The sequence below is a fragment of the Mixta theicola genome, from assembly GCF_002895925.1.
Taxonomy (GTDB): Bacteria; Pseudomonadota; Gammaproteobacteria; order Enterobacterales; family Enterobacteriaceae; genus Mixta; species Mixta theicola.
The window spans coordinates 1-115,343 of the sequence record NZ_NWUO01000008.1 but is presented as its reverse complement, the minus strand read 5'-3'; the positions used below and the strand labels follow the sequence as shown (position 1 = coordinate 115,343).

The window sequence follows — 115,343 nt, the reverse complement described above, 5'->3', positions numbered from 1 at the left end:
TCGATGAGACGGGCAAAATTGATTATGACGAGCTGGCTTCGCTGGCGCAGCAGCACAAGCCGAAAATGATCATCGGCGGCTTCTCCGCCTATTCCGGCGTGTGCGACTGGGCAAAAATGCGTGAAATCGCCGATAGCGTTGGCGCTTACCTGTTTGTTGATATGGCGCACGTTGCCGGTCTGATTGCCGCAGACGTTTATCCGAACCCGGTTCCGCATGCGCATATTGTTACCACGACCACCCACAAAACGCTGGCGGGCCCGCGTGGCGGTCTGATCCTGGCGAAGGGCGGTGACGAAGATCTGTATAAAAAGCTTAACTCTGCCGTTTTCCCCGGCGGACAGGGCGGCCCGCTGATGCATGTTATCGCCGGTAAAGCCGTTGCGCTGAAAGAAGCGATGGAGCCGGAGTTTAAGGTTTATCAGCAGCAGGTGGCTAAGAACGCCAGGGCAATGGTCGAAGTCTTCCTGGAGCGCGGCTACAACGTGGTTTCCGGCGGCACGCACAACCACCTGTTCCTGCTGGATCTGGTCGATAAAAACCTCACCGGTAAAGAAGCGGATGCCGCTCTGGGCCGCGCTAACATTACCGTTAACAAAAACAGCGTGCCGAACGATCCTAAAAGCCCGTTTGTCACTTCCGGTATCCGTATCGGTACGCCAGCGGTGACCCGTCGCGGCTTTAAAGAGGCCGAAGTTCGTGAACTGGCCGGCTGGATTGTGGACGTGCTGGATAATATCAATGATGAAGCGACCATCGAACGCGTGAAGCAGAAAGTGCTGGAAGTTTGCGCCCGCTTCCCGGTTTACGCCTGATAGTTCCTCTTTCGCTTTAGCTAAAAAGCCCTGTCCCGCCGATCGGGGCTTTTTATTACCCAAAAAACCTCCCACAATTGCTTATCTTTCCCCGATTTGCCAAAGTAACCGCCTCATTGTCGGGGGAAATATGACGGTCCGTTCAACATACTGGTTAGCACTCGGTTACTTCACCTACTTCTTTTGTTATGGCATCTATCTTCCTTTCTGGGCGGTATGGCTAAAAGGCAGCGGCCTGGATGCGGAAAAAATTGGCCTGCTGCTGGGTGCCGGGATGATTGCCCGCTTTGTTGGCAGCTTGCTAATCGCCTCACGCGTGCGCGATCCATCGCAGCTGATACTGGCTCTGCGTCTGCTGGCCTTGCTAACGCTATTGTGTGCCGCCGGATTCTGGCTGGGGCAACAATGGCTATGGCTGCTGCTGGTGATGATCGGCTTTAATCTATTTTTTTCGCCGCTGGTGCCGCTCAGCGATGCGCTGGCTGCGACCTGGACGCGCCAAATCGCGCTGCCTTACGGGCCGGTAAGGCTGTGGGGATCGCTGGCGTTTGTTATCAGCTCGGCGCTGACCGGCGTGCTGATTACCGCCTGGAATAGCCAGGCGATCCTGGCGCTGTTAAGCCTGGGGATTGTGTTAATGCTGGGAGGCATGCTGCTGCGACCGACGGTGCTGCCGCTGGGGGAAGCGCGCGCAGCGCAAAGCGCCGGATGGGCCGAATGGAAATCACTGCTGCGGGAGAACAGCGTATGGCGTTTTCTGCTGTGCGTCACGCTGATGCAGGGCGCCCATGCCGCCTATTATGGCTTTAGCGCTATCTGGTGGCAGGATGCGGGCTACTCCGCCAGCGTTGTTGGCTATTTATGGTCGCTGGGCGTGGTGGCGGAAATTGTTATTTTTGCGCTGAGCAATCGGCTGTTTCGCCGCTGGAGCGCGCGCGATTTACTGCTGCTCTCCGGTATCTGCGCGCTGGTGCGCTGGAGCCTGATGGCCTCGACCACCCAGCTGCCGTGGTTGATTGTCGCCCAGATTTTGCACTGCGGCAGTTTTACCGTTTGTCATCTGGCGGCGATGCGTTTCATCGCGGCGCGCCAGGGCGGAGAGGTGATTCGTCTGCAGTCGGTTTATTCTGCGCTGGCGATGGGCGGCGGTATTGCAGTGATGACCGTGGTTTGCGGCGCGCTGTTCAGGCATCTGCATGGCAATATCTTTTGGTTAATGGCGTTGCTGGTGCTGCCGGCGCTGTTTTTACGTCCGCGCATCCAGCCGTCAGGACTCCAGCAGTAAACGAATACGCTGCTTTTGATGCGCGGTTAACGGCAGTTCGGCGTGAATCAACGGTGGCGAATAGAGCGGTAGCGGGGCGGCATAAGGCGAGACCACCAGCGTCACGCCTTTCGGCGCGCCGTGACGCTGAAAGTCGCATATTGATAAATATTTAATATTCAACGGCAACAGCGTTAATTCCCGCAGCTGTTGCTCTAACTCCTTTTCCAGCGCAGCTTCCTCACCGGTTAGCAGCAGCACCTGCTTCTCCTGCAGGGCGTTCTCCTGCATCAGCCATGCGCCGAAAATAACCGCAATCAGGCCCAGCTCTTCCGTGGAAAAACGGATGCCATAGTGATTTTCAAAGATTTCAATGGCGGCCTGGGTGGTACGCAGCAGACGTGGATAGAGGCGCATAACCTCCTCTGACAGGCTGTTATCAATGCCGACGGAAAAATGACAGCGATCCAGCGCCTGCGCCAAATGGGGGTAAAGCTGGCTGCACAGGCCCTGCTCGTTGCTAAAGCGCATACCTGAGAGAGACTGAAAGCGCGCCATCAGCAGCTGGGTTTGCTCCATCAGCTGCAGCTCACCCTGATGAGATAACCGCCCGGCGGTGGGCGTATGGATCATGCTAAACAGCAGCGTATAAAAATCGATTTCGCTGGCGTCGGGAGCAAAGCGGCAGCGACGCTGCCAGTGATGGATAACCGCCTGCGCCGCCAGCCGCTCGGCTTTATTTTCCAGCCAAAGCCGCTGCCGGGCCGAAAAAATAGCCTGCCGCGTATGACACAGCGAATATTGCATAAACAGCTGAAGAAACAGCCGATCGCGCGGGCTAAAGTTACGCTGCAGGCGGCCTGCGCAGTGTTGAATCAGGGCCTGCAGGTTGCGCTCGTTATACAATAGTTTTTCTATCTGGCGTGCCTGCAAATGCTGTCGCAGAGCGGGAACAAAATTATCCTCAATAAAAACCGGAGAAATGCGCAGCGCCCGGCGCAGCCAGTGCAGCAGACACAGGCGTCTGTCCAGTTCATCGCCCTGCAGCAAAAACGTGCCATCCTGCTGCTGTAAAATGCCAAGACGGTGATAACGCTGGATCTCTTCATCAACCTCCGCTATATCTTGCCGGGCAAGCGACGGGTCTATGTGATTGAATTGGCACAGGCTATCCAGGGTCAGTAAGGGCTCAGGCAGATAGAGCATCAGCAGGAGATGACAACGACGCTGGGAACTGGAGAAGAGTGGTGCTGTAGTTGTAGCAGAACTCATCATAAATTTTCCGGTCAGTCATACCAAAAATAAGCATAGACAACCGGCGTGACAACAGATGCGCGCCGACACTTTTTTATCCAGACGTTAACCTGGGTCACAGAATTGCCGCACGGGAAGATGAATGACAGCGACCTATCCAATCAATCGCGCCGGCATTGGCTGTCTGGCGCTGCTCTTTTCGCCTTTAGCCTGGTCTCATCCGCACAGTTTTATTGCCATGCAAACCACGCCGGTTGTCAGTAATGATGCCCTGACCGGGCTGAAAATGGTCTGGACGATGGATGAAATCACCTCAGCCGACCTGCTTTATGATGCCGGCAACGCCATGCCCGATACGCCGGTATGGAAAAAGCTGGCGGCGGAAGTGATGGCTAATGTGCTGGCGCAGCACTATTTCACCGAGTTCTGGCATCAGGGCAACGCGGTAAAGTTTGAAAATCTGCCGCCGTCCTACTCGCTGGCGCGCAGCGGGGCGCAGGCGGTGTTAACTTTCGTGCTGCCGCTGGCGCAGCCGCAGCCACTGAAAGGCCAGACCTACACCTTTAGCTCTTTTGATCCCACCTATTTTGTCGATATGACTTATAAAAATGCCCAGGCGCTAAGCCTGCCGGATACGCTGACATCCCGCTGTAAGCTGACGCTGCAGACCCCAAAACCGGATGCTGCGCTGAAAAATTTTGCCCAGGCGTTGGATAAAGCCGATGCGCCGCCGGAAAGCATGGATCTTGGCCGCCAGTTCGCTCAAACGGTAACGCTGTCATGTCAGTAATTCTGCCACCAGATTATCCGCGCTGGCACAGACTGTGGCCGCTATGGAGCGTGCTGGCGCTGGCGTTGCTGGCTGCGTTAGCCGCCTGGTGGTACTGGCCGCAGCTGCTGTGGCAGAGCGTCATCTGGCAAAAGAGCCTGCATCAGCAGATGACTGGCCTGCTGCAGCAGGTTGCGCAGCAACCGCATCAGGCTGGGCTGGCCCTGCTGGGCTTCAGCCTGATGTATGGCATTTTACATGCGTTGGGGCCAGGACATGGCAAAGTAGTGATTGCTACTTTTCTCGCCACGCATCCTGTACGTCTGAAAACCAGCCTGCGGTTGACGCTGGCCGCAGCGATAGTGCAGGGCGCCGTGGCGGTAGCGCTGGTGACCGTGATGTTAGTTATCCTGCAGACTTCTTCTCGTCAGCTGCATCTGAGCAGTTACTGGCTGGAAAAGGGCAGCTATCTGCTGGTTACCGCGCTTGGCGTCTGGCTGTGCTGGCGTGCGCTGCGTCAGCTGGGGCGTAACGGCGCGCTGCGTATTCAGCAGCTGCGTCCGCTCGATCATCAACATAATGAGCATTGCGGCTGCGGCCATCAGCATCTGCCGGATAATCAGCAGCTGGCGCGCGCCACCGGCTGGAAAATCTCGCTGCTGGTGGTGCTGTCGATGGGGCTGCGGCCCTGTTCCGGTGCGATTATGATGCTGCTGTTTTCCCGGGTAATCGGCGTTTATGCCTGGGGCGTGCTGAGCGCGCTGGCGATGGCGCTGGGCACGGCGCTGACGGTCTCGATGATGGCGTTGTTGGTACAGAGTTCGCGCACGCTGGCGCTACGGCTTAACCGGCGCGCTGCGCCTGCGCCCTGGCAGCGCGTGGCGCTGCACAGCCTGGCGTTGGCGGGCGGTTTGCTGTTGATTATCGGCGGTATTATCTTGTGGCTAAGCGCGCAGCCAGCGATTTCAGGCGGCCTGCGCGCGCTGCGCTAAAAGAGAGACAAAAAAATGCCGCACCTCCCAATAGGAGGATGCGGCATTTTTTCGCCTGCGTGAGAATTAACGCTTCAGCGCATCGCTCAGTTCATCACGCATTGAGGCCAGCATCGCTTTAACCACGCGTGCATTACCGGCCACGATGTTACCGGTGGTCATAAAGCCATGACCGCCGGTAAAGTCAGTCACCAGCGCGCCCGCTTCACGAGCAATCAGCTCGCCGGCGGCGAAATCCCACGGTTTCAGGCCAATCTCAAAATAGCCGTCAACGCGACCAGCGGCGACATAGCACAGGTCCAGCGCGGCTGAACCGGTACGACGGAAGTCCGCGCACTGGGTAAACAGTTTGCCAACCAGTTTCATATAGGTTGCCGCATGCTGCTTCTGTTTAAACGGGAAGCCGGTCGCCAGAATAGTACCGTTCAGATCGCGCGCATTGCTGCCGCGCAGACGATAGCCGTTCAGCTGAGCGCCCTGGCCACGTACGGCGGAGAAGAGTTCGTTACGCATCGGATCGTAAACCACCGCCACTTCGGTGCGGCCTTTAATGCGTACAGCGATAGACACCGCGAAATGCGGTAAGCGTTTAATAAAGTTGGTGGTGCCATCCAGCGGATCGATAATCCATTGTACATCCTGATCTTCTGCCGCCAGTTCACCACTCTCTTCACCGATAATAGTGTGCTGCGGATAAGATTTGCGAATCACCTCAATAATCAGGCGCTCGGCGTCGCGGTCAACATTGGTCACGAAATCGTTGCTGCCTTTCTGGCTAGCTTCAACGGCGTCTGGAGTTTCGTAGTTTTTGGCGATTAAGTTGCCGGCCTTGCGCGCAGCGCGCACGGCGATGTTGAGCATCGGATGCATCAGTATCTCTCACTGGATGTTAAAGAACGGGGAAAACGGCGCGGAGTATAGCAGGGAGATCGGAAAATGTCCTGCATTTATGTTAGCATCAATAAATTATCTCACCGACCTCCTGAGTTATATGCTGCAAAATATTCGTATTGTGCTGGTGGAAACCTCTCACACTGGCAATATGGGCTCCGTCGCTCGCGCGATGAAAACCATGGGGCTGACTAACCTTTACCTGGTTAATCCGCTGGTTAAGCCTGATTCGCAGGCTATTTCGCTCGCCGCAGGCGCCAGCGATGTGATTGGCGAAGCGGTGATTGTCGATTCGCTGGATGAGGCGATTGCCGGCTGTAGTCTGGTGGTTGGCACCAGCGCCCGCTCGCGTACGCTGCCCTGGCCGATGCTGGATGCGCGCGAATGCGGCGTTAAATGCGTGGAAGAAGGCGCGCAGGCACCGGTCGCGATCGTGTTTGGCCGCGAGCGCGTCGGCCTGACCAATGACGAACTGCAAAAATGTCATTATCACGTGGCGATCCCGGCTAACCCTGACTACAGCTCGCTGAATCTGGCGATGGCCGTGCAGATCCTGGCGTATGAAGTGCGCATGGCGTTCCTGCAAAGCGATCGTGGGGAACAGCCGCAGTATGAAGAAAGCCCCTATCCGTTAGTGGACGATCTGGAGCGTTTTTATCAGCATCTGGAGCAGATGATGATTAACAGCGGCTTTATTCGTCAGTCGAATCCGGGGCAGGTGATGAGCAAGCTGCGCCGCCTGTATACGCGTGCCCGCCCAGAGCGTGACGAACTGAACATCCTGCGCGGTATGCTCGCCTCGTTTGAGAAAAAGCGCGGCGAAAACTAAGCGCTGGCGAGCTACGAACGCAGCGGCTAATACCTGAGTGTTTTACCAGGTTAAATAGTTGACCAAAACACTCAGGAATGTCAAACTTGCGGCCATCATATATCACTCCGAAAACAGGGTATAACTGAGGGTCGCCAAGCTATGAGACTGACATCAAAAGGCCGTTACGCCGTTACCGCGATGCTTGACGTTGCACTGCACTCACATGAAGGGCCGGTGCCGCTGGCCGATATTTCAGAGCGTCAGGGGATCTCTCTTTCTTACCTTGAACAGCTCTTTTCGCGCCTGCGTAAAAATGGCCTGGTTGCCAGCGTACGTGGGCCGGGCGGCGGTTACCTGCTGGGCAAAAGCGCGGCTGAAATCGCCGTTGGCGCGGTGATTACCGCCGTCGATGAGTCGGTTGACGCCACGCGCTGTCAGGGGAAAGAGGGCTGCCAGGGCGGCGAGCGCTGCCTGACCCACGTACTGTGGCACGATTTAAGCGAGCGTATCAGCGATTTCCTCAACAACATTACGCTGGCTGAGCTGGTGAATAATAAAGAGATCCTTGATATAGCCGATCGTCAGAATAACGAAACGCGCCGTATGGCGAATGGCCGCACGCAGGAAACCATTAATATAAATCTGCGGGCCTGATAATTTTTGATTTGAAGCGATGTACGGAGCTTAAGAGCAATGAAATTACCGATTTACCTGGATTATTCCGCCACCACGCCGGCCGATCCGCGTGTGGCGGAAAAGATGATGCAGTATCTCACCCTGGACGGAACATTCGGTAACCCGGCCTCCCGTTCCCACCGTTTTGGCTGGCAGTCGGAAGAGGCGGTTGATATTGCGCGCAACCAAATTGCCGAGCTGGTGGGCGCTGACCCGCGTGAGATTGTTTTCACTTCCGGCGCGACTGAGTCCGACAACCTGGCCATTAAAGGTGCCGCTCAGTTTTACCAGAAAAAAGGCAAGCACATCATTACCAGCAAAACTGAGCATAAAGCGGTGCTGGATACCTGTCGCCAGTTAGAGCGCGAAGGGTTTGAAGTGACTTACCTTGCGCCGCAGAGCAACGGCATTATCGATCTGCAGGCGCTGGAAGCCGCGATGCGTGACGATACCGTTCTGGTTTCCATCATGCATGTTAATAACGAAATCGGCGTGGTGCAGGATATCGCGACCATCGGTGAAATGTGCCGCGCGCGCGGGATCATTTACCACGTTGATGCGACGCAAAGCGTAGGCAAATTGCCAATCGACCTCAGCCAGCTGAAGGTCGATCTGATGTCCTTCTCCGCTCACAAAATCTACGGTCCGAAAGGCATTGGCGCGCTTTACGTGCGTCGCAAGCCGCGTATTCGTCTGGAAGCGCAGATCCACGGCGGCGGTCACGAGCGCGGTATGCGTTCCGGTACGCTGCCGGTGCATCAGATCGTCGGCATGGGCGAAGCTTACCGTATCGCTAAAGAAGAAATGGCAAGCGAAATGGCGCGCCTGCGTACGCTGCGCAACCGCTTGTGGGATGGCCTGAAAGATATGGAAGAAGTTCATCTTAACGGCGATCTGGAGCAGGGCGCACCGAACATTCTTAACGTCAGCTTCAACTATGTTGAAGGCGAATCGCTGATCATGGCGCTGAAAGACCTGGCGGTCTCATCGGGTTCCGCCTGTACTTCCGCCAGCCTGGAGCCATCTTACGTGCTGCGCGCGCTCGGCATGAGCGATGAGCTGGCGCACAGTTCAATCCGTTTCTCTCTTGGCCGCTTCACGACTGAAGAAGAGATTGATTACACCATTGCGCTGGTGCGCAAATCCATTGGCCGACTGCGTGAGCTTTCTCCTCTGTGGGATATGTTTAAAGCGGGCGTGGATTTGAACAGCATCGAATGGGCGCATCATTAATTTCAGGTTTCAGGAGAACAGAGCATGGCTTACAGCGAAAAAGTAATCGATCACTACGAAAATCCACGCAACGTGGGATCTTTTGACAACAGCGATCCTTCTATCGGCAGTGGCATGGTCGGCGCGCCGGCGTGCGGCGACGTGATGAAACTGCAAATCAAGGTCAGCGACAGCGGCATCATCGAAGATGCGCGTTTCAAAACCTACGGCTGCGGTTCCGCCATTGCTTCCAGCTCGCTGATTACCGAATGGGTAAAAGGCAAATCGCTTGATGAAGCCGCTGCGATTAAAAACACGCAGATCGCCGAAGAGCTGGAGCTGCCGCCGGTAAAAATTCACTGCTCAATCCTGGCTGAAGACGCCATCAAGGCCGCCATCGCGGATTATAAGAGCAAGAAAGACGCACAGTAAGGGGGAGTTATGTCTATTACCCTGAGCGACAGCGCGGCCACCCGCGTTAGCAACTTTTTGCACAACCGCGGTAAAGGCTTCGGCTTACGCCTTGGCGTGCGCACCTCCGGCTGTTCCGGCATGGCCTACGTGCTGGAATTTGTCGATGCGCCCCAGCCGGAAGATACCGTCTTCGAAGATAAAGGCGTTAACGTGGTTATCGATGCGAAAAGCCTGGTTTATCTCGACGGGACCGAACTTGATTTCGTGAAGGAAGGCCTGAACGAAGGATTCAAGTTCAATAACCCGAACATGAAAGATGAATGCGGCTGCGGAGAAAGCTTCAACGTTTAGCGTTGGCGCAGTAGCAGGTTAAATCGCTCCGGGAACGGAGCGATTCTTTTTATGCATCCCTCTGTTATCAACCGAGTCTGTTATGGATTACTTCACTCTTTTTGGCCTGCCGCCCTCTTTTGAGATTGATGCAGCCCAGCTAACCACGCGTTTTCAGGAGCTGCAACGTCAGTTCCATCCCGATCGCTTCGCGACACAGCCGGAGCGTGAACGCCTGCAGGCCTTACAACAGGCCGCTACCATCAACCAGGGCTATCAGGCTCTGCGTCAGCCGCTGCCGCGCGCGGAATATCTGCTGTCGCTGCACGGTTTCGATATTAATAATGAACAGCATACGATGCGCGATACCGCTTTTCTGATGGAGCAGCTGGAACTGCGGGAAGAGCTGGACGCGATTGAACAGGCGCCCGACGCCGAAGCGAAACTGCAGGCCTTTATGCAGCGGCTGGCGCTAATGATGCAGCAGCGCAGCCAGCAGATGCAGCAGGAACTGGCTGGCGCTCAGTGGGACGCGGCGGCAGATACGGTGCGCAAGCTACGTTTTCTCGCTAAACTGCGCAGCCAGACAGAACAGCTGGAAGAGAAGCTGCTCGATTTCTAACCGGGAAAACTAACATGGCGTTATTACAAATTAGTGAGCCGGGCCTGAGTGCTGCCCCGCACCAGCGTCGCCTGGCCGTGGGTATCGATCTGGGCACCACCAACTCTTTGGTCGCCACCGTGCGCAGCGGACAGGCAGAAACCCTGCCCGATGCGCAGGGTCGTCATCTTCTGCCCTCGGTGGTGCTGTATCAGGCGCAGCAAAAGCGGGTGGGATGGGAGGCGCGCCAGCAGGCGGTAGCCGATCCGGTTAACACCATTAGCTCGGTTAAGCGTCTGATGGGCCGATCGCTGGCCGATATTCAACAGCGTTATCCCCATCTTCCTTATCAGCTGCAGCCCAGTGAAAATGGCCTGCCGATGATCCAGACGGCGGCGGGGATAGTGAACCCGGTACGCGTTTCTGCCGATATTTTGCAGACGCTGGCCGCACGCGCGCGTGAAAGCCTGCAGGGCGAGCTGGACGGCGTGGTGATTACCGTACCGGCCTATTTTGACGATGCGCAGCGTCAGGGCACCAAAGATGCCGCCCGCCTGGCGGGATTAGAGGTGCTGCGTCTGCTGAACGAGCCTACCGCCGCGGCGATCGCCTACGGCCTTGATTCCGGTCAGGAAGGGGTGATTGCGGTTTACGATCTCGGTGGCGGCACCTTCGATATTTCCGTGCTGCGCCTGAGCCGCGGCGTATTTGAGGTGCTGGCGACCGGCGGCGATTCGGCGCTGGGCGGCGATGATTTTGATCATCTGCTGGCCGACTGGCTGCGTGAGCGGGCCGGGCTGCACAATCGTGACGATCACAGCGTCCAGCGTCAGCTGCTGGATAGGGCGATTGCGGCCAAAATTGCGCTGAGCGAACATGACAGCGTTGCCGTTACGCTGGGCGAGTGGCAGGGCACGGTGACGCGTGACGATTTCGACAGCCTGATTACCGGGCTGGTGAAGCGGACGCTGTTGTCCTGCCGTCGTGCGCTGAAAGATGCCGGCGTCACGCCAGAAGAGGTGCTGGAAGTGGTGATGGTGGGCGGCTCTACGCGCGTCCCGCTGGTTCGTGAAAAGGTCGGCGAATTTTTTGGCCGCCAGCCGCTAACCACCATCGACCCGGATAAAGTGGTCGCCATTGGTGCCGCCATTCAGGCCGATATTCTGGTCGGCAACAAACCGGACAGCGATATGCTGCTGCTGGATGTGATCCCGCTCTCGCTGGGGCTGGAAACGATGGGCGGCCTGGTTGAGAAAGTCATTCCGCGTAACACCACCATTCCGGTAGCGCGCGCGCAGGACTTTACCACCTTTAAAGATGGTCAAACGGCGATGAGCATTCATGTGCTGCAGGGCGAGCGTGAGCTGGTCGCCGACTGTCGTTCGCTGGCGCGTTTTGCGCTGCGCAATATTCCGGCCATGCCGGCCGGCGGCGCGCATATTCGCGTCACTTTCCAGGTGGATGCGGATGGCTTGCTGAGCGTTACGGCAATGGAAAAATCAACCGGCGTAGAAGCGTCCATTCAGGTTAAACCCTCGTATGGGCTGAGCGAAAACGAAATCGCCAGCATGATTACGGACTCTATGGCGTACGCGCAGCAGGATGTGGCGGCGCGTAAGCTGGCCGAGCAGAAGGTGGAAGGCCTGCGGGTGCTGGAAAGCCTGGCCGGCGCGCTGGCGGAAGATGCCGCGCTGCTGAGCGCGGATGAGTTGCAGAATATTCAACAGGCGCAGCAGCAGCTGCAAGAAACACTCCGCGCCGACGAGGCCGATGCCATCAGCGCGGCGGTAAAACAACTTGATAAAGTAACCCAGGATTTTGCCGCCCGTCGTATGGACAACTCTGTCCGTCGCGCGCTGGCCGGTCATTCTGTGGATGAGGTTTGATCAATGCCGAAGATTGTCTTTTTACCCCATCAGGATCTGCTGCCGGAAGGTGGCGTATTTGACGCCGCACAGGGCGATACTATTCTTGACGTCGCGCTGCGCAACGGCATTGAGCTTGAGCATGCCTGTGAAAAATCCTGTGCCTGCACCACCTGCCACTGCATCGTACGTGAAGGATTCGATTCACTGCCGGAAAGCAGCGAAGATGAAGATGACATGCTGGATAAAGCCTGGGGGCTGGAACCGGAAAGCCGTCTCAGCTGCCAGGCGCGCGTAACGGATGAGGACCTGGTGGTGGAAATTCCGCGCTATACCATCAACCATGCACGCGAACATTAATCATTAATCATTACGCGGGTTGGCCTTAAAGCCGGCCCGTTTTTGTCTGAGGAGTCATTGTGGGACTGAAATGGACCGACAGCCGTGAAATCGGCGAAGCCTTGTACGATGCTTATCCAGATACCGACCCAAAAACGGTACGCTTCACCGATATGCATCAATGGATTTGTCAGCTGGAAGGGTTTGATGATAATCCTGATGCATCCAGTGAAAAAATTCTTGAAGCGATACTGCTGGTTTGGCTGGATGAGTTTGAGTAACTCCGGCAGCTTCCGTTCTCGTTTCAGATAAATATAAAGGGAACCTGGTAATGACTGAAAAGATGAATATCGTGCTGTCAACGACGGCAGCGAATGCGCGCTGGGGCGAAAAAGCGATCCTCAGCAGCAATGAAAAAGGTATGACGATCCACCTGACCGGCAGCGATGCGCTGGCAACCATTCAGCGCGCGGCGCGTAAGATTGACGGCCAGGGCATTCGCCACGTGGCGTTGAGCGGCGACGGCTGGGATCTGGAAAAAAGCTGGGCGTTCTGGCAGGGCTATCGTGGGCCGAAAGGCGAGCGCAGCGTTGACTGGGCGCCGCTCAGCGACAGCGATCGCGAGGAACTGGAACTCCGTCTGAATATTATCGACTGGGTACGCAATATCATTAACCAGCCTGCCGAAGAGCTGGGCCCGGAGCAGTTAGCACGCCGCGCGGTTGATCTGATCGGTAAATATGCCGGCGATGCGGTGAGCTACCGTATTACCAAAGGCGAAGACCTGCGCGAGCAAAACTATCTGGGGCTGTATACCGTAGGCCGTGGCTCGTCGCGCAGCCCGGTGCTGCTGGCGCTGGATTATAATCCGGGCGGTGACGAAAATACCCCGGTTTACGCCTGTCTGGTGGGCAAGGGCATTACCTTCGATACCGGCGGCTACAGCCTGAAGCAAAGCGCCTTTATGGACTCCATGAAGTCCGACATGGGCGGTGCGGCAACCGTTACCGGCGCGTTAGGGCTGGCGATTGCGCGCGGCCTGAAAAAACGCGTAAAACTTTATCTCTGCTGTGCGGATAACATGGTCAGCGGCAACGCTTTCCGCCTGGGCGATATTATTCGCTACCGCAATGGTAAAACCGTTGAGGTGATGAATACCGATGCGGAAGGTCGTCTGGTTCTGGCGGACGGCCTGATTGATGCCAGCCAGCAGCAGCCGGAGCTGTTAATTGATGCAGCCACGCTGACCGGTGCCGCCAAAACCGCGCTGGGCAACGATTATCATGCGCTGTTCACCTTTGACGATCGGCTGGCGCAGCAGCTGTTAAGCAGCGCCGCCAGTGAAAATGAGGCGTTCTGGCGTCTGCCGCTGGCGGAGTTCCATCGTACTCATTTATCATCAAACTTTGCCGATCTGAATAATATTGCCGGTGCGGCACACACCGCAGGCGCCAGCACGGCCGCTGCGTTTCTGTCGCATTTTGTCAGTAACTATCAGCAGGGCTGGCTGCATATTGACTGCTCCGCTACCTATCGTAAAGGCGCGGTTGAACAGTGGGCGGCCGGCGCGACCGGGCTTGGCGTGCGCACCATCGCCAACCTGCTGCTGAAATAAGCGCCAGGGGCCAGTTTTATGCTGGTCCTGTTAAACCAGACAGAAAGAGCATGAATTACATGGAAACAAACGCTAACGCACGGCTGGAAAAAGTGCTGGAGCTGGCGGCGACCGAACCTGCGCATCGGCCAGAGTTTTTTACGCTGCTGATGGAGGCCAGCGTGTGGGTACCGGGCAGCAGTATCGGCGAACAGCTGGATGCCAACACGCCGGTAGAGCTGCAGCACTGGGAAAAAGAAGATGGCACCAGCGTTATTCCTTTTTTTACTTCAGAAGCGGCGATGGCGGAAGTGACGGAAGGCGAGCAGTCTTACGTAATGCTGCCGGTACGCACGCTGTTTGAGATGACGCAGGGCGAGACGCTGTTTCTTAATCCCCGGCTGCCGGCGGGCAAAGAGTTTTCGCCCCGTGAAATTGCTCATCTGCTGGGTGAAGAGGGCGATGCGCTAAGCCAGCAAACGGTGCTGGAGGGCGGTACGCCGCTGCTGTTATCAGAAGTTGCCGAGCCGCCCGCGCAGATGATCGATTCACTGACCCAGCTGTTAAGCAAATATAAGCAGGTGCGCCGGGCTTTTGTTGCTCATATTAAAGAGCAGGCGGACGATCGGCCTAACCTGCTGATTGCCATCGAGGCGGATGAGGATATTGATACAATCATTCGCGCTGTCGGTGCGGTAGCGACCGATACCTTACTGGATGATGAGCCGGTAGATATTTGCCAAATCGTCGAAGGCGAGAAGGGCATCAGTCATTTCTTCACGGCGCACATTACGCCATTTTATGAACGACGCTGGGGCAGCTTCCTGCGAGAGTTCAAAGGCGGCCAACGTATTATCTAAGCGGGCTCCGCTCAGGCGCAGCGTAGGTAAATAGCGCAAAGTTCGTTAATGTTTAAAGGGTCGGCTGCCGACCCTTTTTTATTGTGGGCAGGGGATTATCGTCCAGACGCAAATGCTTTTCTTTGCTCAGGGCGCTATCGTCCAGTCCCGGGCAAGGCGTCAGCGCTTAGTGCGACGTGGCGACGGGTAAATCATCGCGGCTTCCCCATTCGCTCCACGAGCCGTCATAAAGCTTCACATCTTTGATACCGAGCGCCGTTAGCGCCAGGATAGCCACCGCCGCCGTGACGCCAGATCCGCAGCTGGCCACGACAGGTTTGGTTAAGTCCACGCCCTGACGCTGAAAAATCGCGCGCAGTTCCGCCTCTGGCTTGAGTTGGCCGTTATCCACCAGTTCGCTCCATGGCACATTCAGGCTGCCGGGAATATGCCCGCGACGCAGGCCGGGGCGCGGCTCGTCGGCTTCGCCAGCGAAGCGATTGGCCGGACGCGCGTCAATCAGCTGCGCGGTGCCTTCATGGCTGATTAACAGCACGTCGGTCACGCTTTTTACCCGTTGCCGATCGTAATGCGCCTCAAATTCCGCTTCCGGCAGATGAACGTCGCCGGTTTGCAGCGAATAGCCGGCCTGTTTCCAGCCCGCCAGGCCGCCCGCCAGCAGCGAAACCCGCTCAACGCCGAACGCGCGCAGCATCCACCAGGCGCGCGGCGCCGAAAACAGATTGCCCTCATCATAAATAACCAGATGTTTTCCACTGTCGATGCCCAGCTCGCGCATCGCCACCGCAAAGGTTTCCGCACGCGGCATCATATGCGGATAAGGGCTGTTGCGATCGGAGAGCCGCTCAATATCAAAAAAAGGCGCGTTGGGCAGGTGCCCCGCGGCATATTCGGCATGCATATCGCGCAGATGCTCCTGGCCTGCAGGGGCCATACGCGCGTCGATAATCTGCAAATCTGCATCGTTCTGATGTTCGGCTAACCACTGAGCGGTTACAAAGAGAGCGGATGTCATAACAACCTCAATATTCAATGATGTGCTGTGAGTGTCGGCGATCTCGCAGCCCAGCTCAAGGCCCAATCTTTGATGCTGCGGCCACGATTACAGATTCGGAAAAGTGGCCGCAGAAAGCGCAATGGTTTCGTTGAGCGTTACATTTATTTTGCGGCACTGGCCGCAATAACATGCCTTCGCGGAGATAGAGGCTTGCCAGAATTTCTGTATGGAGCAATAACGAGCCCCGGAGGTAATTAAAATGCCGGTCAGGTCGCCGCCGCATCTTTCGCCGTGAAATAAATTACGGTAGGGTCGCAATGGGTATTAATGAAGCAGCAACGCGAAAAGGATCATACTTTTTCTATAAATTGCTAAATCTGAGATAGGCAAGCTGGCTCTGCGCCCCTATAATCGGCGCCGTTTTCACAGTCCGGTATCAATACATTCACAACCGGCTTAACCTGGAAGTTAAGACAGAGGTCAAAATGACAGTAGAACGTACCTTTTCCATCGTAAAACCGAACGCGGTGGCAAAAAACGTAATTGGTGCAATTTATAACCGTTTCGAAGCCGCAGGTTTCAAAATTGTTGCTGCAAAAATGCTGCACCTGACCAAGGAGCAGGCGGAAGGTTTTTATGCCGAGCATAAAGGCAAACCTTTCTTCGACGGTCTGGTTGAGTTCATGACCTCCGGCCCGATCGTTGTTTCCGTACTGGAAGGCGAAAATGCCGTTCAGCGTCACCGCGATCTGATGGGCGCGACCAACCCGGCTAACGCGCTGGCCGGTACGCTGCGTGCTGATTACGCTGACAGCTTTACTGAAAACGCTACTCATGGCTCTGACTCTCAGGAGTCTGCTGCACGTGAAATCGCGTTCTTCTTCGGTGAAAACGAGATTTGCCCGCGTACCCGTTAATAACGGATGCGCCTGACCGCACAATGACGGTTACAAATTAATTGTCAGGTTAGCCGGTCACGCAATAGCTTCACGCTACAGTTATTTGTACAATAATGCGCCCTCATGAGTTTACTCAGCGAGGGCGCTTCTTTTTTTATCCCTAACCAGGGCCATAACGTGTAATAACGAGGCCAGAGAAAATTATGTCCGAACACATTGTGACGCCGTCGTCCGCATCTCCCGTTGTTGTTTCCCCAAAAAACGAAAAAATCAATCTGCTCGATCTTAATCGTCAGCAGATGCGCGAATTCTTTCTTTCTCTCGGCGAGAAACCCTTCCGTGCCGATCAGGTTATGAAATGGATGTATCACTACTGCTGTGATGATTTCGATGAAATGACCGACATCAATAAGGTACTGCGCAATAAGCTTAAGCAGCTAACCGAAATCCGCGCGCCGGAAGTGGCTGAAGAAAAACGCTCTGCCGATGGCACGATTAAATGGGCTATTCGCGTTGGCGATCAGCTGGTGGAAACGGTTTATATCCCGGAAGACGATCGCGCTACGCTGTGCGTTTCTTCCCAGGTCGGCTGCGCGCTGGAGTGTAAATTCTGTTCAACCGCACAGCAGGGCTTTAACCGCAACCTGCGCGTTTCTGAAATTATTGGTCAGGTATGGCGCGCCGCTAAGATTATTGGCGCCGCTAAAGTCACCGGTCAGCGTCCGATTACTAACGTCGTGATGATGGGCATGGGCGAGCCGCTGCTTAACCTGAATAATGTCGTCCCGGCGATGGAGATTATGCTGGATGATTTCGGCTTTGGCCTCTCCAAGCGCCGCGTCACGCTCTCCACCTCTGGCGTGGTGCCTGCGCTGGATAAGCTGGGCGATGTCATCGACGTAGCGCTGGCGATTTCGCTGCATGCGCCGAACGATACCATTCGTGACGAGATCGTACCGATCAACAAAAAATATAACATTGAAACTTTCCTGGCCTCGGTGCGCCGTTACCTGGAAAAATCTAATGCTAATCAGGGTCGCGTTACGATTGAATATGTCATGCTGGATCACATTAACGACAGCACCGATAACGCGCATGAGCTTGCTGAACTGCTGAAGGATACGCCCTGTAAGATCAACCTGATCCCATGGAACCCCTTCCCTGGCGCACCTTATGGCCGCAGCTCGAATAGCCGCGTCGATCGCTTCTCTAAAGTGCTGATGAGCTATGGTTTTACCACTATCGTGCGTAAAACGCGTGGTGACGACATTGATGCTGCCTGTGGCCAGCTGGCAGGTGATGTTATTGACCGCACCAAGCGTACGCTGCGCAAGAAAATGGCGGGTGAACAAATATCTGTGAAGGCGCTCTGAAACCGGGCAAGTAAAGCCTTTTTCAGGTTTTACAAGCTGCCGGTCTTGCTGAGTTTGGCGTAACATACCAGACTTCATGACACAGGGAGGCGGTATGCGTAAAGGATTACGATGCCTGATGGTATTAGCGGCGCTCATGCTGGCGGGCTGCAGCGGACAAAAACAGCTCAGCGGCAGCGGGCAGATTCGCCTGCAGCTTGGGCTTATCTATCTGTCGCAGGGCGAGTTACCGGCGGCGCGCCGCAATTTACAGCGGGCGTTGCAGGATGCGCCAGAAGATTATCGGGTTCTGCTGGCTATGGCGCGTCTCTACCAGCAGGAGAACGATAGTGCAATGGCACGCCGTTATTTTCAAACGGCGCTGAAATACGCACCGGAAAATGATTATGCGCTTAACAATTACGGTGCGTTTCTTTGCGGTTTAGGGCAGTATGATGCGGCGCATCAACAATTTACTCTGGCTGCGGTGCGAAATTCTGCCGTAGCGAGGGCTGACAGCCAGGAGCGTGCCGGCTATTGCTGGCTGCAGCAGAAGGAGTATGCATCTGCACGACAGATGTTACTACAGGCGCTGCAGAACGATCGGCATAAGGCGGATACGTTACTGTCTGAAGCTAAAAAGCATCTTGAAAAACATGAGCTTGAGCAAGTGCGGCTTTTGTTAGAGGTATATCATCACAGCGTGCCTGCGACAGCAGAAAGCCTGTGGTTGGAGATTCGTTTCGCTGCGCTGGAACAGCGGACCGTAGATAAAGCACGTTACGGTCAGCAACTGGCGCAAAATTTTCCACAATCGATACAGTACCAGCATTTTCTAGCTAATGAATACTGAAGCCACTCAAGATACAACAGCAGCAGCAAATTCCACAGGCACCCGCCTGCGTGTAGCCCGTGAGCAGATGGGGCTGACGCAGCAAAACGTCGCTGAGCGCTTGTGCCTGAAACTTTCCACCGTGCGAGACATTGAAGAGGATAAAGCCCCCGCTGATTTAGCCTCGACCTTTTTACGCGGCTATATTCGCTCTTATGCGCGTCTGGTTCACGTACCTGAAGAGGAGCTGTTGCCGATGATGGCGAAGCAGGCTCCGGTGCGTGCGGCGAAGGTCGAGCCGATGCAGAGCTTCTCGCTGGGCAAACGGCGTAAAAAACGTGACGGCTGGCTGATGATTTTCACCTGGCTGGTGGTTTTTGTCGTGGTCGGTTTGACCGGCGCCTGGTGGTGGCAGAATCATAAAGCCGCCCAGGACGATCTGGTTTCGCTCTCCGATCAGAGCAGCACGGGTGATGATAACAGCCAGTCGATTCCTTTAACCGACGGCAGCAGCGATAGCGCGTCTCAGACGGCAACGCAGCCTGAAAACCAGAGCACCAGCGTGCCGTTAAATAATGCCAACAATACCAGCAGCGCTGCGGCTAACACCGCCGCGCCGGGTGCCAGTGCGCCTGCGCCGAATACCGCAGCGCCGGCGGCAACCGCCAGCGGTGATGACGCCAATGCGGTGGTTTCTCCATCTCAGGCACCCATCGCCGATCCCGCACCCGTGGCAAATAACGCCTCTCCTTTACCTACCGGCAGCGCCAGCGTTAGCCAGCCGGCCGCCGATACTAATACGGTGGTGCTGAATTTTAACGCTGACTGCTGGCTGGAAGTGACCGATGCGTCAGGAAAAAAACTGTTCAGCGGAATGCAGCGTAGTGGTGGTAAACTCAGCCTGTCCGGTACAGCGCCGTATCGTCTGAAAATTGGCGCACCGGCAGCGGTACAGGTTCATTACCAGGGCCAGCCCGTTGATTTAAGCCGTTTTATTCGTACCAACCAGGTTGCCCGCTTGACGCTTGGGGCGCAGTAAGCCCCAGGCGCTGCTTCGCGGCGATTATGGAGAAACAACATGCATAACGAAGCACCCATTATCCGTCGTAAATCAACGCGTATTTACGTCGGCAAGGTGCCAGTGGGTGACGGCGCGCCTATCGCCGTACAATCCATGACCAATACGCGTACCACGGATGTGGAAGCAACGGTCAAACAAATTAAAGCGCTGGAGCGCGTTGGCGTTGATATTGTCCGGGTCTCGGTCCCGACGATGGACGCTGCGGAAGCCTTTAAACTTATCAAGCAGCAGGTCAATGTACCGCTGGTCGCGGATATTCACTTTGATTACCGTATTGCGCTGAAAGTGGCGGAATATGGCGTTGACTGCCTGCGCATTAACCCCGGCAACATTGGCAACAATGAGCGTATCCGCCAGGTGGTGGAGTGCGCGCGCGATCGTAATATCCCTATCCGTATCGGCGTTAACGCCGGCTCGCTGGAAAAAGATCTGCAGGAAAAGTATGGCGAGCCGACGCCTCAGGCGTTGCTTGAATCTGCCATGCGTCATGTCGATCATCTTGACCGACTGAACTTCGATCAGTTTAAGGTGAGCGTTAAAGCCTCCGATGTTTTCCTGGCCGTCGAATCCTATCGTCTGCTGGCGAAACAGATCGATCAGCCTTTGCATCTCGGTATCACCGAAGCGGGCGGCGCGCGTGCCGGCGCGGTTAAATCAGCCATTGGTTTAGGGCTGCTGCTTGCCGAAGGGATTGGCGATACGCTGCGTATTTCGCTGGCGGCCGATCCGGTTGAAGAGGTCAAAGTGGGTTTCGATATTCTGAAATCGCTGCGCATCCGCTCCCGCGGCATTAACTTTATCGCCTGCCCAACCTGTTCCCGTCAGGAATTCGACGTCATCGGCACCGTCAATGCGCTGGAGCAGCGGCTGGAAGATATTATTACGCCGATGGATGTGTCGATTATCGGCTGCGTGGTAAACGGGCCTGGTGAAGCGCTGGTCTCGACGCTGGGCGTCACCGGCAGCAACAAGAAAAGCGGCTTTTACGAAGATGGCGTGCGCCAGCGCGACCGTCTCGACAATGAAGATATGATCGACCAGCTTGAGGCGCGCATTCGTGCCAAAGCGGCGTTGCTTGATGAAACCCGACGCATTACCGTGCAGCAGGTAGAAAAGTAGCTGGCGGCGTCACGCTGGTGGCGCGCCGAATGAACCTGAACGGCTAACGCCGTACAGGTTTTTTTCTGTTTTACGTTGCTGGAATCATCACCAGCACGGCCAGACCATGCGTCTGGTGTAATTTACTTATAGAGAGAAATGACGTGGCGAAGAACATCCAGGCCATCCGCGGCATGAACGACTATTTGCCGGCCGACACCGTTGTCTGGCAGCGTATCGAAGGGATCCTTAAACAGGTGCTGGCCAGCTATGGCTACAGCGAAATCCGTCTGCCGGTCGTAGAGCATACGCCGTTGTTCAAGCGCGCTATCGGTGAAGTGACCGACGTGGTGGAAAAAGAGATGTATACCTTCGACGATCGCAACGGCGAAAGTCTGACGCTGCGCCCGGAAGGGACCGCAGGCTGCGTGCGAGCGGGTATTGAGCATGGTCTGCTCTATAACCAGGAACAGCGTCTGTGGTACATGGGCCCTATGTTCCGCTATGAGCGTCCGCAGAAAGGCCGCTATCGTCAGTTCCACCAGATCGGCGCGGAAGTCTTTGGCCTGCAGGGCCCGGATATTGATGCCGAACTGATAATGATGACCGCCCGCTGGTGGAAAGCGCTGGGAATTGCCGATCATGTCGCGCTGGAGCTGAACTCTATCGGCTCGGCTTCCGCGCGCGCCAACTATCGCGAAGCGTTGGTGGCTTTTCTGGAACAGCATAAAGAAAAGCTGGATGAAGACTGCAAACGTCGTATGTACAGCAATCCGCTGCGCGTGCTGGACAGTAAAAATCCAGAAGTGCAGGCGCTGTTAAACGATGCGCCTACGCTTGGCGATTATCTGGATGAGGAATCGCGCGAGCATTTCACCGGATTGTGCGCGCTGCTGGACAGCGTTGGCATTGCATATACCATCAACCAGCGGCTGGTGCGCGGCCTCGACTACTATAACCGCACGGTGTTTGAGTGGGTAACCAACAGCCTGGGCGCGCAGGGTACGGTTTGTGCGGGCGGCCGTTATGACGGTTTGGTCGAGCAGCTGGGCGGGCGTGCCACGCCGGGCGTCGGCTTTGCCATGGGCATGGAGCGTCTGGTGCTGCTGGTGCAGGCGGTGAATCCCGATTTTGAACCGTCTCGTATTATTGATGTCTATGTTATCGCTTCGGGCCAGGGCGTGCAGTCTGCCGCAATGCAGCTGGCAGAGCAGGTACGCGATGCCGCGCCGACGCTGAAGCTGATGACTAACTTCGGCGGCGGTAATTTTAAGAAGCAGTTTGCCCGAGCCGATAAGTGGGGCGCTCGCGTTGCGCTGGTACTGGGTGAAGATGAAGTAAAAGCCGGGCAGGTGATGGTTAAAGACCTGAGCCGCGGCGAGCAACAAACGCTGGCGCAAAACGAGGTCGCGGCGGCGTTAGTCACGCTGCTGTCATAAGCGCTTACGGCAGGAACAGTGAAGGAGAAGGATGGCGTGGAAGTTTACAGCAACGAAAACGAACAGGTGGACGCGATCCGTCGTTTTTTTGCCAATAACGGCAAAGCATTAGCGGTTGGCGTGGTGCTGGGCATCGGCGCTCTGGCAGGCTGGCGTTACTGGAGCGGTCATGAAGATACCTCCGCGCGTGAGGTGTCGGCGCATTATCAGCAGCTAACCCGCGCGCTGGACGGTAACAAACCGCAGACGCTGGAAGCGGTGGCAAAATTTGCCAACGACAACAGCAATACCTATGGCGCTCTGGCTTCGCTCGATTTGGCGAAGCAGTACGTTGATAAAAATGAGCTGACAAAAGCGGCCACGCAGTTACAGAGTGGAATAAAACACACGCAGAACGCCAATTTACAGGCGGTGATGAATCTGCGTCTGGCGCGTATTCAGCTGCAGCAAAAGCAGGCTGACGACGCGCTGAAAACCCTGGATAGCGTAAAAGGCGAAGGCTGGACGGCTATCGTCGCGGATATTCGCGGTGAAGCGCTGCTAAGCAAGGGCGATAAGCAAGGCGCCCGTGATGCCTGGAGTAAGGGGATCGATTCCGAGGCGTCACCGGCGCTGAAAGAAATGATGCAGATGAAAATGAATAACTTAGGTTAAGCCATTCAAGAGAGAGCGCATGGAATTACGTAAATACCTGCTGCCAGGGCTGATTTCAGTCACCTTACTCAGCGGTTGCTCGCTGTTTAGCGGCGAAGAAGATGTCGTCAAAATGGCCCCGTTGCCGAAAGTTGAAAACCAGTTTGAGCCGCAGGAAGCGTGGAGCACCTCTGTTGGCGACGGCATTGGCGATTTTTACTCGAATCTGCATCCCGCCTGGCAGGATGGCAGCGTTTATGCTGCCGATCGTTTTGGTATCGTTAAGGCGCTGGATGCCAGTGACGGTAAGCAAAAATGGAAGATTAACCTCTCTGGCGATAACGGTTTCTTCTCGAAAAATACCCCAGCCTTGCTGTCGGGCGGAATTACCGCAGCCGGCGAGCATATCTATATCGGCAGCGAGCGCGCGCAGGTTTATGCGCTGAACAGTAATGATGGTTCTGTTGCCTGGCAGACTAAAGTCGCAGGCGAGGTGCTTTCTCGTCCGGTCGTGAGCGATGGCCTGGTGCTGATTCATACCAGTAACGGCATGCTGCAGGGGCTGGATCAAAGCAGCGGCGTGGTAAAATGGACCGTTAACCTGGATATGCCTGCGCTGTCGCTGCGCGGCGAGTCTGCGCCAGCAACCGCCTTTGGCGGGGCGATCGTTGGCGGTGATAATGGTCGCGTTAGCGCGGTGATCCTGAATCAGGGTCAGATTATCTGGCAGCAGCGTATTTCTCAGCCGAGCGGCGCAACCGAGATCGATCGCCTGAGCGATGTTGATACTACGCCGGTGATCGTTAACGGCGTGGTCTATGCGCTGGCCTACAACGGCAACCTGACGGCGCTGGATCTACGTTCCGGCCAGATTTTATGGAAACGTGAAATCGGCTCGGTAAAAGATTTTATCGTTGACGCGGGTCGTATCTACCTGGTCGATCAGGACGATCGCATCGTGGCGCTTAACGCCGACGGCGGCGTGACACTCTGGCGTCAGAGCGATCTGCTGCACCGTAACCTGACATCGCCGGTGCTGTACAACGGCTATATCGTGGTGGGCGACAGCGAAGGTTATCTGCACTGGCTGAATACTGACGATGGGCGTTTTGTGGCGCAGCAGAAAGTTGACGGCTCCGGCTTCCAGACTGAACCGGTTGTGGCCAGCGATAAACTGCTGATTCAGGCCAAAAACGGTGAGGTTTATTCCATCACGCGTTAATCCCTGACGGCTAACGCAATGCTGATTAACGGCTCCTGGCTTACAGGGGCCGTTTCGTTTTTTTGACGGCGTGTTATCCTTAGCGCCTTCAGCCTGACTGGCGCGGCTCTGGCCGTATATACTAACCTGCTCAGGCTTCTGATTTTTCGTTTCGTAATGAGGCTTTATTTATGATACCTGTGGTCGCGCTGGTTGGGCGTCCTAACGTGGGCAAATCCACCCTGTTTAACCGTTTAACGCGCACCCGCGATGCGCTGGTGGCAGATTTCCCCGGTCTGACGCGCGATCGTAAATACGGGCGCGCCGAGGTGGAAGGACGTGAGTTCATCGTCATCGATACCGGCGGTATTGACGGCACCGAAGACGGCGTGGAAACCCGAATGGCGGAACAGTCGCTGCTGGCGATTGAAGAAGCGGACGTAGTGTTGTTTATGGTGGACGCCCGTGCTGGCCTGATGCCAGCCGATCAGGCTATTGCCAAACATCTGCGCTCGCGCGAAAAAGCGACGTTCCTGGTAGCCAACAAAACGGACGGTATGGATGCTGACAGCGCCGTGGTTGATTTTTATGCGCTGGGCCTCGGCGAGATCCACTCTATCGCCGCCTCGCACGGACGTGGCGTAACCACGCTGCTGGAAACGGCGCTGCTGCCGTGGATGGACGTGATCGCGCCGGCGGAACCGCTGACCGAAGAGGAAGAGAACGCAGCCTACTGGGAGGCGTTAGCGGCTAAAGAGCGCGGTGAGGATTCAGACGCGGAAGAGGAAGAAGAGGAATTCGACCCAACGGGCCTGCCGGTAAAAATTGCCATTGTTGGTCGTCCTAACGTTGGTAAGTCAACGCTTACCAATCGTATCCTCGGCGAGGATCGCGTGGTGGTGTATGACATGCCGGGAACCACGCGCGACAGCATTTATATCCCTATGGAACGTGACGATCGCGAATATATCCTGATCGATACCGCTGGCGTGCGTAAGCGCGGCAAGGTAACCGAGACGGTAGAAAAATTCTCGGTGATCAAGACGCTGCAGGCGATTGAAGACGCGAACGTTGTGCTGCTGGTTATTGACGCCCGTCAGGGTATTTCCGATCAGGATCTCTCGCTGCTCGGCTTTATCCTGAATAGTGGACGCTCACTGGTCATTGTGGTTAACAAGTGGGATGGACTGTCGCAGGAGATCAGAGACGAAGTAAAAGAGACGCTCGACTTCCGTCTGGGCTTTATTGATTTCGCCCGCGTTCACTTTATCTCCGCACTGCACGGCAGCGGCGTTGGCAATCTGTTTGAGTCGATCAACGAAGCCTACGATTGTTCTACGCGCCGCGTTGGCACCTCAATGCTGACGCGCATTATGACTATGGCTTCTGAAGATCATCAGCCGCCGCTGGTGCGGGGGCGTCGCGTTAAGCTGAAGTATGCGCACGCGGGCGGCTATAACCCGCCGATCGTGGTGATTCACGGCAACCAGGTGAAGGATCTGCCCGATTCTTACAAGCGTTATCTGATGAATTACTTCCGCCGTTCGCTGAACGTAATGGGGACGCCGATCCGCATTCAGTTTAAAGAAGGGGATAACCCCTTCGCCGGCAAACGCAACCTGCTGACGCCAAACCAGCAGCGTAAGCGTAAGCGCCTGCTTTCGCATCTGAAAAAGAATAAGCGCTAATCACTGGGGCTGCGGAAACGCAGCCTTTTTTTATGCGTGGCGCCGGGAAGTGACGCAACGCATGGAACTTCATCCGCATCGTCTTATTATTCCGTTGCGGCTGCCGTGCCCATTCAGGAGACTATCATGACGAAGTGTGAAAAATGTCAGCACCCGCTGACGCTCAGCGACAACGATTTTTTCTGTGAGCAATGCGCCGCGCATTATGCCCGTCAGGCACAGTGCCCCGACTGCCATCAGCCGCTGCAGGTGCTGAAAGCCTGCGGCGCGGTCGATTACTTCTGCCCGCACGGGCACGGGCTGATTTCGAAAAAGCGGGTTGAGTTTGTTCCGCTGAGCCATGCGCCGACATCATCATAATCGGGTAGAGATCACAAAAAAATCAGGGGAATGATCATACTTTTTATGAGGTTAAAGGGATGCGCTCGACAGGGATGAAAAAGTTATGATTGATTGCCAGCTTGATTTTGATCGGATTTCAGCCGACAGAAAGACGCTTTATCTACAATGCCCGGGGATAGGCACTTTTAAAGTTTTCAGTGGTGATATGCCTTTTACTAACCGTGCGGAATGCTCATCTATTTTTCATTCTGTTATACCGAATGGGGAATAGTGGATGATGGATCGTCCGGAAAGGGTTCAGTTACGGGGCCGTGTTATGTCAGGTAAAAAAATAGTTTATTTTTTATTGTTCATCATCATTACCGCCGGGCTGGTCAGCAGCCGGGTTTTGCTGGGGTTTTCTGACATTCTTCTTGTTTTTGTGGATCGAACGTGCCGGGCATCATCTGTTCAATGTACGGCGATGATTATGATTTAGCTCTGCTGATAGTCGCGCTTATTGTTAACGGTGCCGTAGCGTTGATACTGATGTTTTTCGCGACGAAGATTATCAGGAAGTTGCGAAAAAGATCGTAAATAAGCCTGTAAAAATATTAGCAATGAATATATTACAACCGCCATTTCCCCTTTCGCCTGAGCCATCCGGATTTCAATGCCCGCCAGAATAATTCGCTCTGCCTGCGACGAGACTTAAGTAGAACCACGCCTCTTTTGCAGCAAAAGTGCGAATTTTCGCATTTTTGTTAATTTTTTGTTTATCTTATTACGTACCGATTGGTACAATTCGCGGCGTTGGTTCATCCCCTTTTTTAGCCGTCCAGCGAGCGCTGACGGTAAAAGACAGGATGCCAATGGCGGGTGGCAAGCCCGTTACAGGTTAATTGATTGTTATGGCTGGTTAATAAAACATGGCGCTGGCCTACTTTTTAGCCCGACGTCTTATACTTTATTGCGATGCCTTGGTTCCACCAGGAGAGTTTTACTATGGTTCAAACAACCGCCCGGCCCTCAAGAGCGCTGGGCCTGTGGTGTATATTGCTGGGTCTGGTACTGCTTGCTATCGGATTATTCTTTGCTATTGGCGGCGGCAAGCTGGCCTCGCTCGGCGGTAGCACGTACTTTCTTATTGCCGGTATCGTGACCATCCTGTCCGCTATCCAGTTTTTCCGGCGTAAAACGTCGGCGGTAGTGCTGTTTGCGCTGGTATTTATCGGTTCTTTAATCTGGGCACCGATCGATGGCGGTTTTGAATTCTGGCCGCTGGTATCACGCCTGATGGTGCCGACCGGCTTGATGATCCTTGCTCTGTTAACGCTACCGGCGCTGCGTAAAAGCGAGAATAAACCCTCCGGCGCGAAAGCCGCCTGGGGTGCCAGCGCCGTGCTGGTGGTTGCCATGCTGGCCACGCTGGTGCAGATGTTTCAGCCGCATCCTACGGTGGCCTTTGATGGTCAACAGCTGCCGTTGGTGCCGGTAGATCAAACCAAAGCGCAAAAGAACTGGGAAAACTACGGCAACACAGCGGGCGGCAGTCGCTTTGTCGCGCTCGATCAGATTACGCGTGACAACGTAAAAGATTTAAAAGTCGCCTGGACATTCCATACCGGCGACGTACCGGACAGCCCGACCGGCAACGGCGCGGAAGATCAGCAAACGCCGTTGCAGGTGGGCAATCGTCTTTATATGTGTACGCCGCACAATAACGTTATTGCGGTAGATGCCGACAGCGGCAAGCAGATTTGGAAACATGAGGTCAACGCGCAGGCTGAAGTCTGGAACCGCTGCCGTGGCCTGGCTTATTTTGATATTACTCAGCCTCTGCCTCAGCCAAATATGCCTGGCTCTACACCGGTTACGCCGGTGACTCTGCCAGCAGGCGACAGCTGCCAGCGCCGTATTCTGATGAATACCATTGATGCGCGCCTGATTGCTATCAACGCCGATAACGGGGAACTCTGCCAGCAGTTTGGCGATAACGGCAGCGTTAATCTCAAAGCGGGCCTTGGCGATGCGCAGGATCCTAAATATCAGCTGACCTCGGCGCCAACCCTGGCAGGTACTACCGTTGTGGTGGGCGGTCGCGTGGCGGATAACGTGCAGACCGATATGCCGGGCGGCGTACTGCGCGGTTTTGATGTGATTACCGGCCAGATGCGCTGGGCATTCGATCCGGGTAATCAGCAGCCGAACGCGTCGCTGCAGCCGGGCCAGGCCTATGCCCGCAGCACGCCAAACTCCTGGGCGCCGATGTCCTGGGATGCGGCGACAAATACCGTATTTATTCCGATGGGCAGCTCTTCGGTTGACCTGTGGGGCGCCAACCGTACACCGCTGGATCATAAATATGGCGCTTCAATTCTTGCGCTGGATGCCACTACTGGTAAAGAGAAGTGGGTTTATCAGACGGTACACAACGATCTGTGGGATTTTGATATTCCCATGCAGCCGAGCCTGGTTGATTTCCCGCAGAAAGATGGCAGCACTAAGCCAGCGGTAGTCTTTGGCACCAAGGCCGGACAGATTTTTGTGCTGGACCGCCTGACCGGCAAGCCGCTGACGAAAGTCGAAGAGCTGCCGATGAAGCAGGGCCATATCCCGAACGAGCAGTACAGCAAAACGCAGCCGCACTCTACCGGTATGCCGCAAATTGGCGCGCAAACGCTGAAAGAGTCCGATATGTGGGGCGCAACGCCGTTCGATCAGCTGGTATGCCGCATCGCCTTTAAATCGATGCGCTATGACGGTTTGTTCACCGTACCGGGCACCGATAAATCCCTGAGCTTCCCAGGCTCGCTGGGCGGCATGAACTGGGGCAGCCTCTCAACCGATCCGAACAATCATTACATCTTCGTGAATGATATGCGTCTGGGTCTGTGGGTACAGATGATCCCGGCCAATACCGATAAGATTTCTCGCGGCAGCAACGGCGGCGAAGCGATCAATACCGGTATGGGCGCCGTACCGCTGAAGGGCACGCCGTATGCGGTCAATAAAAACCGCTTTATGTCGCCGCTGGGCATTCCTTGTCAGGCGCCGCCGTTCGGCACGCTCTCTGCGATTGACCTGAAAACGCAGAAAATCGTCTGGCAGGTTCCGGTGGGCACCGTGCAGGATACCGGCCCATTCGGTGTTAAAATGCGCGTGAAGATGCCGATTGGTATGCCGACGCTGGGTGGTACGCTGGCAACGCAGGGCGGTTTAGTGTTTATCGCCGGTACGCAGGATTACTATCTGCGCGCCTTTGACAGCTCCACCGGCAAAGAAGTGTGGAAAGCACGTCTGCCGGTAGGCAGCCAGGGCGGTCCGATGAGCTATGTTTCACCGACAACCGGCAAGCAGTACATCCTGATTTCTGCGGGCGGCGCGCGTCAGTCGCCGGATCGCGGCGATTATGTGATTGCTTACGCGCTGGATAAATAATTCAGCAGCCGATACTAAAAAGGCCCCGCAAGGGGCCTTTTTTATGGGCTTACTCGCCCTCTTTCCACAGCGCCTTAAGCTCCGGCGGCGCCAGGCTGTCGGGGATCACAATCACAATATCGCCGGAGCGATGCGGCGTATCGTAGCTAATCTGGATACGGTAATAGTATTGATCGCCACGCCCGGCCTGCTGCGGTTTATCGGCCGGTTCACCCACCGCTAAAGAGTGCCGCAGGATTTCGCAAACCCGCTCTCGTTGCGGATCGGCCAGCTGCCCCAGCGCAATACGCCGCTGACCGGCCAGTTTAGGGATATAGGCAAAGCCGCCTTCGCGCGCCAGATCGATCACGGCGTCGTTGGTCAGTTCCGGTAATTCTTTCATGATAAAACGCCCGTTTCTTGCCATGCATTCTCAATGGTCTGCGCCGTCTCCTTATTAAAACGATTTTGCGCATGGCGAAGGGTGAACTGCGCAAAGGTTTTAAAATCTGCATCCTGTGGCAGCTCTTTATCGCAAACGGTGTCATACCAGGCGCGTCCCGCCAGTTCCCAGGCGTAGCCGCCCAGCGCTTTGGCCGCCAGGTAAAATGCACGGTTAGGGATGCCGGAGTTAAGATGAACCCCGCCGTTATCTTCGCGGGTTTGAACATAGTCGCGCATATGGCCCGGCTGCGGATCTTTGCCCAGCATCGGATCGTTATAGGCGCTGCCCGGCTCGGCCATTGAGCGCAGACCGCGTCCGTTGATGCCTTCCGCCAACAGACCTTCGCCGATAATCCAGTCGGCCTGATCCGCAGTTTGCTTGCGATGGAACTGCTTAACCAGCGATCCAAAGACGTCGGAGATCGATTCATTCAGCGCGCCAGCCTGTTCAAAATAGATCAGCCCGGCTTCGGTTTCCGTTACGCCGTGCGTCAGCTCATGCGCCACGACGTCAATAGCAATGGTGAAGCGGTTAAAAATTTCGCCGTCGCCGTCGCCAAACACCATCTGCTGTCCGTTCCAGAAGGCGTTTTGATACTTTTTACCGTAATGGACCGTGCCCATTAGCGTTAAACCCTGATTATCCAGCGAGTTACGCTGATAAGCCTGCCAGAAGAAATCATAGGTTACGCCCAAAGAATCCCAGGCTTCGGTGGCGGCAATATCACTGTTGCCAGGCTGGCCTTCTTTACGCACCAGCGTTCCGGGCAGACTTTCCGTGTTTTGCGCATCATAAATTTCACGATCGACATGGCCGCCCACGGCGTTTTTCGGCGCTGTCGGCTTCTGCCAGTTAAGCGCCATCAGCTGCTGGACATGGTTTAACGTGCGACGGGCGTAGTCTTGCTGATGTCCCGATCCGTTATCGATGATTTTACGCAGAATATAGGGAGGAATAACCGGGCAGACAGAGGTACAGGACATGGTGGCTCTCCTTAGGCTGAAATAACCCTCGTTAATGAAAGCGTATTCAGCTAAGTGTAGCCCAGATATGCACGGGGTCCGGCTCACGCTCCGATCGTTTATGCATTAAAAATTTAATGTCATATACGATCGTCATAGAGCTGTGGATGATGCGTACTTAGCGCCGGTTTCATTTTGTGCACGCTGAAACGCCGCACCGATTCCCGTACCGCCAGTTTTCCCTGAAGTAACAGATTACAGGGCGGGGCGGTTGGCCGCAGCAGCCGACGCTGTAATAGCTGGATCGCCTCAAATCCCAGTTCATCTCGCGGCACCTGCACCGAGGTTAAGGGGACATCGTGGATCTCCGCCAGATTCGAGCTGTCGGTGCTCATCACTGAAATATCACCGGGCACTGACAAACCCTGTTTTTTTATCGCCGCGACCGCGCCCATCGCCATAAAGTCGCCGCCGGCGAGGATCGCGCTCGGCTGACAGCTACGATCGGGCAGGGCGTTGAGCCAGCTGGTTACCGCCAGCTCCGCCTCTTCCGCGCCGAAGCCGGCCGTTGTTACCAGATGCCGGCCTGCGTCAAAGGTGAGATTCTGCCGCATCCATGCCTGGCGGATCCCGGCCAGGCGCATCTCCATCGTAGCGCGACGCAGGCACTGCAAATTAAGGATTTCGCGGTGCCCCTGCTGGAACAGATAGCTGGCGGAAAATTCCCCGATCAGCTGATGATCGGGGGAAACGCTGTCGAGGCGCATTTCACGATCGCTGCAGTTAATTAATATGCAGGGCTTATTCAAATCCGCCGCCAGCGAATGAATATGCGGATCGTCAATGCCAACAATTAGCGCCGCCTGGGTCTGAGGATGATTCATCCTTTCGACAAACAGCGCGCTGTCGCTCTGCTCCTCCGCCAGTCCGCAGGAGCTGATGCGCACCTCATACGGCCTGAGCGCCTCGATTACGCTCTGAATCACCTTGTAGTAAAAAATGTCGGTGCGTACGGAAAACGCGCGCGGCGGCGCAAAAATCATCAGGCTGTTCAGCATCAGTCTTCCCTGCGACAGCTCCTGCAAAATGCCGTGCTGGCGCGCGCAGGCTAACACCTTCTGGCGGGTGGCGTCGCTGATATTGGCTTTCCCCGCCAGTACGCGCGAAACAGTGCTGATTGACAGCCCGGTTTGCTGGGCAATCAGGCTGATTTTTAACTTTCCATTCATTTTGTGATCTCTTTCAAATCAGGCGATGAAAATTTTTTCATCACGGGCGGATGACTGGCTGCTGCGGGCGTAGAGGAGATCATCATCAGTAACCTGCTTATGGATGAAAATTTTGCAAAAATGGCGTTTCGCCCGGCGAAGTCGCCGGTTAGTCTGCGACGGTATCCCTGTTGGTCAGGCGCGGCGCTTCACTATGCTGACGGTTCGCCAAAAAAATCAACTGATAATCATAGGGTTATGCTGGTGATGAGGCTGTTTTGTGAAAGCCATCGCATTGCACCGCTGTTGTAGCCTTCGATACCACTACTGAAGCGCCTGCGGGCGAGCCGCATAAACAGGCGGCGACGGAGAAAACCGATGAGTATTGAAACAGAACAGGCAACCGCAACCCGGTCCTCACCTAAATTCAAATCGTTACGCTGGTGGATGCTGGCGTTATTCCTGCTGGGCATCACCATTAACTATATCACCCGTAATTCGCTGGGAATTCTGGCACCGGAGCTGAAAGTCAGCCTGAATATGTCCACCGAACAGTACTCCTGGGTGGTGGCGGCGTTTCAGCTCGCCTATACCCTGTTCCAGCCGCTTTGCGGCTGGCTGATCGATGTGATTGGCCTGAAAACCGGCTTTATGATCTGCGCCATTCTCTGGGCGCTGGTCTGTATGCTGCACGCCGGGGCGGGAAGCTGGGTGCAGCTGGCGCTGCTGCGCTTTTTTATGGGCGGCGCCGAGGCGGCCGCCACGCCCGCCAATGCCCGCGCCATCGCCGACTGGTTTCCCAAAAAAGAGCGTCCCGTCGCCGCCGGTTGGGCTGGCGTAGGCTTCTCTGTCGGCGCGATGTTGGCGCCGCCGGTTATCGTGGTCACTCATCTGACGCTGGGCTGGCAGGGCGCCTTTCTCTTTTCTGGCGCGCTGGGCTTAGTCTGGGTGGTGCTGTGGTGGCGCTTTTATCATGCGCCGCAGCAGCACCCAAATCTTAGTCAGCAGGAGTTGGATCTCATTCGCGAAGATAATGAGCCGGACCTGCCGAAGCTGGCGTTTTTCACTTCACTGGGGCGGCTCTGCCGCGATAAAAAGTTTTACGGCATTGCCATTCCGGCCTTTCTCGCCGAGCCGGCATGGGCGGTCTTCAGCTTCTGGGTGCCGCTCTATCTTGCCACTGAGCGTGGCATGGACCTCAAACAGATTGCGCTGTTCGCCTGGCTGCCTTTTCTGGCGGCCGATATTGGCAGCGTCGCCAGCGGCTATCTCACCAAACTGTATCGCAAATGGTTCGGCTTCCGGCGCATTAATTCAGTGATCGCCAGCTCTGTCACCGGCGCTTTCCTGATGCTCTCGCTGACGCTGGTCGCCGTGACCAAAGATCCGCTGCTGGCGATTGCGCTGATCTCCGTCGGCGGCTTCGGCCACCAGGTGATCTCCTGCATGCTGAGTGCGTTAGTGGTGGAGTCGTTCGATAAAAATCAGATGGCGACCGTCAACGGTATGCGCGGCTCCTGCGCCTGGATCGCCAGTTTCCTCTTTTCCCTGCTCATCGGCGCCGTTTCCGACACCATCGGCTTCGGCCCGCTGTTTGTGGCGATGGGTTTTTTTGACCTTATCGGCGCGCTGTTCCTGATCGCTCTGCTGGCCGAGCGCGGCGCTAAAAAACGTTAAATGCTGGAGTGGATATGAAAACGCTAAAAAACTGGACGCTGGTGGGGGAGTACGCCGACAGGATCGAGCTGCGGGTGGACGGGCAGCACCTGTTCTGCCTTTACGTGCTGGAAGAGTCGCTGTTTCGCATCCTGATCAAACGCCATGGCGAGCTGGCGCTGGATCGCACCTGGAGCATCGCGCCGGAAGAGGATGTGCCCTGGGAGGGGCGCGATCGTCTGAGCGTGGAGGGCTTCAGTCTGCCGGGCTATCATCTGCAAACCTACGACGAGCGGCTGGTTATCAGCAGCCAGAACCTGCGCGTAACGGTGCATCAGCCGCTCTGGCTGGAGTGGGAATATCTTGATACGGATAATCAATGGCAAATACTGACTGAAGATCGCCGCACCAGCGCCTACCTGCTGAATACGCACAGCGACGGCGTGGCGCACTATCAGCGGCGTTTCGCCGACGATCGCTACTACGGGCTGGGGGAAAAATCGGGCGACCTTGAGCGTAGCGGACGGCGCTTTGAAATGCGCAATCTCGATGCGATGGGCTATAACGCCGCCAGCACCGATCCGCTCTATAAGCATATTCCCTTTACCATTACCCGTCATGGGCCGGTCAGTTTCGGGCTGTTTTACGACAATCTTAGCAGCTGCTGGCTCGACCTCGGCAATGAGCTGGATAACTACCATCAGCCTTACCGGCGCTATCAGGCGGAGGCGGGCGATCTCGACTATTACCTGTTTTTCGGCCCGCAGGTGCTGGATGTCACCAAAGCCTTTGTGCGGCTCACCGGTAAAAGCTGTTTCGCGCCTAAATGGAGCCTGGGCTACAGCGGCTCGACGATGCACTACACCGATGCGCCCGACGCACAGCAGCAGCTACAGCAGTTTATTCAGCTCTGTCGCCAGCATGCGATCCCCTGTGACTCTTTCCAGCTCTCGTCCGGCTACACCTCGATCGGCAACAAGCGCTATGTATTTAACTGGAACTATGAAAAAGTGCCGCAGCCGCGTGCGCTGAGCCAGGCGTTTCATGATGCCGGGCTACGTCTGGCGGCTAATATTAAGCCCTGCCTGCTGCAGGATCATCCGCTCTACGAGCAGGTGGCACAGCAGGGGTTGTTTATCCGCGATTCAGAGAGCGATGCGCCGGAGCGCTCCTGTTTCTGGGATGATGAAGGCTCCCACCTCGATTTCACTAATCCGGCGGCTATTCGCTGGTGGCAGCAGGGCGTTTCCGACCAGCTGCTGGAGATGGGCATCGATTCAACCTGGAACGACAACAATGAATATGAGATCTGGGACGGCGAGGCGCGCTGTCACGGTTTTGGCCGTCCCGTGGCGATTAAACATCTTCGCCCGGTGATGCCGCTGCTGATGATGCGCGCCTCTCTGGAGGCGCAGCAGCGTTTTGCACCGCAGCGGCGGCCTTATTTGATTTCGCGCTCCGGCTGTGCCGGTATGCAGCGCTATGTACAGACCTGGAGTGGCGACAACCGCACCAGCTGGCAGACGCTGCGCTACAACATCCGTATGGGTTTAGGGATGAGTCTTTCCGGGCTGTATAACATCGGGCATGATGTCGGCGGCTTCTCCGGCGACAGGCCGGATGCGGAGCTGTTTGTTCGCTGGGTACAGAACGGCGTCATGCATCCACGCTTTACCATTCATTCGTGGAACGATGACGGCACGGTGAATGAGCCGTGGATGTATCCCGGCGTGACGGCGATAGTGCGTGAGGCGATCCGTCTGCGCTATCGCCTGTTGCCCTATTTTTACACCCTGCTGTGGCAGGCCAGCGTTTGCGACGAGCCGCTGTTACGGCCCACTTTCCTCGACCATGAGCATGACGCGCAAACCTGGCAGGAAACTGACGATTTTCTTCTCGGACGCGACCTGCTGGTGGCAAGCGTAGTCGAGCCGGAGCAGCGACAGCGCGCGGTCTGGCTGCCGGATAACGGCACGGGCTGGTACTGCTACTGGAGCGGGCAGTGGTACGGCGGCGGACAATGGATCACGCTGGATGCGCCGCTGGAACGGCTGCCGCTGCTGGTTCGCGCCGGGGCAGGGCTGCCGCTGTCGCAGCGGATGGCGCATGTGGATGCGCTGGCGGACGATTGGCGCGAGCTGCGGCTGTTCCCACTGTCGGAAGGGCAGAGTGAAGGGATGATTTTCGAGGATGACGGCGAAAGCCATCGCTGGCGCCAGGGCGATGCGCTCTGGCTGCGCTGGCGGATGGCTTGTAACGCCACGCGCATTGAACTGAGTGTGGAGCGGGAAGGGCGTTATCAGCCCGCATGGCGGCGTTTACACATTACGCTACCGCCCGGCGAACAGCGCGAGCTGTGGGTGAACGGCGCACGCGCTGCGGACTATGGCCTGTAACCTACTATTCAGCCGCGCTTTTTTTGCGCGGCTTTTTTAGCGGGACGATAGCCTGTGCTTTTTCTCCGCCGCCCTTCTGCCGTTACGTTGGTTTCTCAGGCTGGAATGCTGTTATTTACAGAGCATATTCTGTGCGCCATTTTCACTCATTAAAGAAATGGTGCAACCTGCATTGCTATTACGGCTGGATAGTGAGAAATAAAAATATCATTTACCCTGAAGCGAGCATGATTTGATTATATTAAGTCATGGAGAATATAAGGGGGAGCCTTTTTGAGATCTATTTTATTCTTTTTGAAAAAGCGGCAGGTAGGTTTTTAAGGGAAAATAATCTTATCCTGCCTAAAGGTATATTTAATTTAATTGTTACTTATTAATAAGTTAATTATTATTCTTATCTTTCCCTACCGTTTAACGCCACTCAATGACTTAATTAAGACAAATTTATTTTGCAACCTGAAACCATATGTGATTACTTTTTTACTACAGGTGCGCCTTAAAATAGCTGCTATTCGGCTGGTCTGTAATGATTTTTACCGTAATGGCAAGGTGGAACAGAATACGGCCATTGCTGACCAGGCTTTTAACTGCAATACGCTATTAAAAAATAGCAAAACGTCATAAAAAAGAACTGTTCTGTAATAAGTAAATATTGAAAGAAATACAGCGTTGTATTGCTTAGGCGGCAGGCGGGATTTTACCCTAACCTCAGAGGATTATTTGTGAAATATAATAGAAAGGAAATTTTACTGATCTCATTGTTATTTGCTACAGCATTCAACAGTTTTGCTGACGAGTTTAAATCAAGAGACACCGCATCCAACAGCATGACTGGCGTTTTTCCAGTAAGGGACCCAGTATTTGACATCCCATCTAACGATTTTAAACCGTGGAGTATAGGAGTCAGGTATTTAATTATGGCCGATCCGCAGGCATGGCGAATGGGCCAGGGGCCAGGTTCACCCGACCCGAATAGCTCAAAAACAGCCAGCCAGTGGGAAGATTTTAATCGTGAGGTCGTTCTCGGGATAAATAGTAAAATTTATGATCTTAATATTAAATACGGTATTATAAATGGCGATATTACTGAATTTGGCAGAGACAGCCAGTTAAAGTCCTACCACACAGTTTATGATAGGTTGGCGGTTCCTGTCATGCTCGGTTATGGTAACCATGATTATGAGCGTAACGTTCGTGATTGCACCCGACCTGAATATCTGGATTTTTCTACTAACGCCTGTGCCTATATGATGTTAGGCCATCTGGGAAGCCTGACGAGTAACTATAGTCATAAGTTAAAAAATTTTAGCATAGACAGCGCCAGGAAAGAATCGGACTTACTACTGGGAAGCCAGGCATACTCGTGGGATGAGGATTCACCGGAGAGCGGCAAAGTTCATTTTGTACAGCTTCACCTTGCGCCTACCTATAGTGTATATATTAATAATTCATTTGCCCACCTCCGCTATTTTATTACTGACTCACTTTCGTGGTTACGACATGATTTGGATCATGCCAGGCTGCGCGGTGCTAACCATATTTTTGTTAATTTTCATGCACTTGAATGGATTAATGAAGCTACGGATTATGAAAAACAAGTGCTGAAAGCTATCTTCGATGAGTATAAAGTTTCTGCCGTATTCGTTGGGCATACGCATTATCCTGCGGTTACCTATCATCACCTATTTGGCAACGTTCCTGTATATACTTCCGGTGCGCTGTATGCTGGCTATTTCGATATTCTGAATGTTAAAAAAGATAGTTTCCAGGTACAAAGCTATCGGGTTACAGATGATAAAGTCACCATGATATACGATCGTGGAGATTTCATTAAACCTGCGCCGCCTCCGAAGTGCTACAGACCTGGTGAGTACGTTCCTGCCGGGCATTTTGTCAGAACAGAACTTATCCCCGATGAGAATCAAACCTTTCTTTTAAGACAGGTAAAAACATCAAATGCACTTGATGCCAACGCCGAAGGCGATGTTTATACCAATAAATTAAATACTGCTAATCCTTATATGCGCTGGAAACTTCAGCATATGTGGACCGATAGTAACAATGAAAAGTATTATAAGATTATTCATGTTAAAGATAATAAAGTGCTGGATGGGGATAGCAAGGGTAATATTTACACCAGGCAATGGAACGGCGGTGCTTATCAGTACTGGGCGTTATTAAAGTATAGCTATGGCGGTATCATTCAGCTGCGTAGCCTGGGGACCAAACGTATATTGGATGCAAACGCAGGCAGGGATGTGTATGGTACTAACTCTACGCTGAAATTTACCAATAATTATCAGAACTGGGAGTTAACCGATCTGCAAGGCAACAGTGTCCCTGCGGTGCGCTATTTTAAGGCAAAAAGAGCAGATTCAAGTTCTAACCCACTACCAAACCGCGATAACAGCGACCAATACTGGGAGTATGCGGGTGAAAAAGGAATAACGAAAGCCGCACCCTGTATTTAACCAGACAACTACTCGCGATAGTTTACTAACCACAGCTGGCCACCTTTAAACGTGGCCAGCTTTATTTCTTCACCGCGCCAGCAAACGACATGATTGCTTTCACTTCGCTTTCCACCCAGCCATCCTGCAGTCGGGTTTGCAGTCGCTCTCCCGGCTGCACCTGCGTGGTGGCTTTCAGCACTTCGCCGTTGGAGGTTTGCGTCACGCTAAAGCCGCGCGCCAGCGTCGCCAGCGGGCTGACGCCTTCCAGATGCGCCACCAGCACGCCAAAGCGCTGCTTGTCACCGCTTAGCTGCTGCTGCATCGCCTGCGCCAGACGATAACGCCACTGTTGCAGCTGCTGCTGCGCCCGGATGATATTACGCTGCGGCTGCTGTGCCGTGAGCCGTTGAGTCAGGCGATCCTGCTGACGCGTGGCGTCACGCAGCCGTAGCTGCATCGCCTCATCCAGCCGACGCTGCAGGCGGAACAGGGCAGTTTGCTGGCGCGCCAGACGCAGCTGCGGATGCTGCTGCTGCAGACGATGCTGCAAGCGGGTAAAGGTGCGCTGCTGCTGAGCAAGATAGTAATCCATCGCCATCTCCAGCCGCGTCTGCTGCGACTGCAGCTGACGCAGCAGCTCCACCTGATTACGGCTAACGACCTCCGCCGCGGCCGAAGGCGTCGGCGCGCGCAGATCGGCCACGAAATCGGCAATGGTCACGTCGGTTTCATGGCCTACCGCGCTGACAATCGGAATACGGCTGGCAAAAATAGCGCGCGCCACGCGCTCATCGTTAAAACACCACAAATCTTCCAGCGAGCCGCCGCCGCGTCCCACAATCAGCACGTCACATTCGTTACGCTGGTTAGCCAGCTCAATGGCGCGGGTAATGGCGGCGGGCGCGTCGTTACCCTGAACTACCGTTGGATAGATGATAACCGGCAGCGAAGGATCGCGACGATGCAGCACGCGCAGCACGTCGTGCAGCGCCGCGCCGGTGGCGGAGGTAATCACCCCGACCTGGCGCGCCGGATCGGGCAGCGGCTGTTTATGCTGCTGTTCGAACAGGCCCTCCGCCGCCAGCCGCTGTTTCAGCTGTTCAAACTGCTGTTGCAGCAGACCTTCACCGGCCGGATGCATACTCTCCACAATCAGCTGATAATCCCCGCGCGGCTCATAGAGCGTGACCGTGGCGCGCACCAGCACCTGTTGACCATGCTGCGGACGGAAGGTCACGCGCCGGTTGCTGTTGCGAAACATCGCGCTGCGCACCTGGGCGGTATCGTCTTTGAGCGTAAAGTACCAGTGACCGGAAGCGGGCTGCGTAAAGTTGGAGATTTCCGCGCTAAGCCAGATATGCCCCATTTCGCCCTCCAGCAGCTGACGCACCGTGGTGTTAAGGCGGCTAACGGTAAAAATATTGGCGGAAGGAGGTAGCGACATGTGATGAAGATCAAATAATAAATCAGCGGGTTAATTAGTCGATACTACATGGCTGATACAGAGGATCAAGACTTTTTCTGAAAAAAAGCTGGAGGCAACCGATTACGGCCTGTATAATGCCGCGGCAATATTTTATCTGTTCTCATTCACCCCCAGGTTGAGATATTGCCATGCTACGAATCGCTAAAGAAGCACTCACTTTCGACGATGTTTTGCTCGTTCCTGCTCACTCTACTGTCCTGCCTAACACGGCCGATCTCAGTACCCAACTGACCAAAAAAATTCGTCTGAACATTCCAATGCTCTCTGCCGCTATGGATACCGTGACCGAAGCCGGTCTGGCTATCGCACTGGCGCAGGAAGGCGGGCTGGGCTTTATCCACAAAAATATGTCCATCGAGCGCCAGGCGGAAGAAGTGCGCAAGGTGAAGAAACATGAAAGCGGCGTGGTTACCGATCCACAAACCGTGTTGCCGACCACGACGCTGCGCGAAGTAAAAGAACTGACCGAGCGTAACGGCTTCGCAGGCTATCCGGTGGTGAGTGATGATAACCGACTGGTTGGCATTATTACCGGTCGCGATGTGCGTTTCGTTACCGATCTGAACCTGCCGGTGACGGCGGTGATGACGCCGAAAGAGCGCCTGGTCACGGTGAAAGAGGGTGAGGCGCGTGAAGTGGTGCTGCAGAAAATGCACGAGAAGCGCGTAGAAAAAGCGCTGGTGGTGGATGATAGCTTCCGCCTGCTGGGCATGATCACCGTAAAAGATTTTCAGAAGGCAGAGCGTAAACCGCTGGCCTGTAAAGATGAGCATGGTCGCCTGCGCGTTGGCGCGGCGGTCGGTGCCGGCGCCGGTAACGAAGAGCGCGTGGATGCGCTGGTTGCCGCTGGCGTTGACGTATTGTTGATTGACTCCTCTCACGGACATTCCGAAGGCGTGCTGCAGCGCATTCGCGAAACCCGCGCTAAATATCCCGATCTGCAAATCATCGGCGGCAATGTCGCCACCGGCGCGGGCGCACGTGCGCTGGCTGAGGCGGGCGTAAGCGCGGTGAAAGTCGGTATTGGCCCTGGCTCTATCTGTACCACCCGTATCGTGACCGGCGTCGGCGTACCGCAGATCACCGCCGTTTCCGACGCGGTAGAAGCGCTGGAAGGCACCGGCGTGCCGGTTATCGCCGATGGCGGCATTCGTTTCTCCGGCGATATTGCCAAGGCGATTGCGGCTGGCGCTTCCTGCGTGATGGTCGGTTCTATGCTGGCCGGTACTGAAGAATCGCCGGGCGAAATCGAGCTGTATCAGGGCCGCTCGTTTAAATCCTATCGCGGTATGGGTTCGCTGGGCGCGATGTCCAAAGGCTCTTCCGACCGTTACTTCCAGAGCGACAACGCAGCGGATAAGCTGGTGCCGGAAGGTATCGAAGGCCGTGTGGCTTATAAAGGCCGCCTGAAAGAGATCGTTCATCAGCAGATGGGCGGCCTGCGCTCCTGCATGGGCCTGACCGGCTGCGCCACCATTGAAGAGCTGCGCACCAAAGCAGAATTTGTTCGTATCAGCGGCGCGGGCATTTCGGAAAGCCACGTTCATGACGTGACCATTACGAAAGAGTCTCCGAACTACCGCATGGGATCGTAATCCCGAACCTTTCTCGCCCGGTCTCAGCCGGGCGCTTTTATTGAGTCTATCGCCCTGGAATTGCCTTAATGACGACGGAAAATATTCATAAGCACCGTATTTTAATCCTCGATTTTGGTTCGCAGTATACCCAGCTGGTTGCACGCCGCGTGCGCGAGCTGGGCGTTTACTGTGAGCTTTGGGCGTGGGATGTTACTGAAGAGCAGATCCGCGGATTTAAGCCGAGCGGTATTATTCTGTCCGGCGGCCCGGAAAGCACCACCGAGCTTAACAGCCCGCGCGCGCCGGAATATGTCTTTAACGCTGGCGTGCCGGTTCTGGGCGTTTGCTATGGCATGCAGACCATGGCGATGCAGCTGGGCGGCAAAGTAGAAGGCTCCAGCGAGCGCGAGTTCGGCTATGCGCAGGTGGAAGTCAGAACCAACAGCGCGCTGGTACGCGGTATCGAAGATTCCGTTAGCGCCGCTGGCCTGCCGCTGCTGGACGTGTGGATGAGCCACGGTGATAAAGTCACCGCGATCCCGTCTGACTTTGTGACCGTTGCCAGCACCGAAACCTGTCCGTTTGCCATTATGGCGAACGAAGAGAAGCGCTTCTACGGCGTGCAGTTCCATCCGGAAGTGACCCATACCCGCCAGGGCCTGCGTATGCTGGAGCGCTTTGTGCGCGACATCTGCGAATGTGAAGCGCTGTGGACGCCGGAAAAAATCATTGAAGATGCCGTTGAGCGACTGCGCGAGCAGGTTGGCAACGATAAAGTTATTCTCGGTCTCTCCGGCGGCGTCGATTCTTCCGTGACGGCCATGCTGCTGCATCGCGCCATCGGCGATCGTTTGACCTGCGTATTTGTCGATAACGGCCTGCTGCGTCTGAACGAAGCGGAGCAGGTAATGGACATGTTCGGCGATCATTTCGGCCTGAATATCATTCACGTACCGGCAGAGGCGCGCTTCCTCGATGCGCTGGCGGGTATTGATGAGCCCGAAGCCAAACGTAAAACCATTGGCCGCGTGTTTGTAGAAGTATTTGACGAGCAGGCGACCAGTCTCACCGAGGTGAAATGGCTGGCGCAGGGCACCATCTACCCGGACGTAATCGAATCCGCCGCCTCCGCCACCGGCAAGGCGCATGTGATTAAATCGCACCACAACGTCGGCGGCCTGCCGAAAGAGATGAAGCTGGGACTGGTTGAGCCGCTGAAAGAGCTGTTCAAAGATGAAGTGCGTAAGATTGGTCTGGAGCTGGGCCTGCCTTACGATATGCTGTATCGCCATCCGTTCCCAGGTCCGGGCCTTGGCGTACGCGTGCTGGGCGAAGTGAAGAAAGAGTATTGCGATCTGCTGCGTCGCGCCGACGCCATCTTTATTGAAGAGCTGCGTAAAGCCGATCTCTACAACAAAGTGAGCCAGGCCTTTACCGTATTTCTGCCGGTACGCTCGGTGGGCGTCATGGGCGACGGTCGTAAATATGACTGGGTGGTGTCCCTGCGCGCGGTAGAAACCATCGACTTTATGACCGCGCACTGGGCGCATCTGCCGTATGAGTTCCTTGGCCGCGTTTCCAACCGCATCATCAATGAAGTGAACGGCATCTCCCGCGTGGTTTACGATATTTCCGGTAAACCGCCAGCAACCATTGAGTGGGAATGATTTCGCTTCCGGCTCAATTAAGCAGTAAGCATTTCCTGAGCCCGCATTATGCGGGCTTTTTTATATCCGACATGCTCTGCGTCGCTTACGCTTTTACCCGCCGTCCCACGTGTAACAGAAACTGTTCATCCAGACGTAAACCAAAGACATGGTTTGCGCCGACATTGTGTTTTACACTGCGCGCTGCAAAAATTGAGTAGATAAACGATTAACCAGGCGGTAATGGCGATGAAAGGTACGATCACGACGTGGTTTGAAGATAAAGGTTTTGGATTTATCAAAGATGAGAACGGTGATAACCGTTATTTTCATGTGATTAAGGTCGCCAATCCTGAGCTGATTAAGAAAGATGCGGCGGTGACTTTCGAACCCACCACCAATAACAAGGGCCTGTCAGCATATGCTGTGAAAGTCGTACCGGAAAGCAAATACCTCTATATCGCGGGCGAGCGCCTTAAGCTCACGTCGATCAAGTCTTACCTGGTTTATAGCGAAGAAGTGCCTGCCGATACCCGCATCGATAAAGAAAATACGGTGCTGTCTGTGGGAGGACTGATGAATAATATCAGGCCGAAATCAGCCGCAAAGCCTGGTGAAATGCGCTCGCTGAAAAAACTGGCGATTACCACCTTCCAGGGAACGACATTAATCTTCTCGGAAGATGAGATAGACGTGGATGAGACGGTAAAACTGCTTAAGCTGAAATGATTGCATATCGACATCCTGCGCCAGCCATAAGCAGGAGTCGGCATCGCTGACTGACCGCAATGCGCCGCGATACAGGGTTGCTTCACCCGCTCTGCTTATCCAGGCCAGACGATGCAGGCAGCACTGACAGAGTGCTTAACCCCTGGGGGCAACGTATGAACGAAGAGATACCGCTTAAATATTATGACATCGTGGATGAGTATGCGACGGAAACGGCAAAGCCGGTGAGCGAGTCAGAACACGACTCCCTGGCGCGCTATTTCCAACTGCTGCTTACCCGCTTAATGAATAACGAAGAAATCAGTGAAAATGCGCAGCAAGAGATGGCCAATGAAGCCGGTATTGACGCAGAACGCATCGATGAGATAGCGATGTTCCTGAATCAATGGGGCAATGAATAGCGCCTGAGCTTACCGCCGAAACGGATTTGGATTTTGCAGCCGAATCCAGCCGCGGCTGCTTCCTTAAGACGACGGCATCATGGTTAATCCACTAACAACCTGCGCCTGCTTAGCTCCTTCTCGCGGCGCAAGTTGTCACGCATTGCCAGGTTCTGACTCCCTTCAGCGAGCGGCTATAAAGTTCAGCCTTCCGGCTGCTCCAGCGCCATAGGTTTCAACCGCTTTTTAATCCGCCAGAAATAAAACGCCGTCAGAATCGCCAGCCATACCAAACCGGCGATCAGCGCCAGGCGGGTTTCCGCCACCGCACCCAGCACGCCAATCACCAGCAGCATAAACAGCAGCGTTACCACCGGCGCCACCGGCCAGAAAGGTACGGGAAAACGAATCTCCTGGCGCTGTTGCGTGGATAAGCTGCGGCGCATCGCGAAGTGGGATAACAGGATCATCAGCCACACCCAGAGGGTGGCAAATGCAGCCAGCGAGGCGATAAGCACGAACACCTGTTCGGGGATCAGGTAGTTAAGCACTACCGCTGCCAGCAGCGCGACCGTCAGCACCACCACCGTCATCCAGGGCACGCCGTTACTGGCGATACGCAGAAAGCTTTTCGGCGCCATTCCTTCCTTCGCCATACCGTACATCATGCGTCCGGCACCGAAAATATCGCTGTTTATGGCCGAGATTGTCGCGCTAATTACAATAATATTCAGGACGTTGGCAGCGGCGGGCAGCCCCAGCCCATCAAAAATTAATACGAACGGGCTGCCCTGCTGACCAATACTGTTCCACGGGAAAATCGCCATCAGGATAAAAAGCGTACAGACGTAAAACAGAATGATGCGCAGCGGAATGGTGTTAATCGCCTGGGGGATCACCTTCTCCGGATTGCGCGCTTCCGCCGCCGTAATCCCGATAATCTCAATCCCGCCAAAAGCAAACATCACGATGCCGAGCGCGGCGATAACGCCGCTCAGGCCGTTCGGCGCAAAGCCGTCGTGCGTCCAGAGATTCTCCAGGCCGGTGGCGGGGAAACTGTGCCCGAAGCCAAACAGGATAACGCCCGCTCCGGCGACAATCATGGCAAAGATAGCCGCGACTTTGATAAGCGACAGCCAAAACTCCATCTCGCCAAATACCCGCACGTGGCACAGATTCAGGGCGCCAATAAAGCAGATGATACTTAAGACCCAGATCCAGCGCGGCACGTCCGGATACCAAAGCCCCATGTAAACGCCAAAAGCGGTCACATCCGCCAGACAAACGATGATCATCTCAAAGGTATAGGTCCAGCCGGTGATAAAGCCCGCCAGCGGCCCTAAATAGTGGCGGGCGTAGCTGCTGAATGAGCCGGCGATGGGATGGCGCACCGCCATTTCGCCCAGCGCGCGCATAACGATAAATACCGCTGCGCCGCCGACCAGATAGGCCAGCAGCACGGCGGGACCCGCCATTTGTATAGCGGCGGCAGAACCATAAAACAGCCCGGTTCCGATAGCGGAACCCAGCGCGATAAAGCGGATGTGACGCGCACTGAGTCCGCGCAGCAGGTGTGACGTAGGTTGTTGCATATCAGGGCCCTGAAAAGAGTGGAATATGCGCATGGCTGCCGGGAAAGTTTTTCCCGGCAGAGCAGAAAACAACGGTTACAGATGGCTGGGCAGTACGGCAGGCAGCAGCGCCGTCAGATGACGAGCGCTCAACAGCTCAGCGGCGCGCTCGATGTCCGGCGCAAAAAAACGGTCCTGGGTGTAATACGTTACGTATTCGCGCAGCACATGGCGGGCCTTCTCCAGCGCCGGGCTGGTTTTTAGTCCCTCACGTAAATCGATGCCCTGGCAGGCGGCAAGCCATTCCACAGCAATCACGCCACGCGTGTTAGCCGCCATCTCCCAAAGTCGCCGACCGGCGGCGGGCGCCATAGAAACATGGTCTTCCTGATTGGCGGAGGTGGGCAGGCTATCGACGCTGTGCGGGTGCGCCAGCGCTTTGTTCTCGCTGGCCAGCGCGGCGGCGGTCACCTGAGCGATCATAAAGCCTGAGTTAACGCCGCCGTTTTTTACCAGAAAGGGCGGCAGCTGCGACATATGTTTATCCATCATCAGCGCGACGCGCCGCTCGGAAAGCGCGCCAGTCTCCGCGATCGCCAGCGCGATATTGTCCGCAGCCATTGCCACCGGCTCGGCGTGGAAATTGCCGCCGGATATCACTTCGTTTTCAGCGGCGAATACCAGCGGATTATCAGAAACGGCATTAGCTTCGATCAATAACACCTCCGCTGCCTGGCGAAGCTGCGTCAGGCAGGCGCCCATAACCTGAGGCTGGCAGCGCAGCGAATAGGGGTCCTGAACTTTGTCGCAGTTTTGATGTGACTTAGCGATCTCGCTGGTATCGGTTAACAGATGGCGGAACAGCGCCGCCGTATCAATCTGCCCACGCTGGCCCCGCGCTTCATGAATACGCGCATCGAACGGACGGCGTGAACCCAGTACCGCTTCGGTGGTTAACGCGCCGCATACCACCGCCGAAGCGAACAGATCTTCAGCTTCAAACAGGCCGCGCAGGGCGAATGCGGTAGACGTCTGGGTGCCGTTAAGCAGCGCCAGCCCCTCTTTAGCGGCAAGCGTAATCGGCTCCAGTCCGGCCTTTTTCAGCGCTTCTGCCGCAGGTAGCCATTCTCCCTGATAACGCGCTTTACCTTCGCCAAGCAGCGTCAGCGACATATGCGCAAGCGGCGCGAGATCGCCCGATGCGCCCACCGAGCCTTTGGCGGGAATCAATGGATAAACCTGCGCATTTACCAGCGCCATCAGCGCCTGAATCACGCCGAGACGAATGCCGGAAAAACCGCGCGCCAGGCTGTTAATTTTCAGCACCATCATCAGGCGAACCAGATTATCGTCCAGCGGTTCGCCAATGCCCGCCGCATGGGAAAGCACCAGCGAACGCTGCAGGTTTTCCAGATCTTCTGCCGGAATGCGGGTCTGGGCCAGCAGGCCAAAACCGGTATTGATGCCGTAGGCGGTGCGGCCTTCGGCGAGGATCGCATTGACGCTGCTCACGCTGTCGTTGATAGCCGGGATAGCGCGCTCATCAAGCTCTATATGGATCGGATGGCTGTATATCTCACGTAGCTGGGCAAGGGTGAGAGTGCCGGGGTTAAGGGTAAGGTTCATATCAGCGTTTCTCCTGTGTGGCAGCGATCATCGGCAGGTTAAGTTCTTGTTCTACCGCGCAGTTGATAGCGATGTCGTAACCGGCATCAGCGTGGCGCATTACGCCGGTCGCCGGATCGTTATGCAGCACGCGGGCAATGCGGGCTGCCGCGTCGTCGCTGCCGTCGCATACAATTACCATCCCGGCATGCTGAGAAAAGCCCATGCCCACGCCGCCGCCGTGGTGCAGAGAAACCCAGGTTGCGCCGCTGGCGGTATTCAGCAGCGCATTCAGCAGCGGCCAGTCAGATACCGCGTCAGAGCCGTCGCGCATCGCTTCGGTTTCGCGGTTAGGGCTGGCCACCGAACCCGAATCCAGGTGGTCACGGCCGATTACGAGCGGTGCGGAAACTTCACCGCTGCGCACCATTTCGTTAAACGCCAGGCCCAGCTTCTGCCGCCACTCCAGGCCTACCCAGCAAATTCGCGCAGGCAGTCCCTGAAAGCTGATGCGCTCGCGCGCCATATCCAGCCAGTGGTGTAGGTGTTTATCATCTTTGATGAGTTCTTTAACTTTGGCGTCGGTTTTATAAATGTCCTGCGGATCGCCGGAAAGCGCGGCCCAGCGGAACGGACCGATGCCGCGGCAGAACAGCGGACGAATATAGGCGGGCACAAAGCCGGGGAAATCAAAGGCGTTCGCCACGCCCATTTCTTTCGCCATCTGGCGAATGTTATTACCGTAATCGAAAACCGGAACGCCCATTGCTTTAAACGCCAGCATCGCGCGTACGTGGTCGGCCATGGAATGTTTTGCTGCCGCGGTAACCGCCTGCGGCTCCGTTTGCGCCCGACGCTGATACTCTTCCCAGCTCCAGCCCTTCGGCAGATAACCGTGCAGCGGATCGTGAGCGCTGGTTTGATCGGTCACCATATCCGGATGCACGCCGCGTTTGACCAGCTCCGGCAGGATTTCCGCCGCGTTAGCGCACAGCGCGACAGAAACCGCCCGGCCTTCAGCGGTGTATTTCTTAATGCGACTGAGCGCGTCATCAAGCGAATTGGCCTGTTCATCCACATAGCGCGTACGCAGACGAAAATCGATGCGGCTTTGCTGGCATTCGATATTCAGCGAGCAGGCGCCAGCCAGGGTGGCCGCCATCGGCTGTGCGCCGCCCATGCCGCCCAGGCCAGCGGTAAGGATCCAGCGGCCCTGTAAATCGCCGTTATAATGCTGGCGGCCCGCCTCAACAAAGGTTTCATACGTGCCCTGAACGATGCCCTGGCTGCCAATATAGATCCAGCTTCCCGCGGTCATCTGGCCATACATGGCAAGCCCTTTGGCATCCAGCTCGTTGAAATGCTCCCAGGTGGCCCAGTGCGGCACCAGGTTCGAGTTGGCGATCAGCACGCGCGGCGCGTTTTCATGCGTTTTGAATACCCCGACCGGCTTGCCGGACTGAATCAGCAGCGTTTCGTCGTTTTCCAGCTTCTTAAGCGTGGCGACAATGGCGTCAAAGCAATCCCAGTTGCGGGCCGCACGGCCAATGCCGCCGTATACCACCAGCTCGTGCGGATTTTCCGCCACGTCCGGATCGAGATTGTTCATCAACATACGCAGCGGCGCTTCGGTGAGCCAGCTTTTGGCATTGAGCGTGGTCCCGCGTGGGGCGCGGATTTCCTGTTCGCGGTATTTGCTTTGCGACATCGCGGTCAACTCCTGACGGTTGCATTAAATAATTATCTGGCCCGGCGGGCGGATGCAGATAAGGACTGCAAACACATATACTTGTATATACAAATGCGTGCAAGCCTCTATTTAACAATTAATACACAATTAAGTCCCTTTAAAATCAATTGGTTAAATAAGGGGCGGGGCGCAATTGTTCACCGTCAGGGAATTTTTTCTTTGTTTATCAATAAGTAAATCAAAACAGAGGTTTTAGAGAAATTTGCGTTAGCTATCACGGATTTCACAGGGATTTTACACAAATTTGCCGGCAGGTTTGACCGGCGTTACGACATAAAATGTCCCTGTAAACGATAGCGTGAACCGGGAAATAAAAGGCGGGCGTGGGAAACAATATGCTGCGTTGACCAGGTACGGCGGTGGATCAACAGGCAAGGCTCGCTATCGTCAATCTGCAGGAGTATTCGCTCTTCGGGCGTTGATTTTACGGCTTCGACAATATGCTCGCCTTCGGTAAGCGGCGCGACTAATGAGAGATAAGCATGAGGCGTGGTGGCAGTAAAATCCTGCTGCAGATAATCTGGCGCGACCGCCGCGTTAACGCAACGGTCTTCAATCTGGACCGGCACATCGTTTTCAAAGTGAACCATGACCGAATGGAAAATCGGCGTGCCTTCTTCCACCCCCAACGCGGTTGCCAGCGTAAAATCAGCGCCTGTTTGTTCAAGTTTCAACACCTGACAGCGGTGCTGATGATGGCGCGCGATAATTTCATCAGCGATGCTACGAATTTCAAACAGCGCCGACTGGCCTTTGGGTTCCGCCACGAAAGTGCCAACGCCCTGCAGACGCACCAGCAGGCCATCATCGGTCAGCTCCCGCAGCGCGCGGTTGATGGTCATTCGGCTGAAGCCAAACTGCGCCACCAGCTCCGCTTCGGAAGGAATGCGATCGTGAGGACGCCATTCGCCGGCGCTGATTTTTTTACTAATGGCCTGTTTGACCTTAACGTAAAAAGGCGCCGGCACGCTGGCGTCGGTTGACCGGGATCGGGATAAAAACATGCGGACATTCCTTACGGCTGCTTGGCTGTTTGGGGTAAGTATACCCAATTCCGTCCCTGTTTCAGTAATTTATCCCCACCAGCGTATCACCTGCCAGGCGATACGCGCCGCCACGCCAGCCCCTTGTCCATCCCGATCGCGGGAGGGATTAAATTCGACCAGATCCACCGCCTGGAGTTTTCCACTGCGGCAAATCGGTGCCAGCAGCTGCATCAAAATCGCGCAGGGAACACCGAGCGCGGCGGGCGCGGATACCGCGGGCATTTCCCACCCCGGCAGCACATCTAAGTCGATGGTCAGGTAAATGCGGTCCAGGTGTGCCATAAACTGCTCAAGCTGCGCAATCGCCTCCGCCGGTGAGCTCAGGCAGCGTAAATCCTCAACGATCGTCACGTTGCGATAAGCCGCCTCATCAAGCAGCGCCTGCGTATTGGCCGCCATGCTTAAGCCGCAGCAGGCGTAACGGAAAGTCCGCTGCTGCGCTTCACAATGGTGCGCCAGCTGGCGAAACGGCGTGCCTGAGGTGGCCTGCGGTGCATGGCGTAAATCAAGATGCGCATCCAGATTGATAATTCCCACCGCCTCCTGCGGGAAAGCATCAAGCACCCCCAGACCGTGGCCATAAGCTGTTTCATGGCCGCCGCCCAGCACCAGCGTGCGTTTCCCGGCGCGTTGACAGGCCAGCACCGCTTCACGTAGCGCCTGTTGCGCCTCTTCCAGATTATCCTGCGCGACACAAATATCGCCGAGATCCGTCAGGCGCGCATGTTGCACGTGGCTGGCCATATTGGCCAGGGCGCGGCGCAGTATCGCGGGCGCCTCTGCGGCGCCGGTTCGTCCGTGGTTACGTTTAACCCCTTCATCGCAGGCAAATCCTAACAGCGCAATATCTCCGGCCTGCTGCTCCGGGCAAAAAGTCGTGCTGCAGGTGACGGTCTGGAACAGACGCCGGGCATTATCGGCCTCTGCGGTATCATCACGGCCTTGCCAGATCCCGGATGAGGTGGGCCGCCACTGTTTCATAATGCGCTCCCGTGCGTTATACGTCCGCGAAATACCCGGGCGTAAAGCGGATTACGGCCGGGCTCGTAAACCATTTCCACCGGCTGCTCCGCCTCCCAGATGGCGAGATCGGCGATAAATCCGGCCTTAAGCTGGCCGTGGGTGCGTTGTCGGCCCAGGGCCTGCGCCGCATGGCGCGTCACTCCCGCCCAGGCTTCTTCCGGCGTCAGACCAAACTGGACGCAGGCCATATTCATCGCTAAATGCAGGCTGGCGAAAGGGCTGGTGCCGGGATTGTAATCGGTGGCGACGGCGATCGGCACCTGATGGCGGCGCAGCGTTGCCACCGGCGGGTAGCGGGTCTCACGCAGAAAATAAAACGCCCCCGGTAACAGCACCGCGACCGTGCCGCTGGCGCGCATTGCCTGGACGCCTTGCTCATCCAGATATTCCAGATGATCGGCCGAAAGCCCCTGATAGCGGCTCACCAGCCGTGCGCCGCCCAGTAAAGAAAGCTGCTCAACGTGACCTTTAACCGGAATGCCGTAACGCTGTGCGGTAGCAAATACCCGCTCACACTGCTGTGGCGTGAAGCCTACGCTTTCACAAAAGACATCCACCGCCTCAAACATGCCTTCCTTCCACAGCTGCGGTAGCAGCGTTTCGCAAATCAGACTGATCCAGGCTTCTTTATCGTGGCGATATTCAACTGGCACGGCATGGGCGGCGAGCAACGTCGGACTGATTTCCACCGGATGCTGAGCCGCCAGCTGACGGGCAACCCGCAGCATTTTTGCTTCGTCTTCCAGCGTAAGCCCGTAGCCGGATTTTATTTCCAGCGTGGTTACGCCTTCATTAAGCAGCCGCTGCAGGCGTGCCGTAGCCAGCCGCAGCAGGTCACTTTCACCGGTCTGGCGGGTTGCGGCAACCGTGGCGTTAATCCCTCCGCCCTGCGCGCTGATTTCCTGATAGGAGACGCCATTCATCCGCTGTTCCCATTCAGCGGCGCGGTTGCCGCCAAACACTAAATGGGTATGGCAGTCGATTAAGCCCGGCGTCACCAGCCGTCCTCTGGCGTCATGGACGATGCCGCCAGAAGCTTCTCCAGCGGGTAAAATAGCCAGAATCTGGCCGTCGCGGATGACCAGATCATGATCGTCCAGCAATCCGTAAGGCGTTGGGCGATCGGGATCGAGCGTTGCCAGTCTGGCATTGCGCCAGACGATGTCGGTAGCAGCGAGGAGCACGGTTTACCTTCCACTTGTCATGAGTTGTCTATACATTTATTTTCACCGCGAACAAATTGTCAACAAAACCCTGCGAGAATGTTGGCTATTTGTGATGACTAACCGCCAGCAACAAAGCGGCGTGAGGGGGATAAAGCGGCAGAAAGAGGCGGAAAAGGGCTTGCGGTAACCGCAAGCCCGTCAGGGTAAAAGCCACGCCGCCCGGCGTCAGTGCAGCAGGAATAGCGTTGCCAGACCGAGGAAAATAAAGAAGCCGCCGGTATCGGTCAGCGCGGTAATCATCACGCTGGAGCCGATGGCCGGATCGCGTTGCAGTTTGGTCATTATCAGCGGGATCAGCACGCCGGTCATTGCCGCCAGCAGCAGGTTAAGGATCATCGCCAGCATCATCACGCCGCCCAGCGCCAGGTTGTCATACATCAGCCAGGTAATCCCGCCCATAATGCTGCCCCAGAACAGACCGTTGATAAGCGCCACGCTCAGTTCGCGCATAAAGAGAAAGCTAAAGTTCCCCGGCTCCACCTGATGCAGCGCCAGCGCGCGCACAATCATGGTAATCGTCTGGTTACCGGTATTGCCGCCGATGCCCGCCACGATCGGCATGAGCGTCGCCAGCGCCACCAGCTGTGAAATCGTCTCTTCGAACAGGCCAATCACCCTGGAGGCGACAAACGCGGTGCAGAGGTTGATGGCCAGCCAGGCCCAGCGCGTGCGCACCGCCTTTCTTACCGGCGCGAAGACTTCCTCTTCCTGACTCAGGCCGCTCATCTTACGGATATTGCTTTCGTTCTCTTCGTTAACCAGGTCGATAACATCTTCAATGGTAACGCGTCCAATCAGCTTGCCCTGCGCATCAATCACCGCGGCTGAAATCAGGTTATAACGTTCGAAAGCGCCGGCGGCATCTTCCGCTTTATCATCCAGGTGAAAGGTATTGGGCCGATTATTCATTATGGTAAAAACCGGCGTATCGGGCTGGTTCAGCAAAATATCGGTAAGCGGCAGCTCGCCCAACAGCACGTTGTTTTTATCAGTAATAAACAGCTTATCGGTGCCTTGCGGAATAGCGCGCCTGCGCCGTAAAAAGCGCTGCACCGTCGCCAGACAGACGTCGGCGCGCACGCTAATGAAATTAAAGTCCATGATGCGGCCAACGCGATCGCGGTCGAAATGCACCACGTTCAGCACGCGGGCGCGCAGCGTTGGGTCCAGCGAGGTGAGCAGCCGTCCGGTAAGATCGCGCGGCAGATATTTCGCCAGATAAGCCTGATCGTCAATATCCAGTGGCTCAATGGCCTGCAGAATATCTTTATCGCTCATCGCTTCGGTCAGGCTTTCCCAGACCGTTTCCGACGCCTCTACCAGCACCTGGCCGCGCCGGGAGTTATCCACCAGCCGCCACAGCGCCTGACGTTCATCTTCCGGCAGGGCTTCAAGAATATCGGCAATATCCGCCGCGTGCAGCAGGGTAAGATCATGACGCAGGCTGTCAATCTGCGCCGATGTTTCTGCCGACGGCGGCGGCTGCAGCAGGCTTTCCACCAGCTCCGGCTCATTCAGCAGAAGCGTCAGAATACGGCTGCGGGTATCGGCGAGCTGCCGGGCTTGAGATACAGACATAAAAATTCCCTGGCGTCTGGAAGCACGGGCAAAGTAAGCCCAGCGTTTTCTACAGGCATGAAGAGAGGGTAAGTTGTCTCAGTTAAGGCAACTTAACGCTCGCATCATTACTTTTTACTGGCGGGCTGGGTGGTCATGAGTAGCTCGACGTCCACCTTCTTATCCTGATGGTGCTGGAACGCGCCGGGCAAAACAAACAGCAAACGACCAAACAATATGATAAAGCTGATTAACAACACAATGCGGGTTAGTCGGCCAGTTTTACGGCGTTTTCGCAATGAGGTGATGCTATTCACGCAGGTACTCCTGTAGCAGGCCCGAGGGCGGTGGGACAATTTAGGCACAGGGTTACCGTCAGGTCAATGCCGCGCCGTCGCCTGATGCGGTAAAACCAACCGGCGCAACTTGCCCGCAGGCTAAACAAGAAGCGGGCTGAGGGCGCTTTTAATAAGGATGTTTGACGCATATCAAACCTGAAAGCCTGATGGAACTTAGTATGTGAACGGTTTTTGTTTTATGCAGCTTTTGCTGTGAGCTTTATCATTCCCGAAGAGGCCGTTCTTGTTTACCGGATATAACATGTCATCGTTCAGTCAATTCCGCCGTAGCTGGTGGGGGGGGCCTTTATGGCTGTCGCTGTTGCTGATGCCGCTTTCCGATGCGTTATCGGCTAAGCTGCTGCTGCCTGACGGTCCGGTTTATCTGCTATTTTTACCGGTGACATTAACGGTAGCGCTGCTGATGGTTTTTGACTGGGCGGCGCTGCCCGGCATTACGCTGGCGCTTTTATTGCGTTATTTAACCATTTTTTCGCTGGGCCACGCGCTGATCATCTGTACCCTGTTTATCTGCGGCATCAGTATCTGCTGGCTGGGCTACCGCATCTGGGCCGGACGGCAGTGGGGCGCGACGCCGGGAACGCAGGGGCTTGGCCTGATGCGTCTGTTCTGGATTGGTTTTCTCCTGCCGACGCTGCTGGTATTTTTACTGCAAACTATGGTGACGCTGAAAGCCGTACCCGCTTCCCTCTCGGTTTTTAACCGCAATCCGCTGACGCTGCGCACCCTGATTAACTACCAGGCTATTTTGCTATCCTGCGTGGCGATCCTGCCGCTTTACTACATGGCGATCCGCTGCTTTCGCCATGCGCGCTATTTTCCCCGCCAGATAAACCTGCTGCGCCAGCAGATCGCGGAAAGCGTGAGCGACGCAGAAATAAGAGTCTGGCTGGTTTGGCTTACCCTGCTGGTGACCCTGTTGATGCTATTGCATAGCGAGCTGCAAAATCAGGCGATCAGCGACTTTGCATCATTGCTTTTACTGCCCACCATGCTGTGGGCGGCGGCACGCTTTGGCTATCTGCTTTCCGCGCTGGCGTGGTCGTTGGTGCTGATTTTGCTGTATCAATTTCGTACCCAGCCAGAGCTCACGCTGCATCTGGCGGTGAATACTACCAACCTGCTGGTATGGTCGTTAATTCTGTACTTTATTGGCGTCAACGGCGTACGCCAGCGCAGGCTGATTAAGAAATCACGGGAGGCGGCGCTGGTCGATCCGGTGGTCGATCTGCCTAATCTGCGGGCGCTAAAAGCCATGCTGGCGCAGCAGGCGTCCTCCACGCTCTGTTTTTTACGCATTCCTGAGCTCGATCGCCTTAGCCGAACCTGGGGGCTGGATCTGCGCATTGAATATAAACGACGGCTGGCGGCGCATTTACAGCCGCTATTGCAGCCCAAAGAGGTGATTTATCATTTGCCTGGCTTTGCGCTGGCGCTGCGTCTGGATAAGGCCACCCATGAAGAGCGTATTGACCAGATTGGCACCCGCATCGATGGCTACAGTTTGCGCTGGCAGGGGCTGCCGTTACAGCCCGATATTGGCATCAGCTATTGTCACGTTGTGCCGCCGGTTAATAATCTGCCGAGGCTGCTGGGAGAGCTTAGCGAAATGGCTGAGGTTTCTCTCTACAGCCATCAGCCGGAAAATTTGCAGCAGGGCAACATAAACCCTCAGCGTCAGGCGAAGGAGAAGCTGACGCAGCTGGATGAGGTTCAGCAGGCGCTGGATAACGATCGCTTTGTGATGATGGCGCAGCGCATTGAGGGATTACGCGGCGATGATTACCATGAGTTGCTGCTGAGGCTGGTGGATGCGCAAGGAGAGCAGCTTGCGCCCGCGCGTTTTTTACCGATAGTGCAGGAGTTTGGTCTGACATGGGAAATGGATCGCTGGGTATTGAAACATGCGCTGGGCTTTATCGATAGCAGCCGCGCGCGTTTGCCTGCGATGCGCTTTGCCATCAATATCCATGCCGCCAGCCTTTACCGTCCTCATTTTGTCAACGAACTGGAGCAGCTGCTGAAGCACCATCAGGTTGAGCCGTGGCAGCTGATACTGGAAATCAGCGAGGCCGCAGGAAATATGAATTTATCTGCGGGCTATCGCACCATTAATCGCCTGCGTCGGCTGGGATGCCGCATCGCGATTGTTAACTTTGGCGTTGGCTATGCCAGCTATCTGCAGCTGAAAACGCTGCAGGCCGATATGCTGAAAATTGACGGCAGCTTCGTCCAGAATATGCTGTACAGTCCGCTGGACTACCAGATTATTGAATCCATCTGCCGCGTCGCCCGGCTGAAGCGGATGCAGATAGTGGCGGAGTGCGTTGAATCAGAGGCGGTAGCGGCTGCGCTGCGCGGGCTGGGCATCGATTATTTACAGGGCTTCGCCATCAGCGAGCCGCAGCCGTTAACCACGCTGGTAGAGCACTGATTATTCTGCCGGCGCCTTTTTCGCCAGCAGCGTGGCGAAACGCAGGCTGATGCGGTTGCCGTTTTCATCCGTTCTGTGCAGCTGTCCGACATGCTCGTTATATTTGATAATCTGCCATTGACGATAGTAATGGCTTAACTCGCCGGACTTAAAGGTAAAAGGGAAGGGAATCGGGCAGGGATAATCTTCCGTGTCCATCGCGGCGACAATCAGGTTATAGCCATTTTTAACCGTGCTGGCCTGCATATCGGCAATCAGCTGGGGAATGGTTTCCGGCTGTAAAAACATCATCACCACGGTGGACAGCACAAAATCATACGCGCCGTTAAAGCGCACGCTGTTGAGATCGGTAATCTGCGTTTCAATCCCGCTGAGCCCTTCGGCGGCAATGATCTGATTCAGCCGCTCAATGCTTTGCGGGTTTTTATCCCAGGCGGTGACCGCAAACCCTTTCATATTCAGCCACAGGCTATTGCGCCCGCTGCCGCAGCCCACGTCCAGCGCTTTGCCTGGCCGCAGGAAAGGTAACGCCGCCACAACTTCAGAGTGCGTGGCGGTAAGCTGATATTTTTCAGTAAAATAGTTATCCGGACGTGTCGTCATGTGCTTATTTCTGGTTGTTGCGGGCGAAGGAAGCGCCGCCCGAATTCGCCGGCGTGCTTTACGCCTCTTCTGCTATTGTCAGCTTCCAGCCGGAAACATCCTGCCAGTACACCTGCTCGCGCTCTAAATCGAGCTGGACCAGCGTATTCTGGCTGAAATATCCGGCCGGGAAGCGCAGCGTCCAGTGCCCCTCGTCGGTGGTCAACGTCAGCCGCTCCGGGCGATTGGTCGCCTGGCGCTGATTATTCAGCAGCGTGCCAAGACGCAGCAAAAATACCAGCGGGAGGATCTGCTTCTTTTTAAACAGCGTAAAACGCGGCAGATCGTCGCTCTTGATCGCTTTACGGTGGTAGCGAACCAGCGTAGCCAGCAGCAGCTGTTGATCCTGATTAAAGCCCGGCAGGTTGGTATTTTGCAGGATATAGGCGGAGTGACGCTGCATACCGCTGTGGTTGATGGTTAAGCCCACCTCATGCAGCATCGCCGCCCACTGCAGCAGCGAAGCAAGCTGGGGATTGGCCAGCCGGGGATTTTGATCGCGCCACTGTTGCCAGAGTTCATCCGTAGTTTCCAGCACGCGCCGCGCCTGATCGCTGTCGATATTGTAATGATTCGCCAGGCTTTGCGCGGTGCGGCTGCGAATATCCTGATGGCGGAAGCGGCCTTCCATTTCATACAGCACCCCTTCGCGCAGGGCGCCGTCAGACAGGCGCAGCTCACGGATCGCCAGCGCATCAAACACGCCGCAGAGGATCGCCAGACCGGGCACAAATACCGCTTTCCGCTCTTCCGACAGGCCGGGCAGGCTCAGCGCGGCAAAGGATTTATGCTTTATGACTTCGTCATACAGCATCTCCAGCCGTTCCGGCGTTACCTGCTTCTCTTTTTCGCCCATCGCCTGTAGCACTTCGCAGGCGGCCTTAATGGTGCCGGAAGCACCCAGCGCGTACTGCCAGCCGAGCAGCCGATATTGCCAGGCCAGCGTTTCCAGTTTTTGCGCCGCGGCCAGACGCGCCCGGCGGAAATTTTCCTGGGTAATGACACCGCCAGGAAAATAGAGATTGGCGAAGCTGACGCAGCCCATACGGCGGCTTTCCACCAGCCTGGGTTCAAAATCTTCGCCGATCACCAGCTCGGTTGAGCCTCCGCCAATATCGATTACCAGCTTGCGGCCCTTTTCCGGCTGCGTATGCTCAACGCCCATAAAAATCAGGCGCGCCTCTTCATGGCCGGAGATCACTTCGATCGGGTAGGGGATGACTTCCGCCGCGCGCCGCAGAAAATCTTCGGCATTGATCGCCTGGCGCAGCGTATGGGTGCCGACAATGGTCACGTTCGAGGCGCTGAAGCCTTGCAGACGCTCGGCAAACAGCGCCAGACAGCTGAGCCCACGCTGGATAGCGTCTTCGCTCAGTACGTTATCCGCGCCCAGCCCATCCGCCAGGTGCACGCGCTGTTTCAGACGCCCCAGCACCTGCATCGCTCCATCCACTACGCGGGCAATGACCATGTGAAAGCTATTGGAACCGAGGTCAATAGCGGCGAACTCTTGCGGTCGTGGCATGTTTTTATGGGTTATCGGCATAGTGAATTATTCAGGTTGTTCCAGAGATTTGATGTAATCGTAAATGGCCTGCTGCGCCCGCACCTTACGGCGGTTTCCTCGCGGTACATAACGGTTACTCAGTTCTTTATCAATAATGCGGGCTTTTACAGTATCACTGAACAGGATGGCAATAATATCCAGCACGCGCTGTTTCAGAACAGGATCAAGGATCGCCACCGCCACTTCAATGCGGTAATCGATATTGCGGGTCATCCAGTCGGCGGAGGAAAGAAAGACTTTTTTATCGCCGCCGTTATCAAAGATATAAACCCGATCGTGCTCCAGATAGCGGTCAACGATGCTGATTACGCGGATATTATCGCTGATCCCTTCAAGATTAGGGATCAGCGAACACATGCCGCGCACCAGCAGGTTGACCTTCACGCCAACGCTGGAGGCGGTGTACAAACGGTCCACCAGGCCCTTATCGACCAGGTTATTAATTTTCAGCGTAATCCCGGCCGGAATGCCCTGCTGCGCGTTGGCAATTTCCTCATCAATCAGCTGATAAAGCATGCGGCGCGAGTTCTGCGGCGACACCATCAGGTAATCAAAGCTTACCGGGCGGTAGGGGTTTTCAATAAAGTTGAATACCCGGCGCACCTCATTGGTGATACGCGCATCGGCGGTGAGCAGGGAATAGTCGGTATAAATGCGCGCGGTTTTTTCATTGAAATTACCGGTGCCGATATGCGCATAGCGCACAACTTCGCCGCCCTCACGGCGCGAAATCAGAAACAGCTTGGCGTGGATTTTCAGGCCCGGCGCCGAAAAGATCACATGCACGCCCGCTTCGGTCAGACGCTTGGCCCAGTGAATATTGGCCTCTTCATCAAAACGCGCCTGCAGCTCGACGACCACCGTGACTTTTTTGCCGTTATAAGCGGCGTGGATCATCGCATCGATAATGCGTGAGTTTTTCGCTACGCGATAAATATTGATCTTAATCGCCAGCACGCTGGGATCGAACGACGCCTGACGCAGCAGCTCCAGCACATGCTCAAAGGTGTGGTAGGGATAGTAGAGCAGCACATCATGATGGCGGATCGCATCGAAGCCGTTGCGGAAACCGTCGAACCAGATATGCCGCAGCTGCGGCATCGGCTTATTAACCAGGTTGGTTTTGCCAACGTTAGGAAAACTGATGAAATCTTTGAAATTATGATAGCGCCCGCCGGGGACGATGGAGTCGTAATTAGAGATATTCAGTTTATTGCGCAGCAGCTCAACCATCGCATTGGGCATATCGCGCTGATAAACAAAGCGCACCGGCTCGGCGGTCAGGCGCTGCTTGAGGCTGGAGGACATCAGTTCCAGCAGGCTCGATTCCATTTCGGTAACCAGATCGTACTCGGCGTCACGCGTCATTTTCATGGAATAGGCGTTGAGCGCGTCGTAGTCGAAAAAGCCTTTAAAAATATCGTCCAGGCAGTAACGCAGAATGTTATCCAACAGGATCATCGGCTTGCGACGGCGCGGCGACTCAGCCGGCAGATTAACAAAGCGCGGCACTTTATCCGACGGGATTTCCAGCAGGGCATAGCGAATATCCTCGCCGCGAATAATCTCGACCGCCAGATAGGTGTAATCGTCCTTCAGGAATTCAATCAAATCGGTGTCGTGATTAATCAGGATCGGCGTCACGTGCTGACGCAGTTCATGCTTAAAATAGTGACGCAGCCAGCTTTGCTGATTAGGCGACAGCTGGCGCTCGTTAATCAGAAAGATTTGATTACGCGCCATTTCCAGCAGCAAATCGTTATATAAACCGTCGAACTCCTGATCGGCCCGCAGGACGCGCTGCTGAATTTTTTTTAGCAGATGACGCGGCGTGCTGGGCGATCCCTGTTCCTCGCCAATTAAAATGCGTCGCTTCAGGTCAGCGAAGCGCACTTTATAAAATTCTTCCAGGTTATTCGAATAAATGCCCAGAAAGCGCATGCGCTCGATCAGCGGGTTGGTTTTGTCTGCGGCTTCCTGCAGTACGCGTTCATTAAAGGATAACCAGCTCAGTTCTTTTTCTATGTAAAGCTTTTCCTGACCCATTATGGCTCCGTTGTGCTGATTTGAGACGAGGGTATCCAGTTTCCAACTTCATTATGGCGAGAGTATGGCAGCAATGTCTAACCTCAACGGTTGTCATATCAGAGAGCTACGGGCAACATAGCGGCTTCAATGAGAGGAACCCACTGGCACGATGATCGATAATCATATTCCCGTCAACTACAGCAACCGTACCCGGCGTTATGTTGACCGCCTGATCGCGCGCGCAATCGGCGCCTGTGGCGTCAGCGTGCTGCTGGTCATGATGCTGCTGTTTGTCTGGCTGCTGTGGGTGGTGATGCCGCTGTTTGCCACGCCTTCTATGCAGGCGGGGCCGCTGCAGCCCGCGCTCTCAGCCCGGCCTGCCGTCGCGCTGGGTGTCAATCAGGGGTGGGGCTGGCGTATCGATAGCCAGGGCGAAGGCCGTTTCTTTCCGCTGAACGGCGCCAGCCCCGAACCAACCCTGCAGCTGGCGCGCGGGCCGCTCATTAGCGCGGCGACCGCCGATAACAGCAGCCTACTGCTGTTACAGCCCGATGGCAATTTCCAACTGGTCCAACCTGACTTTAGCGCGGCAGACGCTATGCCGCGCTGGAAGTTTCCATTAGGCGATGGCGCTTTTGACGGCGGCAGTGGCGGCTTTACGCTGGCGGCGCTGGCCTCCAGCGGCGACAAACGATGGCTGGCGGCGCTAAGCGATGGGCAGCATATTCGGCTGCTGCGCTTACAGGCCGGGCGGCCGATGCAAAGCGATATGCTGGCCAGCGGGCCGGTTAGCCAGCTGCTGCTGTCGCCCAACGGCACGCTGCTGTTCGCCAGCAGCGATCGCAGCTTACGGGTCTGGCAGATAAACGGCCAGCGGGTAACGCTGCGCGATACTATTCCGCTGACGCATCCGCCACGCCAGATAGCCTTGCTGAGCGGCGGACGTTCGCTGCTGCTTGCTGACGAAACCGGCATCAGCCAGTGGTTTGATATTGCAGATGAACAGGGCGTGCATCTGCATCGTATTCGGGATTTCAACGGCGCGCGTGCACAGCAAGCGCTGATAACCGAACCGCAGCGTCGGGTATTTGCCACGCTGAGCGGCTCCGGCGAGCTGCGGATGTTCGCCAGCAAGCGAGAGGGCGCTTTCTTTAGCCATGCGCTGGGCGAGGGCGTACGTCAGGCGCAATTTGCGCCGCTGGGCGATGGATTACTGATCGAGCGCGCCGACGGCTGGCAATACTGGCGCATCGACAATCCGTGGCCGGATATTAGCCTGCGCAGCCTGTGGCAAAAAGTCTGGTATGAAAATTATCCGCAGCCGGACTGGGTCTGGCAATCGACGGCGGTTGACGATCCTTATCAGGCTAAATTCAGTCTGGTGCCGATGGTGGCCGGTACGCTGAAGGCTGCCGCGCTGGCGATGCTGTTTGCCACGCCGCTGGCGCTTGCCGCCGCCATCTATACCGCCTGGTTTATGTCGCCGACGCTACGCCGCTGGATCAAGCCGGCGATGGAAATGATGGGCGCCTTGCCCAGCGTGGTGGTAGGTCTGTTTGCCAGCCTGTGGCTGGCACCGCAGATTGCCGTCCGGCTTTCCGGCGTGCTGCTGCTGCCCGTTGCCCTGGCGGCAACGCTATTGCTGTGTGGTCCGCTGCTGAAGCGCCTGCCGTCGCGCTGGCGTCAGCGGCTGGATGCGCCGGGGCGCGAGGTTTGGTTGCTGGTGCCGCTGCTGCTGCTGGTCAGCGCGCTCTGTCTGTGGCTGACACCGCTGAGTGATGCCGCGCTGTGGGGCAAACCGCTGGCGGAGCGGCTGCCGGGCGGCTACGAGCAGCGTAATCTTCTGATCGCCGCGTTGGCGATGGGCTTTGCGCTGGTGCCGCTGATATTTACCCTGGCGGAAGATGCCATTTTTAGCGTGCCGGCTGCGCTGGGGCAGGGATCGCTGGCGCTGGGCGCCACGGCGTGGCAAACCCTGTCGCGTGTGATTTTACCCAGTGCCGCCTCCGGTATTTTTGCCGCATTGATGATTGGCTTTGGCCGGGCGGTAGGAGAAACGATGATTGTACTGATGGCCACGGGCAATACGCCGGTTACCGAGGGCGGCTTGTTTCACGGCGTGCGGGCGCTTTCCGCCAATATAGCCGTTGAGATGCCGGAAGCGGCGGCAGGCAGCGCGCATTACCGCATTTTGTTCCTCAGCGCGCTGGTGCTGCTGGTGTTTACGCTGGTACTGAACACGCTGGCGGAAGTGGTGCGTCAGAGCTTACGTCGTCGCTATGGTCAGCATGAGAGGCAGGGATGAGCGCGCTAAAGCAAAACGATCGCTGGCGCTGGCTGACGGCAGGCGCGGTAACCTTTAGCCTGCTGGCGTTTCTGCTGTTATTGCTGCTGCTGGCCTGGCAGGGGCTGCGACATTTTTGGCCGCAGCCGGTTACGCTGTTTACGCTGGCACAGCCTGCGGCCGGAGAAGCGCAGCTGCTGGGCGAAGTGGTCAGCGCGCAGACTCTGTCGCGCCAGCAGCTTATCGATGCGGGGCTGCCGCAGGCGCAGCAGCTGCCGGAGCAGGTAACGCGCTATTTAATTAAAACCGGCAACCGCGACGTTGCCGCGTCCGATTTTCGCACCCTGCTGGAAAGGGATATTCAGCGCCGCGAGCGGCCGCCAGGAGCACTGGTGCTGCAGCGGCGCGTGGGCGGCGATGCGCTGGGCTGGTTTGCCGGCCTGTATGAAAATCAGCAGCCGCTGACGGCGCAGAATATGCAGCGCGCCCTGCAAGAGCGCCTGCAGCAAACCCATCAGCTGCTGGAGCAGGCCGAGCGCATCCGCCGCAATGAGATGGCGCGCATAACGGCACAGCTTGAAGCGCTGGAGGCCGAAGCCCTGGAGCTGAAGGCCAGCGGTCGCGACAGCGAGCAGGAAAGGTCGATGCTGATGGCGAATCGCGTCGAGCTGCAGCGGCAGTTTGCCGGGCAGGCGGAGCGGCGCGCCTCGCTGTTACAGGAAAGCGCGCGTAATACGCTGATGCTGCGTGATGCGAACGGGCAGCTGCACCGTATTCCGCTGGCGCAAATCCGCGATGCCTGGTATCCCAACGCCATGAGTCTTTCCCAAAAATGGCATCATTTTTTGCAACAGCTGTGGCACTTTGTCGCCGATTCGTCGGATGCTTCCCTTGGGGAGGACGGCGCTTTTCCGGCCATTTTCGGCACCGTGCTAATGGTGCTGCTGATGTCAGTAGTGACGATGCCGCTGGGCGTGGTTGCCGCCGTCTGGCTGCATGAATATGCCGGTCAGCATGCGCTAACCCGGCTGGTGCGTATTGCAGTGGTTAACCTGGCGGGCGTGCCGTCGATTGTTTATGGCGTGTTTGGTCTCGGTTTTTACGTCTGGCTGATTGGCGGCACCCTTGATCGGTTGTTTTACGCCACGTCGCTGCCTGACCCGACGTTTGGTACGCCGGGTCTGCTGTGGGCGTCGCTAACGCTGGCGCTGCTGACGTTGCCGGTGGTGATCGTCGCGACCGAAGAGGGGCTGTCGCGCATTCCTGCCAGCCTGCGTCATGGCTCGCTGGCGCTGGGCGCAACCCGTGCGGAAACGCTGTGGCATATCACTTTGCCGCTGGCGCTGCCCGCCATGCTTACCGGGTTAATTTTGGCCGTGGCGCGCGCGGCGGGCGAAACGGCGCCGCTGATGCTGGTAGGCGTGGTAAAAATGGCCCCGGAGCTGCCGGTAGACGGCATTTTCCCTTATCTGCATCTCGATCGTAAGTTTATGCATCTCGGCTTTCAGATTTACGATCTGGCGTTCCAAAGTCCCAACGCCGAGGCCGATCGCCCGGTGGTATATGCCACCGCGCTGCTGCTGGTGACCATTATTCTTGGCTTGAATCTTACGGCGATGGGCTTACGCCATCGTCTGCGCGAGCGCTATCGCTCGCTGGTGCAATAACGGTGAGGACCATGACGGCTGAAATCGAAACCGCGCTAACGATTAATAATCTTTCCCTCTGGTATGGCGACAAACAGGCTCTGGATGCGGTTAGCCTGCAGATCCCGAAAAATCGGATTACCGCGCTTATTGGCCCGTCCGGCTGTGGTAAATCAACGTTACTGCGCTCTCTTAACCGCATGAACGATGTTATCGATAACTGCCGCGTGGCGGGCGAGGTTATGCTCGATCGGCGGAATATCCTGGAGCGCGGCGGCGATCTTTCGGCGCTGCGTCGTCGCGTCGGCATGGTTTTTCAGCGGCCCAATCCGTTTCCAAAATCGATTTATGAAAATGTGGTGTACGGCCTGCGCCTGCAGGGCGTGCGCGATCGACGCATTTTAAACGAGGCGGTGGAGCGAGCGTTGCGCGCAGCGGCGCTGTGGCCGGAAGTTAAGGACAGCCTGCGGCAAAATGCGCTCACGCTGTCCAGCGGACAGCAGCAGCGGCTGGTGATTGCGCGCGCGATTGCTATCGAGCCGGAAGTGCTGTTGCTGGATGAGCCAACCTCCGCGCTGGATCCCATTTCCACGCTGGTGATCGAAGAGCTGATGACCACGCTGAAGCAGCATTTTACCCTGATTCTGGTGACGCATAATATGCAGCAGGCGGCGCGCGTTTCTGACTATACCGCTTTTATGCATCAGGGGAAGGTGTTGGAGTTTGCCGATACCGATACGCTGTTTACCACGCCGGGGCAGCGGCGCACCGAGGATTATATTACCGGGCGCTTTGGCTAACAGAAAAAATTAAAGGAAAACCACCGCCGTCGTTTTCCTTTTTAGCCCGCCTGCGGATCTATTACCGACGGGTTAATCGATTACGTAGCCCTGAGGCGGAAGCGGCTTGCCATCCAGCCAGGCGGCGTTATCACGCATCATTAGCCGGCCCTCAACGAACCAGCTGATGACCTGCGGATAGATCGCATGTTCCTGCTGCTGCACGCGGGCGGCTATCTCTTCTTCGCTGTCGCCGCTACATACCGGCACTCTGGCCTGTAAAATAACCGGGCCGCCATCCAGCTGGTCGGTAACAAAATGCACCGAAGTGCCATGCTCACTGTCGCCGTTGGCAATTGCCTGACGATGCGTATGCAGGCCCGGATATTTCGGCAGCAGCGAAGGATGGATATTCAGCAGCCGATCGTGATAGCGGGCGACAAAGACCGGGCTAAGAATACGCATATAGCCTGCCAGCACCACCAGATCGGGCGCGTAAGCATCGATCTCGCGGATGAGCTGACGATCGAAGGCCTCGCGGCTTTCATAATCGGCGGCTGAAAGCGCATGGGCGGCAACGCCCGCGCTGCGGGCGCGCTCAAGGCCAAACGCGTTGGCCTTATTGCTGAAAACTGCCGCCGTGTTGGCGTTGATGCGGCCCTGCTGACAGGCATCGAGAATCGCCTGTAGGTTGCTGCCGTTACCCGATATTAGCACGACCAGCCGCTTCATTTGATAACCACACGCTCTTCTGCGTCAGAGGCGTTAATCACGCCGATTTTCCATGCCTGCTCGCCTGCGGCATTCATCAGCTCAACCGCTTTATCCGCCTCATCGGCGCTCACGGCGATCACCATGCCGACGCCGCAGTTAAAGGTGCGGTACATCTCATGGCGGCTGACGTTGCCCGCCTGCTGCAGCCAGTTAAATACCGCTGGCCACTGCCAGCTGGCTTCATCGATAACCGCCTGGGTATTTTCCGGCAGCACGCGCGGAATATTTTCCCAGAAGCCGCCGCCGGTGAGGTGGGCGATAGCATGAACATCGATCTGTTCAATCAGGCTAAGGATATTTTTGACGTAGATGCGCGTCGGCGCCAGCAGATGATCGGCCAGCGGTTTGCCGTCGAGCTGCTGGCTTAACGGATCGGTCTGGCTGACCTGAAGAATTTTGCGTACCAGGGAATAGCCGTTGGAGTGCGGGCCGCTGGAGGCGAGGGCGATCAGTACGTCGCCGTTCTGTACTTTGCTGCCGTCGATGATTTCTGACTTTTCCACCACGCCGACGCAAAAGCCTGCCACATCGTAATCTTCGCCGTGGTACATGCCCGGCATCTCTGCGGTTTCACCGCCAACCAGCGCGCAGCCCGACTGTAAACAACCTTCAGCGATCCCGCTGATAACGGCGGAAGCGGTATCGACATCCAGCTTGCCGGTGGCGTAGTAGTCAAGGAAGAAAAGCGGTTCAGCGCCCTGTACCACCAGGTCGTTAACGCACATGGCGACCAGATCGATGCCGATGGTATCGTGGCGCTGCAGATCCATCGCCAGACGCAGCTTGGTGCCGACGCCGTCGGTGCCGGAGACCAGCACGGGCTCGCGATATTTTTGCGGCAGCGCACACAGCGCGCCAAAACCGCCGAGACCGCCCATTACTTCCGGACGACGGGTTTGTTTCACCACGCCTTTAATACGATCGACTAACGCGTTGCCTGCATCAATATCAACGCCGGCGTCTTTATAGCTGAGAGAGGTCTTTTCGGTCACAGCGGTTTCCCCACGCGGTTTTGCGGTTTGAATTAAAGCGCGGCAATTCTAACAGCGCAGGCAAACGTTTGCGAGGCCGCTGTTGCAGATTATTTATTTTAGATGATGCTTGATACAGCGCGTAGCTTTTACGCTTTATTGCCCGATTACATATGGCGCAGCGGGCAAAAGGCGGTATAATCCGGCGATTTTTTTTTCCGCTCAACACTCCGGGAGTACAACAATGAAGATCGTGGAAGTCAAACACCCGCTCGTCAAACATAAACTGGGCCTGATGCGTGAGCAAGATATTAGCACCAAGCGCTTTCGCGAACTGGCATCTGAAGTGGGAAGTTTGCTGACCTACGAAGCCACCGCCGATCTGGAAACTGAAAAAGTAACTATTGAAGGCTGGAATGGTCCGGTAGAAATCGACCAGATCAAAGGCAAGAAAATCACCGTTGTTCCGATTCTGCGTGCCGGCCTTGGCATGATGGAAGGGGTGCTGGAGCATGTGCCGAGCGCGCGTATCAGCGTGGTGGGCGTTTATCGTGATGAAGAGACGCTGGAGCCGGTACCTTATTTCCAGAAGCTGGTGTCCAATATCGAAGAGCGCATGGCGCTGGTGGTGGACCCGATGCTGGCGACCGGCGGCTCGATGATCGCGACGATCGATCTGCTGAAAAAAGCGGGCTGTAACTCGATTAAAGTGCTGGTCCTGGTGGCCGCGCCGGAAGGCATCGCCGCGCTGGAAAAAGCGCACCCGGATGTCGAACTCTATACCGCCTCCATCGATCGTGGCCTGAATGAGAAAGGCTACATCATCCCCGGTCTCGGTGACGCGGGCGATAAGATTTTCGGAACCAAATAATTATTCAGCCGACCGCAGAGTCGGCTTTTTTTTGCCAAAAACATCTCAAGGGGATACTCCATGACTCGTCGCGCGATTGGCGTTAGCGAACGTCCACCGCTACTGCAAACGATTCCGCTCAGTTTTCAGCATCTGTTCGCGATGTTCGGCGCCACGGTGCTGGTGCCGATTCTGTTTCATATCAATCCGGCCACCGTGCTGCTGTTTAACGGCGTCGGTACTTTGCTCTATCTGTTTATCTGCAAGGGTAAAATTCCTGCCTATTTAGGTTCCAGCTTTGCCTTTATCTCGCCGGTTCTGCTGCTGCTGCCGCTCGGTTATGAGGTGGCGCTGGGCGGCTTTATTCTGTGCGGCGTGCTGTTTTGTCTGGTGGCGCTGATTGTGAAAAAAGCGGGCACCGGCTGGCTGGATGTGATGTTCCCGCCGGCGGCAATGGGCGCGATTGTCGCGGTCATCGGGCTGGAACTGGCGGGCGTGGCGGCGAATATGGCTGGCCTGCTGCCCGCCAGCGACGCTACCGTTGATGGCACCGCGGTAACCATTTCGCTGGTGACGCTGGCGGTCACCGTATTTGGTTCGGTGCTGTTTCGCGGTTTTCTGGCGATCATCCCGATTCTGATCGGCGTGCTGGCAGGCTATCTGCTGTCATGGGCGATGGGCATTGTAGACTGGAGCGGGGTGGCGGCTGCGCCGTGGTTCGCGCTGCCGACCTTCTATACGCCGCGCTTCGAATGGTATGCGATGTTGACGATTTTACCGGCCGCGCTGGTGGTTATCGCCGAGCATGTCGGGCATCTGGTCGTCACGGCGAATATCGTTAAAAAAGATCTGATCCGTGACCCCGGCCTGCATCGCTCAATGTTTGCCAACGGCTTCTCAACCATTATTTCCGGCTTTTTCGGCTCGACGCCGAACACCACCTACGGCGAAAATATCGGGGTAATGGCGATTACCCGCGTTTACAGTACCTGGGTGATTGGCGGCGCGGCGATTATCGCTATCCTGCTCTCCTGCGTCGGCAAGCTGGCGGCAGCTATTCAGGCGATCCCGGTGCCGGTCATGGGCGGGGTTTCGCTGCTGCTGTATGGCGTGATCGGCGCATCCGGTATTCGCGTGCTGATTGAATCAAAAGTGGACTATAACAAGGCGCAGAACCTGATCCTGACCTCGGTTATTTTGATTATCGGCGTCAGCGGGGCGAAGGTGCATATCGGCGCGGCTGAACTGAAAGGTATGGCGCTGGCGACTCTTGTTGGCGTGGCGCTGAGCCTGATTTTTAAAGTGATTAACGTGCTGCGCCCGGAAGAGGTGATTCTGGACGCGCCGGATAAATCGCAGGAGTAAGGTCAGCGGAGAGAAAGGCGCTCTGGGGCGCCTTTTGCCGCAGAGGCTGCCCCCGAAAGCAGCGGGGCAGCAATTTCATTTCACGTGAAAGATGTGTTAAACTACCGCGGTTTTTAGCCCGTTCACGCTTGAGGTGCTTCTGAACACGCCGGCACAACTTTCACTGCCACTCTATTTACCGGATGATGAAACCTTCGCCAGTTTCTGGCCGGGAGAAAATCCGTCCCTGCTGGCGGCACTCAAAGGTGCTTTAGGGCAGGAACATGGCAGTTATCTCTATTTCTGGTCGCGTCAGGGCGGCGGGCGCAGCCATCTGTTGCATGCCGCCTGTGCCGAAATGTCAACGCGCGGCGATGCCGTTGGCTATGTCCCGCTGGATAAACGCACCTGGTTCGTACCGGAAGTGCTGGATGGCATGGAACAGCTCTCGCTGATCTGCATTGATAATATTGAATGTATTGCCGGTGAAGAGGCGTGGGAAATGGCGATCTTCGATCTTTATAATCGCATCCTCGAAACCGGTAAAACTCGCCTGCTGATCACCGGCGATCGTCCGCCGCGCCAGCTTAATCTCAAGCTGCCGGATCTCGCTTCACGCCTCGATTGGGGCCAAATCTATAAGTTACAGCCGCTATCGGATGAAGATAAGCTACAGGCGCTGCAGCTGCGCGCCAGCCTGCGCGGTTTCGAACTGCCGGAAGACGTTGGACGTTTTCTGCTGAAACGTTTGGATCGTGAGATGCGCACGCTGTTTACCACGCTGGACCGGCTCGATCGGGCCTCGATTAGCGCCCAGCGTAAGTTAACCATTCCGTTTGTTAAGGAAATCCTGGCGCTGTAGGCCGATTAACGTCCTTTTTGATATTGACGGAAGCGTAGCTGCAGCTGACGAAGCTGATCGATGCGCGCGTCATAGCGCGCCTGTGTCAGGCTGCCTAAGGCTACCTGAGCGCTGGCGCCGCTCAGGGTAGTGATCGCCTGATCTAACTGACCGGTTAACGCCAGCCCTTCCGCTCGCGCCGACAGCTCCTCATCACGCAGGTTTTGCGCCGCCGACGCCTGCGCCAGCAGATCCCAACCGTTACTATCATCAGGATGCGCCCAGGTATAGCGATGCAGGATCCGGCTGGCCGCAGCGGGCTGTTTCGCTTCCAGCAGCGCATTCGCCAGGTTGAGCTGCAATACCGGATCGCTGCTGCTGGCCTTTTGCGCCGTCAGAAGCTTCACCGCCGCTTGCGGCTGATTCAGACCTACGTCAATGTCAGTCATAATATCCAGATACCAGACATTGTCTGGATCTTTCGCCAGCAGCGGCTCGATAATCTTTTTCGCATTGGCGAAGCTTTTGGCTTCGAGAAACAGAATCGCTCTGCCGTACTGCGCGGCCTGCTGCTGGCGCGCATTGCCTTTTGACCACTCATCCAGCAAATCTTCGCCCAGCTGGTTTTGCCCGGTAGCATACATGCCCAGCGCGCGCGCTTTCGCCATATAGTAATCCTGCGAAGATTGCACCACGACCGGCCGCATCTGATTGGCCCGATTACGGGCATCGGCCAGACGGCTGTCCGGCAGCGGGTGGGTCAGCAGAATTTCCGGCGGCTTAAAGGCGAAGCGGGACTGGTCCGCCAGCTTCTGTAAAAAGGTCGGCATCGCCTGCGGATCGAAACCGGCGCGCTGCAATACCTGAATTCCGATCCGATCCGCTTCCTGTTCATTATTCTGCGTAAACGAGATAACGCCCTGCTGGGTGCCAGCCAGCGTGCCGGCTAAGCCCGCCATGCCCGCCTGTGGGTTGGCCATCGCCAGTAAAATCGAGCCCAGCGCGCCGACCCAGGTGAGCGGGGCGTTGCGCTGCTGCTCTTCCATCGCACGCGCCAGATGACGCTGGGTAACGTGTGAGATTTCATGCGCCAATACCGAGGCCAGCTGGCTTTCATCGTCGCTGGCGCGAAACAGGGCGGAATGCAGCACAACGTTACCGCCAAAGAAGGCGAAGGCGTTTATTTCATCATTGCGGATCAGATAGAAATGAAAGGGCGTACGTACCGAATTGGCGTGGGCAACCAGACGCAGACCAAGTTGGTTAATATATTGATTAAGCAAGGGATCATTGATCAGCGGTGCGCTGGCGCGCAGCTGGCGCACGTAAAAATCGCCCATCTGCAGTTCCTGATTAATCGACAGCGTGCCGCCTGCAGTGGTGCCAATATCGGGCAGCGTATCAGCGACGTCGGCCTGGGAAGGAAGCACGTTGCTCGCCAGCAGCGTGACGAAGAGTGAAGCGATCACATTTTTCTTCAGGCGATTAACCATGCTTCTTCCCCAGGGCAAGAGTAACGTTTCGACCGATCCCGGTCCTGATAGTTCATATGCCAGCGCAGCGCTGGCGCTCAGAGCGCTATCTTAGCGAGGTAATCTGCATAATGAAATGGCTGTTTAAGCCTGATGATATAAGGGAAAAACAGTGAGTCAGCGCACGGGTAAAATTCAAAGTTGTGTAAACTTATTCAGAGAAACTGAAAGTGGCACAGGATTTGTTTAAGTAAGTTCTGAAAATTATTGACCAGCTGCACAGATTTTTTTTTACAACCGTTAGCAAAGCTTTTGGCTTCGACAAAAATAGCCGGTGCTACTCATTTTAAACTGGCATGGCAGTTTTATGTTTTTTTATAAAATCAGACCAAATTAAGAGCCATGCTTTAATTAAAAACTGGCGAGCTTACCTTTTGTTTGGCTTTGTTTCCTGTTTTATTCTGGATCTGTCGGCGTTATTCATTTTATAAGTTTATTCTTAAAACAACATTCCACTAATAGATTGAGCTCACTTTATTAAAAATAAAGCAAAGCGCGATGGTTTACTGAGGTTATGTTTTCCAGATGAAATTACCGCGTTAGTGCCGCTGCGTAACCTGTATTTTCATAATAAGAGTCTGTGATATAGATAAAAAAGGCCGCTAAGAAATAGAGATGGAGTTTCCATCCGGGCACCGCTGAATATCCATCGGAGAGCAGTAAAAATGCGTTGTGCAGTAACCGGTTTTTTAATTGCTTCTTTGCCTGGAACAGGCGGTGCGGGACATTATTTAGCGACAGGGCTCAGCAATAAAATTGAGTGGCAAATAAATACAGTCAAGACCTCGCGAGCGTTAATCGGATGAGATATTTCTTATTCCTCCGGAAGGCGCTCATTCGCCTGAAAATCAGGAAAAGGTTTTGCTGCAAATATAATACGTTCAGTTTTTCTATGTCTAACATCCTCTTTGAAAGGAGTGCTTTTTTATGCGTCCCGTAACTTATATCGTCGTGGCGGCTCTGGCCGGTTTTGTCGGCGGTAATGTGCTTCAGGCACCACAGCTTTATGCCAAAGTCAATAACCATATCGAGAACAGCAAGAGCGAGCCGGAAGGTTTCTGGTCAACGCCGGCTATCGCTAATTATGGAAAAATTCATTACGTGGATACGCCCGCGTATAATCCGCGTAATGATGCTACTCTCAGCAATAAAATTGTCTTTCAGCTCAACAGCTATGACGGCGATTTTAAAGATCCGCACCTGGGGCTGGAACGCGTTTCGCGCGTGGTAAACCTCTATTACGCGGCGGGTATTCCACTGAATAAACTTAACTTTGTGGTATCAATGAACGGTGATGCCGTTATTGCCGGGTTGAATAATGAACAATACCATAAAGCTTACGGTATCGATAATCCCAGCCTTAAAATGATTAGCGAGCTGGAAAAGGCTGGCGTGAAGGTTACCGTCTGCGATCAGTCGGTTGCCTTCCACCATATCGATCGCGAGTGGATTGATAAATCGGTTACCCATACTATCTCCAGCGGCACCACGGTAGCCACGCTGCAAAATCAGGGCTATGCGCTGTTAATGCTCTGATTATTTCCTCTTTCGCTCTTTCTGTAGCGTTATCAAAAATGACATTGCCTGTGGCAGTGTCATTTTTGTATTAATTGCTCGCGGCTTTACTCACTTCCCGCCCTGTTTGCGCCGAGGCGCTTTATCGCGCTCAACGTGTCGGAAGAGGCCGGAGCGCCGATCGGTGAACGTTAAGTCTTCAGGTAGTTCTGTCTTCTGCCGCGCATTTCAGTACAATCGTCAGCCTTGTTGATACAGGGAAGGAAATGCCATGCTGGCTCTTTTGATTCAATGGTATCGCCGCCGCTTTAGCGATCCGGAGGCGATTGCCCTGCTGGTGATTCTGCTGGCAGCTTTTTGCATTCTGTTTTTTCTCAGCGACTTGCTGGCCCCGCTGCTGGTGGCGCTGGTAATGGCTTATCTGCTGGAGTGGCCCACGGTGCGCCTGGAGCGTCTGGGCTGTTCCCGCCGCTGGGCCACGACTATTGTGCTGGCGTTCTTCGTCGGTATTCTGCTGCTTTTTGTGCTGGTGGTCGCGCCGGTTGCCTGGCAGCAGGGCATTCATTTAGTGCATGATACGCCGAACATGCTGAATAAACTCTACGCCTTCTCCGCAGGGCTGCCGGCGCGGTTTCCGGCGCTGGCCGATGCCGGTATTGTCGATATTGTGATCGAGAATTTGCGCAGTCGGCTGTCGGGCGTTGGGGAATCGGTGGTGAAATATTCGCTGGCCTCGCTGGTGGGTTTAATGACGATAACCATCTATCTGGTGCTGGTGCCGCTGATGCTCTTTTTCCTGCTAAAGGATAAGCAGCAGATGCTGAACGCGGTGCGCCGCGTGCTGCCGCGCAATCGCGGTCTGGCAGGGCAGGTCTGGAGCGAGATGAATCAGCAGATCACCAACTATATTCGCGGCAAGGTGCTGGAAATGATAGTGGTCGGCGTCGCGACCTGGATTGCTTTTCTGGTGCTGGGCCTGAATTATGCGCTGTTGCTGGCGGTGCTGGTTGGCCTGTCGGTGCTGATCCCTTATATCGGTGCGCTGGCGGTGACGCTGCCGGTGATCTGCGTTGGGCTGTTTCAGTGGGGATTAGGCAGCGATTTCTGGACGATGATGATGGTCTATCTGGTTATCCAGGCGCTGGATGGCAACGTGCTGGTGCCGGTGCTGTTCTCCGAAGCGGTGAACCTGCATCCACTGGTGATTATGCTGGCGGTGGTGATTTTTGGCGGACTGTGGGGCTTTTGGGGCGTATTTTTCGCCATTCCGCTGGCGACGCTTATCAAAGCGGTGATTCATGCCTGGCCTGAAGATACCTCAGGAGGCGAGTTTCAATAACGGCGATGGTGGCGTCGTTGACGCCACGCGTTTTCTCAGGCTGATTTCAGATAATCCATCACAATATCGTGGTGGTTGCTGGTTTTGAAATCATCGAAAACCTTTTCAACATGGCCGTTGGCATCAATTAAAAAACTAATGCGGTGAATACCGTCGTAGGTTTTCCCCATAAAAGTTTTTTCTCCCCAGACGCCAAACTGCTGGCTGACCTCATGATTTTCATCAGACAGCAGCGTAAAATTTAACAGCTCTTTTTCGGCGAAACGCGACAGCTTTTCTGGCTTATCGGTACTGATCCCCAGCACTTCCACGCCCGCTTTTTTCAGTTCATCCATATTGTCACGCAGGCCACATGCCTGAACGGTGCAACCGGGCGTCATCGCTTTGGGATAGAAATAGACCAAAACGCGCTGTCCCTGGAAGTCGGTTAAATTTACTTGTTCGCCGTCCTGATCGGGCAAACTAAATTTCGGTGCGGTATCACCGGCTTTCAGTGGATTCATCACTAATCTCCATTTTCTCGTCATGCTGCGGATAATTCACCACGCTAATAGTGCCTTGCGCATGAAGTTCTGTACATAGGGCGTGAAACGCCTGCTCGATCAATGTTGCGTCCCGGTGCGCCGGGCTGTGGGCCGTGATCTGAATATAGAGCAAAGGTGGCTGATGTTCTTGCGTTAGCTGGGTACGCGAAACCAGCTCAGCGATATTCATCTGGTGTGAATCAAACAGGTCGGTAAAGCGTTCGATAATATGCGGCGAGTCGTTGACCTCCACCTGCACCCAAACGGTTTCCGGCATCGGCGGCCGACGGCTGGCGTTGGTGCGCTTCATCACGATGAGCAGCTCCAGCTCGGCGCCCTTCAGCGGCAGCGTAGACTCAATTAAGGTAATCGCGTTCCAGCTGCCGGAAAGCAGCATGATAAAGGTAAACTCATCGCCCAACATGGCCAGACGACTATCTTCAATATTACAGCCGCAGCTGCTGACGTGACGGGTAATGGCATTGACGATCCCCGGACGATCGACGCCCAACGCCGTAATGACCAAAAAGTGTTGCGGTGTCTGCGGCAAAATAACTCTTCCTGTGGGGTCAGCTGATAAGTAATCGTAATAACCCGTAGGTAAACATAAAAAATACCCTCTGCCAAGCGCTCCCGGCCTCTGTTCGCTTGCTTTTCCCCGCCGGTCAAACGTACCATGAAGCACTTGTTTGTCGAGGGGATGGCCAATGTTCACGGGAAGTATTGTTGCGCTCGTTACGCCAATGGATGACAAAGGTAATGTCTGCCGTGCGAGCCTGAAAAAACTGATTGATTATCATGTCGAGAGCGGGACATCCGCCATCGTTTCTGTGGGAACTACCGGCGAATCCGCAACGCTTAGTCATGATGAGCATGGCGATGTGGTGATGATGACGCTTGACCTGGCCTGCGGCCGCATTCCGGTGATTGCCGGAACCGGCGCGAACGCCACCGCAGAAGGCATCTCTCTGACCAAACGCTTCGAAAATAGCGGCGTTATCGGCTGCCTTACCGTAACGCCTTATTACAACCGTCCGACGCAGGAAGGGCTGTATCAGCACTTTAAAGCGATAGCGGAAAGTACCGATCTGCCGCAAATGCTGTATAACGTACCGTCGCGCACCGGCTGCGATATGCTGCCCGAAACGGTGGCGCGCCTGGCGGAAATCAAAAATATTATCGGGATCAAAGAGGCGACCGGGAACTTATCCCGCGTCAGCCAGATCCAAGAGCTGGTTGATGATGAGTTCGTGCTGGTCAGCGGCGATGACGCCTCCGCACTGGATTTTATGCAGCTGGGCGGCCACGGCGTGATTTCCGTTACGGCAAACATCGCCGCACGTGAAATGGTTGAGCTGTGTCGGCTGGCGCGCGAGGGCAACTTCGCCGAGGCGCGTCATCTAAACCAGCGCCTGATGCATCTGCATCAGAAACTGTTTGTTGAACCCAATCCTGTTCCGGTGAAATGGGCCGCGAAAAAACTGGGATTAATCGCGACCGATACCCTGCGTCTGCCAATGGTTCCGTTAACTGCGGCGGCGTGTCCGGTTGTGGAGCAGGCGCTGAAAAATGCGGGTCTGCTGTAATTTAGGGAGAGTTAATGGCTTATTCAGTAAAAAAGTCCACGATAGCGACTATCGTTGGGCTATCCACGGTGATGCTGCTGGCAGGTTGTTCCAACGATCAGCGCTATAAGCGCCAGGTCAGTGGGGACGAATCTTACCTGCAGGCGGCTGAGCTGCAGGATTTACGCGCGCCGGCAGGGATGATTCTGCCGCTGCAAAACGGAGATTACGATGTGCCGCACGCCAACGCTAACGGCGCGACGGGCAAACAGCTGGATATTCGTCCGCCGGCTCAGCCGCTGGCGCTGATGAACGGCGCGCGCGCGCAGTTTACCGGCAATACCGGCGTGTTGATGATGGAAAACAGCCGCAGCGGTTCAGTCTGGTCACAGGTGGTCAATGTGGTGCAGTCTTACCATTTCCCGATCGCCGCGCGTCAGGATGCCAGCCAGCAGCTGACCACCGACTGGGTAGAATGGAACCGTGCGGATGAAGATAACCAGTACCGCGGCCGCTATCAGATAAGCGTGCAGCAGCAGGGTTATCAGCAGGCGCTGACCGTAAAACTGCTGCAGTTGCAGCAGGCGGGCAACGATGTTACCTCGCCGACGCAGATCCAGCGTTACACCGCGCAGATGCTGAACGACATCAGTACCGGCATGGATAAGATGGAAACCGCCGCGCAGGACGCCGCCGCCAACCGCAGCGCCGCACAGATTGATGTGCAGAGCGGGGCGGATGATACCGGCTTGCCGAATCTGATCCTGCGTGCGCCGTTTAATGTCGCCTGGCAGCGTCTGCCGGCCGCGCTGAAGCGTATCGGTATGGACGTGACCGACAGCAACCGTTCGCAGGGCAGCATGGCGGTGACCTATAAAGCGCCGGGCGACAGTACCTGGGATGAAATCGGCGCCAAAGATCCGCAGCTGCCGAATGGCGATTACAAGCTGCAGGTCGGCGATCTTGATAACCGCAGCAGCCTGCAGTTTATCGATCCGAAAGGCCACGTACTAACGCAGTCGCAAAACGACGCGCTGGTGGCGGTCTTCCAGGCAGCCCTTAGCCAGTAACAAAAAAAGGCCGGAAAATTCCGGCCTTTTTTATTGAAGTTTGGCATAATGTCGCGCGGCGACGTAAACGATTGCGTCACACGGTTATGGCCATTCACTATTTACCCAGTTTGGAGTTTATCAAGATGCAAAAGCTAGCTGAGTTGTATCGCGGCAAAGCGAAAACCGTTTACAGCACCGAAAACCCGGATCTGTTGGTACTCGAATTCCGCAATGATACGTCAGCAGGAGACGGCGCGCGTATCGAGCAGTTTGATCGCAAGGGAATGGTAAACAACAAGTTTAACTATTTCATCATGCGTAAGCTGGAAGAGGCAGGCATTCCTACCCAGATGGAAGCGCTGCTCTCAGATAACGAAGCGCTGGTAAAAAAACTGGAGATGGTGCCGGTTGAGTGCGTTATCCGTAACCGTGCGGCGGGTTCGCTGGTGAAGCGTTTGGGCGTGGAAGAGGGCATAGTACTTAACCCTCCGCTGTTCGATCTGTTTTTAAAAGATGATGCCAAACACGATCCGATGGTCAACGAATCCTACTGCGAGACTTTTGGCTGGGTAAATAAAGAGAACCTGGCGCGTATGCGCGAGCTGACCTACAAGGCCAACGAGGTGCTCAGCAAGCTGTTTGACGACGCCGGTCTGATTCTGGTGGATTTCAAGCTGGAGTTTGGTCTGCACAAGGGAGAAGTGACGCTGGGCGATGAGTTCTCGCCGGACGGCGCCCGCCTGTGGGACAAGCAGACAATGAATAAGATGGATAAAGATCGCTTCCGCCAGAGCCTGGGCGGCGTGATCGAAGCTTACGAAGAAGTGGCGCATCGTCTGGGCGTTAAGCTCGACTAATATGCCTGCTAGCGGTCGGTGCGCGTGTGCCGCCGACCGCCCCTTCGCCGTTGTTCCCCCCGGTTTTTCCGTTACCCTTCCATTGCGCGCGCCGCGCGCTGGTTATTCAGCGCCGTCGCGACTAGAATTTGCCATATTCGCCAGGAATAAATAACAGGGGAAAGTCATGCGTTGGCAAGGGCGTCGCGAAAGCGACAATGTAGAAGACCGTCGAAATCAGTCTCCCACGGTGGGCGGCGGACGTATGCGTATTCCGCGCGGTAAAGGCGGAATTATTCTGCTGGTGGTGGTGATGATCGCCGGTTATTACGGCTATGATTTGACTCCACTGTTAACCGGCGGCGAGCCGGTCTCACAGCAGAGCAATTCGCAGCGCATCAGCCCGCAGGATGATGAGGCGGCGAAGTTTACCTCGGTGATCCTCGCCACGACCGAAGATACCTGGCAAAAACTCTTTACCCAAATGGGCAAACAGTATCAGCCGCCGCATCTGGTGATGTACCGCAATGCTACGCGCACCGGCTGCGGTACCGGACAATCGATAATGGGACCGTTCTATTGCCCGACGGATGCCACCGTTTATATCGATCTCTCTTTCTATGATGAGCTGAAAAACAAGCTGGGCGCCGGGGGCGACTTCGCGCAGGGCTACGTTGTTGCGCATGAGGTCGGCCATCATGTGCAAAAGCTGCTGGGTATCGAACCTAAAGTACGCCAGATGCAGCAGGGCGCCTCACAGAGCCAGGTGAATCAGCTATCGGTAAAACTGGAGCTACAGGCGGATTGCTTTGCGGGCGTCTGGGGCCACTATATGCAACAACAGCAGATTCTGGAGCCAGGCGATCTGCAGGAAGCGTTAAACGCTGCCGAAGCGATCGGCGACGATCGGCTACAGCAGCAGAGTCAGGGACGCGTCACCCCGGACAGCTTTACCCACGGCACCTCGGAGCAGCGCTACAGCTGGTTTAAACAAGGGTTTGATTCTGGTGATCCGGGCCGATGCGATACTTTCGCCGCTGCTAAATAAAGATGCCGTTATCCGTTACCGCTGAGATGCAGCGCGCCGGAATCCGGCGGCTGGCGGCGATTGCCGGCGAGCCTGACTGGTGTTATCAGCAGGCGCAGCGCTGGCAACAGGCGCTGGCGGGAGACTGGCTTTTCCTTAGCGAGGATCCGCAGCTGCCCAACAGCGTTTCGCCCTCAGCGCTGCGCAACCTGTTAGGGCAGGAGTTTCGTCACGCCATCTTTGATGCCCGCCAGGGTTTTCACAGTGAAGCGTTTGCCGCGCTGGCTGGCACCCTCAGCGCCGGAAGCTGGCTGCTGCTGCTGACGCCGCCCTGGGATAGATGGCCGCAGCGCCCCGATAGCGACTCGCTGCGCTGGAGCGAAAACGACACGCCGATTGCCACTCCCCATTTTATTCATCATTTACAGCGCCAGCTTTGCGCGGACGAACAGGTGTTGCTGCACCGGCAGCATCATCCGTGCCGCCTGCCGCCCTCCTTAACGTTAACCGACTGGCGGCCCGCCGCGGCGCAGCAGCAGCAAAGCCTGCTTACCCATTTTTTGCAGGCATCGCCGGGGATCTATGTACTGACCGCCGCGCGTGGACGCGGAAAATCGGCGCTGGCCGGCATGTTGATGCAGCGCTGGCCGGGGCGCTGTCTGGTTACCGCGCCCGCGAAAGTCTCGACAGCGGTGCTGGCCCGTTTTGCCGGTGAACGCTTTGCCTTTATCGCGCCCGATGCTCTGCTGGCCAGCGCTGCGCCGCCGGAGGCTGACTGGCTGATTATTGATGAGGCGGCGGCGATCCCGGCACCGCTGCTGCAGCGCCTGATAACGTGCTTCCCCCGCGTTTTATTAACCACCACCGTACAGGGCTATGAAGGCACCGGACGCGGCTTTCTGCTGAAATTCTGCGCCGCGCTGCCGCAGGCGCATTTTTATCAGCTGGATGAGCCGCTACGCTGGCGTCAGGGCGATCCGCTGGAAAGATGGGTCAATACTGCGCTGATGCTGGATGAGGCCAAAAGCGCCGCTGACAGCGCGACCGCTGACGCGTTAACGATTACTGGCTGTGGGCGAGACGATGGGCCGCGCCTGCTGGCGCTTTATCAGCTGTTAACCAGCGCGCACTATCGCACCACGCCGCTTGATTTACGCCGTATTATGGATGCGCCGGGCCAGCGGTTTATCGCTGCAAAAACCGCTCAGGGCGAGATGGGCGGAGCGGTATGGCTGGTGGCGGAAGGCGGGCTTTCCGCCGCACTGGCCTGGCAGGTGTGGGCCGGGCTGCGGCGTCCGCGTGGGAATCTGGTCGCTCAGTCGCTGGCTGCCCATGCCGGATTTCCGCAGGCGGCGCAGCTGCGCTCACAGCGCATTAGCCGGATTGCCGTCGCGCCGGATCTGCGTCGGCAGCAGGTTGGCAGCCGGATGATTGACGCTGCTCGTGAGCAGGCGCAGGGGCTGGACTATCTTTCGGTGAGTTTTGGTTTTACCCACGAGCTGTGGCGTTTCTGGCAGCGCTGCGGCTTTATCCTGATGCGTATCGCCACGCAGCGCGAGGCGAGCAGCGGCTGCTACAGCGCGATGGCTATCCTGCCGCTGAGTGAGGCCGGAGAGCAGCTGAGCCAGCAGGCGCAGCAGCAGCTGGCGCGCGATCTTTTCTGGCTGCAGCCGTTAATTGATGAGCCGATTCCGCTGACGATCGCCAGCCAACAGCCTCTGAATGAGGCTGACTGGCAGACGCTGGCCGGTTTTGCTTTTGCCCATCGCCCTTTCGAGGTCAGCCTGCCGGCGCTGGGGCGTCTGCTGCTGACGACGGCGGCAAGCGAGGAGCTGGCGCTCCATCAGGCCATTATCCGACGCAGGCCGCCGTCAACCCTCTGTCGCGAGCTGGCTCTGAGCGGACGTAAAGCGTTGCTTGTTCGCTGGCGCGATGAGGCCGGGAAACTGATGCAGCAGCTGGATGCCGCACGCTGCCTTCACTGGAAGGAAGCCGTCGCCGGCCTGCAATAATTCAGGGGTCGGGCAACGCGCTACTGCACCTTTTTATCCAAAGCCGTATCGCGGTGCATCTTTGACGCGGACGCAATGAAAGGGATAGATACGGTTCTCTTATTCCGATAGCGGTGAAGGAGGATCGTGCAGAACGTGACCTGTTTTAGCCATAAGGGAGGATGTTATGAAACCTGACCATTTTGTCGTACAAAGCCCGTCGGCTCCCCCGAAGCAGCTGTTTCTGCTGTATCACGCCGCCGGTGATAATCCGGTCTCGATGGGGCAAATTGGCAGTTGGTTCGCAGAAGTCTTTCCGCAGGCGCTGGTTGTAAGCATCGGCGGGCCGGAAGCAAGCGCCGGCGCCGGGCCGTCAGTGGTTCAGCGAGGCTGCGCTGAGCGATACCAGCCTGCAGCAGCGGGTAGATGCGGCGATGCCGCTGTTTTTGCAGTCGGTGAGCGAGTGGCAACAGCTTAGCGGCGTTCTGCCGGAGGCAACGGCGCTGATCGGTTTTTCTCAGGGCAGCGTAATGGTGCTGGAAGGCTGCAAGGCGCAGCCCACGCTGGCGGGCAGAATTGTCGCCTTTAGCGGACGCTATGCCAGCCTGCCGGAGCAGGCCACGACGAAAACCACCGTTCATTTAATTCATGGCGAAGAGGATGACGTTTATCAGGCTGAGCTTGCGCAGCAGGCGGCGGCGCGTCTGACATCGTTGGGCGGTGACGTAACGCTGGATATTGTTGAGGGTTTACCGCACGCCATCGATCAGCGCAGCATGAATCTGGCGCTGGATCATTTGCGCTATACCGTGCCGCGTCGCTATTTTGAAGAAGCGCTTAGCGGCGGCAAGCCCGGTGATGATGTGATTACCTTTGTTTCATGACGTGACGGGAAAAGGGCAGCAGACGCTGCTGCCCCAGGGAGGATTATTTCTTTTTCGGCCAGTCGTCTTCATCGTCCCACTTATCGTTAAAATCACGATGCGGCGGCAGATCGGGCTTATTCGCCATATATTTTTTATGGTCGATGCGCTTTAGATCCTTATAGACGTTGACCAGAACGCCAACCAGCAACAGGATCACGATGATCCACCAGTACTCTTTTACCCATTCCATACCCGCTCCTCCGGTGGGACGCTTATGCGATCAGCTGTTCCATTATGCGTTGATACATACGGCTCAGCAGTTGCAGATCGGATGCCCTGACGCACTCATTGATTTTATGAATGGTGGCATTAACCGGCCCCAGCTCAACTACCTGAGCGCCCATCCGGGCAATAAAACGTCCATCGGACGTGCCGCCGGTGGTCTGTAGCTCAGGCCTGGCTTCAGTATAGTGTTCAACCGCGTTGATTACCGCATCCACCAGCTGACCGCGTGCGGTGAGAAAAGGCTGACCGGAAAGTTTCCATTCAATGGTGTAAGGCAGCTGATGGCGCTCCAGCAGGGCCGCAACGCGCTGGCGAATATCCGCATCGGTCAGTTCGGTACTGAAGCGGAAGTTAAACTGTACAAATAGCTCGCCGGGGATCACGTTATTGCTGCCGGTGCCGGCCTGCACATTGGCGATTTGCATACTGGTTGGCGGGAAGAATTCGTTGCCCCGATCCCATTCGGTGGCGACCAGCTCATTCAGTGCGGGCAGGGCGCGATGCACCGGGTTGTCCGCCAGGTGCGGATAGGCAACGTGACCCTGTACGCCATGAATGGTCAGGTTAGCGGTAATCGATCCGCGCCGGCCGTTTTTCACCACATCCCCTACCTGAACCGTACTGGAGGGCTCGCCCACCAGGCAGTAATCGAGGCGTTCGTTGCGCGCCATCAGGTGTTCAACCACTTTAACCGTGCCGTGGGTGGCGTTGGCCTCTTCATCGGAGGTGATCAGAAACGCCAGGCGTCCGCGATGGTGGGGATTCGCGGCGACAAAACGCTCGGCTGCGATCACCATCGCCGCCAGCGAGCCTTTCATATCGGCAGCGCCGCGGCCAAAAAGCATGCCATCACGAATGGTGGGTTCAAACGGCGGATTGATCCAGCGGCTGGTATCGCCAGGCGGCACCACATCGGTATGTCCGGCAAAAGCCAGCGTTTCGCCCTGACCGCGCCAGGCCCAAAAATTCTGCGTATCGGCAATATTAAGCGGTTCGATAGTGAAGCCAATTGCCTGCAGGCGTTCAATCATAAGCGCCTGGCATCCGGCATCATCGGGGCTGAGGGAAGGGCGACGAATAAGCTGCTGCGCCAGCTCGATAACCGGACAAAACATGTTATGACTTCTCCTGAATAAACTGCTGATAGTCGGTTTCATTAAAACCCAGCAGCATAGATCCGTCTGCCGCGGCGAGCAATGGGCGTTTAATTATCGCTGGCTGGGCCAGCATTAACGCTTTTGCTGCTTGCGGGTTATCGATCCGCGCCTTTTCTTCTTCGGTCAGTTTGCGCCAGGTGGTGCCGCGCGTATTTAACAGCGCCGTCCAGCCCAGCGTATCGATAAAGCGCTGCAACGTTTCATCGCTTAATCCATTCGCCCGGTAGTCGTGATACTGATAATTAACCTGCTGGCTATCCAGGAAGCGACGCGCTTTTTTGATCGTATCGCAGTTTTTGATGCCAAAAAGTGTAAAAAGGGCAGGCGACTGGTTTTCCATCATCTTGCTATTCCGGTTTGCTGAAAATATCTTTAAAGAATAATGCCTTATTTGGCGCAAAGGGTCTATGCCCGCCTCGCGTCGCCCACCTTGATAAAGGCGCTTAAACCTTAGCAATGATTTTATTAATCACTAAAGAAAGTAATTAGTTTTGCTGAAGTGTGATTCACCTCTCATTTTAAAAAAGTAGTAAAGTTTTTAGGAATTTTTCCGATAGTAATATTGAAATCAGCATATTCACATGCTGAAAAAACGGGCGTAAAATAGCGTCTAATAATAAGAGAGGTTGTTATGATTGACACTGAACTGGGGAACTGGAAAGACTTTATTGACGCGATGTTACGCAAGTAATAGTGCCTGATAAAGATAAGCGTGACGAACACAGCATTCGTCTTTGCATCTGACAGTCCATAACTATAAATAAGGCAGCCGGTTAACCGGCTGCCTTTATTATTTATGCATATTACGTGCATTAATATTAATCGTGCTTACGCTTTTCATTGACGCGGATTTTTAACGGAAAACGCTGTCTGATTAATACAAAAAACAGCGGAACAAAAAATATCGCCAGCAGCGTAGCGGAAATCATGCCGCCCATCACGCCGGTGCCCACCGCATGCTGGCTGCCGGATCCGGCGCCGTGACTGATTGCCATCGGCAAGACGCCAAAAACAAACGCCAGCGACGTCATAAGAATCGGACGCAGGCGCTGTCGGCACGCCTCCAGCGTTGACGCGATCAGCTCGCGGCCACGGCTGTTAATATCATTCGCAAACTCCACGATCAAAATGGCGTTTTTCGCCGACAGGCCGATAACCGTCAGCAGTCCCACCTGGAAATAGACATCATTTTCCAGCCCGCGTGCCCAGGTCGCGACTAATGCGCCCACCACCCCAAGCGGCACCACCAGCATAACGGCAAAAGGAATCGACCAGCTTTCATACAGGGCCGCCAGGCACAGGAATACCACCAGCAAAGAAATTGCATACAGCGCCGGCGCCTGCGAGCCGGAGAGCCGCTCCTGCAGGGAAGCGCCGGTCCACTGCAGGCCGACGCCGAGCGGCAGCTGGTTCACCAGCTCTTCCATTGCATCCATCGCGGTGCCGGTGCTGACGCCGGACGCCGCTTCGCCGACGATTTCCAGCGCGGAGTAGCCGTTATAGCGCTCCAGACGCGGCGAACCGGTTTCCCAGGCGGTTTTAGCAAAGGCGCTAAACGGCACCATACCGCCCTGGCTGTTGCGGACGTACCACTTATTAATATCATCCGGCAGCATGCGGTATTTTGCCGCCGCCTGGACATAGACTTTCTTCACCCGCCCGCGATCGAGGAAATCATTAACGTAGGTTGAACCCCAGCCGGTGGTCAGCGTGCTGTTAATATCATCAATGGAGACGCCCAGCGCCTGCGCTTTGCGCTGATCGATATCAATACGCAGCTGCGGGCTGTCGTCGAGGCCGTTATGCCGGACGCGCGCCAGACGCGGATCGCTGTCGGCCTTCGCCAGCAGCCGATCGCGCATCTCCATTAGCCTGGCGTGGCCAATACCGGCGTGATCCTGCAGCTCCATATCAAATCCGGCGGCGTTGCCCATACCGGTAATCGCCGGAGGACTGCTGGCGATCACGCGTGCTTCATTAATTTTCTGGAACGCTTTAGTGGCTCTTTCAATAATGGCGAAAGAGGTGCGATCGGCGTCTGAGCGTTCTTCCCAGTTTTTCAGGCGAACAAACATGCGCGCCACGTTTTGCCCGTTGCCGCCCGGCCCTGAACCGATAGTGGCAAACACCGATTCGATATTCTCTTTCTCATGGGTCAGATAGTAGTTCTCGACTTTTTCCACCACTTTCAGCGTTTGCTGCTGGGTCGAGCCCGGCGGCAGCTGAACCTGGGTGGTAAAAATCCCGCGATCTTCCAGCGGCAGAAAAGAGGTGGGCAGATGCAGAAAGAGCAAAGCCATCACGGCAATAATCGCCAGATAGAGCAGCAGCCAGCGTCCCGCCTGGTGCAGCAGCTTTGCCACGCGTTGTTCATAACGGTCGGTATTGCGCGTAAACATGCGGTTAAACCAGCCGAAAAAGCCGCGGCGCTGATGGTGTCCGGGCGCTACCGGCTTCAGCAGCGAGGCGCAAAGCGCGGGCGTCAGAATCATCGCCACCAGCACCGATAGCACCATCGCGGAGACGACGGTGATCGAGAACTGCCGATAGATGGCACCAACGGTGCCGCCAAAAAACGCCATCGGCACAAACACGGCGGAGAGAACCAGCGTAATCCCCACCAGCGCGCCCTGAATTTGTCCCATCGACTTACGCGTCGCGTCGCGTGGCGACAGGCCTTCCTCATGCATGATGCGTTCGACGTTTTCCACTACCACAATCGCGTCATCTACCAGCAGCCCGATCGCCAGCACCATAGCGAACATGGTGAGCGTATTGATACTGAATCCGCAGGCATACAGCACCGCGAAAGTACCCAGCAAAACCACCGGCACCGCAATTGTAGGGATCAGCGTGGCGCGGAAGTTCTGCATAAACAGGTACATTACTAAAAATACCAGCAGCACCGCTTCCAGCAACGTTTTCACCACATCACGGATCGAGGCGGTAACAAACGGCGTGGTCTCATAGGCGACTTTCGCCTCCAGGCCATGCGGGAAATAGGGGGCAAGCTCCGCAATGCGCGCCCGCACCAGCCGATCGGTTTCCAGCTCATTGGCGCCGGAAGCGAGCTTAATGCCCAGCCCTGACGCGGCCATACCGTTATAGCGGCTGAGGTAATCATATTTTTCCGCCCCCAGCGCCACCTCGGCAACGTCGCCCAGCGTTACTACGGAACCGTCACGGTTAGTTCGCAGCGTGATGGCCTTAAACTGTTCTGGCGTTTGCAGCAGCGACTGGGAATTAACCGTGGCGTTTAGCGCCTGGTTATCCACCGAAGGCGTGCCGCCGACCTGTCCCACGGCAACCTGGCTGTTTTGCGATTCGATGGCGCTAACCACGTCCGCAGTGGTTAACGCATAGTTAATCAGCTTGCCAGGATCGAGCCAGATACGCATTGCATACTGCGTGCCGTAGGCATCCACCTGACCCACGCCGCTAATACGGCTGAGCGGATCCTGGATATTACTCGCCACGTAGTCAGCAATATCCTGTTTACCCATGCTGCCGTCGGTAGAGACGAAAGCGAGCATCAGAATATTGCTGTCGCCGGTTTTATTTACCGTTACGCCCTGCTGCTGTACATCCTGCGGCAGCTTACGCAGCGCCGACTGCAGCTGATTTTGCACCTGTTGGCGCGCTTCGTCAGGATTGGTACCGGCGGAAAAAGTCAGGGTGATGGTCGCCTGGCCGGTATTACTGCTTTGCGATGACATATACATCAGGTTATCGATGCCGGTCATGCTTTGTTCGATGATCTGCGTTACCGTATTTTCCAGCGTTGCCGCTGATGCGCCGGGATAGTTAGCGGTAATACGCACGTTGGGCGGCGCGAGGTCAGGATATTGTTCTACCGGCAATGTTTTTATCGCCAGCGTGCCGGTCAGGCAGATCATTATCGCCAACACCCAGGCAAAGATTGGGCGGTCAATGAAAAAATTTGCCATTAAAGCGGCACTCCTCAATACGGTGTCATCAACAGGAAAAAGCTGCCGGTCGCGTTGGCACCGCAACCAGCAACAATTACAGGATATGCTTTGTTTATCGATTCAGAACAATTGTATGCCGAATCACTTTACGCGCCCGCCTACAAAGAAACGTGGAGGAAAAGAGGAGAAAGTGTAAATTATCGTGCCGAAAAGCACCGGTGATGAAGAAAGCCTAGCTATGTTTATTTTCCAGCCACAGCACGGTGGCGGCGACCCGTGAACGCACGTCCAGCTTACGCAGAAAGTTACGAATATGTACTTTCACCGTCTCTTCGGAAATATGCAGGGCGGCAGCGATTTCTTTATTAGAAAGCCCGCGCGCGACCTCCTGCAGAACGTCCAGCTCACGTTCCGTTAGCGTTTGAAACGGATTCGCGCTGTGGCCGCGCGTCGCCAGATAATCGCGGACGATGCTGCTGTAGACGTTTTGCCCCTGCGCACCCTCAATGATCTGCTGCAGCAGCAGTTCTGGTTCGCTGTCTTTCAGCAGATAGCCGTCCGCACCGGCATCCAGCATAGCGTAAATATCGCTACGCGCATCGGAAACGGTTAGTACCAGAATACGCGCCGCCACGCTTTCATTACGCAGCGCCTTCAGCGTATCAAGGCCGGACATGCCTTTCATATGTAAATCCAGCAGGATCACATCGGGTGACAGGCGGCTGGCCTCGGCCAGCGCTTCGGTGCCGTTATTGGCTTCGGCCACCACGTCAAAGCTGCTGTTCAACTCCAGCAACTGACGAATTCCCCGGCGCATCAGTGGATGATCGTCGACCAGCATCACGGTAAAGTGTCGGTTGTTCATAATATCCCCCGGAGTAGACCGCCAGCAGTGGCTGGCTGAGTAAAAAAGAATAACGATGGCGATTAATTCGTCGCCGTTTCTGTCGCCTGTGACGGAAAACATAACCGCAGTTGCGTTCCAACCGTCGGTGTGGTGTCCATTTGTAAGCTGCCGCCCAGCCGCTGTGCTCGTTCGTGCATAATCGTCAGGCCATAATGGCCGGCTGGCTCCTCAACGGTCGTCAGCCCGCAGCCATCATCGCTGATAATAATCTGATATTCGCCGCTCTCCTGCGTGTTGCAGCTTACCTTAATACGGCTGGCGTTCGCATGGCGGATGGCATTCAGTACCGCTTCGCGGACAATCTGTAAAATATGTACCTGCTGCTGAGCCGTAAGCGCATCAAAGCCGGACGAGCAGTGCAGAACGATCTCAGCGGTCGTTTGCTGTTTAAGCGGGGTCAGCATCGCCTGCAGCGCGGCGGGCAGACAGGCTTCGTCCACCGACAGGCGGAAGGTATTCAGCAGTTCGCGCAACTGACGGTAGGCTTCCGCCAGCCCCTGATCGACGTCGCTGACAATTTGCTGCGCCGGCTGCTGTTCGGCGTTGATGGTGCGTTTCAGTAAGGTTAGCTGAATACGCAGGTACGACAGCGCCTGCGCCAGCGAATCATGCAGCTCGCGGGCAATGGTGGCGCGTTCCTCCATCAGTAACAGCTGCTGCTGCTGTTTCTGCGCCTGATGGATCCAGATAGCGCGCGACAGCAGGTTGCCGACGCTTTGCATCAGCGGCGCGGGCGTTTGCCTGTCGCCTTCCTGCCAGCTCAATTCACCGCCCGGCTGGTTCTCCTGCTGCAGCGTCAGCCGTTGCCAGTTTTTATCCGGCTGCGGCGCGCCCAACGCGATCTGCCAGCTTTCCCCGGCATCTAACTTCAGGGCGGTCAGACGAGCGCGGGTAAAAACGATCTCCATTACCTCGGTAATGGTCGGATGGCCGAGGCTGCTTACGGCCAGCGCCTGCGAAGCCTCGTATAAAATGGTCATGGTCTGATGCGCCGCCAACAGATCCGCCGTGCGCGCCTTAACGGTGTTTTCCAGCTCGCTGTAGTGACGCTCCAGCTCGCCGGACATGCGGTTAAAGGTATTAGCCAGCAGGCCCAGCTCGTTAGCCAGCGTGGTATCAAGCGGCGGGTAGTTAAAATTGCCCTGTTCGATATAGCGGCTGGCCGCCACCAGCTGATTCAGCGGCTTGACCACCTGACGGCGCGTCAGGCGGATAGTCCAGAACGCCAGCACCACGATGGCAACAAAGCCAATGGCGCTGGTCAACGCCACCAGCTGCATCTTGCGTTCCGCATAACGCTGCAGATCGTAAACGAAGCGATCGATTTCACCGACATAATGCACCACGTGCTGCGAATAACGCGTGGGGTTGCCGCTGGTTAAGTCCGCCCGCAGCAGGGGCCAGGATAATTTAAGCTGGTGGTAGCGATTGCGTACGTTTTGTGGGACGTAAAAGCGGTTCAGATGTTGCAGCACTGGCGCATTCAACGACTGCTGATAGTAGTGCAGATGCGCTTCCAGATCGGGTGAGTGAGTATCAAGATCCCAGGCAAGGCGATAACTTTGCATGCGCAGCGAGCCAGCAAAATTAATCATTTCCGCATCGCGCAGGCTGCCGGATAAGGTCAGCAGCGCCAGGCTGGTAGAGAGCACCGAAAGAATAACGATGCCGGCCAGCGCACGCGCAATGGAACTGGTAACGGAGCGTTTCAGCATAAGACGACTTAACCCAATAAAGAGGCGGCAATAATAGCCTGAAACCTGGGCGGGCGCAGCGGTGTTAAGTCAAATTAAGCGCAGGTAATGAGGTTAACGCGTCAGACCGTAGCCCAGCGCCGATCGTCAGGTTCGTCTCTGTACCCGTTCACTTTCGCACTTTTATCTGTGCCACAAAATGATAAAAAGAGTAAACATTTTCACCGTGGGAGTTTTGCTTCCCATTAACAGAAAGGTTAGGATTCACCGCCGTAAATTCGCTGTGTCGCCACATTACAAGACCCAGATCTACAGCGGATTTATCCCTTTAAATCTTTATATCGCCACCGTTTGGTTATGAAGAGGAAAAGCGGGCTGAGCGTGCAGGCGCTCCTTTATCGGACAGGACAACAGGAAAGGCAATGAAAGCAATCAAGAAAACGGCAGCGGATCAACGCGATGCCAGAAGACGCTGGCTGAATTCGCATGACGCTGGTTACGACAAGGCAATGGGTAATCGTCAGGTACAGATGATTGCCATCGGCGGCGCAATAGGAACCGGTCTGTTTCTCGGTGCGGGCGCGCGCTTACAGGCTGCAGGTCCAGCGCTGGCGCTGGTTTATCTCGTCTGTGGTATTTTTTCGTTCTTCATTTTGCGTGCGCTGGGTGAACTGGTGCTGCATCGCCCCTCCAGCGGCAGCTTTGTTTCTTATGCGCGTGAGTTTTTGGGCGAAAAGGCGTCTTATGTCGCCGGCTGGATGTATTTTGTTAACTGGGCGATGACCGGTATCGTTGATATTACCGCCGTGGCGCTCTATATGCATTACTGGGGCGCCTTTGGCGACGTGCCGCAGTGGGTATTTGCACTGGGCGCGCTGGCGATTGTCGGCACCATGAACCTGATCGGCGTGAAGTGGTTTGCCGAGATGGAATTCTGGTTTGCGCTGGTGAAAGTGCTGGCTATCGCCATCTTCCTGGTGGTAGGCGTGGTGTTTCTGGGCAGCGGCAAGCCGCTGGATGGCAATACTACCGGCTTCCATTTGATCACGGATAACGGCGGCATGTTCCCGCACGGGCTGTTGCCGGCGCTGGTGCTGGTGCAGGGCGTGGTATTCGCCTTCGCCTCGATTGAACTGGTGGGGATTGCCGCCGGTGAATGTAAAGAGCCGAAAAAAGTCCTGCCGAAAGCGATCAACGGCGTTATCTGGCGTATCGGTCTGTTTTATGTTGGCTCCGTGGCGCTGCTGGTGCTGCTGCTGCCGTGGAATGCCTATCAGGCCGGACAAAGCCCGTTTGTTACCTTCTTTTCGAAGCTGGGCGTGCCTTATATCGGCAGCGTTATGAATATCGTGGTGCTGAGCGCTGCGCTTTCCAGCCTGAACTCAGGCCTTTATTCAACCGGACGTATTCTGCGCTCCATGGCGATGGGCGGCTCTGCGCCGCAGGCTCTGTCAAAAATGAGCAGTCAACAGGTGCCCTACGCCGGTATTCTGGTCACTATCGCTGTTTATGTGGTGGGGGTGGTGCTGAACTATTATGTCCCGTCGCAGGTGTTTGAAATTGTCCTTAACATCGCCTCGTTGGGCATTCTTTCTACCTGGGCGTTTATTATTGTCTGCCAGATGCGCCTGCGTAAGGCGATCAAGGAAGGCAAGGCCGATGACGTTAGCTTTAAGCTGCCAGGTGCGCCGGTGACTTCATGGCTGACGCTGCTGTTCCTGGCCAGCGTGCTGGTGCTAATGGCGTTTGACTACCCTAACGGAACCTTTACCGTGGCTTCTCTTCCATTGATTGCCGTGGTGCTGATTTTGGGCTGGTTCGGCGTGCGTAAGCGCGTACATGCGATTGCCATGACCGAGCATGAGCACGATCATAGCGCTGCGCCGTTAAAAGAAAACCCTTCTAAATAAGGGCTTAGCGGCGAACGATAAGCCAGTCGTTCGCCGTTTCTTAATTCCCCATCTTGTGTTGCAAATACCAGACCGCCGCTTCCACTCGCGATTTTAGCTGTAGCTTCTTTAGCAGATGTTTTACATGAACTTTCACCGTGCTTTCGGTGATATTGAGTTTGCGCGCGATGGTTTTATTGGGCAGGCCACGCGCAATTTGCCGCAAAATATCCTGCTCTCGCCGGGTAAGCTGCTGCAGATCGCGTTGGGTAGCAGGCGGCGTTTCGCGCAGGCTGCTAATCAGAACCGAGGTCAGCGTCTCGCTTAATACCAGTTGACCGGCTGCGGCCTGATGCAGTGAGGTAAGCAGCGTTTCTGGCTCCATATCCTTAAGCAAGTAGCCATCTGCGCCACGCTTCAGCGCGCTAACTACATCCTCTTCATCATTTGAAACCGTAAAGACGACGATCCGCCCCGAAAGATCGATGCGGCGCAGCAGATCAAGCGTTTCCAGCCCGTTGATGCCTGGCATATTTAAATCAAGTAAAATTAAATCAGGATCGAGCTGTTCAGCCAGCGCCAGACCTTGTTCGCCATTGCCCGCTTCGGCGATCACTTTTAGCTGCGAATCGAGGCTAATTAGCTGCTTAACGCCGTTACGCAACATCGGATGATCGTCAATTAAAAGGATAGTGGCGGCATCATCATGGATAGTCATACTGGCTCCGGTTAATCATGGTGTTGACAGCATTTACAACGCTTCACAAAGCGTAACGAAAGCCGGTTTCTGAGAGGACGGGCCTGTCGCCAGCTATTTTTCATTATTGTTAAATTGCGCCTTATACCTATAAAGAGGTAAGAGCAGTCAATAAAGCGAGGTTAAAAGCCTTTAATAATATAGATGCTGATGTTTAATTCGCTGTTTTTATTAAATTTGCGCTGGAAACAGACACTACCCATTTAGTGGGTAAGGTACAATTGCAGTCTGAAATTAACTGCCACCCCATTGATTTATGTCAACTCCGCACCGCTGGCGACCAGGCAGGATGTGTGCAGTTTTCATTCCATCATCGGGGTTATTATGTCGAATTTAGCCACGCCGTCAGAAAAAAAAGCATCAGGTGCCGTTATTCAAAACTGGCAGCCAGAAGATGCGGAATTCTGGCAGCAGAGCGGTAAACGTATCGCAAGTCGCAATTTATGGATTTCTGTTTTTTGTCTGCTATTGGCATTTTGCGTCTGGATGCTGTTTAGCACCGTTGCCGTTAACTTAAATAAAGTCGGCTTTAACTTTACTACCGATCAGCTTTTTCTGCTGACCGCGCTCCCTTCCGTTTCCGGCGCGTTGCTGCGTGTCCCTTATTCATTTGTTATTCCCATGTTCGGCGGACGCCGCTGGACCGCTTTCAGCACCGGTTTCCTGCTGCTCCCCTGTGTGTGGCTCGGCTTTGCCGTGCAGGATCCACAAACGCCTTTCGCGGTATTTGTGCTGATTTCCTTACTCTGCGGCTTTGCCGGTGCCAACTTCGCGTCAAGTATGGGCAACATCAGTTTCTTTTATCCAAAAGCGCAGCAGGGCGGCGCGCTGGGTATTAATGGCGGTTTGGGCAACCTGGGCGTTAGCGTAATGCAGCTGCTGGCGCCGTTGGCTATCTCAATGGCAATTTTCGGCTATTTTGGCAGCCAGGGGCAGATAGCCGCCGACGGCAATCAGATGTGGCTGGAAAATGCCGCCTGGATTTGGGTGCCGCTGCTGTTTGTGGCGACGCTGGCCGCCTGGTTTGGCATGAACGATCTCGCCGCGTCTAAAGCTTCTCTGCGTCAACAGCTGCCGGTATTGAAACGTGCGCATCTGTGGGGGCTGAGCCTGCTTTATCTGGCTACCTTTGGTTCATTTATCGGTTTCTCCGCTGGCTTTGCCATGTTGTCAAAAACGCAGTTCCCGGACATCGTGATCATGAAGTACGCCTTCTTTGGTCCGCTGCTGGGCGCGCTGGCTCGTTCCGCAGGCGGGGTGATCTCTGACCGTTTTGGCGGCGTACGCGTGACGCTGATTAACTTCATCGTTATGGCGCTGTTTAGCGCGCTGCTGTTCCTGTCGCTGCCGGTGGATGGACAAGGCGGCTCTTTCCCGCTGTTCTTTGGCATCTTTATGGTGCTGTTCTTAACGGCGGGCCTGGGCAGCGGCTCGACCTATCAGATGATTGCGGTCATTTTCCGTAAGATTACCTGGGATAGCGTAAAAGCCCGCGGCGGTAGCGATCAGCAGGCGCAGCAGGAAGCGGTGACCGATACGGCGGCGGCGCTGGGCTTTATTTCCGCCATCGGCGCGGCAGGCGGCTTCTTTATTCCGCAAACCTTTGGTCTTTCACTGACGATGACCGGTTCTCCGGCTGGCGCAATGAAAATCTTCCTGGCGTTCTACGTGATCTGCATTTTAATCACCTGGTTAGTCTACGGCCGTAAAGCCGCACGCTAATCGCAAAAAACCGGCTTTGTCTTTGCGACAAAAGCCGGTTTTTTTTCGTTGTTCCCTACGTCGTCTACTCCCAAATAGCTGGCAGCCAACATAACCCGAAGAGTTTAATTTTCTTTTTGATTTTTAATCATAAAAATCAAAAGCTTATGTTGATTTTAATGATGCTACTTAAGGGGTAGTTAAGGTGTTATCGGGAACCGGGTCGCCGTGCTGACTTGATCGCAATCAAGCGGCCAGCGTTATCAGCTTAGTAGGCTGATACCCACACCATACGCAATGTCGTTTAGCCATTTATAACAACACCGAGCCTTCAGGAGAATTCCGGATGAGCAAATTTCTGGATCGGTTTCGCTATTTCAAACAACTAGCCGAACCATTTGCTGGCCAGCACGGCCAGACACTTAACACTAACCGGGACTGGGAAGATGGTTACCGCAGCCGCTGGCAGCATGACAAAATCGTGCGTTCTACGCACGGCGTCAACTGTACCGGTTCCTGTAGCTGGAAGATCTACGTCAAAAACGGACTGGTCACCTGGGAAACGCAGCAGACAGACTATCCGCGCACCCGTCCGGACCTGCCTAACCATGAGCCACGCGGCTGCCCACGCGGCGCCAGCTACTCATGGTATTTATATAGTGCCAATCGCCTGAAATATCCACTTATGCGCAAGCGTTTGGTGAAATTATGGCGCGAAGCGAAAGCACAGCACCGCGATCCGGTTGATGCCTGGGGCTCTATCATCAACGATGCGGAGAAAGCCAAAAGCTATAAGGTCGCGCGTGGACGCGGCGGATTCGTGCGTTCCAGCTGGCAGGAAGTGAATGAGCTTATCGCCGCCGCGAACGTTTATACGGCAAAAACCTTCGGGCCGGATCGTATTATCGGCTTCTCACCGATTCCGGCGATGTCGATGGTCTCCTACGCGGCTGGCGCGCGCTATCTGTCGCTGATCGGCGGTGCCTGCCTGAGCTTCTACGACTGGTACTGCGATTTACCGCCTGCGTCGCCAATGACCTGGGGCGAGCAGACCGACGTACCGGAATCTGCCGACTGGTATAACTCTTCTTATATCATCGCCTGGGGTTCTAACGTACCGCAGACGCGTACGCCGGACGCCCACTTCTTTACCGAAGTACGCTACAAAGGCACCAAAACCGTGGCGGTTACGCCGGACTATGCGGAAGTCGCCAAGCTGTGCGATCTGTGGCTAAATCCGAAGCAGGGCACCGACAGTGCGATGGCGCTGGCGATGGGCCATGTGATGCTGAAAGAGTTCCATCTCGATCGTGAAGTGGGCTATTTCCGTGATTACGTGCGTCGCTACACTGATATGCCGATGCTGGTCATGCTGGAACCGCGCGAAGGCGGCTATTACGCTGCGGGACGTATGCTGCGCGCCAGCGATCTGGTGGATAACCTGGGCCAGGAAAACAACCCGGAGTGGAAAACCATCGCACTCGATAGCCTGAGCGGTGAACTGGTAGCCCCGCTGGGCTCTATCGGTTATCGCTGGGGTGAAGAAGGCAAATGGAACCTGGAAGCGCGTGAAGGCCATGAGCAGCGTGACGTTGAACTGCAGCTGAGCCTGCTGGGCTGTCATGATGAGGTGGCGGAAGTCGGCTTCCCTTACTTCGGCGGTACCGAAAGCCAGCACTTTAACAGCGTGGCACTGGATGAAATTCTGCTGCATAAGCTACCGGTTAAACGCCTGCAGCTGGCCGACGGCAGCGAAGCGTTGGTCACCAGCGTTTATGACCTGACGCTGGCTAACTATGGTCTGGAGCGCGGCCTGGCCGACGCCAACTGCGCTGCCAGCTACGATGAGATCAAAGCTTACAGTCCGGCATGGGCTGAAAAAATTACCGGCGTATCGCGCCAGCAAATTATTCGCATCGCGCGCGAATTTGCCGAAAATGCGGAAAAAACGCACGGTCGTTCTATGATCATCGTCGGTGCCGGTATGAACCACTGGTATCACATGGACATGAACTACCGCGGGCTGATCAATATGCTGATCTTCTGCGGCTGTATCGGTCAGAGCGGCGGCGGCTGGGCGCACTACGTAGGCCAGGAAAAACTGCGTCCGCAAACCGGCTGGCAGCCGCTGGCGTTTGGCCTTGACTGGCAGCGTCCGCCGCGCCATATGAACGGCACCTCTTTCTTCTATAACCACTCCAGCCAGTGGCGCTACGAAACCGTGCCGACAGAATCTCTGCTGTCGCCGCTGGCGGACAAATCGCGCTATCAGGGCAGCCTGATCGATTTTAACGTGCGTTCAGAGCGCATGGGCTGGCTGCCTTCCGCGCCGCAGCTCTCAATTAATCCGCTGCACATCGCCGCCAAAGCGCAGGCTGCCGGCCAGACGCCGGTTGACTATACCGTTGACAGTCTGAAACAGGGCTCGCTGCGCTTTGCTGCCGAACAGCCGGATAATCCGCAAAACTTCCCGCGTAACCTGTTTGTCTGGCGCTCCAACCTGCTGGGTTCTTCCGGCAAAGGCCATGAATACATGCTGAAGTATCTGCTGGGTACGGAGAATGGGATTCAGGGTAAAGACCTGGGCGAGCAGGGGGGCGTGAAGCCGCAGGAAGTGGAATGGCAGGATAACGGCGGTGAAGGCAAGCTGGATCTGGTCGTAACGCTGGATTTCCGTATGTCCAGTACCTGCCTCTATTCCGACATCGTGCTGCCGACCGCGACCTGGTATGAAAAAGACGATATGAATACTTCGGATATGCATCCGTTTATTCATCCGCTTTCCGCCGCAGTCGATCCGGCCTGGGAAGCGAAAAGCGACTGGGAAATTTATAAAGGCATCGCCAAAAGCTTCTCTGAAATATGTCAGGGTCACCTGGGCAAAGAAACCGATGTGGTTACGCTGCCGATCCAGCATGACTCCGCTGCCGAACTGGGCCAGCCGTTTAGCGTTAAAGAGTGGAAAAAAGGCGAATGCGAGCTGATTCCGGGTAAAACCGCGCCGCATATTATCACCGTTGAACGTGATTATCCGGCCACCTGGGAACGCTTTACCTCGCTGGGTCCGTTGCTTGATAAGCTGGGCAACGGCGGTAAAGGCATTAGCTGGAATACCGATGCTGAAATTGAGCTGCTGAAAAAGCTCAACTATGTGAAGCATGAAGGGCCGGCAGCGGGCCGTCCGATGATTGACAGCGCGATTGATGCGGCAGAAGTCATTTTGACGCTGGCGCCGGAAACCAACGGACAGGTAGCGGTAAAAGCCTGGGAAGCGCTGGGCAAATTCACCGGCCGTGACCATACGCACCTGGCGCTGAATAAGGAAGATGAAAAAATCCGCTTCCGCGATATTCAGGCGCAGCCGCGTAAAATTATCTCCAGCCCGACCTGGTCAGGTCTGGAAGATGAACACGTCTCCTATAACGCCTGTTATACCAACGTTCATGAGCTGATCCCGTGGCGAACCCTTAGCGGCCGTCAGCAGCTTTATCAGGATCATGAATGGATGCGCGCCTTTGGTGAAAGCCTGCTGGTGTATCGTCCGCCAATCGATACCCGCGCCGCGCAGCCGCTGCTTAACAGCAAGCCTAACGGCAACCCGGAAAAAGCGCTGAACTTCCTGACGCCGCACCAGAAGTGGGGCATTCACTCTACCTACAGCGACAATCTGCTGATGCTGACGCTGTCGCGCGGCGGACCGATCGTCTGGATGAGCGAAGAAGATGCGAAGGATCTGGGCATTGTCGACAACGACTGGATTGAAGCCTTTAACGCGAACGGCTCTCTGACGGCGCGTGCGGTCGTCAGCCAGCGCGTACCTGCCGGTATGACCATGATGTATCACGCGCAGGAACGCATCGTGAATATTCCGGGAGCGGAAATCACCGGACAGCGCGGCGGCATTCATAACTCCGTTACCCGCGTTTGCCCGAAACCAACCCATATGATCGGCGGTTATGCGCAGCAGGCCTACGGCTTCAACTATTACGGCACCGTCGGTTCGAATCGTGATGAGTTTGTAGTGGTAAGAAAAATGAACAATGTCAATTGGTTAGATGACGAAGGCAACGACGAGTGCCAGGGTTCCCGCCAGGAGGCTCAGCAATGAAAATTCGTTCGCAAGTCGGCATGGTGTTAAACCTCGACAAATGCATCGGCTGCCATACCTGTTCAGTAACCTGTAAGAATGTCTGGACCAGTCGCGAAGGCATGGAATATGCCTGGTTTAACAACGTGGAAAGCAAGCCGGGTCTTGGTTATCCGCACGCCTGGGAAGATCAGGAAAAATGGAAGGGCGGCTGGATCCGCAAAATAAACGGGCAGCTGCAGCCGCGCATGGGCAACCGCGTCGGCCTGCTGTCTAAAATCTTCGCCAACCCGGATGTCCCGGCGCTGGATGATTACTACGAGCCGTTCGATTTTGATTATCAGCATCTGCACAATGCGCCCGCTGGCAAACATCAGCCGATCGCTCGCCCGCGTTCGCTGATTACCGGTCAGCGGATGAAAAAAATCGAAGGCGGCCCGAACTGGGAAGAGATCCTCGGCGGTGAATTCTCCAAACGCTCGCAGGATAAAAACTTCGATAACATTCAGAAAGAGATGTACGGCCAGTTCGAAAACACCTTCATGATGTATCTGCCGCGCCTGTGTGAACACTGCCTGAATCCGGCCTGTGTCGCCACCTGTCCAAGCGGCGCCATCTATAAGCGTGACGAAGATGGCATTGTGCTGATCGATCAGGACAAATGCCGCGGCTGGCGCATGTGCCTGACCGGCTGCCCGTATAAAAAAATCTACTTCAACTGGAAAAGCGGCAAGTCAGAAAAATGTATTTTCTGCTATCCGCGTATCGAAGCCGGTCAGCCGACCGTGTGCTCCGAAACCTGCGTGGGCCGTATCCGCTATCTGGGCGTACTGCTGTACGACGCGGATCGTATCGAGCAGGCGGCGTCGGTGGAAAATGAGCAGGATCTCTATCAAAGCCAGCTGGACGTTTTCCTTGATCCGCACGATCCGGCCGTTATTGCGCAGGCGCTGAAAGATGGCATTCCGCAGAACGTAATCGACGCGGCGCAAAAATCGCCGGTTTATAAAATGGCGATGGACTGGAAGCTGGCGCTGCCGCTGCATCCTGAATACCGCACGCTGCCGATGGTTTGGTACGTGCCGCCGTTATCGCCGATTCAGTCCGCCGCCGATGCTGGCGTGCTGGATCAGCAGGGCGTGCTGCCGAACGTGGAAAGCCTGCGTATTCCGGTACAGTACCTGGCCAATCTGCTGACCGCTGGCGATACCGCGCCGGTGCTGCTGGCGCTGAAACGTATGCTGGCGATGCGCCACTACAAGCGCGCGGAAAGCGTGGATGGCGTGGTGGATACCAGCGCGCTGGAGCAGGTCGGTCTGACAGAAGCGCAGGCGCAGGAAATGTATCGCTACCTGGCTATCGCTAACTATGAAGATCGCTTTGTGATCCCATCCAGCCATCGTGAACTGGCGCGTGAGGCCTTCCCGGAAAGCAAAAGCTGCGGTTTTAGCTTCGGCGATGGCTGCCACGGCAGCGACAGCAAATTTAACCTGTTTAATACCCGCCGCATCGATGCGATTGATATTACACGGAAAACCGAGAACCGGGAGGATGCCTCATGATGGCGCTACGGATTATTGGTCGCCTGTTGGATTATCCCGATCGGGCGCTGCTCGATCATCAGCAGGAGCTGGAAGAGGCGTTGGCCTCCGCCAGCGAGCTAAGCGAGGAGCAGCGTGCGCAGCTGCTGGCCGTGGTGCGTGACTTCAGCGCCCGGCCGCTGCTTGATTTGCAGGCGGATTACTGTGAGCTGTTCGATCGCGGACGCGCCACCTCGCTGCTGCTGTTTGAGCATGTTCACGGTGAATCACGCGATCGCGGCCAGGCGATGGTCGATCTGATGGAACAGTATCGCACTGCCGGACTGGAGCTGGACAGCCGTGAACTGCCGGATTTCCTGCCGCTTTATCTGGAATATCTCAGCAGCCGCAGCCCTGAGGCCGCGCGTGAAGGATTAGTGGATATTGCGCCGATCCTGGCGCTGCTGAGCGCGCGGCTGCGGCAGCGCAACAGCCGCTGGGCCGATCTGCTCGACGTGCTGCTGGCGCTTTCCGACAGCGGCGTCGTTGCCGATGCGCTGGAGCCGCAGGTTGCGCAGGAGGCGCGCGACGATACGCCGCAGGCGTTGGATGCGGTCTGGGAAGAGGAGCAAATCCGTTTCCTCGGTGAGCAGGGCTGCGCGTCAGCACAACAGGAAGCGCATCAGCGCCGCTTTGCCGGTGCCGTTGCGCCACAGTATCTGGACGTGGCGCAAGCCACCACAGGAATGACAGGACGCTGATCATGCAATTCTTGAATCTGTTTTTCTTTAATATCTATCCTTACCTGGCCGGTACGGTTTTCCTGGTCGGCAGCTGGCTGCGTTACGACTACGGACAGTACAGCTGGCGCGCAGGCTCCAGCCAGATGCTGGATAAAAAGGGGATGCGTCTGGCATCTAATCTGTTTCATATCGGCATTATTGGCATTTTCTTCGGCCATCTGGTGGGCATGCTTACGCCGCACTGGATGTACGAATCTTTCCTGCCGATTGCCGCGAAGCAGCAGCTGGCGATGGTGGCTGGCGGCATCTGCGGCGCGATGACGCTGATTGGCGGCGGTCTGCTGCTGAAACGCCGTCTGACCAATCCGCGCGTGCGCGCCACCAGCAGCATTGGCGATATTCTCATCCTGACGCTGCTGGTTGCGCAGGCAACGCTTGGCCTGCTGACGATTCCTTTCTCTGCTCAACATATGGACGGCAGCGAAATGATGAAGCTGGTAGGCTGGGCGCAGGCGGTAGTGACGTTCCATGCCGGTGCGGCTGCGCATCTGGAAGGCGTGGCGCTGATCTATAAAGTTCACATGGTGCTGGGCATGACGCTGTTCCTGTTGTTCCCGTTCTGCCGTCTGGTGCATATCTGGAGCGCGCCGGTAGAGTATCTGACCCGTCGTTATCAGCTGGTGCGTAACCGCCACTGATCGCTTCTGCCGCAGGTCGTCTGGCCTGCGGCAATTCCCAGACCCGCTGCTTCCTGTTATTTACGCTCTGTTTCCCTATCCTTCCCGGCGCAATTCGGATAGTTTTCTCGTTCCGGCAGTTCTATGATTGCAGTCTCCCCGTTTATTTTCGGAGCCGCTATGCCCGCCCATATTAAGCTGATCAAAGATAAGCTGCTGTCAGAAAACTGGTTCGTCTTGCGTAACTATACCTATGAACTCACCACCAGCAGCGGTGAAACGCTGCGTCACAAGCGCGAGGTATACGATCGTGGCAACGGCGCCACCATCCTGCTTTATAACCGCGAAAAGAACAGCGTGGTCCTGATCCGCCAGTTTCGTATGGCAACCTGGGTTAACGGCAATGAGAGCGGTATGCTGATCGAAACCTGCGCCGGGCTGCTTGACGATGACTCGCCGGAAGACTGCATTCGCAAAGAGGCGATTGAAGAGACCGGCTACGCCGTCGGCAAGGTGGAAAAACTGTTTGAAGCCTATATGTCGCCCGGCGGCGTGACGGAGCTGCTCCATTTTTTTGCCGCCGAGTATGATGAGTCACAGCGGGATAACGCGGGCGGCGGCGTGGAAGATGAGTCGATTGAAGTGCTGGAGCTGCCTTTCCCGCAGGCGCTGGCGATGGTCAAAAGCGGTAAAATCCGCGATGGCAAAACAATTATGCTACTGCAGTATGCGCAGCAGGCCGGCTGGCTGCACGCCTGAACCGCTGAAGTTTACCGTCGGTAAGCTTCAGCGTTTTTGCTCTGGCTACGCGGCATTTTGCCGATCGATACGTTCTACCTGCAGGGTCGGATGCGCCTGCAGCCGGGCCAGCGCATCGGCATACAGCGGCATTGAATTTGCCGCGCCTGGCTGTTCAACGCATAGCGAAGCATAGGCGGAGGCAAACAGCGCCGCCTGCTTCAGCGGCTCGCCAGCCGCCAGCCGCGCAGCAAGCGCGCCGTTGAACGCATCGCCCGCGCCGGTGCTGTCAGTGGGCTGAGCCGGAAACAGCGGAATACGATACATCGCCTCGCCGTCAGAGAGCAGCGCACCCTGCATTCCCAGCGTAATAATAAGCTGACGCACCCCTTTGCCATGCAGCACGGCAGCGGCCTGCATCGCATCGTTAAAGGTGCTGACCGTGACGCCGCTCAGCAGCGTGGCTTCCGTGCTGTTTGGCGTTAGCAGGTCAACCTTGCGCAGCAGCGCAGCGCTGACTTTCTGCCACGGCGCGGGATTGATAATGACAAAAGTGCCCGCCGCGCGGGCAATATCAACCATGCGCTGAATGGCGCTCAGGTTATTTTCCAGCTGCATCAGTAAAATATCGGCTGCCGCAACGGTCGGCTGGCAGCGTGTGACTTCCGCTGCGGTTACGGTCAGATTGGCTCCCGGATAAACGGAAATCATATTTTCCGCATCTTTGCCGGCGACGTAAATCAGCGCGTTGCCGGTGGGCTTCTCTTTGCAGGTGAACAGCGTAATGGCATCAAAACCGGTTTTTCCAGATGGCGTCGGGCAAACTGGCCGAAGTCATCCTGGCCTATTTTGCCAATATAGTGAACGCGTGCTCCGGCCCGAAGCGCGGCGGTGGCCTGATTCGCGCCTTTACCGCCTGGGCCCATCATGCTGTGACGCGCGATTAATGATTCTCCCGGCAGGGGAAAACGGTTCATCCCGGCAACAATATCCAGATTAAACGAGCCGAAAACACATACTTTACCCTTCATTCAGATCTCCTGAAATGGCGCTCGGCGGCCAGACAGGCGCCACGGCAGCCGGTTTGATCGGTCACGCTGCTGAAAACCACCTTCAAACCCTGCCGCGTGACCGGCGGGCGCAGATGGCTGAAAATAACTTCCCGCAGCACCGCGAGAGGAAAATCGGCCATCGCCAGCACGCCGCCGCCTAAAATTAAATATTCCGGGTCGAGAATGTTCATTTCACCGGCGATGGTTTGTCCCAGTCGGTGAATAAACGTCAGCATATCCGGGTGGCCGCCATGTCGGGTAAACAGCTGTGCCAGCGGCGTATCCGGCTGGTTTTGGGCGGCCCAGTGCGCCAGCCAGCTGCCGGAGGTTAAGGTTTCAACGCAGCCCTGATTGCCGCACGGACAGGGCAGAGCGTTATCACGCCACGGCATATGGCCGATTTCGCCCGCGCCGCCGTGTTCGCCGTGGTAAAAACTGCCGTTCAGCCACAGGCTGTTGCCCATGCCGGTGCCCAGATAAAGTCCGATGGCGTTGTTGGGCAGCGTCTCCAGCTGTAGCAGATCCCACAGCATCAGGTGATTAACATCTTTATCCATCGCCACCGGCACGCGCAGCCGCTGCGCCAGCAATGCCGCCACCGGCTGATGATCCAGCGCCTGGATAAACGGTAGTGAAATCACCTGCTGGCGATCGCGACTGAGAATACCCGGCAGGCCGAGCATCACGCCGCTGACGCTTTGCTGCTCCAGCGTGGCGTTAATCAGCGCGGTCAGCGCATCCAGCGCCTGCGGCTGCTGCGCCCAGCTGGCGGTCGCCACTTTGCGAAAGCCGTGCCATTGATGCTGTGCATCCATTAACAGCAGCCGGGTGCTGGTGCCGCCAATATCGATGCCAAGCCAGCTTGCCGTCATGCTGACTCCTGCAGCAGGCTTTGCGCCTGAGTAATATTGCTCATCATCTTATCCCAGGCGATTTCAAGCCTGTCATGCAGGTTAAACAGCCCGGACGTACCGACAATCAATACCTCCGCGCCAGCCTCCAGCAGCGTACCGTAGGTTTTCTGATTACAGGAACCGTCAATTTCAATCAGGTAGCGATAGCCGTGCTGCATTTTCAGCGCCTTCAGTTCGGCAATTTTGTTAACCATCTCCGGGATAAAAGGCTGGCCGGCATAGCCGGGATCGACGGTCATTACGGTGATTTTATCCAGCAGATGAAGATAATGATGGATCCAGGAAACCGGCGTGGCGGGATTGAGCACCACGCCCGGCTTTTTACCCAGCGCGCGGATCTGGTTAATGACGCGAAAGGCGTCGCGGTTGATGGTTTCCGCATGCGGACAGATAAAATCAGCGCCCGCCTGCGCCACTGCCGCAATAAAATCGGTCGGCGTTTCCACCATCAGATGCACATCAATCGCCACCGGCGTATGCGGGCGGATCTGCTCGATAAAAAAGGGCGACAGCGTAATGTTTTTCACGTAGTGGCCATCCATGATGTCCACATGCAGAAAATCCGCCCGCGAATTCAGCACCGATAACTGCTGCTTGATTTCCATCAGGTTCATACACATCAGCGAAGGAGAGATTTGGATAGACATTACACTTCCTTTTTTTCAGTTAAGTGGGGCAGGCGGCTGCGTAGCTGACTGCGACGCAGCGCCAGATGAGCGTGAAAGCGGCCTTTGCCATGTTTGATTGCCAGCACCAGAATCAGCACCACGCCCCACATTGCGAGACTGAAGTGCTGACTGATATTCATCAGATTGAAGCCGGTAGAGAGGATCTGCAGCGCTATCAGCGACAGCACCACGCCGGTAACGCGACCAAAGCCGCCGTTGGGATCGGCGCCGCCAAGAATGATCGCCAGTACCGTCAGCAGCAGATAAGCATCGCCATAACCCATTCGCGCTGAGTTAAAGCGCGCCATCATCACCAGTCCGGCGAGCACGCACAGCCAGCTGGAGATGACATACACCACGATCAGCATGCGATGCGTATTGACGCCGCTAAACCAGGTGGCGTTAATATTGCTGCCGCCCATATAGATGCATTTTCCGGTGCGGGTTTTACCCAAAAACAGCGCCAGCAGCGCGGCGGCGACCAGAAACAGCCACAGCGGCAGCGGAACGCCAAGCAGCGTATCGGCGCCCAGCGCCCGCACCACCGTCGGCATACCGCTGACCGCCGCGCCTTTGGTCAGCCAGATGCCGATGCCGTTCAGCGTCATCATGGTGGCCAGCGTGACCAGAATCGGATGCGCGCCAATGCGCGTTACCATCAGACCGGTAATCACGCCGATAAGCGTGGCGATCAGTAAGGCGCCGACCAGACCGAGGCCCAGCCACAGCAGCTGCATCGCCGGGCCAGCGGCGACCGGCAGGAAATGCAGCAGCAGCCAGGCGATAAACAGGCTGGTGAGATTGGCGGTGGCGATAATCGCCAGGTTAAGGCCACCGCTGAGAATGGCGATAAACATCGCCAGCGTCAGCAGACCGAGTTCCGGCAGTTGAAAAGCCATACTCAGAAAAGTCGAGCCGGTAAAAAAGCGCCCCGGCAGCAGCACGGCAAACAGCGCCAGCGCCAGTGCGATAAGCAATATCAGGCCGCTATTGGTACCGTCAGGCAGCCAGCAATGGCGTCGTTTCATGATTTTTTCTCCCGCCCGATCAGACGAAGCTGACATCGGTTTCTTTGCGTTTTTTGTAATGGGTTACGGCGATGGCAATCATGATGACGCCGCCCACCACGATGTTCATGAAGTAGTTGGATACGCCGATCAGATTGAGGCCGTTCTTCAGGATGGCGATCAGGAATACGCCCATCAGGGTGCCGGTGACCGTACCTTTTCCGCCCATCAGGCTGGCGCCGCCCAGTACCGTTGCCGCCAGTACGTCCAGCTCGCCGCCGACCAGCGCATTCGGTACCACTTCGCCCATGCGATACACCTGCACCAGCCCGCCAATGGCCGCCATAGCGCCCAGCCAGCCGTAGGCGAACAGGGTAATTGACGTGACGCGAATGCCCACGCGCCGCGCCGATTCCGCATCGCCGCCGACGGCATACAGCTGGCGTCCAAGGTGGGTTTTATTCAGCAGAAGCCCGCTGATGACGGCGATAGCCAGCATTATCACCAGCGGCAATCCAATCTGATAGCTCTGCCCGTTCAGCGTAAAGGGCAGCACCTGCCGTAGCGTAATCCACCATTCCGGCAGGTCATACAGGCTGCGCCCGCCGGTCAGCCACATCAGCAGGCCAAACAGCAGCGATTGCATACTGATGGTGATAATGATGGAGACGACGCGCAGCGAGGTAATCAGCAGCGCATTAATCATGCCGAACAGCGTGCCGCACAGAATGGCGAGGCCGATGCTCAGCAGTGCGCTATCGAACTGAAAGTGAATAAACAGGCTGGCGATCAGGTATTGCACCACCGAGGCGACGGCGGCGAAGGAAATATCAATGCCGCCGGTCACCAGCACCACAAACAGCCCAAGCGCAAAAATACCGGTTACGGCATAGCTCTCCGCCAGGTCGAGCAGGTTCTGGACGCTAAGGAATTGATCGCTGGCCAGCGAGAAGAAAAGTATAAAAGCCAGCAGCACCCAGGCGAGCCAGCCCTGACTGCTTTGCGGTTTAAAACAGGATAAATCAGGCATTGATCACCTCCTGCAGCTGCTGTTGCGCCACATTGCCCGGCTGATATTCAGCGTGGATAGAGCCGTCGCGAAAGTGAAGAATACGATCGCAGTTGTACCATACCTCCGGCACCTCATCGGAAATCAGGATGATGGCCAGTCCTTCCTGCGCCAGCTGATGAATCAGTTGATAAATGCTGGCTTTCGCGCCCACATCGACGCCCACGGTCGGCGAATCAAGGATCAAAATGCGCGGCTGCGTCAGAACCCACTTCGCCAGCACAATCTTTTGCTGGTTGCCGCCGGAAAGGGTGGAGATCGCCTGATCGGGATCGGCGACGCGCACCCCCAGCTGTTGGATCCACTGCAGGATCAGTTTGTTTTTGCGGTATTCATCAATCAGATGGAAGCGGTTCTGTAGCCGGTCGAGGATCGACAGCACCATGTTGTCCGCCACCGACTGCTGCTGCACCAGCCCCAGCGTCAGGCGATCTTCAGAGACATAGCCAATCCCCGCTTTAATCGCATCTTCATGGTTGCGAAAACGCACCGGCTTACTGTCGAGCCAGATTTTGCCGCTGTCAGGCCGCGTCATGCCAAACAGCGACAGCGCCAGCTCAGTGCGGCCCGAACCCAGCAGGCCGCACAGCCCCAGCACTTCGCCTTCATGCAGACGAAAGTTGATGTTGTGATACTGGCCAGCCCGCGTCAGATTCTCCACTTCCAGCAGGGTGCGCTGGTAGCGAGCCGTGGGCGCTTTAAGCTGATAATTCAGCTTTTGTCCGGTCATCAGTTCGGTCAGCCGATGGCTGTCCATTTCATCGGCGGGCCAGCTGCCCATTTTGCTGCCGTCGCGAATGACCGTCACGCGATCGGAAATTTCCAGCACCTCATCCAGCCGATGGCTGACAAACACCACGCAGATATTTTTCTCTTTCAGATAACGTACGGTGCGCAGCAGCTGGTTGACCTCGGTGCGCGTCAGCGAGGCGGTCGGCTCATCCATAATCACCAGCTTCGCCTCCGCCACCAGCGCACGGCAGATTGCGACCTGCTGCCGTTGGGCGATAGAGAGCGCCGCCACTTTCTCATCCAGCTGCAGGGTAAATCCCAGCTCGTTAACGATACGCTCGGCGGTGGCGCGCAAACGACGCGCGCTGTACCAGCTCAGCAGGCCGTCCAGGTTATGCTCAAAGGCGATGTTCTCCGCCACGCTGAGGTTAGGAAACAGCGACAGGTCCTGATAAATCACCTGAATGCCGAAGTCGCGCGCCTGTTTTGGCGTCAGGCGCGGCCAGCAGCTGCCGTCCTGCAGCCGGATCTGCGCGCCGCTGTCCGGCGCGTAAACGCCGGAAATCACCTTAATCAACGTGCTTTTACCACAGCCGTTGGTGCCGGCCAGACAGTGTACTTCGCCCGGCATCAGGGTGAGCGAAACGGCGTCCAGAGCGCGGTTGCCGCCAAACGTTTTCGACAGGTTTTCCAGCGCAATCAGCGCCTGAGGTTGCTGCTGTTTCATGATTACAGCCCCATTTTTACCAGCTTCGGCAGGTTAGCTTTATCCAGGCTTTCGCTGTTATTGCCGAGGATGGTGTGTTGGGCTTCATCTACCTTCACTTTTCCCAGCCCGTCGATGGTCATGCCGTCGGTAATCGGCTCTTTTTTCTGCATCATGTCGGCGATGCGCACGAAAACTTCCCCGGCGGTCATCGGATTCCAGATAAATCCGCCTTTGATCGCATCGCGCTTAACCAGCGACGCGCCCTGACCTGGGCTGAACGCGCCGATAACGCAAACCTGCCGGGTTTTATTGCGGTTCATCACCGCGCGGCCAGCGCCGATGGGCCCCTGCGATCCAAAAGCCATGATGCCTTTCAGATCGGGGTATTTAGACATCAGCTCGTTGGTGGTGCGGATAGAGTCGTCCAGCGATTCACCGACGCCGAATTTGTCCGCCACCAGCTGCATTTTTGGATAATGCTGCTGCTGATAGTGCAGGGCGGCATCGGTCCACTGCTGATGCAGCGGCACGGTCAGGCTGCCGACATACATGGCATATTTGCCTTCTTCATGCATGCACTGCGCCAATGCCTTCATGTGGTTAACGCCGTGGGTATTGGCGTCAATCAGTTCGAAATCCCAGTCGGCGTATTTCTGCCCTGGTGATTCGTGGGTAATCACTTTAATTCCGGCATCGCGGGCCCGTTTCAGCACCGGCTCCAGCACCTGCGGATCGTTAGGTACGACGCCAATAATATCGACTTTCTGCGCGATAAGATCTTCAATGGCGCGCACCTGTAAGGCGGGATCGGCGGCGGTAGGACCAACCTGCCAGGCGTCGATCCCGCGTTTGGCCGCCTCGCTTTTAATGCCCGCCTCCATTGCGTTGAACCACGGAATGCCGCCGATTTTAACGACGATGCCCATACGCAGTTTGTCTGCGGCAAAAGCGGGAGAGGCCGCAAGCAGCGCGAGCAGGGCACAGAGGGTAGAGGTTTTTTTCATCGTAACTCCGTAGGGTTGCATCAGTAATTGATTAGCTGTACGGCCTGAGCGCGCTGTGAACAGTCGATAACGTTCACGCCATTCCAGGCCAGTTCCTGCTGTAATGCCTTATCTTTCAAATTGTCGGTTAACAGAAAATCCACATCACGGTAATGACAAATACGGGCGAAAGAGGGCCGGGAAAATTTACTGGCGTCCATCAGCAAATATTTCCTTTCGGCGGCCAGCAGCATTTGCTGTTTTAAATGCGCGCCGTTTTCATTACCCTCACGTAAATAACCGTCGCTGCCTAATCCGCTACAGGAAAAGAAAATTTTATTAATCAGAAATTCCTTTAACGGTAATTCTGCGACGATGCCGTGAAAGGCTTCATAACGATCGGAATATTCCCCTCCCAGGCAAATGGTACGAATATGGCTTTTCACCGCCAGCGCCTGAATGGTGCGCAGGGAGTTGGTTAATACGGTTAATTCAATATCAGGCAGCTGTCGCGCCAGAAACCAGCAGGTGGTACTGCTGTCCAATAACAGACAGTCGCCAATGGAAATAAAATCTAATGCCCGCTTGGCTATCTGCATTTTCTGCTGCTCATTTTCATTCATCCGCTGGCGAAAGGTTGCATCATATTCATTGAATGCGGTACGGCGATAATTATCACTCCCTGGCGAGGGGCGGTTAATAACCGCACCGCCGTGGCTGCGTTGTAAAATCCCTTTTTTCTCCAGCAGCGCCAGGTCGCGGCGAATAGTCTCCTGCGAGACCTGAAGTAATTTAACCAGTTCGGCAACCAGCACCCGACCATTCAGATTTATTTCCTCAATGATTTGCCGCTGACGCTCAATCGGTAACATGATGACCTCCGGTGTAATAAAAGTAAGGGATAGCGGGATCGCAAAATGTGCCCTGGACAAAACTCCAGGGTGCATAAAAACGCGACGGCTAAATAAGTGAGATGCTTCTTAACTAATTTGCAAATGGAACCATTGGTATCATTTTTATTTGATTTGAATCACAAATAAACCGCCTGTTTCGCCTGCCAGCGATTATTAATGCCATACCCTCTGTTTTTTCGCAGGCAAAATAACGTGACCGATGATGACCGTTTATGCAGATATGACCGTTTAACGATCCGCTTACAGAGTCCGAGAAATCTGATTGAGGTAAACAGAGCGGCAAAGGATGATAAATCGTACCGTTAGGTTATCACCCTGGTTTGTTCCCCGGTTTCAGGCCTGTTTTCTTTTATGACCAGAGAAAGGCATGGTGAACCGCTGTCGTTGCGCTATCATCAATGAACTAATTTAGGGATTGGATTATTAAATGCCTTACTGGATGAAATCGCTGTGGTTGCCTTTTCTTTTCATTGCCAGCGTGCAGGCGGCGCCGTTACAGAAAATATTTACCGACTGGCAGATTACCTGTAATAACCTTAATTATTGTGTGGCACGGAATATTCCTGGCGATAATGGTTTGGTGATGAGCCTTTCCCGCTATGCTGGCGTCAACGATCGCCCTTTGTTGCGCATTGATTATGGCAACCGCTATACCGGCGATCTCAAGGGCGCGGCGTTACAGGATAACCTGCTGCTCGATCAGCAGCGTCTGCGCCCCGATTTCAAGCACTGGACGGTGGAGCCGCATCATCTGGTTACCGCCCATCCTATCGCCATCGATGAGTTTCTAACGCAAATCATTGATGCCGACAATATCCAGATAACCTGGCGGCCCCAGTCCACGATTTCATTACATGGGCTTAAGGCGGCGCTGCTGCTGATGGATGATATTCAGGGGCGCGTCGGCAGCCTGAGCGCCTGGGTTAAGCGCGGCAGCCGCAGCGTGTGGGATGTGCCGCCGGAACCGGCAGCGCCGTTAATGCGTCTTCCTGGCCGTCCCGCCGCGCCTTTAACGCGTGAAGAAACCACCGGCCTGATCGATTACGGAACCTGGCGCGTTAATGCCGATGAGTGCTCTCTGGACCCGATGCGACGCGAAGTCAGCGTGGCTCCGCTGACCGACAGCAAGGCTTTGCTGCTGGTTAGCTGCGAAATGGGCGCTTACAACATGATCGATTTGGCCTTTGAAGTCACCCGCAGCCAACCCTGGCAATCGCGTCGCCTGACGCTATCGTTGCCTTTTGCGTCGCCGGGGCGCAACGACAGGCAGCTGGAAATCATTAATGCGGAATATGATGCGGCCAATGCACAGCTCTATACCTATGCGAAAGGTCGTGGTCTGGGCGATTGCGGTATTGCCACCCGCTGGCAGTTTAACGGCCAGGAGTTCGCGCTGGCCGAGTATGCCGAAGAGGGAACCTGTGACGCCTGGCACGGCAGTGACGACTGGCCCACCCTGTGGGTAAGCCAGCGTCCGTCGCCGCCCTGAGCGGCACAGTAATTATCCGCCGCGTTGGCTTAACGAATCTCCTGTACCAGTATCGGCGAGCCTTGTTGGTTGCCTGCCAGTTCGGTCAGTAAATCATTTACCCCGTCGCTCATGGCGCGAAAGCGCGTCAGACTGGTGCGGGTAACCACCACAAATACGCCAACGTTGTACCGCGGGATCATCGCCATATAGGTAATAAAGCCGCCGCCGCCGCCGGTTTTTTGCATAATGCCCGGATGGCCGTGCGCCGGTGCCATATAGACCCAGCCCATGCCCAGCGCCTCCGCTTTACCCGGCACATCCATGCCTTCTACTTTGGTTAACTGTCTGCGCTGATAGATCAGCGTTTGCAGGCGATCGATCTGTGGCGTGCGCGTATTAATATCAGAGTTCAAAAACTGCTGCATCCAGCGTCCCATATCTTCCGGCGTTGAATAGACGCCGCCGCTGCCGATGGCGGCCAGCGTATTGATACAGGGGCTGGCGCCGCGCTCCGGCACCATCAGACGTTGGCACTGCTCTGGCGAAGGGGTGAAAGTGGTGTCTTTCATGCCCAGCGGATGGGTAATCAGCTGGCGAAACAGCGTCGGATAAGGCGTGCCTGCCGCGCGGGAAAGCGCATCCGCCAGTAAATCATAGGCGATGTTAGAGTAGGCGGCGTGTACGCCAGGCGGTGTATTAAGCTGTGCCTGTTGCAGCCAGCCCCAGCGTTCGGCTTTTGTCGGCCAGACAAAAACCGGACGTCCCGCTTTACCGCCGGGCTGTTCACGCGGCAGACCGCTGGTGTGGGTGGCAAGATGGATCAGGCGTATCGGCTGCCCGGCATAGTTGGGTACGCGCGAGCCGGGCGGCGCATAATTAGCCAGCGGATCGTCAAGTTTAACCTCTCCCTGTTCCGCCATTTTGAGCATCACTTCGCTGGTCATCAGTTTGCTCAGCGAGGCAATACGGATCAGCGAATCTTTTTGCGGGCGCGTCCCGTTGCCGGGGCGGGTTTCGCCGAAGCTGGCAAAAACGCGTTGATTGCCGTCAATGGCGACCAGCGCCATACCGGTAGCGGCGCTGCCATAGAAAATATGCTCAGCATAACGATCGACAATTTGTGAAGCCAGAAGCGGATCGGGCGAAGGCTGCGCCTGGCTGCGCAGCGGCAGCGTGGCAAAAAGAGCAGCCAGCAGATAAAAGCGAGTTTTCAACGGAGACAAATCCATCAGGTTTAACGAAAGGTAAATTATAGTAATCGCTTTATCGGCAACGGAAAGGGGAGAATAAGAGAATTTTTTGCGTATCTGCTATGCGATAAGGATGTTGCGGCACCGGCCGTTTAGGTTCTCGCCGGGAATCCCTTGCCGTTTCGCAACCGGGGCGCTACATCAACTGTCGTGCTGACGCCGTGGATGAATACCTGCATAAAAAAGAGAGAAGCGGCGATTTGCTTGCAAGCCGCCGCCCGTTTGCATCTTGCCCGGCTGACTGGTGCCCCAGCTAAAGCTGGAGAGCGTAATCCATCCTTTATGGTTTGCATCCTTTGCTTCTCCCTCTATACCGTCGATTTTTAAAAAAAGATCGATGCTCATCCTTAACTCCTGTTACGTTGATTAACCACGGCGAACTGCGTCCGGCAGCTCTCTTATTTTTATGCTCATTAAAAATATTGAAGGAAGCGCTGAAAAAAGTTTTCGGTTACATACTCGGTATGCCCGTCCGGGTAGTGCCTGATTAGTAGCGGGCGGTTTTCTTTGGAGATACAGTTAACCTTGGTGGGCATATCATCAAAGCAAAGCAAATCGCTATCCTGGTCAGTTCCGGAATCTTTTTTATATTCAGCCTCGAAGAATACCACTCTGTGATTTTCTGGAGATATAATAAATGGACACTGTTTACTGAGTTGATTATGATTTTTTTTCCACCAGGATATTTTTCCAATCCTTGTTATAGGAAAGTTTTTTACAATAACAACTGTTGAGGTTTTGCCTGGTTTATGAATGCCAACAACTTCCACAGGCAGTAGTACTCGATATGTCAAAAATAGCAGGGTTACTATTATAGTTAAAAATTTATATTTTATCATAGCGGCCCACACTAATGTTTTTTGTTAAAAGTATATCGCTAATGAATGGTTTGAAAGCATGATTGTTTATGTGCTGAAGATAGAACCATATCCTGAAAATACGAAACCGGCGATAAAAATTATTAGTTATATCCTCTGCATCCAGCCCAAAGTGATCCTGAATATGGTATTTAATTACTGCGGTGAAAGAGTCTTTTTTAATCAATAAGCTTTCCAGACTAATATGGGTTGCCCAGGTGTCATGTACCGTGATACCTAAACCGTTAAATCTGTCTGTAAACTTGTCGAATCTGGGTAAATAAGTTTCCTTTATCGATTCTGTTAAATCTTGCATAGCAGGATCGGGTAAAATTTTTCTTTCCCAGTCAATATAGGTTTGAATAGTTACTAAAATAGCATTAAGAGAGTTTTGCATAGAGCTATGCTCCGCCATCGCCTGGTCCAGCAGCGGATGGCTGAAAACAGCGCCGTTGCCATACTGCATATGGGAAATCATGGTTCTCGCCAGGCTTTTATAGTTGC

97 protein-coding genes and 3 pseudogenes (1 of these 100 running past the window's edge) are annotated in these 115,343 nt (G+C 55.6%); 58 read left to right on the top strand and 42 right to left on the bottom strand.

Going from position 1 to position 115,343, the window contains the following annotated elements; genetic code table 11:
• On the top strand, window positions 1-815 hold the 3' portion of the coding sequence (glyA, locus tag COO59_RS12330) for a serine hydroxymethyltransferase (RefSeq protein ID WP_103060090.1). The gene continues 439 nt to the left of window position 1, outside the view; only the last 815 of its 1,254 coding nucleotides appear in the window; its start codon lies off the left edge, out of view; it ends in the stop codon at window positions 813-815.
• Window positions 816-945: 130 nt separating this feature from the next.
• A complete protein-coding gene (locus COO59_RS12325; protein WP_103060089.1) occupies window positions 946-2,100 on the top strand; it encodes a 3-phenylpropionate MFS transporter in 1,155 nt (384 codons plus the stop codon).
• Here the strand turns inward: COO59_RS12325 and csiE are convergent.
• On the bottom strand, window positions 2,083-3,351 hold the full coding sequence (gene csiE / locus COO59_RS12320) for a stationary phase inducible protein CsiE (RefSeq protein ID WP_103060166.1): 1,269 nt from the start codon (window positions 3,349-3,351) through the stop codon (window positions 2,083-2,085). The two genes, COO59_RS12325 and csiE, sit on opposite strands and share 18 nt — an antisense overlap.
• Window positions 3,352-3,475: 124 nt before the next feature.
• Between csiE and COO59_RS12315 the strand changes: the two genes are divergently transcribed.
• Complete coding sequence (locus COO59_RS12315) at window positions 3,476-4,123, top strand: DUF1007 family protein (RefSeq protein WP_103060088.1); 648 nt, start codon at window positions 3,476-3,478, stop codon at window positions 4,121-4,123.
• A complete protein-coding gene (locus tag COO59_RS12310; RefSeq protein WP_103060087.1) occupies window positions 4,114-5,094 on the top strand; it encodes a nickel/cobalt transporter in 981 nt (326 codons plus the stop codon). The genes COO59_RS12315 and COO59_RS12310 overlap by 10 nt, the downstream gene beginning before the upstream one ends.
• Before the next feature lie 66 nt (window positions 5,095-5,160).
• Here COO59_RS12310 and suhB read toward each other — a convergent pair whose 3' ends face one another.
• Window positions 5,161-5,964: an inositol-1-monophosphatase gene (gene suhB / locus COO59_RS12305; protein WP_103060086.1), complete on the bottom strand. Its 804-nt coding sequence runs from the start codon at window positions 5,962-5,964 to the stop codon at window positions 5,161-5,163.
• 121 nt (window positions 5,965-6,085) lie between these two features.
• Here suhB and trmJ point away from each other — a divergent pair, with 121 nt between their 5' ends.
• The 11 genes from trmJ (at window position 6,086) to sseB (ending at window position 14,686) form a co-directional block, all read left to right on the top strand.
• Window positions 6,086-6,814, top strand: coding sequence for a tRNA (cytosine(32)/uridine(32)-2'-O)-methyltransferase TrmJ (gene trmJ / locus COO59_RS12300; protein ID WP_103060085.1), 729 nt, complete (start codon window positions 6,086-6,088; stop codon window positions 6,812-6,814).
• Window positions 6,815-6,955: 141 nt separating this feature from the next.
• A complete protein-coding gene (iscR, locus tag COO59_RS12295; RefSeq protein WP_103060084.1) occupies window positions 6,956-7,450 on the top strand; it encodes a Fe-S cluster assembly transcriptional regulator IscR in 495 nt (164 codons plus the stop codon).
• A 39-nt stretch (window positions 7,451-7,489) separates the two neighbouring features.
• Window positions 7,490-8,704, top strand: coding sequence for an IscS subfamily cysteine desulfurase (locus COO59_RS12290; RefSeq protein WP_103060083.1), 1,215 nt, complete (start codon window positions 7,490-7,492; stop codon window positions 8,702-8,704).
• Window positions 8,705-8,728: 24 nt separating this feature from the next.
• On the top strand, window positions 8,729-9,115 hold the full coding sequence (gene iscU, locus COO59_RS12285; RefSeq protein WP_103060082.1) for a Fe-S cluster assembly scaffold IscU: 387 nt from the start codon (window positions 8,729-8,731) through the stop codon (window positions 9,113-9,115).
• Between the two features lie 9 nt (window positions 9,116-9,124).
• Entirely contained in the window at window positions 9,125-9,448 is a 324-nt protein-coding gene (iscA, locus tag COO59_RS12280) for an iron-sulfur cluster assembly protein IscA (RefSeq protein WP_103060081.1), read from the top strand.
• Window positions 9,449-9,530: 82 nt separating this feature from the next.
• Window positions 9,531-10,049, top strand: coding sequence for a co-chaperone HscB (hscB, locus tag COO59_RS12275; RefSeq protein ID WP_103060080.1), 519 nt, complete (start codon window positions 9,531-9,533; stop codon window positions 10,047-10,049).
• Between the two features lie 14 nt (window positions 10,050-10,063).
• Window positions 10,064-11,914, top strand: a complete 1,851-nt coding sequence (hscA, locus tag COO59_RS12270; protein ID WP_103060079.1) for a Fe-S protein assembly chaperone HscA — start codon at window positions 10,064-10,066, stop codon at window positions 11,912-11,914.
• Between the two features lie 3 nt (window positions 11,915-11,917).
• Window positions 11,918-12,253 carry an ISC system 2Fe-2S type ferredoxin gene (gene fdx / locus COO59_RS12265; RefSeq protein ID WP_103060078.1) on the top strand — a complete coding sequence of 112 codons (336 nt, stop codon included), beginning with the start codon at window positions 11,918-11,920 and terminating at the stop codon, window positions 12,251-12,253.
• A 59-nt stretch (window positions 12,254-12,312) separates the two neighbouring features.
• A complete protein-coding gene (gene iscX, locus COO59_RS12260) occupies window positions 12,313-12,513 on the top strand; it encodes a Fe-S cluster assembly protein IscX (RefSeq protein WP_085070708.1) in 201 nt (66 codons plus the stop codon).
• Between the two features lie 50 nt (window positions 12,514-12,563).
• On the top strand, window positions 12,564-13,847 hold the full coding sequence (pepB, locus tag COO59_RS12255; protein ID WP_103060077.1) for an aminopeptidase PepB: 1,284 nt from the start codon (window positions 12,564-12,566) through the stop codon (window positions 13,845-13,847).
• A 59-nt stretch (window positions 13,848-13,906) separates the two neighbouring features.
• Window positions 13,907-14,686 carry an enhanced serine sensitivity protein SseB gene (gene sseB / locus COO59_RS12250; RefSeq protein ID WP_103060165.1) on the top strand — a complete coding sequence of 260 codons (780 nt, stop codon included), beginning with the start codon at window positions 13,907-13,909 and terminating at the stop codon, window positions 14,684-14,686.
• A gap of 166 nt (window positions 14,687-14,852) precedes the next feature.
• Here the strand turns inward: sseB and sseA are convergent, their stop codons facing one another.
• The gene (sseA, locus tag COO59_RS12245; RefSeq protein WP_103060164.1) at window positions 14,853-15,701 is read right to left on the bottom strand and encodes a 3-mercaptopyruvate sulfurtransferase; all 849 of its coding nucleotides are present in this window, start codon (window positions 15,699-15,701) and stop codon (window positions 14,853-14,855) included.
• Window positions 15,702-16,168: 467 nt separating this feature from the next.
• Here sseA and ndk point away from each other — a divergent pair, with 467 nt between their 5' ends.
• From ndk to COO59_RS12185, 12 genes are all read left to right on the top strand, one after another.
• Entirely contained in the window at window positions 16,169-16,600 is a 432-nt protein-coding gene (gene ndk, locus COO59_RS12240) for a nucleoside-diphosphate kinase (RefSeq protein ID WP_103060076.1), read from the top strand.
• Window positions 16,601-16,785: 185 nt separating this feature from the next.
• Entirely contained in the window at window positions 16,786-17,955 is a 1,170-nt protein-coding gene (gene rlmN, locus COO59_RS12235) for a dual-specificity RNA methyltransferase RlmN (protein WP_103060075.1), read from the top strand.
• Between the two features lie 94 nt (window positions 17,956-18,049).
• Entirely contained in the window at window positions 18,050-18,787 is a 738-nt protein-coding gene (gene pilW, locus COO59_RS12230) for a type IV pilus biogenesis/stability protein PilW (protein WP_103060074.1), read from the top strand.
• On the top strand, window positions 18,777-19,805 hold the full coding sequence (gene rodZ, locus COO59_RS12225) for a cytoskeleton protein RodZ (protein WP_103060073.1): 1,029 nt from the start codon (window positions 18,777-18,779) through the stop codon (window positions 19,803-19,805). Before pilW ends, rodZ begins: the two co-directional genes overlap by 11 nt.
• Before the next feature lie 39 nt (window positions 19,806-19,844).
• Window positions 19,845-20,966: a flavodoxin-dependent (E)-4-hydroxy-3-methylbut-2-enyl-diphosphate synthase gene (gene ispG, locus COO59_RS12220; protein ID WP_103060072.1), complete on the top strand. Its 1,122-nt coding sequence runs from the start codon at window positions 19,845-19,847 to the stop codon at window positions 20,964-20,966.
• A gap of 143 nt (window positions 20,967-21,109) precedes the next feature.
• Window positions 21,110-22,384: a histidine--tRNA ligase gene (hisS, locus tag COO59_RS12215; protein WP_103060071.1), complete on the top strand. Its 1,275-nt coding sequence runs from the start codon at window positions 21,110-21,112 to the stop codon at window positions 22,382-22,384.
• 36 nt (window positions 22,385-22,420) lie between these two features.
• Entirely contained in the window at window positions 22,421-23,038 is a 618-nt protein-coding gene (locus COO59_RS12210; RefSeq protein WP_103060070.1) for a YfgM family protein, read from the top strand.
• Between the two features lie 19 nt (window positions 23,039-23,057).
• Window positions 23,058-24,239: an outer membrane protein assembly factor BamB gene (bamB, locus tag COO59_RS12205; RefSeq protein WP_103060069.1), complete on the top strand. Its 1,182-nt coding sequence runs from the start codon at window positions 23,058-23,060 to the stop codon at window positions 24,237-24,239.
• Between the two features lie 170 nt (window positions 24,240-24,409).
• Window positions 24,410-25,906, top strand: a complete 1,497-nt coding sequence (gene der / locus COO59_RS12200) for a ribosome biogenesis GTPase Der (RefSeq protein ID WP_103060068.1) — start codon at window positions 24,410-24,412, stop codon at window positions 25,904-25,906.
• Between the two features lie 126 nt (window positions 25,907-26,032).
• Window positions 26,033-26,266 carry a zinc ribbon domain-containing protein gene (locus COO59_RS12195; RefSeq protein WP_103060067.1) on the top strand — a complete coding sequence of 78 codons (234 nt, stop codon included), beginning with the start codon at window positions 26,033-26,035 and terminating at the stop codon, window positions 26,264-26,266.
• 256 nt (window positions 26,267-26,522) lie between these two features.
• On the top strand, window positions 26,523-26,726 hold the full coding sequence (locus COO59_RS12190; RefSeq protein WP_103060066.1) for a hypothetical protein: 204 nt from the start codon (window positions 26,523-26,525) through the stop codon (window positions 26,724-26,726).
• Window positions 26,727-27,232: 506 nt separating this feature from the next.
• Window positions 27,233-29,668 (top strand): glucose/quinate/shikimate family membrane-bound PQQ-dependent dehydrogenase, encoded by a 2,436-nt coding sequence (locus COO59_RS12185; RefSeq protein ID WP_103060065.1) that lies wholly within the window; start codon window positions 27,233-27,235, stop codon window positions 29,666-29,668.
• Window positions 29,669-29,717: 49 nt separating this feature from the next.
• Here COO59_RS12185 and COO59_RS12180 read toward each other — a convergent pair whose 3' ends face one another.
• From COO59_RS12180 to COO59_RS12170, 3 genes are all read right to left on the bottom strand, one after another.
• Window positions 29,718-30,050, bottom strand: a complete 333-nt coding sequence (locus COO59_RS12180; protein WP_103060064.1) for a protealysin inhibitor emfourin — start codon at window positions 30,048-30,050, stop codon at window positions 29,718-29,720.
• On the bottom strand, window positions 30,047-31,075 hold the full coding sequence (locus tag COO59_RS12175) for a M4 family metallopeptidase (protein ID WP_103060063.1): 1,029 nt from the start codon (window positions 31,073-31,075) through the stop codon (window positions 30,047-30,049). Before COO59_RS12175 ends, COO59_RS12180 begins: the two co-directional genes overlap by 4 nt.
• A gap of 119 nt (window positions 31,076-31,194) precedes the next feature.
• Window positions 31,195-32,283: a LacI family DNA-binding transcriptional regulator gene (locus COO59_RS12170; protein WP_103060062.1), complete on the bottom strand. Its 1,089-nt coding sequence runs from the start codon at window positions 32,281-32,283 to the stop codon at window positions 31,195-31,197.
• Between the two features lie 357 nt (window positions 32,284-32,640).
• On the opposite strand from COO59_RS12170, the gene COO59_RS12160 reads away from it, so the two are divergent.
• The 3 genes from COO59_RS12160 (at window position 32,641) to COO59_RS12145 (ending at window position 38,785) form a co-directional block, all read left to right on the top strand.
• Complete coding sequence (locus COO59_RS12160; RefSeq protein ID WP_103060060.1) at window positions 32,641-33,939, top strand: MFS transporter; 1,299 nt, start codon at window positions 32,641-32,643, stop codon at window positions 33,937-33,939.
• Between the two features lie 14 nt (window positions 33,940-33,953).
• The gene (locus tag COO59_RS12155) at window positions 33,954-36,314 is read left to right on the top strand and encodes a glycoside hydrolase family 31 protein (protein WP_103060059.1); all 2,361 of its coding nucleotides are present in this window, start codon (window positions 33,954-33,956) and stop codon (window positions 36,312-36,314) included.
• 722 nt (window positions 36,315-37,036) lie between these two features.
• The gene (locus tag COO59_RS12145; protein ID WP_103060057.1) at window positions 37,037-38,785 is read left to right on the top strand and encodes a metallophosphoesterase; all 1,749 of its coding nucleotides are present in this window, start codon (window positions 37,037-37,039) and stop codon (window positions 38,783-38,785) included.
• A gap of 61 nt (window positions 38,786-38,846) precedes the next feature.
• Here COO59_RS12145 and xseA read toward each other — a convergent pair whose 3' ends face one another.
• Window positions 38,847-40,211, bottom strand: coding sequence for an exodeoxyribonuclease VII large subunit (xseA, locus tag COO59_RS12140; RefSeq protein ID WP_103060056.1), 1,365 nt, complete (start codon window positions 40,209-40,211; stop codon window positions 38,847-38,849).
• A 170-nt stretch (window positions 40,212-40,381) separates the two neighbouring features.
• Here xseA and guaB point away from each other — a divergent pair, with 170 nt between their 5' ends.
• The 4 genes from guaB to COO59_RS12120 all read left to right on the top strand — a co-directional run bounded on the left by guaB (window position 40,382) and on the right by COO59_RS12120 (window position 44,606).
• On the top strand, window positions 40,382-41,848 hold the full coding sequence (gene guaB, locus COO59_RS12135) for an IMP dehydrogenase (protein ID WP_103060055.1): 1,467 nt from the start codon (window positions 40,382-40,384) through the stop codon (window positions 41,846-41,848).
• A gap of 68 nt (window positions 41,849-41,916) precedes the next feature.
• Window positions 41,917-43,497, top strand: coding sequence for a glutamine-hydrolyzing GMP synthase (guaA, locus tag COO59_RS12130; RefSeq protein ID WP_103060054.1), 1,581 nt, complete (start codon window positions 41,917-41,919; stop codon window positions 43,495-43,497).
• A 222-nt stretch (window positions 43,498-43,719) separates the two neighbouring features.
• Complete coding sequence (locus tag COO59_RS12125) at window positions 43,720-44,205, top strand: cold-shock protein (RefSeq protein ID WP_103060053.1); 486 nt, start codon at window positions 43,720-43,722, stop codon at window positions 44,203-44,205.
• A 155-nt stretch (window positions 44,206-44,360) separates the two neighbouring features.
• A complete protein-coding gene (locus COO59_RS12120) occupies window positions 44,361-44,606 on the top strand; it encodes a DUF2543 family protein (RefSeq protein ID WP_103060052.1) in 246 nt (81 codons plus the stop codon).
• Between the two features lie 182 nt (window positions 44,607-44,788).
• Here COO59_RS12120 and COO59_RS12115 read toward each other — a convergent pair whose 3' ends face one another.
• The 8 genes from COO59_RS12115 to COO59_RS12080 all read right to left on the bottom strand — a co-directional run bounded on the left by COO59_RS12115 (window position 44,789) and on the right by COO59_RS12080 (window position 54,680).
• Window positions 44,789-46,177, bottom strand: coding sequence for an amino acid permease (locus COO59_RS12115; RefSeq protein ID WP_103060051.1), 1,389 nt, complete (start codon window positions 46,175-46,177; stop codon window positions 44,789-44,791).
• A 75-nt stretch (window positions 46,178-46,252) separates the two neighbouring features.
• On the bottom strand, window positions 46,253-47,782 hold the full coding sequence (hutH, locus tag COO59_RS12110; protein WP_103060050.1) for a histidine ammonia-lyase: 1,530 nt from the start codon (window positions 47,780-47,782) through the stop codon (window positions 46,253-46,255).
• A 1-nt stretch (window position 47,783) separates the two neighbouring features.
• Entirely contained in the window at window positions 47,784-49,469 is a 1,686-nt protein-coding gene (hutU, locus tag COO59_RS12105) for a urocanate hydratase (protein WP_103060049.1), read from the bottom strand.
• A gap of 308 nt (window positions 49,470-49,777) precedes the next feature.
• Window positions 49,778-50,515: a histidine utilization repressor gene (locus tag COO59_RS12100; RefSeq protein WP_103060048.1), complete on the bottom strand. Its 738-nt coding sequence runs from the start codon at window positions 50,513-50,515 to the stop codon at window positions 49,778-49,780.
• Between the two features lie 69 nt (window positions 50,516-50,584).
• Entirely contained in the window at window positions 50,585-51,538 is a 954-nt protein-coding gene (gene hutG / locus COO59_RS12095) for a formimidoylglutamase (protein WP_103060047.1), read from the bottom strand.
• Window positions 51,535-52,764, bottom strand: a complete 1,230-nt coding sequence (gene hutI, locus COO59_RS12090; RefSeq protein ID WP_103060046.1) for an imidazolonepropionase — start codon at window positions 52,762-52,764, stop codon at window positions 51,535-51,537. Before hutI ends, hutG begins: the two co-directional genes overlap by 4 nt.
• 207 nt (window positions 52,765-52,971) lie before the next feature.
• Window positions 52,972-54,384, bottom strand: coding sequence for a magnesium transporter (mgtE, locus tag COO59_RS12085; protein ID WP_103060045.1), 1,413 nt, complete (start codon window positions 54,382-54,384; stop codon window positions 52,972-52,974).
• A gap of 107 nt (window positions 54,385-54,491) precedes the next feature.
• Window positions 54,492-54,680: a YfgG family protein gene (locus tag COO59_RS12080; protein WP_103060044.1), complete on the bottom strand. Its 189-nt coding sequence runs from the start codon at window positions 54,678-54,680 to the stop codon at window positions 54,492-54,494.
• 283 nt (window positions 54,681-54,963) lie between these two features.
• Between COO59_RS12080 and COO59_RS12075 the strand changes: the two genes are divergently transcribed.
• Window positions 54,964-57,156: a sensor domain-containing phosphodiesterase gene (locus tag COO59_RS12075; protein ID WP_103060043.1), complete on the top strand. Its 2,193-nt coding sequence runs from the start codon at window positions 54,964-54,966 to the stop codon at window positions 57,154-57,156.
• Here the strand turns inward: COO59_RS12075 and tehB are convergent, their stop codons facing one another.
• Genes tehB through ppk1 form a run of 3 tightly spaced genes read right to left on the bottom strand, consistent with a single transcriptional unit; the run spans window position 57,157 to window position 61,411 of the window.
• Entirely contained in the window at window positions 57,157-57,759 is a 603-nt protein-coding gene (gene tehB / locus COO59_RS12070) for a tellurite resistance methyltransferase TehB (RefSeq protein ID WP_103060042.1), read from the bottom strand.
• Window positions 57,760-57,817: 58 nt separating this feature from the next.
• Window positions 57,818-59,344, bottom strand: coding sequence for an exopolyphosphatase (ppx, locus tag COO59_RS12065; RefSeq protein ID WP_103060041.1), 1,527 nt, complete (start codon window positions 59,342-59,344; stop codon window positions 57,818-57,820).
• A 6-nt stretch (window positions 59,345-59,350) separates the two neighbouring features.
• Window positions 59,351-61,411, bottom strand: a complete 2,061-nt coding sequence (gene ppk1, locus COO59_RS12060; protein WP_103060040.1) for a polyphosphate kinase 1 — start codon at window positions 61,409-61,411, stop codon at window positions 59,351-59,353.
• 151 nt (window positions 61,412-61,562) lie between these two features.
• On the opposite strand from ppk1, the gene COO59_RS12055 reads away from it, so the two are divergent.
• The 3 genes from COO59_RS12055 to pstB are packed head-to-tail and all read left to right on the top strand — an operon-like array spanning window position 61,563 to window position 66,123.
• Complete coding sequence (locus COO59_RS12055; RefSeq protein WP_103060039.1) at window positions 61,563-63,698, top strand: ABC transporter permease subunit; 2,136 nt, start codon at window positions 61,563-61,565, stop codon at window positions 63,696-63,698.
• Entirely contained in the window at window positions 63,695-65,344 is a 1,650-nt protein-coding gene (gene pstA, locus COO59_RS12050; RefSeq protein ID WP_103060038.1) for a phosphate ABC transporter permease PstA, read from the top strand. Before COO59_RS12055 ends, pstA begins: the two co-directional genes overlap by 4 nt.
• 11 nt (window positions 65,345-65,355) lie before the next feature.
• On the top strand, window positions 65,356-66,123 hold the full coding sequence (pstB, locus tag COO59_RS12045) for a phosphate ABC transporter ATP-binding protein PstB (protein ID WP_103060037.1): 768 nt from the start codon (window positions 65,356-65,358) through the stop codon (window positions 66,121-66,123).
• Between the two features lie 72 nt (window positions 66,124-66,195).
• Here pstB and purN read toward each other — a convergent pair whose 3' ends face one another.
• Together purN and purM are read right to left on the bottom strand one after the other, a co-directional pair.
• Window positions 66,196-66,834 carry a phosphoribosylglycinamide formyltransferase gene (gene purN / locus COO59_RS12040; protein ID WP_103060036.1) on the bottom strand — a complete coding sequence of 213 codons (639 nt, stop codon included), beginning with the start codon at window positions 66,832-66,834 and terminating at the stop codon, window positions 66,196-66,198.
• Complete coding sequence (purM, locus tag COO59_RS12035) at window positions 66,831-67,868, bottom strand: phosphoribosylformylglycinamidine cyclo-ligase (protein WP_103060035.1); 1,038 nt, start codon at window positions 67,866-67,868, stop codon at window positions 66,831-66,833. The genes purN and purM overlap by 4 nt, the downstream gene beginning before the upstream one ends.
• A gap of 223 nt (window positions 67,869-68,091) precedes the next feature.
• On the opposite strand from purM, the gene upp reads away from it, so the two are divergent.
• From upp to hda, 3 genes are all read left to right on the top strand, one after another.
• Complete coding sequence (upp, locus tag COO59_RS12025; RefSeq protein WP_085070795.1) at window positions 68,092-68,718, top strand: uracil phosphoribosyltransferase; 627 nt, start codon at window positions 68,092-68,094, stop codon at window positions 68,716-68,718.
• Window positions 68,719-68,778: 60 nt separating this feature from the next.
• On the top strand, window positions 68,779-70,062 hold the full coding sequence (uraA, locus tag COO59_RS12020) for a uracil permease (RefSeq protein ID WP_103060033.1): 1,284 nt from the start codon (window positions 68,779-68,781) through the stop codon (window positions 70,060-70,062).
• Between the two features lie 139 nt (window positions 70,063-70,201).
• Window positions 70,202-70,903, top strand: a complete 702-nt coding sequence (gene hda / locus COO59_RS12015; RefSeq protein ID WP_240614132.1) for a DnaA inactivator Hda — start codon at window positions 70,202-70,204, stop codon at window positions 70,901-70,903.
• 5 nt (window positions 70,904-70,908) lie between these two features.
• Here the strand turns inward: hda and bepA are convergent, their stop codons facing one another.
• Window positions 70,909-72,375 carry a beta-barrel assembly-enhancing protease gene (gene bepA, locus COO59_RS12010; protein WP_103060031.1) on the bottom strand — a complete coding sequence of 489 codons (1,467 nt, stop codon included), beginning with the start codon at window positions 72,373-72,375 and terminating at the stop codon, window positions 70,909-70,911.
• 966 nt (window positions 72,376-73,341) lie between these two features.
• Between bepA and COO59_RS12005 the strand changes: the two genes are divergently transcribed.
• Both COO59_RS12005 and COO59_RS12000 read left to right on the top strand, forming a co-directional pair.
• A complete protein-coding gene (locus COO59_RS12005) occupies window positions 73,342-73,950 on the top strand; it encodes a DsrE family protein (RefSeq protein WP_103060030.1) in 609 nt (202 codons plus the stop codon).
• A 250-nt stretch (window positions 73,951-74,200) separates the two neighbouring features.
• A complete protein-coding gene (locus COO59_RS12000; RefSeq protein WP_103060029.1) occupies window positions 74,201-75,268 on the top strand; it encodes an AI-2E family transporter in 1,068 nt (355 codons plus the stop codon).
• A gap of 35 nt (window positions 75,269-75,303) precedes the next feature.
• On the opposite strand, the gene bcp is transcribed toward COO59_RS12000, so the two are convergent.
• A complete protein-coding gene (bcp, locus tag COO59_RS11995; RefSeq protein WP_103060028.1) occupies window positions 75,304-75,771 on the bottom strand; it encodes a thioredoxin-dependent thiol peroxidase in 468 nt (155 codons plus the stop codon).
• Window positions 75,749-76,342, bottom strand: a complete 594-nt coding sequence (locus COO59_RS11990; RefSeq protein ID WP_103060027.1) for a glycine cleavage system transcriptional repressor — start codon at window positions 76,340-76,342, stop codon at window positions 75,749-75,751. Before COO59_RS11990 ends, bcp begins: the two co-directional genes overlap by 23 nt.
• Before the next feature lie 157 nt (window positions 76,343-76,499).
• Between COO59_RS11990 and dapA the strand changes: the two genes are divergently transcribed.
• From dapA to ypfH, 6 genes and pseudogenes are all read left to right on the top strand, one after another.
• Window positions 76,500-77,378: a 4-hydroxy-tetrahydrodipicolinate synthase gene (dapA, locus tag COO59_RS11985; RefSeq protein WP_103060026.1), complete on the top strand. Its 879-nt coding sequence runs from the start codon at window positions 76,500-76,502 to the stop codon at window positions 77,376-77,378.
• A 14-nt stretch (window positions 77,379-77,392) separates the two neighbouring features.
• Window positions 77,393-78,427 (top strand): outer membrane protein assembly factor BamC, encoded by a 1,035-nt coding sequence (gene bamC, locus COO59_RS11980; RefSeq protein WP_103060025.1) that lies wholly within the window; start codon window positions 77,393-77,395, stop codon window positions 78,425-78,427.
• A 125-nt stretch (window positions 78,428-78,552) separates the two neighbouring features.
• Window positions 78,553-79,266, top strand: a complete 714-nt coding sequence (gene purC / locus COO59_RS11975) for a phosphoribosylaminoimidazolesuccinocarboxamide synthase (RefSeq protein ID WP_103060163.1) — start codon at window positions 78,553-78,555, stop codon at window positions 79,264-79,266.
• Window positions 79,267-79,432: 166 nt separating this feature from the next.
• Window positions 79,433-80,293, top strand: coding sequence for a KPN_02809 family neutral zinc metallopeptidase (ypfJ, locus tag COO59_RS11970; protein WP_103060024.1), 861 nt, complete (start codon window positions 79,433-79,435; stop codon window positions 80,291-80,293).
• 2 nt (window positions 80,294-80,295) lie between these two features.
• On the top strand, window positions 80,296-82,284 hold the full coding sequence (locus tag COO59_RS11965; protein ID WP_103060023.1) for a tRNA(Met) cytidine acetyltransferase TmcA: 1,989 nt from the start codon (window positions 80,296-80,298) through the stop codon (window positions 82,282-82,284).
• 166 nt (window positions 82,285-82,450) lie between these two features.
• Window positions 82,451-83,147 (top strand): annotated as a pseudogene (ypfH, locus tag COO59_RS11960) (esterase).
• A 43-nt stretch (window positions 83,148-83,190) separates the two neighbouring features.
• Here the strand turns inward: ypfH and COO59_RS11955 are convergent.
• Genes COO59_RS11955 through COO59_RS11945 form a run of 3 tightly spaced genes read right to left on the bottom strand, consistent with a single transcriptional unit; the run spans window position 83,191 to window position 84,914 of the window.
• Window positions 83,191-83,379: a YpfN family protein gene (locus COO59_RS11955; RefSeq protein ID WP_103060022.1), complete on the bottom strand. Its 189-nt coding sequence runs from the start codon at window positions 83,377-83,379 to the stop codon at window positions 83,191-83,193.
• A 22-nt stretch (window positions 83,380-83,401) separates the two neighbouring features.
• Window positions 83,402-84,529: a succinyl-diaminopimelate desuccinylase gene (gene dapE, locus COO59_RS11950; protein WP_103060021.1), complete on the bottom strand. Its 1,128-nt coding sequence runs from the start codon at window positions 84,527-84,529 to the stop codon at window positions 83,402-83,404.
• Between the two features lies 1 nt (window position 84,530).
• The gene (locus COO59_RS11945) at window positions 84,531-84,914 is read right to left on the bottom strand and encodes an ArsC family reductase (protein ID WP_103060020.1); all 384 of its coding nucleotides are present in this window, start codon (window positions 84,912-84,914) and stop codon (window positions 84,531-84,533) included.
• A 288-nt stretch (window positions 84,915-85,202) separates the two neighbouring features.
• On the opposite strand from COO59_RS11945, the gene ypfM reads away from it, so the two are divergent.
• On the top strand, window positions 85,203-85,262 hold the full coding sequence (gene ypfM / locus COO59_RS21650; protein ID WP_157130239.1) for a protein YpfM: 60 nt from the start codon (window positions 85,203-85,205) through the stop codon (window positions 85,260-85,262).
• Between the two features lie 127 nt (window positions 85,263-85,389).
• Here the strand turns inward: ypfM and acrD are convergent, their stop codons facing one another.
• The 3 genes from acrD to narQ all read right to left on the bottom strand — a co-directional run bounded on the left by acrD (window position 85,390) and on the right by narQ (window position 91,122).
• On the bottom strand, window positions 85,390-88,518 hold the full coding sequence (gene acrD, locus COO59_RS11935; RefSeq protein ID WP_103060018.1) for a multidrug efflux RND transporter permease AcrD: 3,129 nt from the start codon (window positions 88,516-88,518) through the stop codon (window positions 85,390-85,392).
• Between the two features lie 214 nt (window positions 88,519-88,732).
• Complete coding sequence (locus tag COO59_RS11930; RefSeq protein WP_103060017.1) at window positions 88,733-89,365, bottom strand: response regulator; 633 nt, start codon at window positions 89,363-89,365, stop codon at window positions 88,733-88,735.
• 62 nt (window positions 89,366-89,427) lie between these two features.
• On the bottom strand, window positions 89,428-91,122 hold the full coding sequence (gene narQ, locus COO59_RS11925; RefSeq protein ID WP_103060016.1) for a nitrate/nitrite two-component system sensor histidine kinase NarQ: 1,695 nt from the start codon (window positions 91,120-91,122) through the stop codon (window positions 89,428-89,430).
• Between the two features lie 401 nt (window positions 91,123-91,523).
• Here narQ and ansP point away from each other — a divergent pair, with 401 nt between their 5' ends.
• Window positions 91,524-93,011 (top strand): L-asparagine permease, encoded by a 1,488-nt coding sequence (ansP, locus tag COO59_RS11920; RefSeq protein ID WP_103060015.1) that lies wholly within the window; start codon window positions 91,524-91,526, stop codon window positions 93,009-93,011.
• A 40-nt stretch (window positions 93,012-93,051) separates the two neighbouring features.
• Here ansP and narL read toward each other — a convergent pair whose 3' ends face one another.
• Entirely contained in the window at window positions 93,052-93,708 is a 657-nt protein-coding gene (gene narL, locus COO59_RS11915) for a two-component system response regulator NarL (protein WP_103060014.1), read from the bottom strand.
• A gap of 363 nt (window positions 93,709-94,071) precedes the next feature.
• Between narL and COO59_RS11910 the strand changes: the two genes are divergently transcribed.
• The 6 genes from COO59_RS11910 (at window position 94,072) to nudK (ending at window position 103,234) form a co-directional block, all read left to right on the top strand.
• Entirely contained in the window at window positions 94,072-95,469 is a 1,398-nt protein-coding gene (locus tag COO59_RS11910) for a NarK family nitrate/nitrite MFS transporter (protein WP_103060013.1), read from the top strand.
• 325 nt (window positions 95,470-95,794) lie between these two features.
• Entirely contained in the window at window positions 95,795-99,556 is a 3,762-nt protein-coding gene (locus COO59_RS11905) for a nitrate reductase subunit alpha (protein WP_103060012.1), read from the top strand.
• Window positions 99,553-101,097: a nitrate reductase subunit beta gene (gene narH / locus COO59_RS11900; protein ID WP_103060011.1), complete on the top strand. Its 1,545-nt coding sequence runs from the start codon at window positions 99,553-99,555 to the stop codon at window positions 101,095-101,097. The genes COO59_RS11905 and narH overlap by 4 nt, the downstream gene beginning before the upstream one ends.
• The gene (narJ, locus tag COO59_RS11895; RefSeq protein ID WP_103060010.1) at window positions 101,094-101,816 is read left to right on the top strand and encodes a nitrate reductase molybdenum cofactor assembly chaperone; all 723 of its coding nucleotides are present in this window, start codon (window positions 101,094-101,096) and stop codon (window positions 101,814-101,816) included. Before narH ends, narJ begins: the two co-directional genes overlap by 4 nt.
• Window positions 101,817-101,818: 2 nt before the next feature.
• Window positions 101,819-102,496 (top strand): respiratory nitrate reductase subunit gamma, encoded by a 678-nt coding sequence (gene narI / locus COO59_RS11890; RefSeq protein ID WP_103060009.1) that lies wholly within the window; start codon window positions 101,819-101,821, stop codon window positions 102,494-102,496.
• Window positions 102,497-102,655: 159 nt separating this feature from the next.
• The gene (gene nudK, locus COO59_RS11885) at window positions 102,656-103,234 is read left to right on the top strand and encodes a GDP-mannose pyrophosphatase NudK (protein WP_103060162.1); all 579 of its coding nucleotides are present in this window, start codon (window positions 102,656-102,658) and stop codon (window positions 103,232-103,234) included.
• A gap of 45 nt (window positions 103,235-103,279) precedes the next feature.
• On the opposite strand, the pseudogene COO59_RS11880 reads toward nudK, so the two are convergent.
• From COO59_RS11880 to COO59_RS11845, 8 genes and pseudogenes are all read right to left on the bottom strand, one after another.
• Window positions 103,280-104,244 (bottom strand): annotated as a pseudogene (locus tag COO59_RS11880) (ribokinase).
• A complete protein-coding gene (alsK, locus tag COO59_RS11875; RefSeq protein WP_103060008.1) occupies window positions 104,241-105,137 on the bottom strand; it encodes an allose kinase in 897 nt (298 codons plus the stop codon). The pseudogene COO59_RS11880 and the gene alsK overlap by 4 nt, the downstream one beginning before the upstream one ends.
• The gene (gene alsE, locus COO59_RS11870) at window positions 105,134-105,826 is read right to left on the bottom strand and encodes a D-allulose 6-phosphate 3-epimerase (protein WP_103060007.1); all 693 of its coding nucleotides are present in this window, start codon (window positions 105,824-105,826) and stop codon (window positions 105,134-105,136) included. The genes alsK and alsE overlap by 4 nt, the downstream gene beginning before the upstream one ends.
• Entirely contained in the window at window positions 105,826-106,875 is a 1,050-nt protein-coding gene (locus tag COO59_RS11865; RefSeq protein WP_103060006.1) for an ABC transporter permease, read from the bottom strand. The genes alsE and COO59_RS11865 overlap by 1 nt, the downstream gene beginning before the upstream one ends.
• Before the next feature lie 19 nt (window positions 106,876-106,894).
• Complete coding sequence (locus tag COO59_RS11860; protein WP_103060005.1) at window positions 106,895-107,884, bottom strand: ABC transporter permease; 990 nt, start codon at window positions 107,882-107,884, stop codon at window positions 106,895-106,897.
• Window positions 107,877-109,382 (bottom strand): sugar ABC transporter ATP-binding protein, encoded by a 1,506-nt coding sequence (locus COO59_RS11855; RefSeq protein ID WP_103060004.1) that lies wholly within the window; start codon window positions 109,380-109,382, stop codon window positions 107,877-107,879. The genes COO59_RS11860 and COO59_RS11855 overlap by 8 nt, the downstream gene beginning before the upstream one ends.
• 2 nt (window positions 109,383-109,384) lie before the next feature.
• The gene (locus COO59_RS11850) at window positions 109,385-110,368 is read right to left on the bottom strand and encodes a substrate-binding domain-containing protein (RefSeq protein WP_103060003.1); all 984 of its coding nucleotides are present in this window, start codon (window positions 110,366-110,368) and stop codon (window positions 109,385-109,387) included.
• A 20-nt stretch (window positions 110,369-110,388) separates the two neighbouring features.
• Window positions 110,389-111,219 (bottom strand): DeoR/GlpR family DNA-binding transcription regulator, encoded by an 831-nt coding sequence (locus tag COO59_RS11845; RefSeq protein WP_103060002.1) that lies wholly within the window; start codon window positions 111,217-111,219, stop codon window positions 110,389-110,391.
• A gap of 469 nt (window positions 111,220-111,688) precedes the next feature.
• On the opposite strand from COO59_RS11845, the gene COO59_RS11840 reads away from it, so the two are divergent.
• Complete coding sequence (locus COO59_RS11840) at window positions 111,689-112,750, top strand: DUF1176 domain-containing protein (RefSeq protein WP_103060001.1); 1,062 nt, start codon at window positions 111,689-111,691, stop codon at window positions 112,748-112,750.
• 29 nt (window positions 112,751-112,779) lie between these two features.
• Here the strand turns inward: COO59_RS11840 and ampH are convergent, their stop codons facing one another.
• From ampH to COO59_RS11820, 4 genes and pseudogenes are all read right to left on the bottom strand, one after another.
• Window positions 112,780-113,961, bottom strand: a complete 1,182-nt coding sequence (gene ampH, locus COO59_RS11835; RefSeq protein ID WP_409371627.1) for a D-alanyl-D-alanine-carboxypeptidase/endopeptidase AmpH — start codon at window positions 113,959-113,961, stop codon at window positions 112,780-112,782.
• A gap of 231 nt (window positions 113,962-114,192) precedes the next feature.
• A pseudogene (locus tag COO59_RS11830) lies at window positions 114,193-114,327 on the bottom strand (type VI secretion system tube protein Hcp); the annotation flags it as partial.
• A gap of 68 nt (window positions 114,328-114,395) precedes the next feature.
• Complete coding sequence (locus COO59_RS21645; protein WP_103059998.1) at window positions 114,396-114,821, bottom strand: DUF943 family protein; 426 nt, start codon at window positions 114,819-114,821, stop codon at window positions 114,396-114,398.
• The coding region (locus COO59_RS11820; protein ID WP_121494937.1) for a DUF3289 family protein at window positions 114,808-115,343 on the bottom strand (536 nt) is incomplete at its 5' end. The genes COO59_RS21645 and COO59_RS11820, both read right to left, overlap by 14 nt.

Bases quoted from the DNA above. Each gene is read 5' to 3' on its own strand.
- nudK (WP_103060162.1), top strand. From the start codon at position 102,656: ATGCCCGCCCATATTAAGCTGATCAAAGATAAGCTGCTGTCAGAAAAC.
- COO59_RS12120 (WP_103060052.1), top strand. From the start codon at position 44,361: ATGAACGAAGAGATACCGCTTAAATATTATGACATCGTGGATGAGTAT.
- dapA (WP_103060026.1), top strand. From the start codon at position 76,500: ATGTTCACGGGAAGTATTGTTGCGCTCGTTACGCCAATGGATGACAAA.
- ndk (WP_103060076.1), top strand. From the start codon at position 16,169: ATGACAGTAGAACGTACCTTTTCCATCGTAAAACCGAACGCGGTGGCA.
- der (WP_103060068.1), top strand. From the start codon at position 24,410: ATGATACCTGTGGTCGCGCTGGTTGGGCGTCCTAACGTGGGCAAATCC.
- pstA (WP_103060038.1), top strand. From the start codon at position 63,695: ATGAGCGCGCTAAAGCAAAACGATCGCTGGCGCTGGCTGACGGCAGGC.
- COO59_RS12055 (WP_103060039.1), top strand. From the start codon at position 61,563: ATGATCGATAATCATATTCCCGTCAACTACAGCAACCGTACCCGGCGT.
- COO59_RS12185 (WP_103060065.1), top strand. From the start codon at position 27,233: ATGGTTCAAACAACCGCCCGGCCCTCAAGAGCGCTGGGCCTGTGGTGT.
- COO59_RS12195 (WP_103060067.1), top strand. From the start codon at position 26,033: ATGACGAAGTGTGAAAAATGTCAGCACCCGCTGACGCTCAGCGACAAC.
- COO59_RS12180 (WP_103060064.1), bottom strand. From the start codon at position 30,050: ATGAAAGAATTACCGGAACTGACCAACGACGCCGTGATCGATCTGGCG.
- suhB (WP_103060086.1), bottom strand. From the start codon at position 5,964: ATGCATCCGATGCTCAACATCGCCGTGCGCGCTGCGCGCAAGGCCGGC.
- dapE (WP_103060021.1), bottom strand. From the start codon at position 84,529: ATGTTTTGTCCGGTTATCGAGCTGGCGCAGCAGCTTATTCGTCGCCCT.
- fdx (WP_103060078.1), top strand. From the start codon at position 11,918: ATGCCGAAGATTGTCTTTTTACCCCATCAGGATCTGCTGCCGGAAGGT.
- hutG (WP_103060047.1), bottom strand. From the start codon at position 51,538: ATGAAACAGTGGCGGCCCACCTCATCCGGGATCTGGCAAGGCCGTGAT.
- uraA (WP_103060033.1), top strand. From the start codon at position 68,779: ATGACTCGTCGCGCGATTGGCGTTAGCGAACGTCCACCGCTACTGCAA.
- COO59_RS12290 (WP_103060083.1), top strand. From the start codon at position 7,490: ATGAAATTACCGATTTACCTGGATTATTCCGCCACCACGCCGGCCGAT.
- hutH (WP_103060050.1), bottom strand. From the start codon at position 47,782: ATGAACCTTACCCTTAACCCCGGCACTCTCACCCTTGCCCAGCTACGT.
- hscB (WP_103060080.1), top strand. From the start codon at position 9,531: ATGGATTACTTCACTCTTTTTGGCCTGCCGCCCTCTTTTGAGATTGAT.
- COO59_RS12190 (WP_103060066.1), top strand. From the start codon at position 26,523: ATGATGGATCGTCCGGAAAGGGTTCAGTTACGGGGCCGTGTTATGTCA.
- pilW (WP_103060074.1), top strand. From the start codon at position 18,050: ATGCGTAAAGGATTACGATGCCTGATGGTATTAGCGGCGCTCATGCTG.
- COO59_RS11965 (WP_103060023.1), top strand. From the start codon at position 80,296: ATGCCGTTATCCGTTACCGCTGAGATGCAGCGCGCCGGAATCCGGCGG.
- narJ (WP_103060010.1), top strand. From the start codon at position 101,094: ATGATGGCGCTACGGATTATTGGTCGCCTGTTGGATTATCCCGATCGG.
- hutU (WP_103060049.1), bottom strand. From the start codon at position 49,469: ATGTCGCAAAGCAAATACCGCGAACAGGAAATCCGCGCCCCACGCGGG.
- COO59_RS12325 (WP_103060089.1), top strand. From the start codon at position 946: ATGACGGTCCGTTCAACATACTGGTTAGCACTCGGTTACTTCACCTAC.
- COO59_RS11865 (WP_103060006.1), bottom strand. From the start codon at position 106,875: ATGAAACGACGCCATTGCTGGCTGCCTGACGGTACCAATAGCGGCCTG.
- iscA (WP_103060081.1), top strand. From the start codon at position 9,125: ATGTCTATTACCCTGAGCGACAGCGCGGCCACCCGCGTTAGCAACTTT.
- COO59_RS12125 (WP_103060053.1), top strand. From the start codon at position 43,720: ATGGCGATGAAAGGTACGATCACGACGTGGTTTGAAGATAAAGGTTTT.
- COO59_RS11930 (WP_103060017.1), bottom strand. From the start codon at position 89,365: ATGAACAACCGACACTTTACCGTGATGCTGGTCGACGATCATCCACTG.
- narL (WP_103060014.1), bottom strand. From the start codon at position 93,708: ATGACTATCCATGATGATGCCGCCACTATCCTTTTAATTGACGATCAT.
- bcp (WP_103060028.1), bottom strand. From the start codon at position 75,771: ATGAATCCACTGAAAGCCGGTGATACCGCACCGAAATTTAGTTTGCCC.
- COO59_RS12155 (WP_103060059.1), top strand. From the start codon at position 33,954: ATGAAAACGCTAAAAAACTGGACGCTGGTGGGGGAGTACGCCGACAGG.
- COO59_RS11955 (WP_103060022.1), bottom strand. From the start codon at position 83,379: ATGGAATGGGTAAAAGAGTACTGGTGGATCATCGTGATCCTGTTGCTG.
- COO59_RS11845 (WP_103060002.1), bottom strand. From the start codon at position 111,219: ATGTTACCGATTGAGCGTCAGCGGCAAATCATTGAGGAAATAAATCTG.
- upp (WP_085070795.1), top strand. From the start codon at position 68,092: ATGAAGATCGTGGAAGTCAAACACCCGCTCGTCAAACATAAACTGGGC.
- rodZ (WP_103060073.1), top strand. From the start codon at position 18,777: ATGAATACTGAAGCCACTCAAGATACAACAGCAGCAGCAAATTCCACA.
- COO59_RS11945 (WP_103060020.1), bottom strand. From the start codon at position 84,914: ATGATGGAAAACCAGTCGCCTGCCCTTTTTACACTTTTTGGCATCAAA.
- guaB (WP_103060055.1), top strand. From the start codon at position 40,382: ATGCTACGAATCGCTAAAGAAGCACTCACTTTCGACGATGTTTTGCTC.
- COO59_RS12310 (WP_103060087.1), top strand. From the start codon at position 4,114: ATGTCAGTAATTCTGCCACCAGATTATCCGCGCTGGCACAGACTGTGG.
- COO59_RS12115 (WP_103060051.1), bottom strand. From the start codon at position 46,177: ATGCAACAACCTACGTCACACCTGCTGCGCGGACTCAGTGCGCGTCAC.
- ypfJ (WP_103060024.1), top strand. From the start codon at position 79,433: ATGCGTTGGCAAGGGCGTCGCGAAAGCGACAATGTAGAAGACCGTCGA.
- bamC (WP_103060025.1), top strand. From the start codon at position 77,393: ATGGCTTATTCAGTAAAAAAGTCCACGATAGCGACTATCGTTGGGCTA.
- narQ (WP_103060016.1), bottom strand. From the start codon at position 91,122: ATGCTGAAACGCTCCGTTACCAGTTCCATTGCGCGTGCGCTGGCCGGC.
- ampH (WP_409371627.1), bottom strand. From the start codon at position 113,961: ATGGATTTGTCTCCGTTGAAAACTCGCTTTTATCTGCTGGCTGCTCTT.
- hscA (WP_103060079.1), top strand. From the start codon at position 10,064: ATGGCGTTATTACAAATTAGTGAGCCGGGCCTGAGTGCTGCCCCGCAC.
- acrD (WP_103060018.1), bottom strand. From the start codon at position 88,518: ATGGCAAATTTTTTCATTGACCGCCCAATCTTTGCCTGGGTGTTGGCG.
- COO59_RS11910 (WP_103060013.1), top strand. From the start codon at position 94,072: ATGTCGAATTTAGCCACGCCGTCAGAAAAAAAAGCATCAGGTGCCGTT.
- alsK (WP_103060008.1), bottom strand. From the start codon at position 105,137: ATGACGGCAAGCTGGCTTGGCATCGATATTGGCGGCACCAGCACCCGG.
- alsE (WP_103060007.1), bottom strand. From the start codon at position 105,826: ATGTCTATCCAAATCTCTCCTTCGCTGATGTGTATGAACCTGATGGAA.
- ppk1 (WP_103060040.1), bottom strand. From the start codon at position 61,411: ATGGGTCAGGAAAAGCTTTACATAGAAAAAGAACTGAGCTGGTTATCC.
- COO59_RS12000 (WP_103060029.1), top strand. From the start codon at position 74,201: ATGCTGGCTCTTTTGATTCAATGGTATCGCCGCCGCTTTAGCGATCCG.
- COO59_RS12100 (WP_103060048.1), bottom strand. From the start codon at position 50,515: ATGTTTTTATCCCGATCCCGGTCAACCGACGCCAGCGTGCCGGCGCCT.
- guaA (WP_103060054.1), top strand. From the start codon at position 41,917: ATGACGACGGAAAATATTCATAAGCACCGTATTTTAATCCTCGATTTT.
- pepB (WP_103060077.1), top strand. From the start codon at position 12,564: ATGACTGAAAAGATGAATATCGTGCTGTCAACGACGGCAGCGAATGCG.
- narI (WP_103060009.1), top strand. From the start codon at position 101,819: ATGCAATTCTTGAATCTGTTTTTCTTTAATATCTATCCTTACCTGGCC.
- COO59_RS12170 (WP_103060062.1), bottom strand. From the start codon at position 32,283: ATGAATGGAAAGTTAAAAATCAGCCTGATTGCCCAGCAAACCGGGCTG.
- COO59_RS12175 (WP_103060063.1), bottom strand. From the start codon at position 31,075: ATGTCCTGTACCTCTGTCTGCCCGGTTATTCCTCCCTATATTCTGCGT.
- sseA (WP_103060164.1), bottom strand. From the start codon at position 15,701: ATGACATCCGCTCTCTTTGTAACCGCTCAGTGGTTAGCCGAACATCAG.
- xseA (WP_103060056.1), bottom strand. From the start codon at position 40,211: ATGTCGCTACCTCCTTCCGCCAATATTTTTACCGTTAGCCGCCTTAAC.
- tehB (WP_103060042.1), bottom strand. From the start codon at position 57,759: ATGACGACACGTCCGGATAACTATTTTACTGAAAAATATCAGCTTACC.
- COO59_RS11850 (WP_103060003.1), bottom strand. From the start codon at position 110,368: ATGAAAAAAACCTCTACCCTCTGTGCCCTGCTCGCGCTGCTTGCGGCC.
- sseB (WP_103060165.1), top strand. From the start codon at position 13,907: ATGGAAACAAACGCTAACGCACGGCTGGAAAAAGTGCTGGAGCTGGCG.
- iscU (WP_103060082.1), top strand. From the start codon at position 8,729: ATGGCTTACAGCGAAAAAGTAATCGATCACTACGAAAATCCACGCAAC.
- COO59_RS21645 (WP_103059998.1), bottom strand. From the start codon at position 114,821: ATGATAAAATATAAATTTTTAACTATAATAGTAACCCTGCTATTTTTG.
- csiE (WP_103060166.1), bottom strand. From the start codon at position 3,351: ATGAGTTCTGCTACAACTACAGCACCACTCTTCTCCAGTTCCCAGCGT.
- COO59_RS11855 (WP_103060004.1), bottom strand. From the start codon at position 109,382: ATGAAACAGCAGCAACCTCAGGCGCTGATTGCGCTGGAAAACCTGTCG.
- bepA (WP_103060031.1), bottom strand. From the start codon at position 72,375: ATGGTTAATCGCCTGAAGAAAAATGTGATCGCTTCACTCTTCGTCACG.
- COO59_RS12075 (WP_103060043.1), top strand. From the start codon at position 54,964: ATGTCATCGTTCAGTCAATTCCGCCGTAGCTGGTGGGGGGGGCCTTTA.
- iscR (WP_103060084.1), top strand. From the start codon at position 6,956: ATGAGACTGACATCAAAAGGCCGTTACGCCGTTACCGCGATGCTTGAC.
- bamB (WP_103060069.1), top strand. From the start codon at position 23,058: ATGGAATTACGTAAATACCTGCTGCCAGGGCTGATTTCAGTCACCTTA.
- COO59_RS12005 (WP_103060030.1), top strand. From the start codon at position 73,342: ATGCGTCCCGTAACTTATATCGTCGTGGCGGCTCTGGCCGGTTTTGTC.
- purC (WP_103060163.1), top strand. From the start codon at position 78,553: ATGCAAAAGCTAGCTGAGTTGTATCGCGGCAAAGCGAAAACCGTTTAC.
- COO59_RS12315 (WP_103060088.1), top strand. From the start codon at position 3,476: ATGACAGCGACCTATCCAATCAATCGCGCCGGCATTGGCTGTCTGGCG.
- COO59_RS11860 (WP_103060005.1), bottom strand. From the start codon at position 107,884: ATGCCTGATTTATCCTGTTTTAAACCGCAAAGCAGTCAGGGCTGGCTC.
- trmJ (WP_103060085.1), top strand. From the start codon at position 6,086: ATGCTGCAAAATATTCGTATTGTGCTGGTGGAAACCTCTCACACTGGC.
- COO59_RS11905 (WP_103060012.1), top strand. From the start codon at position 95,795: ATGAGCAAATTTCTGGATCGGTTTCGCTATTTCAAACAACTAGCCGAA.
- ppx (WP_103060041.1), bottom strand. From the start codon at position 59,344: ATGCCGATAACCCATAAAAACATGCCACGACCGCAAGAGTTCGCCGCT.
- mgtE (WP_103060045.1), bottom strand. From the start codon at position 54,384: ATGTCTGTATCTCAAGCCCGGCAGCTCGCCGATACCCGCAGCCGTATT.
- pstB (WP_103060037.1), top strand. From the start codon at position 65,356: ATGACGGCTGAAATCGAAACCGCGCTAACGATTAATAATCTTTCCCTC.
- COO59_RS12160 (WP_103060060.1), top strand. From the start codon at position 32,641: ATGAGTATTGAAACAGAACAGGCAACCGCAACCCGGTCCTCACCTAAA.
- ansP (WP_103060015.1), top strand. From the start codon at position 91,524: ATGAAAGCAATCAAGAAAACGGCAGCGGATCAACGCGATGCCAGAAGA.
- purN (WP_103060036.1), bottom strand. From the start codon at position 66,834: ATGAAGCGGCTGGTCGTGCTAATATCGGGTAACGGCAGCAACCTACAG.
- ispG (WP_103060072.1), top strand. From the start codon at position 19,845: ATGCATAACGAAGCACCCATTATCCGTCGTAAATCAACGCGTATTTAC.
- rlmN (WP_103060075.1), top strand. From the start codon at position 16,786: ATGTCCGAACACATTGTGACGCCGTCGTCCGCATCTCCCGTTGTTGTT.
- narH (WP_103060011.1), top strand. From the start codon at position 99,553: ATGAAAATTCGTTCGCAAGTCGGCATGGTGTTAAACCTCGACAAATGC.
- COO59_RS11840 (WP_103060001.1), top strand. From the start codon at position 111,689: ATGCCTTACTGGATGAAATCGCTGTGGTTGCCTTTTCTTTTCATTGCC.